Annotated in this window: 108 protein-coding genes and 1 tRNA gene (1 of these 109 running past the window's edge); 57 read left to right on the forward strand and 52 right to left on the reverse strand. The window is 35.7% G+C overall.

Features of this window, described 5'->3' with window-relative positions; genetic code table 11:
* Window positions 1-10: 10 nt before the first annotated feature.
* Genes yajC through ODR02_RS21590 form a run of 3 tightly spaced genes read right to left on the reverse strand, consistent with a single transcriptional unit; the run spans window position 11 to window position 1797 of the window.
* A complete protein-coding gene (yajC, locus tag ODR02_RS21580) occupies window positions 11-373 on the reverse strand; it encodes a preprotein translocase subunit YajC (protein ID WP_309513526.1) in 363 nt (120 codons plus the stop codon).
* A 10-nt stretch (window positions 374-383) separates the two neighbouring features.
* Entirely contained in the window at window positions 384-890 is a 507-nt protein-coding gene (locus tag ODR02_RS21585) for a DUF1573 domain-containing protein (protein WP_209786899.1), read from the reverse strand.
* Window position 891: 1 nt separating this feature from the next.
* A complete protein-coding gene (locus ODR02_RS21590; RefSeq protein ID WP_209786898.1) occupies window positions 892-1797 on the reverse strand; it encodes a transcription antitermination protein NusB in 906 nt (301 codons plus the stop codon).
* Between the two features lie 91 nt (window positions 1798-1888).
* Between ODR02_RS21590 and ODR02_RS21595 the strand changes: the two genes are divergently transcribed.
* Window positions 1889-3550, forward strand: coding sequence for an ABC transporter ATP-binding protein (locus ODR02_RS21595; RefSeq protein WP_209786897.1), 1662 nt, complete (start codon window positions 1889-1891; stop codon window positions 3548-3550).
* Window positions 3551-3649: 99 nt separating this feature from the next.
* Window positions 3650-3985: a DUF3276 family protein gene (locus ODR02_RS21600; protein ID WP_034701927.1), complete on the forward strand. Its 336-nt coding sequence runs from the start codon at window positions 3650-3652 to the stop codon at window positions 3983-3985.
* Window positions 3986-4179: 194 nt separating this feature from the next.
* Here ODR02_RS21600 and ODR02_RS21605 read toward each other — a convergent pair whose 3' ends face one another.
* From ODR02_RS21605 to ODR02_RS21660, 12 genes are all read right to left on the reverse strand, one after another.
* Window positions 4180-6423 carry an FG-GAP repeat domain-containing protein gene (locus ODR02_RS21605; protein WP_309513527.1) on the reverse strand — a complete coding sequence of 748 codons (2244 nt, stop codon included), beginning with the start codon at window positions 6421-6423 and terminating at the stop codon, window positions 4180-4182.
* A gap of 340 nt (window positions 6424-6763) precedes the next feature.
* Window positions 6764-6839, reverse strand: a tRNA-His gene (locus ODR02_RS21610).
* A gap of 35 nt (window positions 6840-6874) precedes the next feature.
* Entirely contained in the window at window positions 6875-7594 is a 720-nt protein-coding gene (gene bshB1 / locus ODR02_RS21615; protein WP_209786895.1) for a bacillithiol biosynthesis deacetylase BshB1, read from the reverse strand.
* 82 nt (window positions 7595-7676) lie between these two features.
* Window positions 7677-9329: a tetratricopeptide repeat protein gene (locus ODR02_RS21620; RefSeq protein WP_309513528.1), complete on the reverse strand. Its 1653-nt coding sequence runs from the start codon at window positions 9327-9329 to the stop codon at window positions 7677-7679.
* 89 nt (window positions 9330-9418) lie between these two features.
* A complete protein-coding gene (locus tag ODR02_RS21625) occupies window positions 9419-10291 on the reverse strand; it encodes a PstS family phosphate ABC transporter substrate-binding protein (RefSeq protein ID WP_309513529.1) in 873 nt (290 codons plus the stop codon).
* Entirely contained in the window at window positions 10281-10478 is a 198-nt protein-coding gene (locus ODR02_RS21630) for a DUF308 domain-containing protein (protein WP_209786892.1), read from the reverse strand. The genes ODR02_RS21625 and ODR02_RS21630 overlap by 11 nt, the downstream gene beginning before the upstream one ends.
* 75 nt (window positions 10479-10553) lie before the next feature.
* On the reverse strand, window positions 10554-11393 hold the full coding sequence (locus ODR02_RS21635) for an energy transducer TonB (RefSeq protein WP_105681685.1): 840 nt from the start codon (window positions 11391-11393) through the stop codon (window positions 10554-10556).
* Between the two features lie 28 nt (window positions 11394-11421).
* Complete coding sequence (locus ODR02_RS21640) at window positions 11422-11988, reverse strand: ExbD/TolR family protein (protein ID WP_209786891.1); 567 nt, start codon at window positions 11986-11988, stop codon at window positions 11422-11424.
* Window positions 11989-12002: 14 nt separating this feature from the next.
* Window positions 12003-12605, reverse strand: a complete 603-nt coding sequence (locus ODR02_RS21645; protein ID WP_209786890.1) for an ExbD/TolR family protein — start codon at window positions 12603-12605, stop codon at window positions 12003-12005.
* A gap of 61 nt (window positions 12606-12666) precedes the next feature.
* On the reverse strand, window positions 12667-13530 hold the full coding sequence (locus ODR02_RS21650) for a MotA/TolQ/ExbB proton channel family protein (RefSeq protein ID WP_209786889.1): 864 nt from the start codon (window positions 13528-13530) through the stop codon (window positions 12667-12669).
* 240 nt (window positions 13531-13770) lie between these two features.
* The gene (gene leuS, locus ODR02_RS21655; RefSeq protein ID WP_309513530.1) at window positions 13771-16584 is read right to left on the reverse strand and encodes a leucine--tRNA ligase; all 2814 of its coding nucleotides are present in this window, start codon (window positions 16582-16584) and stop codon (window positions 13771-13773) included.
* Window positions 16585-16754: 170 nt separating this feature from the next.
* Window positions 16755-17231, reverse strand: a complete 477-nt coding sequence (locus tag ODR02_RS21660; protein WP_209786887.1) for a lipocalin family protein — start codon at window positions 17229-17231, stop codon at window positions 16755-16757.
* Window positions 17232-17376: 145 nt separating this feature from the next.
* On the opposite strand from ODR02_RS21660, the gene ODR02_RS21665 reads away from it, so the two are divergent.
* Genes ODR02_RS21665 through ODR02_RS21675 form a run of 3 tightly spaced genes read left to right on the forward strand, consistent with a single transcriptional unit; the run spans window position 17377 to window position 19815 of the window.
* Entirely contained in the window at window positions 17377-18408 is a 1032-nt protein-coding gene (locus ODR02_RS21665; protein ID WP_309513531.1) for an acyltransferase family protein, read from the forward strand.
* 22 nt (window positions 18409-18430) lie between these two features.
* Entirely contained in the window at window positions 18431-19189 is a 759-nt protein-coding gene (locus ODR02_RS21670; RefSeq protein ID WP_309513532.1) for a glycosyltransferase family 2 protein, read from the forward strand.
* Window positions 19189-19815: a deoxyuridine 5'-triphosphate nucleotidohydrolase gene (locus ODR02_RS21675; RefSeq protein ID WP_105681691.1), complete on the forward strand. Its 627-nt coding sequence runs from the start codon at window positions 19189-19191 to the stop codon at window positions 19813-19815. Before ODR02_RS21670 ends, ODR02_RS21675 begins: the two co-directional genes overlap by 1 nt.
* Here ODR02_RS21675 and ODR02_RS21680 read toward each other — a convergent pair.
* From ODR02_RS21680 to ODR02_RS23615, 6 genes are all read right to left on the reverse strand, one after another.
* The gene (locus tag ODR02_RS21680; protein WP_209786884.1) at window positions 19807-21045 is read right to left on the reverse strand and encodes a 3-deoxy-D-manno-octulosonic acid transferase; all 1239 of its coding nucleotides are present in this window, start codon (window positions 21043-21045) and stop codon (window positions 19807-19809) included. The genes ODR02_RS21675 and ODR02_RS21680 overlap by 9 nt on opposite strands.
* 5 nt (window positions 21046-21050) lie before the next feature.
* Window positions 21051-21395 (reverse strand): cupin domain-containing protein, encoded by a 345-nt coding sequence (locus ODR02_RS21685; RefSeq protein ID WP_209786883.1) that lies wholly within the window; start codon window positions 21393-21395, stop codon window positions 21051-21053.
* Window positions 21392-21859 carry a DUF1648 domain-containing protein gene (locus ODR02_RS21690; protein ID WP_209786882.1) on the reverse strand — a complete coding sequence of 156 codons (468 nt, stop codon included), beginning with the start codon at window positions 21857-21859 and terminating at the stop codon, window positions 21392-21394. The genes ODR02_RS21685 and ODR02_RS21690 overlap by 4 nt, the downstream gene beginning before the upstream one ends.
* A 22-nt stretch (window positions 21860-21881) precedes the next feature.
* On the reverse strand, window positions 21882-22598 hold the full coding sequence (locus tag ODR02_RS21695) for a C40 family peptidase (protein WP_209786881.1): 717 nt from the start codon (window positions 22596-22598) through the stop codon (window positions 21882-21884).
* A gap of 87 nt (window positions 22599-22685) precedes the next feature.
* A complete protein-coding gene (locus tag ODR02_RS21700) occupies window positions 22686-23333 on the reverse strand; it encodes an O-methyltransferase (protein WP_105681695.1) in 648 nt (215 codons plus the stop codon).
* Between the two features lie 128 nt (window positions 23334-23461).
* On the reverse strand, window positions 23462-23617 hold the full coding sequence (locus ODR02_RS23615; RefSeq protein ID WP_408916104.1) for a CCPGW family putative bacteriocin: 156 nt from the start codon (window positions 23615-23617) through the stop codon (window positions 23462-23464).
* 846 nt (window positions 23618-24463) lie between these two features.
* Here ODR02_RS23615 and ODR02_RS21705 point away from each other — a divergent pair.
* Genes ODR02_RS21705 through ODR02_RS21715 form a run of 3 tightly spaced genes read left to right on the forward strand, consistent with a single transcriptional unit; the run spans window position 24464 to window position 26639 of the window.
* Window positions 24464-25057: a hypothetical protein gene (locus ODR02_RS21705; RefSeq protein ID WP_209786879.1), complete on the forward strand. Its 594-nt coding sequence runs from the start codon at window positions 24464-24466 to the stop codon at window positions 25055-25057.
* A 51-nt stretch (window positions 25058-25108) separates the two neighbouring features.
* Entirely contained in the window at window positions 25109-25681 is a 573-nt protein-coding gene (locus tag ODR02_RS21710; RefSeq protein ID WP_309513533.1) for a hypothetical protein, read from the forward strand.
* Window positions 25682-25685: 4 nt separating this feature from the next.
* Window positions 25686-26639, forward strand: coding sequence for an HTTM domain-containing protein (locus ODR02_RS21715; protein WP_309513534.1), 954 nt, complete (start codon window positions 25686-25688; stop codon window positions 26637-26639).
* 52 nt (window positions 26640-26691) lie between these two features.
* On the opposite strand, the gene ODR02_RS21720 is transcribed toward ODR02_RS21715, so the two are convergent.
* Complete coding sequence (locus tag ODR02_RS21720) at window positions 26692-27525, reverse strand: OmpA family protein (RefSeq protein WP_105681698.1); 834 nt, start codon at window positions 27523-27525, stop codon at window positions 26692-26694.
* A gap of 87 nt (window positions 27526-27612) precedes the next feature.
* On the opposite strand from ODR02_RS21720, the gene tilS reads away from it, so the two are divergent.
* From tilS to ODR02_RS21760, 8 genes are all read left to right on the forward strand, one after another.
* The gene (tilS, locus tag ODR02_RS21725) at window positions 27613-28965 is read left to right on the forward strand and encodes a tRNA lysidine(34) synthetase TilS (protein WP_309513535.1); all 1353 of its coding nucleotides are present in this window, start codon (window positions 27613-27615) and stop codon (window positions 28963-28965) included.
* On the forward strand, window positions 28938-29498 hold the full coding sequence (locus tag ODR02_RS21730) for an RNA polymerase sigma factor (protein WP_309513536.1): 561 nt from the start codon (window positions 28938-28940) through the stop codon (window positions 29496-29498). The genes tilS and ODR02_RS21730 overlap by 28 nt, the downstream gene beginning before the upstream one ends.
* Before the next feature lie 79 nt (window positions 29499-29577).
* A complete protein-coding gene (locus ODR02_RS21735; RefSeq protein ID WP_309513537.1) occupies window positions 29578-30537 on the forward strand; it encodes a redoxin domain-containing protein in 960 nt (319 codons plus the stop codon).
* Window positions 30538-30880: 343 nt separating this feature from the next.
* Window positions 30881-32947 carry a protein-disulfide reductase DsbD family protein gene (locus tag ODR02_RS21740; protein ID WP_309513538.1) on the forward strand — a complete coding sequence of 689 codons (2067 nt, stop codon included), beginning with the start codon at window positions 30881-30883 and terminating at the stop codon, window positions 32945-32947.
* Window positions 32948-33083: 136 nt separating this feature from the next.
* Window positions 33084-34619, forward strand: coding sequence for a T9SS type A sorting domain-containing protein (locus tag ODR02_RS21745; RefSeq protein WP_309513539.1), 1536 nt, complete (start codon window positions 33084-33086; stop codon window positions 34617-34619).
* A 190-nt stretch (window positions 34620-34809) separates the two neighbouring features.
* Window positions 34810-35334 carry an ExbD/TolR family protein gene (locus ODR02_RS21750; RefSeq protein WP_209786872.1) on the forward strand — a complete coding sequence of 175 codons (525 nt, stop codon included), beginning with the start codon at window positions 34810-34812 and terminating at the stop codon, window positions 35332-35334.
* A gap of 111 nt (window positions 35335-35445) precedes the next feature.
* Window positions 35446-36228 (forward strand): alpha/beta fold hydrolase, encoded by a 783-nt coding sequence (locus ODR02_RS21755; protein ID WP_209786871.1) that lies wholly within the window; start codon window positions 35446-35448, stop codon window positions 36226-36228.
* Between the two features lie 72 nt (window positions 36229-36300).
* On the forward strand, window positions 36301-37104 hold the full coding sequence (locus ODR02_RS21760) for a patatin-like phospholipase family protein (RefSeq protein ID WP_209786870.1): 804 nt from the start codon (window positions 36301-36303) through the stop codon (window positions 37102-37104).
* A 49-nt stretch (window positions 37105-37153) separates the two neighbouring features.
* Here the strand turns inward: ODR02_RS21760 and ODR02_RS21765 are convergent, their stop codons facing one another.
* Entirely contained in the window at window positions 37154-38158 is a 1005-nt protein-coding gene (locus ODR02_RS21765; protein ID WP_309513540.1) for a DHH family phosphoesterase, read from the reverse strand.
* A 235-nt stretch (window positions 38159-38393) separates the two neighbouring features.
* Between ODR02_RS21765 and rpmH the strand changes: the two genes are divergently transcribed.
* Both rpmH and ODR02_RS21775 read left to right on the forward strand, forming a co-directional pair.
* Window positions 38394-38552: a 50S ribosomal protein L34 gene (gene rpmH / locus ODR02_RS21770; protein WP_040997588.1), complete on the forward strand. Its 159-nt coding sequence runs from the start codon at window positions 38394-38396 to the stop codon at window positions 38550-38552.
* A 152-nt stretch (window positions 38553-38704) separates the two neighbouring features.
* Window positions 38705-39415 carry a cell division ATP-binding protein FtsE gene (locus ODR02_RS21775; RefSeq protein WP_105681706.1) on the forward strand — a complete coding sequence of 237 codons (711 nt, stop codon included), beginning with the start codon at window positions 38705-38707 and terminating at the stop codon, window positions 39413-39415.
* Window positions 39416-39473: 58 nt separating this feature from the next.
* Here the strand turns inward: ODR02_RS21775 and ODR02_RS21780 are convergent, their stop codons facing one another.
* From ODR02_RS21780 to ODR02_RS21790, 3 genes are read right to left on the reverse strand one after another with little or no spacing between them, the layout of a single operon-like run.
* Complete coding sequence (locus ODR02_RS21780; protein ID WP_309513541.1) at window positions 39474-40166, reverse strand: tRNA1(Val) (adenine(37)-N6)-methyltransferase; 693 nt, start codon at window positions 40164-40166, stop codon at window positions 39474-39476.
* On the reverse strand, window positions 40166-41620 hold the full coding sequence (locus tag ODR02_RS21785) for a sensor histidine kinase (RefSeq protein ID WP_209786867.1): 1455 nt from the start codon (window positions 41618-41620) through the stop codon (window positions 40166-40168). Before ODR02_RS21785 ends, ODR02_RS21780 begins: the two co-directional genes overlap by 1 nt.
* A 1-nt stretch (window position 41621) precedes the next feature.
* The gene (locus ODR02_RS21790; protein WP_209786866.1) at window positions 41622-42206 is read right to left on the reverse strand and encodes a riboflavin synthase; all 585 of its coding nucleotides are present in this window, start codon (window positions 42204-42206) and stop codon (window positions 41622-41624) included.
* Between the two features lie 48 nt (window positions 42207-42254).
* Between ODR02_RS21790 and pdxA the strand changes: the two genes are divergently transcribed.
* The 12 genes from pdxA (at window position 42255) to ODR02_RS21850 (ending at window position 53645) form a co-directional block, all read left to right on the forward strand.
* A complete protein-coding gene (pdxA, locus tag ODR02_RS21795) occupies window positions 42255-43346 on the forward strand; it encodes a 4-hydroxythreonine-4-phosphate dehydrogenase PdxA (protein WP_309513542.1) in 1092 nt (363 codons plus the stop codon).
* 84 nt (window positions 43347-43430) lie between these two features.
* Complete coding sequence (locus ODR02_RS21800; RefSeq protein WP_209786864.1) at window positions 43431-43961, forward strand: YceD family protein; 531 nt, start codon at window positions 43431-43433, stop codon at window positions 43959-43961.
* A 67-nt stretch (window positions 43962-44028) separates the two neighbouring features.
* Window positions 44029-44232: a 50S ribosomal protein L32 gene (gene rpmF / locus ODR02_RS21805; protein ID WP_002976251.1), complete on the forward strand. Its 204-nt coding sequence runs from the start codon at window positions 44029-44031 to the stop codon at window positions 44230-44232.
* 127 nt (window positions 44233-44359) lie between these two features.
* On the forward strand, window positions 44360-44845 hold the full coding sequence (accB, locus tag ODR02_RS21810) for an acetyl-CoA carboxylase biotin carboxyl carrier protein (RefSeq protein ID WP_209786863.1): 486 nt from the start codon (window positions 44360-44362) through the stop codon (window positions 44843-44845).
* 94 nt (window positions 44846-44939) lie between these two features.
* Window positions 44940-46295, forward strand: a complete 1356-nt coding sequence (gene accC, locus ODR02_RS21815) for an acetyl-CoA carboxylase biotin carboxylase subunit (protein WP_047385963.1) — start codon at window positions 44940-44942, stop codon at window positions 46293-46295.
* A gap of 326 nt (window positions 46296-46621) precedes the next feature.
* Window positions 46622-47869, forward strand: a complete 1248-nt coding sequence (rocD, locus tag ODR02_RS21820; RefSeq protein WP_209786862.1) for an ornithine--oxo-acid transaminase — start codon at window positions 46622-46624, stop codon at window positions 47867-47869.
* Complete coding sequence (locus tag ODR02_RS21825; RefSeq protein WP_309513543.1) at window positions 47870-48652, forward strand: glycosyltransferase family 2 protein; 783 nt, start codon at window positions 47870-47872, stop codon at window positions 48650-48652. It begins immediately after the preceding gene.
* A gap of 1 nt (window position 48653) precedes the next feature.
* Window positions 48654-49418, forward strand: a complete 765-nt coding sequence (locus ODR02_RS21830; protein ID WP_309513544.1) for a polysaccharide deacetylase family protein — start codon at window positions 48654-48656, stop codon at window positions 49416-49418.
* A 53-nt stretch (window positions 49419-49471) separates the two neighbouring features.
* Complete coding sequence (locus ODR02_RS21835; protein ID WP_105681716.1) at window positions 49472-50218, forward strand: glycosyltransferase family 2 protein; 747 nt, start codon at window positions 49472-49474, stop codon at window positions 50216-50218.
* 4 nt (window positions 50219-50222) lie between these two features.
* Window positions 50223-51209 (forward strand): glycosyltransferase family protein, encoded by a 987-nt coding sequence (locus ODR02_RS21840; protein ID WP_209786859.1) that lies wholly within the window; start codon window positions 50223-50225, stop codon window positions 51207-51209.
* A 3-nt stretch (window positions 51210-51212) separates the two neighbouring features.
* Window positions 51213-52400, forward strand: a complete 1188-nt coding sequence (locus tag ODR02_RS21845; RefSeq protein WP_309513545.1) for a glycosyltransferase — start codon at window positions 51213-51215, stop codon at window positions 52398-52400.
* Between the two features lie 3 nt (window positions 52401-52403).
* Window positions 52404-53645 (forward strand): glycosyltransferase, encoded by a 1242-nt coding sequence (locus tag ODR02_RS21850; RefSeq protein ID WP_209786857.1) that lies wholly within the window; start codon window positions 52404-52406, stop codon window positions 53643-53645.
* A gap of 50 nt (window positions 53646-53695) precedes the next feature.
* Here the strand turns inward: ODR02_RS21850 and ODR02_RS21855 are convergent, their stop codons facing one another.
* The 5 genes from ODR02_RS21855 to ODR02_RS21875 all read right to left on the reverse strand — a co-directional run bounded on the left by ODR02_RS21855 (window position 53696) and on the right by ODR02_RS21875 (window position 59722).
* Window positions 53696-54961 (reverse strand): glycosyltransferase, encoded by a 1266-nt coding sequence (locus tag ODR02_RS21855; RefSeq protein WP_209786856.1) that lies wholly within the window; start codon window positions 54959-54961, stop codon window positions 53696-53698.
* Window positions 54962-54986: 25 nt separating this feature from the next.
* The gene (locus tag ODR02_RS21860) at window positions 54987-55640 is read right to left on the reverse strand and encodes a glycosyltransferase (RefSeq protein ID WP_209786855.1); all 654 of its coding nucleotides are present in this window, start codon (window positions 55638-55640) and stop codon (window positions 54987-54989) included.
* 3 nt (window positions 55641-55643) lie between these two features.
* Window positions 55644-56441 carry a hypothetical protein gene (locus ODR02_RS21865; RefSeq protein ID WP_309513546.1) on the reverse strand — a complete coding sequence of 266 codons (798 nt, stop codon included), beginning with the start codon at window positions 56439-56441 and terminating at the stop codon, window positions 55644-55646.
* A 181-nt stretch (window positions 56442-56622) separates the two neighbouring features.
* Window positions 56623-58011: an MAC/perforin domain-containing protein gene (locus ODR02_RS21870; protein ID WP_309513547.1), complete on the reverse strand. Its 1389-nt coding sequence runs from the start codon at window positions 58009-58011 to the stop codon at window positions 56623-56625.
* A 280-nt stretch (window positions 58012-58291) separates the two neighbouring features.
* Window positions 58292-59722 carry an MAC/perforin domain-containing protein gene (locus tag ODR02_RS21875; protein ID WP_309513548.1) on the reverse strand — a complete coding sequence of 477 codons (1431 nt, stop codon included), beginning with the start codon at window positions 59720-59722 and terminating at the stop codon, window positions 58292-58294.
* Between the two features lie 438 nt (window positions 59723-60160).
* Here ODR02_RS21875 and gltX point away from each other — a divergent pair, with 438 nt between their 5' ends.
* Complete coding sequence (gene gltX, locus ODR02_RS21880) at window positions 60161-61669, forward strand: glutamate--tRNA ligase (protein WP_309513549.1); 1509 nt, start codon at window positions 60161-60163, stop codon at window positions 61667-61669.
* A gap of 49 nt (window positions 61670-61718) precedes the next feature.
* Window positions 61719-62675 (forward strand): acetyl-CoA carboxylase carboxyltransferase subunit alpha, encoded by a 957-nt coding sequence (locus tag ODR02_RS21885; RefSeq protein WP_105681726.1) that lies wholly within the window; start codon window positions 61719-61721, stop codon window positions 62673-62675.
* 61 nt (window positions 62676-62736) lie between these two features.
* On the opposite strand, the gene ODR02_RS21890 is transcribed toward ODR02_RS21885, so the two are convergent.
* Window positions 62737-63510 carry a DUF6759 domain-containing protein gene (locus ODR02_RS21890; RefSeq protein WP_309513550.1) on the reverse strand — a complete coding sequence of 258 codons (774 nt, stop codon included), beginning with the start codon at window positions 63508-63510 and terminating at the stop codon, window positions 62737-62739.
* Window positions 63511-63654: 144 nt separating this feature from the next.
* Between ODR02_RS21890 and tsf the strand changes: the two genes are divergently transcribed.
* The 8 genes from tsf (at window position 63655) to ODR02_RS21930 (ending at window position 75210) form a co-directional block, all read left to right on the forward strand.
* Entirely contained in the window at window positions 63655-64479 is an 825-nt protein-coding gene (tsf, locus tag ODR02_RS21895) for a translation elongation factor Ts (protein ID WP_047385945.1), read from the forward strand.
* 314 nt (window positions 64480-64793) lie between these two features.
* Window positions 64794-67622, forward strand: a complete 2829-nt coding sequence (locus ODR02_RS21900) for a gliding motility-associated C-terminal domain-containing protein (protein WP_309513551.1) — start codon at window positions 64794-64796, stop codon at window positions 67620-67622.
* 222 nt (window positions 67623-67844) lie between these two features.
* Window positions 67845-71243 carry a T9SS type B sorting domain-containing protein gene (locus ODR02_RS21905; RefSeq protein WP_309513552.1) on the forward strand — a complete coding sequence of 1133 codons (3399 nt, stop codon included), beginning with the start codon at window positions 67845-67847 and terminating at the stop codon, window positions 71241-71243.
* Window positions 71244-71433: 190 nt separating this feature from the next.
* Window positions 71434-72228 (forward strand): hypothetical protein, encoded by a 795-nt coding sequence (locus ODR02_RS21910; RefSeq protein ID WP_209786847.1) that lies wholly within the window; start codon window positions 71434-71436, stop codon window positions 72226-72228.
* Between the two features lie 290 nt (window positions 72229-72518).
* Complete coding sequence (locus tag ODR02_RS21915; protein WP_309513553.1) at window positions 72519-73283, forward strand: DUF6759 domain-containing protein; 765 nt, start codon at window positions 72519-72521, stop codon at window positions 73281-73283.
* A 96-nt stretch (window positions 73284-73379) separates the two neighbouring features.
* Window positions 73380-74057 carry a tRNA (guanosine(46)-N7)-methyltransferase TrmB gene (trmB, locus tag ODR02_RS21920; RefSeq protein ID WP_209786845.1) on the forward strand — a complete coding sequence of 226 codons (678 nt, stop codon included), beginning with the start codon at window positions 73380-73382 and terminating at the stop codon, window positions 74055-74057.
* A gap of 17 nt (window positions 74058-74074) precedes the next feature.
* Window positions 74075-74773: a DUF6759 domain-containing protein gene (locus ODR02_RS21925; protein WP_309513554.1), complete on the forward strand. Its 699-nt coding sequence runs from the start codon at window positions 74075-74077 to the stop codon at window positions 74771-74773.
* On the forward strand, window positions 74770-75210 hold the full coding sequence (locus tag ODR02_RS21930) for a DUF6759 domain-containing protein (RefSeq protein WP_209786844.1): 441 nt from the start codon (window positions 74770-74772) through the stop codon (window positions 75208-75210). Before ODR02_RS21925 ends, ODR02_RS21930 begins: the two co-directional genes overlap by 4 nt.
* A 132-nt stretch (window positions 75211-75342) precedes the next feature.
* Here ODR02_RS21930 and rpsB read toward each other — a convergent pair whose 3' ends face one another.
* From rpsB to rplM, 3 genes are all read right to left on the reverse strand, one after another.
* Window positions 75343-76104: a 30S ribosomal protein S2 gene (rpsB, locus tag ODR02_RS21935; RefSeq protein ID WP_062675707.1), complete on the reverse strand. Its 762-nt coding sequence runs from the start codon at window positions 76102-76104 to the stop codon at window positions 75343-75345.
* Between the two features lie 187 nt (window positions 76105-76291).
* Window positions 76292-76678: a 30S ribosomal protein S9 gene (gene rpsI, locus ODR02_RS21940; protein ID WP_002976218.1), complete on the reverse strand. Its 387-nt coding sequence runs from the start codon at window positions 76676-76678 to the stop codon at window positions 76292-76294.
* Window positions 76679-76684: 6 nt separating this feature from the next.
* Window positions 76685-77140: a 50S ribosomal protein L13 gene (rplM, locus tag ODR02_RS21945; RefSeq protein WP_105681733.1), complete on the reverse strand. Its 456-nt coding sequence runs from the start codon at window positions 77138-77140 to the stop codon at window positions 76685-76687.
* A 349-nt stretch (window positions 77141-77489) separates the two neighbouring features.
* On the opposite strand from rplM, the gene ODR02_RS21950 reads away from it, so the two are divergent.
* Window positions 77490-78602, forward strand: coding sequence for a DUF3667 domain-containing protein (locus ODR02_RS21950; protein ID WP_309513555.1), 1113 nt, complete (start codon window positions 77490-77492; stop codon window positions 78600-78602).
* On the opposite strand, the gene ODR02_RS21955 is transcribed toward ODR02_RS21950, so the two are convergent.
* Window positions 78599-78931, reverse strand: a complete 333-nt coding sequence (locus tag ODR02_RS21955) for a hypothetical protein (RefSeq protein WP_209789259.1) — start codon at window positions 78929-78931, stop codon at window positions 78599-78601. The two genes, ODR02_RS21950 and ODR02_RS21955, sit on opposite strands and share 4 nt — an antisense overlap.
* Before the next feature lie 294 nt (window positions 78932-79225).
* Here ODR02_RS21955 and ODR02_RS21960 point away from each other — a divergent pair, with 294 nt between their 5' ends.
* The 4 genes from ODR02_RS21960 (at window position 79226) to ODR02_RS21975 (ending at window position 85342) form a co-directional block, all read left to right on the forward strand.
* Window positions 79226-79624 (forward strand): hypothetical protein, encoded by a 399-nt coding sequence (locus ODR02_RS21960; RefSeq protein WP_209786842.1) that lies wholly within the window; start codon window positions 79226-79228, stop codon window positions 79622-79624.
* Complete coding sequence (locus tag ODR02_RS21965; protein ID WP_209786841.1) at window positions 79621-80868, forward strand: hypothetical protein; 1248 nt, start codon at window positions 79621-79623, stop codon at window positions 80866-80868. Before ODR02_RS21960 ends, ODR02_RS21965 begins: the two co-directional genes overlap by 4 nt.
* 258 nt (window positions 80869-81126) lie before the next feature.
* Entirely contained in the window at window positions 81127-84474 is a 3348-nt protein-coding gene (locus ODR02_RS21970; protein ID WP_105681738.1) for a methylmalonyl-CoA mutase family protein, read from the forward strand.
* A 157-nt stretch (window positions 84475-84631) separates the two neighbouring features.
* Window positions 84632-85342 (forward strand): diphthine--ammonia ligase, encoded by a 711-nt coding sequence (locus ODR02_RS21975; protein WP_209786840.1) that lies wholly within the window; start codon window positions 84632-84634, stop codon window positions 85340-85342.
* 38 nt (window positions 85343-85380) lie between these two features.
* On the opposite strand, the gene ODR02_RS21980 is transcribed toward ODR02_RS21975, so the two are convergent.
* Window positions 85381-86790 (reverse strand): pyridoxal phosphate-dependent decarboxylase family protein, encoded by a 1410-nt coding sequence (locus tag ODR02_RS21980; RefSeq protein WP_309513556.1) that lies wholly within the window; start codon window positions 86788-86790, stop codon window positions 85381-85383.
* 173 nt (window positions 86791-86963) lie between these two features.
* Here ODR02_RS21980 and ODR02_RS21985 point away from each other — a divergent pair, with 173 nt between their 5' ends.
* Window positions 86964-88076 carry a serine hydrolase domain-containing protein gene (locus tag ODR02_RS21985; RefSeq protein ID WP_309513557.1) on the forward strand — a complete coding sequence of 371 codons (1113 nt, stop codon included), beginning with the start codon at window positions 86964-86966 and terminating at the stop codon, window positions 88074-88076.
* Between the two features lie 6 nt (window positions 88077-88082).
* Here the strand turns inward: ODR02_RS21985 and ODR02_RS21990 are convergent, their stop codons facing one another.
* Both ODR02_RS21990 and ODR02_RS21995 read right to left on the reverse strand, forming a co-directional pair.
* Window positions 88083-88802, reverse strand: a complete 720-nt coding sequence (locus ODR02_RS21990; protein WP_309513558.1) for a hypothetical protein — start codon at window positions 88800-88802, stop codon at window positions 88083-88085.
* Complete coding sequence (locus ODR02_RS21995; protein WP_105681743.1) at window positions 88799-89122, reverse strand: PadR family transcriptional regulator; 324 nt, start codon at window positions 89120-89122, stop codon at window positions 88799-88801. The genes ODR02_RS21990 and ODR02_RS21995 overlap by 4 nt, the downstream gene beginning before the upstream one ends.
* Before the next feature lie 82 nt (window positions 89123-89204).
* On the opposite strand from ODR02_RS21995, the gene ODR02_RS22000 reads away from it, so the two are divergent.
* Complete coding sequence (locus ODR02_RS22000; RefSeq protein ID WP_209786835.1) at window positions 89205-89729, forward strand: 2'-5' RNA ligase family protein; 525 nt, start codon at window positions 89205-89207, stop codon at window positions 89727-89729.
* A gap of 34 nt (window positions 89730-89763) precedes the next feature.
* On the opposite strand, the gene ODR02_RS22005 is transcribed toward ODR02_RS22000, so the two are convergent.
* Both ODR02_RS22005 and ODR02_RS22010 read right to left on the reverse strand, forming a co-directional pair.
* The gene (locus tag ODR02_RS22005; RefSeq protein ID WP_309513559.1) at window positions 89764-91122 is read right to left on the reverse strand and encodes a T9SS type A sorting domain-containing protein; all 1359 of its coding nucleotides are present in this window, start codon (window positions 91120-91122) and stop codon (window positions 89764-89766) included.
* Window positions 91123-91124: 2 nt separating this feature from the next.
* Window positions 91125-91610 (reverse strand): hypothetical protein, encoded by a 486-nt coding sequence (locus ODR02_RS22010; RefSeq protein WP_309513560.1) that lies wholly within the window; start codon window positions 91608-91610, stop codon window positions 91125-91127.
* 100 nt (window positions 91611-91710) lie between these two features.
* Between ODR02_RS22010 and ruvC the strand changes: the two genes are divergently transcribed.
* From ruvC to ODR02_RS22035, 5 genes are all read left to right on the forward strand, one after another.
* Complete coding sequence (ruvC, locus tag ODR02_RS22015) at window positions 91711-92265, forward strand: crossover junction endodeoxyribonuclease RuvC (RefSeq protein WP_209786832.1); 555 nt, start codon at window positions 91711-91713, stop codon at window positions 92263-92265.
* Between the two features lie 151 nt (window positions 92266-92416).
* Entirely contained in the window at window positions 92417-93487 is a 1071-nt protein-coding gene (locus ODR02_RS22020) for a DUF4407 domain-containing protein (RefSeq protein ID WP_309513561.1), read from the forward strand.
* 173 nt (window positions 93488-93660) lie between these two features.
* The gene (locus ODR02_RS22025; protein ID WP_209786830.1) at window positions 93661-94254 is read left to right on the forward strand and encodes a phage tail protein; all 594 of its coding nucleotides are present in this window, start codon (window positions 93661-93663) and stop codon (window positions 94252-94254) included.
* Window positions 94255-94259: 5 nt separating this feature from the next.
* The gene (locus ODR02_RS22030; protein WP_209786829.1) at window positions 94260-94952 is read left to right on the forward strand and encodes a T9SS type A sorting domain-containing protein; all 693 of its coding nucleotides are present in this window, start codon (window positions 94260-94262) and stop codon (window positions 94950-94952) included.
* A 99-nt stretch (window positions 94953-95051) separates the two neighbouring features.
* A complete protein-coding gene (locus ODR02_RS22035) occupies window positions 95052-95249 on the forward strand; it encodes a KTSC domain-containing protein (protein ID WP_209786828.1) in 198 nt (65 codons plus the stop codon).
* A 53-nt stretch (window positions 95250-95302) separates the two neighbouring features.
* On the opposite strand, the gene ODR02_RS22040 is transcribed toward ODR02_RS22035, so the two are convergent.
* The 8 genes from ODR02_RS22040 to ODR02_RS22075 all read right to left on the reverse strand — a co-directional run bounded on the left by ODR02_RS22040 (window position 95303) and on the right by ODR02_RS22075 (window position 103952).
* A complete protein-coding gene (locus tag ODR02_RS22040; protein ID WP_209786827.1) occupies window positions 95303-97168 on the reverse strand; it encodes a GEVED domain-containing protein in 1866 nt (621 codons plus the stop codon).
* A gap of 332 nt (window positions 97169-97500) precedes the next feature.
* Window positions 97501-98961 (reverse strand): IMP dehydrogenase, encoded by a 1461-nt coding sequence (gene guaB, locus ODR02_RS22045; protein WP_105681751.1) that lies wholly within the window; start codon window positions 98959-98961, stop codon window positions 97501-97503.
* A 388-nt stretch (window positions 98962-99349) separates the two neighbouring features.
* Window positions 99350-99853 (reverse strand): DUF4252 domain-containing protein, encoded by a 504-nt coding sequence (locus ODR02_RS22050; protein WP_209786825.1) that lies wholly within the window; start codon window positions 99851-99853, stop codon window positions 99350-99352.
* Between the two features lie 12 nt (window positions 99854-99865).
* Complete coding sequence (locus ODR02_RS22055) at window positions 99866-101152, reverse strand: DUF4252 domain-containing protein (protein ID WP_309513562.1); 1287 nt, start codon at window positions 101150-101152, stop codon at window positions 99866-99868.
* Window positions 101153-101168: 16 nt separating this feature from the next.
* A complete protein-coding gene (locus ODR02_RS22060) occupies window positions 101169-101852 on the reverse strand; it encodes a hypothetical protein (protein ID WP_209786824.1) in 684 nt (227 codons plus the stop codon).
* A complete protein-coding gene (locus ODR02_RS22065; RefSeq protein ID WP_309513563.1) occupies window positions 101827-102336 on the reverse strand; it encodes an RNA polymerase sigma factor in 510 nt (169 codons plus the stop codon). The genes ODR02_RS22060 and ODR02_RS22065 overlap by 26 nt, the downstream gene beginning before the upstream one ends.
* A 100-nt stretch (window positions 102337-102436) precedes the next feature.
* Window positions 102437-103597, reverse strand: coding sequence for a GlmU family protein (locus ODR02_RS22070; RefSeq protein WP_209789256.1), 1161 nt, complete (start codon window positions 103595-103597; stop codon window positions 102437-102439).
* Between the two features lie 103 nt (window positions 103598-103700).
* Window positions 103701-103952, reverse strand: coding sequence for a type B 50S ribosomal protein L31 (locus ODR02_RS22075; RefSeq protein ID WP_002976190.1), 252 nt, complete (start codon window positions 103950-103952; stop codon window positions 103701-103703).
* A 184-nt stretch (window positions 103953-104136) separates the two neighbouring features.
* On the opposite strand from ODR02_RS22075, the gene ODR02_RS22080 reads away from it, so the two are divergent.
* The 5 genes from ODR02_RS22080 to ODR02_RS22100 all read left to right on the forward strand — a co-directional run bounded on the left by ODR02_RS22080 (window position 104137) and on the right by ODR02_RS22100 (window position 109319).
* On the forward strand, window positions 104137-105546 hold the full coding sequence (locus tag ODR02_RS22080) for a hypothetical protein (protein ID WP_309513564.1): 1410 nt from the start codon (window positions 104137-104139) through the stop codon (window positions 105544-105546).
* Window positions 105546-105872 carry a nucleotide pyrophosphohydrolase gene (locus ODR02_RS22085; protein WP_034692883.1) on the forward strand — a complete coding sequence of 109 codons (327 nt, stop codon included), beginning with the start codon at window positions 105546-105548 and terminating at the stop codon, window positions 105870-105872. The genes ODR02_RS22080 and ODR02_RS22085 overlap by 1 nt, the downstream gene beginning before the upstream one ends.
* 71 nt (window positions 105873-105943) lie before the next feature.
* Window positions 105944-107167, forward strand: a complete 1224-nt coding sequence (locus ODR02_RS22090; RefSeq protein WP_309513565.1) for a 3-phosphoshikimate 1-carboxyvinyltransferase — start codon at window positions 105944-105946, stop codon at window positions 107165-107167.
* 244 nt (window positions 107168-107411) lie between these two features.
* Window positions 107412-108095 (forward strand): hypothetical protein, encoded by a 684-nt coding sequence (locus ODR02_RS22095; protein ID WP_309513566.1) that lies wholly within the window; start codon window positions 107412-107414, stop codon window positions 108093-108095.
* Window positions 108096-108323: 228 nt separating this feature from the next.
* Window positions 108324-109319 (forward strand): phosphatidylinositol-specific phospholipase C, encoded by a 996-nt coding sequence (locus ODR02_RS22100; RefSeq protein ID WP_309513567.1) that lies wholly within the window; start codon window positions 108324-108326, stop codon window positions 109317-109319.
* Window positions 109320-109539: 220 nt separating this feature from the next.
* Here ODR02_RS22100 and ODR02_RS22105 read toward each other — a convergent pair whose 3' ends face one another.
* From ODR02_RS22105 to ODR02_RS22115, 3 genes are all read right to left on the reverse strand, one after another.
* Entirely contained in the window at window positions 109540-111366 is a 1827-nt protein-coding gene (locus ODR02_RS22105) for an alkaline phosphatase (RefSeq protein WP_309513568.1), read from the reverse strand.
* A 123-nt stretch (window positions 111367-111489) separates the two neighbouring features.
* Window positions 111490-112998, reverse strand: coding sequence for a RagB/SusD family nutrient uptake outer membrane protein (locus ODR02_RS22110; protein WP_309513569.1), 1509 nt, complete (start codon window positions 112996-112998; stop codon window positions 111490-111492).
* Between the two features lie 25 nt (window positions 112999-113023).
* Window positions 113024-115343, reverse strand: the 3' portion of a protein-coding gene (locus ODR02_RS22115; protein WP_309513570.1) for a SusC/RagA family TonB-linked outer membrane protein. It continues 569 nt past the right edge of the window; 2320 of the gene's 2889 nt are visible here — the last part of the coding sequence; the start codon falls outside the window, past its right edge; the stop codon is at window positions 113024-113026.

Raw genomic sequence — 115343 nt, forward strand, 5'->3', positions numbered from 1 at the left:
TCAGACTGAATTATTTTTTTTCTTCAGTTGCTGTTTCTTTTTTGTCTTCTGCCTTCTCAACAGTTTTTGCTTTATCTCCAAAACGAGCTTCTGTCATTTCTCTTGAAACTGCTGCTTTTTCGAATTTCAGTTTTCCGGATAATGTTTCGATAACAAAACCGTCATCCTGAACCTGAGCAATTCTTCCGTGAAGACCTGATGTAAGAACTACTCTTGTTCCTACTTTAAGGTTTTCCTGAAAGTTTTTCTCCTGCTTCTGTTTTCTCATCTGAGGTCTGATCATCAGGAAATAAAATCCTACAAACATCACCCCCATCATGATCAGCATCATTGGTGATGATCCACCTGCTGCCTGTAAAAATAGTGTCAACATATTGTAAATATTATGGTTGAATGTTTGCTGTGAAAGTTAATCTGATTGGAGCTTTTTCTACGTTTGCAAAAACATCTGCATACTTCTGAACGTTTCCGTCAAAGCTTGAAGAATCGAAATGCAAAGTAACTTTTCCTTTTTTACCCGGCATAATCGGTTCTTTTGTAAAGTCTGGCGCTGTACATCCGCATCCTGGCTTCACTTCAGAAATGATCAATGGGTTTTTCCCTGTGTTGGTAATTTCATATACGTGCTCTACTTTATCTCCTTTTTTGATTTTTCCAAAATCGAAGCTGTTTTCAGATAAAGCTACAGAAGTAGATGGTTCATTAGAAACCGGAGCAGCTGCTTCACCCGATACAGGCGCTGCCGCAGAATCAGTGGTTACCGGAGCCGCAACAGCTGCAGAATCAGTAGTTGCAGTTTCAGTGCTTTGAGTTTCTTTGTTTTCCTTTTTACATGAAATTAACCCAAAGCCTATAATAGACAAGGCGATAATTGATAACGTCTTTTTCATTTTATATTCTATTTTGATCTTTACAATATTTATCTAAAATACCATTGATGAAGATATTGGAACGGTCTGTAGCAAATACTTTTGCAATTTCAATATATTCATTAATGATCACTCTTGAAGGGGTAAAAGCAAAGTTATCAAGCTCTGCAATGGCTGTAGACAAAATTACTTTATCCATTAAAGAAACTCTTTCCAGATCCCAGTTTTCCAATCTTTCTTCCAGCTTCTTTTCGTTGTTTTCCCAGTTGTTCAGAGTATCTCTCAACAATTTTGCAGCGAATGTTTTATCTTCTTCATCTTTAATCATTTTGATCAAAGTTCTGCTTTCTTCATCTTCTCTCAGGAAACCGATCGTTTTTTGTACCATGGAGTTGGCAATGTGAATATCATCATACCATGAAAGTTCTTTATCTCCAAGATAATCATGAAAATCTTCATTTTCAGCAATATATCTTAAAAATAATTTTCCGATAAACTTCTGATCTTCTTCAAAAGAGTATCCATCTTCTTTCATGAAATCCTGATAACGCTTTCCAGCAGTAATTCTTTGGAAAGTTTTTACCAATAGATCATCATGCATATCCCATTTCAACTGCTTATGCTGACCTGTAAAAAACAATCTTTCAGGATTTTCTTCCAGTTTAAGCAATACCTGGTTGTTGATGAATTTTTGGTTAGGATTAATGTCAGAATCAGTTTTAAGATATTTGTTCTTCCCAATTTCGATCTGGTGTTCTGCCAATTCTTTAAGAGCCACCAAAAAATTGAGCTGGTAAATGTATAGATAATAGATTTTCTCTATACCAGCAAACATGTTTTTCTCTAAAACATCAAACTTTACAGGATTTTGGTAGTATGAATACACTGTCTGTACTACTTTTTCACGGATTTGTCGTCTTCCTAACATTCAAAGAGCTTTTTTATGGGGGCAAAGATACAAAATTTAAAATTGATGAAATTCGTAGTGTGATGACATTTTTGTAATTTTGTACAACTATATGAAAGCGCTTAAAACCTTAAACCCCTATTTTTGGAAACACAAAATACTGTTGTTTTGGGGAGTACTATTTATTATTGCCAGTAATTTCTTCAATATATATAAAGTACAGTTTGTAGGAAAATCTGTGGATGAGCTTACAAAAAACGGAAACCTTGGCTTTAACAATCAGGTTTTGATCTATGTTGGAATTATTGTAGGCTGTTCACTTCTGACCGGATTCTTCACTTTCATGATGAGGCAGACCATTATTGTAGCTTCCAGAAGAATAGAATACGAGCTTAAAAATAAGATCTACAGACATTATCAGGATTTATCTTTAACGGATTATAAGCAGACCACCATCGGAGATCTGATGAACAGATTGAGTGAAGATGTTGTGGCAGTAAGAATGTACCTTGGTCCCGGAGTGATGTATGTAGCTAATTTGATCGTCCTGGTATTGATTACAGCTATTTACATGGTAAAAACAGATGCTTCTATGACGATGTGGACTTTACTTCCGCTTCCGATTTTATCTTATGCCATTTATAAAGTAAGTTCGATCATTAACAAAAAGTCGAAGATCATGCAGAAAAGCCAGTCTGCGATTTCCACTTTTGTACAGGACAGCTTTTCCGGAATTCGGGTGGTGAAATTTTTCGCGAGAGAAAAATACATTGAGAAAAACTACGGGGTAAAAGTCACAGATTATCAAAATAAAGCATTAGATCTTGCCAAAACAGAAGCGTATTTCTTTACTATTATTCTTTTTGTCATCGGATTATTAAACGTAGCGGTCATCTGGATTGGAGGATCCAAATATATTGCAGGGGAATTGAGTATCGGTAAGATTGCAGATTTCTTTATGTATATCAACACCCTGATTTTCCCTTTCTCTATGGTAGGATGGGTAACTTCCGTCAATCAGAGAGCTGAAGCATCGATGCAGAGGATCAATGAATTTATGGATAAAAAGTCTGAGATTGTTAATACCAATTTTGAAAATTATCCTATCAAAGGAGATATAGAATTCAGAAACGTCTCTTATATATATCCTAATACAGGAATCAAAGCGCTGGATAATTTAAGTTTTACTGTAAAAGCCGGAGAATCATTAGCTATTATGGGTAAAACCGGAAGCGGAAAATCAACGATTGCCTTGCTTTTATGCAGACTGATTGATCCTAGTGAAGGAGAGATCCTGATTGATGGCAAAAATCTGAAAGATCATAATCTGTACAACTACAGAAACTTTATCGGATATATTCCTCAGGAGAGCTATCTATTCTCTGATTCTATCGAAAATAATATTGGTTTTGCGATTGATAATCCTTCTCATGAGAAAGTGGTAGAGTACGCAAATATTGCCGATGTTCACAAAAATATTGTGGAGTTTAAAGATGAATATAAAACACTTGTAGGTGAACGGGGAGTTATGCTTTCCGGGGGACAAAAGCAAAGAATTTGTATCGCAAGAGCCTTAATTAAGGATCCTAATATCATTATTTTTGATGATTCCTTGTCTGCATTAGACACTGAAACGGAGCAGAATATTCTGGAAAATATTGATAAAAAAATCAGTAATGCTACTTCCATAATTATCACACACAGAGAGTCTAGCGCTCAAAAAGCCCATCAAATTATCAACCTTACCGAAATTGCCAATTCTGTAACTGCTTAGCCATTTCGTTCTCAATTGTTAAATAAATCATAAAAAAAATTTTGTGATTAAAAGAATTCTTTTATATTTGTTCTTAACAAGATTAAAAAATATCTAACAATGAGTGAATACAAGGAACGCCATGAAAATGAGATTTTCACGAAGGTGTTAAAAGCAGGGAGAAGAACTTATTTCTTTGATGTGCGCGAGACGAAAGCAGGAGATTATTATCTTACAATCACTGAGAGTAAGAAGAATTTCGGAGAGAATGGGGAAGCTACATTCGAGAAGCATAAAATTTACCTTTACAAGGAAGATTTTAAGAGTTTCCAGGAGATGTTTAATGAGTCCACAGATTTCATCATTAATGAAAAGGGTGAGGATGTAATTTCAGAAAAACATGATAAAGACTTCAAAAGCAAATCATTCACAATTGATTCTGACGACGAAGTTTAAAAAAAGAATATCTAAAAACACAAGCATCTGAAAAAGATGCTTTTTTTATGCGCTGCTATCAGGGAGTCTATCCAGGATTTTATTGTTACAACACATATCATAATAGAGTTTGGCTAAAGCCATTGGTTATTTATATATAAAAAAACGGGCTAAAGCCCGTTTCTATTAATATTATATTTTATCCTCTCATCTCGTTATCTTACAGATATCATTTCTTTTAATTCGTCCTTATCAGATTCTGATTTCAGGAAACTGAATAACTCGGCTGGCAATCCGTCTCTACAAGGATCTGCACTTCTGTTGTTCATGTTATTCACACTGTTTGTAACTTGCGCAGCAGAAAACATAACAATGCCTCCATCTTTTCTGAGAGTAACCAATTCTTCATTCTTAGTACTTGAATCAAAATTTCCGAAACACATTACATTATTTTGGGTTTGCAGAAGCGGAAACTTTTCAGAGGTAACACCTAATAAAGTATTTCCATTCAATTTAAATAATTTATAATCGCCATCAAAGTTTCTGTGAGCAATAATTTCAGCAGCACCATCAGCATCAATGTCTCCAACAGCCAAACCTTTCCAGTCTGAAGCTGAACCCCAGTTTGTAAATTCGGTGATCTCTGTGAGAACACCACTATCATTGACACGGTAAACATGGAGACCATTATGTATTAAATTATTATCGTCAGCATCAACAAGCAGTACGATTTCATCTTTACCATCTTTATCAAGATCACCTGACGCAACTGCTTTGATTTTAGAATTCGCAGGCAGATTAAGTGTATTTAAATACACTGATTGCATATCTGTGCCAACAAATTTATACACCTTGACTTCTTTATTAAAATTTCTTACTGTAATCACATCATCCTTTCCGCCGCTGATAAAGTTTCCGGCTGTAACGCCCACCCATTCTGATTGTGCTCCCCAGCCTGTATACTTTGTATGCTCAACAATATTACCGTTTTCAACTTTTAAAACATATAAACCATTTTTGTCGGCATCTGCATGATCACTTAAAGCTATCATTTCACTTTTATTATCTCCAAAAAAATCACCGGCAGCTAATCCTTTCCAGTTATATGAAGCACCCAATACCTTACTGCTGGTAACTTGTTGAAATGCTCTATCATGGGGCTCCAAAGTCTGCATCAATCCATCAAAATTTCTTAAGACAACGAATTCATCATCGCTGTCTCCATCAAAATTACCGCTGGCAACTCCTCTCCAGTCAGAATCTTCACCATACTCGTGATCTGTATTGACAGGTACAATTAAATTTTCAAAATTTGATAAAAGTGCCCAGGTGATAGACGAATCAAATACAGTTATGTTACTATAATAATTCTTGGCAGCCTGTAAATCAGAAACTATCTGATATAATGTTTTATCATCATATTGAGATAAATACAACCATAAATATGCCGTATAAGTTCCATATCGAGGAGTTAAAGTAGGATCAGAGGTATTAATATTATACTTGATATTCCAATTCTCACCATTATAATTGACCCCATTTTTTATATGTAAAGGAGAGATATAAATATCTTTCGTCAACGTTTTAGTATACGCATTTATATCTGCAGTGGTATAAATAAGGCTTCCATTGATTGAAATACCATACTTATTACATTCATAAGGAAACGCTGCTGTCAAATCAGCGTGGGAAATATCTTCACGTAAGTCATCGTGTTTCCAATAGGTCCAGACATTTGATCCCAAAGTGGAATTAAGTTGGGTATTTGCTTTTATAAAATTAGCGATTTGATTGAGCTGGACAAGATAATCGTTCTCATCCGTTGCCCTGTACATCTGTATCAGCACTCTTCCAACAGAACTTTGCATGTTAAAAGGTAAGATTTCATCTGCATAATTTACTGGTGGATTATCATTCCGTTCTTTATAGTAACCTATACTAGCGCTGGTGCTAGGACCAGGCTCCAAGTACCATTGATCTCCATGATAATCAAGTGTTTCTTTTATTTTTTGTACAAGATCAGCAGCAATTGTCATATAATTTTGACCTGCATAACGACCCGTTGAATTATATACTAAATTTTGAATAGTAGTGTCATTCTTGACTATTGCCGCGAACTTAGCCATAGGATATGTAATATTAGCACTATGTACCAAGTGAGAATAAGGCAAGCCTGAATCCATTGTTGCATTGTAGTGGTTAGTAGACCAGGTAGGTCCTGAATATCCCCGGTAATCATATATCTTACTTAATCCCTGCACCTGATCTCTCAGATCGTCCCTTCTATCAATTGTATTTCCAATACACTTGATCAAAGTATTAGCATATTTTGGATCATGTGTTTTTTCATACATAAGAACCAATGCTTCCATATGAGCAGGAACTCCCCAGGCAAATTCAAGCTGGTCCGAACTTGTAGAATTACCATTCCACTGGTCGAGTCCTCTGGTATCAAACAAGCGTTTATAATAAGATTGAGGATTTGATTGGGAGTATGATAACATGGAGAAGAGCCCAATAGCAATAATAAAGAGTTTTTTCATATTAATAGTTTTGATTTGATATCATTTCAAAGAGAATTTCTTCCCATGATTCTGATTAAACAAATATAAAAGTTTCAATACTAATCTTTAAATTTATTTTAAAGAACTTAATAAGAACCATTTTTGTACACTGGCTTAAGAATTATATACGTATGACGGAGAAAAGATTTTGGAAAGGGGATGAAAAAGAAGTGTCTGTATTTTTTGAAACAGACATAAAATAAAAAAGTACACTTGTAAAAAGTGTACTTTCTTTGGGTGAATGAGGGGTCTCGAACCCCCGACCTTCGGAACCACAATCCGACGCTCTAACCAACTGAGCTACAATCACCGTTTTGTGAGTGCAAATATAGAACATTTTCCTCAACTACCAAACAATTCCATCAAAATTTTTCAAAGAAATTAATTTCTCAGACGTAAAGCCCTCAGCATAAGTAACTCCCGATAATCGGCCTAAATCCTGTGCTCGGTATGTTAAGCTCTCATAAAAGTCTTTTGTGGTAATCGGAGTCTCAGGTTCTTTAGAAGTAGGGTCATAAAACTGAGTTTTGTAGGCCATGCAAGCTTCTAGTTTTGTATTAAGATGTTCTGAAATGTCAATTACAAATTCCGGTTTGATATCTTTCCATTGAATATAGTGAAAAACATGTTTAGGTCTCCATACTTCCTGATTCTCTCCATCCAATACCGTTTCAATTTTTCTCAGTCCGGACAAAAAGCACGCATCCGACACTAATTTCGCTCCTTTTGCATGGTCTGGATGTCTATCATCAATGGCGTTGGCTAACACGATTTCCGGACGGTATTTGCGAATCATTTTTACGATCCTCATTTGGTACTCTTCAGAATTTACCAAGAAACCATCTTTCATTCCCAGATTCTCTCTGGCGGAAAGTCCTAAAATTTTGGCAGCATCAGCGGCTTCTGACTTTCTGGTTTCATCAGTCCCTCTTGTTCCCAGTTCTCCTCTTGTAAGATCTACAACCACACATTTTTTTCCTTCAGAAACCATTTTAGCAATAGTTCCTCCGCATCCCAGCTCTACATCATCAGGATGGGCTCCAAAAGCAAGTATATCAGTTTTCATAGATTCAAAGATAGGATTTAAAATAAAAACTTCCCAAACATTACGAATGGGAAGTTTTAATATCTATAATTTAAAATTTAAATTACTTATTGATTTCTGCATTTAATTTTACAGCATCCTGATAAGTAGGATCTAGCTGTAAAGATTTAGCTACATAATCTTTTGCTTTTGCCGCATCAGAATCTTTACTCATATAAGCTACCGCGAAGTAAGCGTAAGCAAGAGTCTGCTTGTTAGCCTCCTGATCAGCTGGTTTTACTGTACTGATGAATTTTTCATAAGCCAATTTTGCCGCATCATTGTTTCCAGCTTGCTGGTAAGAATACCCCTGGCTGTAATATGCAGGAGCCCAGTCAGGAAGAAGAGCTGACATTTTTTGCCATGTAAGAATTGCTCCGTTCCAGTTTTTAATATCCTGGTAAGCTGTTGCTAATTTAAATAGAGCATCAGAATCCTGGTTGTTTGCCGCTACCTGCTTTTTCAATGCTTCAATTGCAGGGTTAGTAGGTCCTTTATCAACTTCTGATTGAGATACACCACCGCCACCTGCGATGTTAGCTAATTCAAGATCCCATTTCATGGTCTCATCTTTAGCAGCCTTTGCAATAGCAACTTTCTGCTGAGCTTCCGTCATTAAAGCTGTTTTTTTAGCAGCATCCTTTTCATCTTTTGCTAAACCTGCAGCGATAAGTCCTTGTAAACCTTGGTCAGCAGGCTGTACTCTTGTTTTTTCAGCCTGAGAAACGAAAGTATCCATATTCTGCTTGGCATCAGTATAGTTTTTATCTGCATACGCCTGGTAAGCTCTTAATTTGAACTTAATAGGATCATCGATTTTATCAAAGATTTTATCCAAAACCATTTTAGAGTTTGCATAATCTTCATTCGTGAAGTATAACTTAGCAATTTCTAATTGAGTATATGGATCTTCGTCAGCATATTTTGTATAGTTGATAAGATCCTGTGTTGCTTTTGCATTTTGTTGGTATCTGATATCATAACCAGCCAATGCCTTATATGCAGGAGCATAAGTAGCATCTACCCCAATAGCTTTATCAATGTTTTGTTTAGCTTGCTGCCATTGTTGTGCTGCCATCCATAAAGTTGCCATTCTTGTATAAACGGATGCTTTATTTTTAGCACTAGGTAATGCTTTATCATAAGCAGACATAGCCTCTCCCGGCATTCTCTTTAATCTGTAAGCATCTCCTAATGTATAGTAATAGTGTGCAGGAACACCTTTTTTCTGAGCTTTCTCAATCGCTTTAGTCAAAAACTGGATGGCTAGATCTGGTGAACTGTTTTTCTCAAATAAAGTTAAAGCTTCTGCTGCTCTGAACAGAACTTCAGCATCTTTTTCTCTTGAATCAGTAACTACTTTTTGAATTTCAGCAATGGCATTTTTATCTCCTTTACCTAATTTAACAGCAGCTAAACCAATTTTGTTTAGATAGCTTTTATTGTCAGCTGCTAAACCTTTGTTGAAATTTTCAGTTGCTTTAGCATAATCTGGCTCTCCTTGTCTTAAGAAAGTATTTCCTAAATAGAAGTAGTTATCAGCTGTAGGCTCTTTAGCGATCATTTCAGTGAAATTTGTTTTTGCCTGCGCAAATTTATCACTGTCTATACTGTTAATACCATCCTGCAATGTCTGTGCAGAGGCAAAACCGGTAAAAAATACCACGGCTGCTCCAAAAGCAATCTTCTTTACATTCATATTCATTATATCTTTCATTTTATATTTTCTAATAATTGAGTTATATTCTACACAATTTTCAGACCAAATCAATATTTTATTAGGGATAAATTGTGAATTTAATTTTTTTAACGCATTTGTACCTCTCTCTTATATATGTTATAAGGCTGCAGACCTTCTTTCTGTACAATCTTTTGGCCTAAATGGGTACATGAAAACCTTATAAATCCATTAGCAATATTAAAATTGCCTTCGTTAATAAGGAAATAAAGGACTCTTGTAAACGGATATTCCATGGTACGAAGTCCATCGAAATCTGCCGTGTATGATTTTCCTTTCTCAACCACAGGAAGAACTTTCACCATATCTCTCAACCTTTCTGAAGTTTTATCATAAGGACGGCTAAAAGTATTAAGTCCAACAACGCCAATTTTGTTCGGATATTTTCCTAATTCCTCGATAATCTGTTGATTTCCCGGAATAATGGAAAATTTAAGGTCTTTTGGTTGTTTTTTAAGTTTTTCCGCAACAAAATTCAAATTACTTGAATTGGTTCCGTCGAAGATAAATTCTTTTTTATCAGACATCAGCCCACTGTTGATTTCCTCCATAGAAATACTTTCTTTCGGAGAATCTTTAGGAACAACAAATACGACTGCATCTGCAGCAAATTTGGAAGGAAGAAACTTCAAGTCTGTTCTTTCCTCATATGTTTTTATTTCTTCTGGGTTAAGATTTCTGGACATTACCACTGCTTTAGCACTTCCTTTAAGAAGATCAAGAAGTCCTAAATCTTCTTTCTTGGTTACTACTTTGATGTGGGTGTCCGGATAGTTGATCATATAGCCTTCAGCTAATGCCTCTGTAACGCTTTGAAAAGATTCGTCAGTGAAAATTGTAAGATCACCTTTGTGATAGGAAGGAGCGTTTTTCTCCTTTTTGCAGCCTGCAAACATTATGCTCAAAGCAAAAACTACTGCAAGCTTAAAACTATTCTTCATTTCTCGATTTTTTAATTCTTGAGATCGCCCTGTAAATTCTGAAAATACCATAAATAACAAGCACTACTCCCAATGGATAAGCAATAGCAGGTTCTAAATTAGTAAAGAAGAATTTGTAGACAATCACTACAATTCCTAAAACGATATAAAACAATCCCGTAACCAGGGATAACCAATTGAACATCATGTAACAAAAATACCAAAAAAAATAAAAAGAGAAGCATATGCTTCTCTTTTTATTTATATTTTGAATAAATAAGTCTTATTCAAAGTTCATAGTAAATGGTACGCTATAGTAAGATCTAACGCTCTCCCCGTTTCTCTTCGCAGGAGTCCATTTTTTAAGTTTCTTAACTACACGCATAGCTTCACTGTTGAAGTCGCCATTTGGAGATTTCTCTTCAATAGTAACATTTGAAACAGTTCCGTCTTTTTCTACAACGAACTTAAGCTTAGTTTTAAGCGTTCCTTCACCTCCTTCCATTAGAGAAGTATCAAAGTTATCCCCTAAGAATTTTCTTAATGCTCCCATACCTCCAGGATATTCTGCAGACTGGTCAACATCTTTATAGATCTCGTTAGGGTTATTTGCTTTTACCTCTGCTGTACTAGCTTTAGTACCTGTAGATGGTGGTGGTGGTGGTGGCGTATAAGCTGGAGCCTTTACCCCCTCCTGATTGTTCAAACCAGTTGTAGTTTCCAACTGCTTAGAAATTGGTGGTGGTGGAGTTTCAATTTTCGGAGCTTTTACAGGCTCAGGAACTACGTTCTGAATCACCTCGATTTTCTCTTCTTCTTTTGGAGGAGGAGGTGGTGGTGGTTCTTCGTCTTTAGGCTGCTCGATAATTGGTTCTTCTTCGATAATATCTACAAGGTCTGCCTTTACTTCTTGTTTAGGCGGAGCTGTAAGATTTTTAATCGTAAGATAGATGAACGGAGACAAAGCTGCCAAAAGGAATAAAGCTGTTCCGATGATAAAAGACTTTGTTAAAAGTCTCGGATACTGATGTCTAATATCATAGGCACCATATTCCTTGTTTCTATTTTCAAATACGATCTCGTCTAAAGTAAGATTCTGACCGTATACATTTTCATCTGCCATAGATTAGATATACAATTTTATGGTTAAATTACTTTGTAGCAGCTGGTGCAGCAGCACCTCCTACTTTCTTATCATAAATAGCTTTTTCCCAAGGCTTCACATCAGTAACACCGTACTGCTCACTTTTGGTAATTGCCATTTCGTCAAGAATATCAACAAAGTTCTTATATATAGCATCATCAGTTGGCTTAATGATCACGGTAAATTTCGTTTGATCTGCAGCTCTAGATTTTGCCTGCTGAATTACTTTTCTAATTCCTTCTCTATCAAGAGTAGTTTCCATAAGAGTCTGATCATTCAAGGAAGTAGCATCCTGTTGGTGCCAAAAAACTCTGTTATTTTTTCCTAATAAAATAGAAATTGAGTTAGAAAGTTTAATTTCTGTTGGAGGTGGTTTTTGTTTTTCATCTTTCGGTTTAGCCGGAAGACCCAAATCCATCACATTCGGTTTACTGAATGTAGTTGTGAACATAAAGAAGGTAATCAATAGAAAACCCAAGTCCACCATAGGAGTCATATCGACTCTGGTATTTTGCTTCTTGGAGCGAACCTTGCCGCCCTTTCCGCCTTTTTCTTGTACTTGTACTTCTGCCATTTCTAATGATATTATTATGGTTTACCTTCTTGTGATGTAATCAACCAAAATTTAAGAAAATCAATATCTCTTAAACCCTCAAATAGACTTTTAACTTTAGGGTATTGAGTTGTAACGTCACCTTTAATAGCTAACTTGTAGTCAGGGTTAACGCTCAAACTTTCTTTTACCCAATCAATTAATTGTTTATTTGTACTGTCCATAGGAATACCTGATGGACTCTTATAATTTTTCTGCTCATCTGCAGGCATATCCAAGTACCCTTTAAGCTGGTTCATTGGAACTCCAATTGCCTGAACTTTCTGGAAAGCTGCTTTTTGATTGTTGTCAAAAGTAATACCATACTTTTGTCCCATTTTATCCAAAAGAGCAAGTCTTTCTGATGCATTGTCTACTGGCTGGAAATAGAATTTCCCATCCGGAGTAGCGTTGATAGTCATTAAACTAGCATCAGGAAGCAATTTTTCCGAAATTGAAGATGGCGGTTTGATCTGCTCCACGTCAGGTTTTTTAAACTGAGTGGTCAAGATAAAGAACGTAAGAAGTAGGAACGCAACGTCACACATTGCGGTCATGTCCGTTACGACTCCATGTCTTTTAGGTTTGACTCTCGCCATTATTATAAAATATTTTTAATTAAACTTCTTTTAATTGCTAATGCAAATATCCTGCTAATTCTTAGTTGAATTCAGCAAAAGATTGTTGGATACTCATAGAGATCTCGTCGATCTTGTAAGTTAATCCATCAATTTTAGATGTAAAGAAGTTATAAAGGATAATAGCGATTGCTGAAGTACCAATACCTAATGCCGTGTTAATCAAGGCTTCAGAGATACCTGTAGATAGAGCAGCAGCATCTGGAGTACCACCTCCTGAACCTAATGCAAAGAACGCTTTGATCATCCCGATTACAGTACCAAGAAGTGCGATTAGCGTTGCAACAGTACCTAAAGTAGAAAGGATCATCATGTTTTTCTCAAGCATTGGCATCTCAAGAGTAGTAGCTTCTTCGATAGCTTTGTTAAGAGCTACCATTTTCTGCTCTTTATTTAATGTAGTATCGTGAGAAAGTGCTTTGTAAGTAGTAAGACCTTCTTTTACTACGTTACCAACAGAACCTTGTTGTCTGTCACACTCTTCGATAGCTTCGTCAATTTTGTTTTGGTTTAGTAAGCTTCTTACTTGAACAACGAAGTTGTCTAAGTTTCCTTTTCCAGCTGCTTTACCAAGAACGAAATATCTTTCAAAAGAGAAAACGATTACAGTAATCATGAAAGTAATCAAGATTGGTACGATAACCCCTCCTTTGTAGATAATACCTAAGAACGATTCTGGGTGAATGTCTTTTCCTTCAACACTTGAAAAAGCTACAGAACCACTTCCTAGTTTATCTGCATCTTTAAAGTTTCCTGGGCTACCAAGAACGAATAAATAAATACATATTCCTATAGCAAATAGAATAGGAATAATAACAGCTGGATTTAAACCTCCTGCCTTTCTAGCAACTACTTGCTCATCATTTTTTGAAACATTCATTTCCATATTTAACTAAATTATATTGTTTTAAAATTTTACAGGGTGTAAATTAAAGGCAAAATTAATTAAAATGCAAGAGTCTTAATTAAACATTTTGCTTTTTTTTGATAAAGAAAATTTAATACGATTTCGAAATAGTAATTATTTTAAATTATTTTATTTATTTTTTCCAAATTTAACATTTGAATTAAAAAATCAAAAAAATAAGACACCCATTTTTTTTAATTTCCCAATGTTAATTTTTTTTTAAATTACGATATTCACAATACGGTGAGGGACTACAATGATTTTTTTAGGGGTTTTACCCTCCAAAATCTGTTGCATTTTCTCGTTCGAAATCACCAAATCTTCCACTTCCTTAGCAGATAATTGAGCTGAAAGTGAAATTTTGAACTTCATTTTACCATTTACGCTTACCGGATACTCAATTTCGTCTTCAACCAGATAATCTTCATTTAATGCCGGGAATCTTTCAAATTCTATCGATGTATCGTGTCCTAATAAACTCCATAGTTCTTCACAGATGTGAGGAGCATACGGAGAAATGATAACGGCTAGTGGTTCTAAAATATTGCGCTTGTTGCATTTTATTTTCTGAAGCTCGTTCACCGCAATCATAAATGAAGATACAGAGGTATTGAAAGAGAAATTTTCAATATCATATACGACCTTCTTTATTAAGGTATGTAAAACTTTGTATTCTGCTTTTGAAGGTTCTTCGTCTGAAACTTCAAATACTTCGCCGTTGAAATACAGGTTCCAGAATTTTTTAAGGAAACCATACACTCCGCTTAGCCCTTGTGTATTCCAAGGCTTGGATTGCTCCAATGGTCCTAAGAACATTTCATATAATCTTAGCCCATCCGCTCCGTATTCTTCACAGATATCATCAGGATTTACTACGTTATATTTTGACTTGGACATTTTTTCTACTTCACGGTCTGTGATGTATTTTCCATCTTCAAGAATAAATTCTGCATTAGCATAATCCGGTCTCCATGCTTTGAAAGCTTCAGTATCCAATTCGTCTGAGGTACCTTTTAATAAGGATACGTCTACGTGAATCTGCTGAGTCTGGTAATCTTTAGCTAAATTTTTAGATACATATTGATTAGTTCCGTCAATTCTGTATACAAATGCACTCATTCCTAAGATCATCCCCTGGTTGATCAATTTCTGGAATGGCTCATCATGATTGATATATCCTCTGTCTTTTAAGAACATGTTCCAGAAACGGGAATATAACAAATGTCCGGTTGCGTGTTCGCTTCCTCCTATATATAGGTCTACCTGTCCCCAATAATCTGAAAGATTCTTTGCACAGAATTCTCCGTCATTTTGCGGATCCATATATCTCAGGAAATACCATGAGCTTCCTGCCCAACCTGGCATGGTAGATAATTCTAACGGGAAAATTGTTTTATCATCCACCAGTTCTGTAGCAACTACCTTCTGGTTAGCTTCATCCCATGCAAATTCTTTTGCATTTCCTAATGGCGGATCTCCGTCTTCTGTAGGTAAATATTTTTCAACTTCAGGAAGTTCCAATGGTAAAGCAGAAGCCGGCAATGTGTAAGGCATTCCATCCTTATAATATATAGGAACAGGTTCTCCCCAATAACGCTGTCTTGAGAAAATAGCATCACGCTGTCTGTAATTTGTAGTTCCATGACCGATTCCTTTCGTTTCGATCTCTGAAATTATTTTTGACTTTGCCTCATTATAATTCAATCCGTTTAAGAAATCAGAGTTTACACAAACGGAGTCTTTGGAATCAAAAGATTTTTCCTGAACGTCTTCTTCAGTTTCTACAACTTTTTTAATTTCAAGGTTGAATTTCTTTGCAAATCTATGATCACGTTCGTCATGTGCCGGAACTGCCATCACAGCACCTGTTCCATATCCCATCAATACATAGTCTGAAATATAGATCGGCATTTTTTCGTTGCTGAACGGATTGATTGCATAACTTCCTATGAAAGCACCGCTCACGTTTTTCACGTCAGACATTCTGTCTCTCTCTGTTTTTTTGGAAGTTTCTTCAATATAAGTATCTACTTCTACTTTTTGAGCATCCGTAGTAATGGTTTCTACCAAAGGATTTTCCGGAGCCAATACCATGAAAGTAGCTCCAAAGATGGTATCAGGTCTTGTAGTAAACACCTCAACAATTTCGTCATGACCTTCTACCTGAAACTGAACCTGTGCTCCCTGAGATTTTCCAATCCAGTATTCCTGAGAATCTTTCAATGGCTGTGGCCAGTCTAATGTACTTAATCCTTGTAATAATCTTTCAGAGTATGCAGAGATTCTCATGCTCCACTGCATCATTTTCTTTTGGAAAACAGGGAATCCTCCTCTTTCAGATTTACCGTCTTTCACTTCATCATTGGCCAATACTGTTCCTAATGCAGGACACCAGTTTACAGTGGTTTCAGCTCTGTAAGAAAGACGATAGTTTAACAGGATATCTTCTTTATCAAGATCAGAAGCAATTTTCCATTCTTCTGCTGTGAAATTTAATTCATCATTCTGATTAGCATGTAATCCTTCTGTTCCTTTTTCTTCAAAATGCTTAATCAAAGAATCAATAGCTTCTGCCTTGTCTGTATTTTTATTATACCATGAGTGATACAACTGGATAAAAATCCATTGCGTCCATTTATAATAAGAAGCATCTGAAGTTCTTACTTCTCTGCTCCAGTCGAATGAGAAACCGATTTTTCTCAGCTGCTCTTCGTATCTATTGATATTCTGTTCTGTAGTAATAGCCGGATGCTGTCCTGTCTGGATAGCATACTGTTCAGCAGGAAGTCCAAAACTGTCATATCCTACCGGGTGAAGAACATTAAATCCCTGATGTCTTTTATATCTCGCATAGATATCCGAGGCAATATATCCCAGCGGGTGACCTACGTGAAGTCCCGCTCCGGATGGATACGGAAACATATCGAGTACATAAAACTTGGGTTTATCTGTATTATTAGAGGTTTTATAGGTTTGATTTTCCTCCCAGTATTTCTGCCACTTTTTTTCTATCTGCTGATGATCGTAAAACACTTTATATATATGTTATATGTTAGACTGAATTATTTTTCTTTTTAACAAGATTCACAAAATTAATGATTTTAAAGTAAATAGAAATTGAATTTATGATGAATTACCATTTACCCTCAACAAAAAAATCCCATCCTGGGATGAGATCTATTTTTATGTCCTGAAGTATATTATTATTGAGGAACTCTTTTAAATGTATAAGTTCTAGTTTGGAATATAGTAGGATCCTGAGTCTCTTCTCTTACTGCAAGATTGAGCGTATTGGCATCCAAAGTAATAACTTTTGCATTTTGCGGCTCTACTATTCCCTGAATTTTCATCTGAACGTCTTTTCCTTCCTTGTTATAGGTATAATTAAATTTTATATCTGAAAGAATAGCACACTGACCAGGGGTAGCAGTATCTCCCCAGTTTGTTTTCCCACCTTTGGAATCAGGGCTGAACCACCATCTTGTCTGTTTCTGACAGTCAGTATAAGTAATCGTGTTAGAAACCGGGTCTTCACCAACTTCTACAGTGGTAACTACTTCTTTTAACGGTTGCCATGTCCCAACAAGAGGAGCTTCCAGAACAGTATCATTGTTATCGCTACAGCCAGTAGCTGCAACAAACAAAGACAAACCTGCAAATAGTAATGCTAATTTCTTCATAGATCAATTTTTTCAAGCGCTAAAATTATAATTTTTTTGATTTATATTACTATTTTTTATGAAAAATTATTTCATTGACGTTTATTTATATATATTTTAAAACAGCCAGACCTCATTTCCCCTCTATTTAACAAATAATGAATACATGAGCACCATTCATTTTATTAAAAAAGTTATTTTTGCAAGAAAGAAAATACAAATGCAGGATATTACGAAAAACAATTTTGATTTTATACGCGTTCTCCTTGCCTTTATTGTCTTTCTCGGACATCTTGGCACCCTCAGTAATTCTCCTGATCTTAAAATTTTTGAGTACAGCCCTATAGAAATTGCTGTTTTCGGCTTCTTTGCAGTCAGCGGATTTCTAATAGCAAGGAGTTATGAAAGGTCTTCAAGCCTGAAAAGTTATTTAAAAAAGAGAATCAAAAGAATTGTTCCCGCATACTTATTGGTTATTTTTTTATGTGCTATTTTATTAAGTTTGGTAAGTACTTATTCTTTCACTGAATATTTTAGCAATACACAGGTTTACAAATACCTTTTCTGGAATTCATTATTTTTAAATTTCAAAGCACCCTGGCTTCCCGGAGTTTTTGGAAATCAAGCTGTAAATGGCGCTCTTTGGACACTAAAAATAGAAATGTGCTACTATTTCGCTGTCCCTTTGTTGTTTTTACTTTTCGGAAAAAAGAATAAATACAGAAATATAAGTTTGGTTATTTTATACTTTTTGTCCCTTGTTTATTTAAATTATTTTGAGTCATTAAATAAAATTTCACTGGCCAAGCAGCTTCCCGGAACATTATCCTATTTTATCCCAGGAATGCTGATTTACTTTAATTTCGATCAATTTATCAAACATAAAAATCTCATTTTCATCATCGCTCTTGCTACCGTTTGGATTGATTTATACTTAAAAATTCAGCTTTTTTCCCCAATGATGATTGGTGTTATCGTTATGTATATTGCCTATTCATTCAAATTCTTAAATAATTTCGGAAAATATGGTGATTTCACCTATGGAATTTACATTTTCCACTTCCCAATTATCAGAACTTTCCAGACCTTAGGATTGTTTGAGGATTACAATCCGTTTGTAATGGCTCTGGTATGCATGTTGGTAGTTATTGCTGTAGGGGTAAGCTCGTGGCACCTTTATGAAAAAAGATTTTTATAATTTTACAATTCAAAAAGCATAAATGAAAGATCTTGTCTCCATTATCACTCCCTGTTATAATTCTGCAGAATTTATTGAGGAAACCATACAGTCTGTTCTTAACCAAACCTACGAAAACTGGGAATGGCTGATTACTGATGACCTTTCTAAAGATAATACGGTTGAGATCATTAGAAAATATAATGATCCCAGAATAAAACTACAGGTATTGGAGCAAAATGGAGGAGCAGGAAATGCCCGAAATAAAAGTCTTGAAAGAGCTAATGGAAGATATATTGCATTTCTCGACTCCGATGATTTGTGGTATCCCGAATATCTGGAAAGCATGATTACGTTTCTTCAGCAAAACAATGCAGAACTGGCGTATTGTAACTACTCAAGATGTGATGAATATACAATGGAACCGATTTTAAAAGATTTCAAAGCCGATAAAATTGTTACTTTTTCGAATTTACTTAAAACCTGCAGACTGGCACCGGTTTCTACCATTTATGATACCAAAAGAGTCGGAAAATTTTTCTTTCCGGTAAAAAGTAAGCGTGAAGACCATGTCATGTGGCTGAATTTGTTGAAAGTAATTCCTAAAGGCTACCCGGTAAAAAAGACGATGGCCAAATACAGAATGCGTGAAAACAGTGTTTCCAGAAATAAAAAAAACATCATCAAAGATCAATATCTTGTCTATAAAGATTTCATGGGATTCTCAACAGTAAAATCATTGTATTATACGGCTAACTGGGCGTTAAACGGATTCCTGAAATATTCTAAAATTTTCAATTAATGGAATATTCAAAAGAGTTCAAAGCCGCTCTGAGTGCTTTTTCCGGTCCCGAAAAGGACAAACTAATTTTCAGACTCCTGAGAAAGGATAAATTATTATCTAAAAAACTCTACTTCGAACTTATTGATCCGGAAACTACGGATGATAAGAGAAATTCCATGGAAGATCATGTGGAAGAACAGGTTCTTTTAGCATCAAAATATGTGGGAAATGCCAAATATTTTCTGACGATCGTTCGAAAAATAAGTGCTGAAATTACAGAACATGTAAAAATTACTACGGATAAATTCGGGGAAGTCTCTTTGAACCTTCTTCTCATCAATAAGGTATTGGAAAACAACAGTGACCTCAGCAGACAAAGATTCGACAATGTTTACAAGCTTTATATTTATATCATCAATAAAGTATTTAAATCTCTGATTCTGATAAAGAAACTGGATGAAGATTACTGGATGGAAATTGATGAATATCTCCGTGATACTCAGAATAAACTTTTAGAAAATCACTATCTTCAGAAACTTTGTATTAACAATGGTCTTGACTTCAATTGGCTGGAATGCGACAGGATTCCAGATAACATTGATCAGATGATGAAAGACATTAAAAGCCAGGGATTCTTAAGATAAAATTTTCTGAAGAATCATCTTGGTAGAATCAGGTTTCTCATCAACAAATTTTCCGGCATTTTGAGACATTGAGATAAGTTCTTCTCTGTTCTCTTCATTGATAAGAAATAAAACGAATTCTGCAGCTGTATATTCGTCAGGAAAGGCCTTTCCACCATTGGCAGAGATCAGATCATCAGCCTCCGGATTCTTTTTGTAATGATTCCCAAAAATTACAGGAACGTTAAAGGTTGCGGCCTCCAGAATATTATGAAGTCCGGCATCATGAAATCCTCCTCCTACAACCGCTACATCTGCATAAGAGTATAGTTTTGACAATAGACCAATGCTGTCTATAATCATAATCTGAGCATTGAACATTGAAGGTTGGGAGCGTTGTATTTCGCTGTACAGTAAAGCATCCGGAAATATATTTTTCAAATGCTCTACTCTTTTCAGATCGTGAGGTGCTATAATAAGTTTCGCCGTGTTATTTTTCCGGGAAACGACTTCTGCGATTTTCTCTTCTGCCTGCCATGAACTACCAAAAACAACGACTTTACGCTCTCCTTTAAAGTCTGCAATGAAATCTACGTGATTATCTCTTTCGCGAAGCTGTTTCACCCTGTCAAACCTTGTATCTCCCGTTACAGAAGACTTTATCAACCCTACACTTTTCGCCAAAGCCAATGAAAACTGAGTCTGATGAAAAAACCAGTCTACATTTTTCTGAAGCTGTTTTACAAACCATTTCCCATAAGAGGTAAAGAAAGATTGTCGTTCATAAAACAGAGCGGAAATCACATAAACCTTCACTCCTTGATTTTTCAGTTCGGCAAGGAGATTGTACCAATAATCATACTTAACCGTAAAAAATAGTTCAGTATTAAACTGACCTGTAAATTCTCTTACCGTGCTTTTTTTATCGAAAGGTAAATAACAGATAACATCTGCAATATGTTTCTTTTTAACGACATTCTCATATCCTGAGGGTGAAAAGAAAGTCACCAGAACTTTGTGATTGGGGAAATTTTCTTTAAGCTTCTCCAGCACAGGTAATCCCTGTTCATATTCGCCCAGACTTGCAGCATGCATCCAAATCACTTGATCGGTCTTTGAAAATGCAGTTTTCACTTTACTTAAAGATTCTTTCCTTCCTTCAACGCCTTTTTTAGTTTTATCATTAATCAATGCAAAAACCTTCATTCCGAAAGTAAGGAAACTGATAAATATATTGTAGAGAAAAGCCATTTTTATTATTCTTTAATTTCAATTCTGTCATGATCCGTAGGAGGATTGGATATGACTAAAAACTCAATTTCTTCAGTGGATTCATTGGAGATAAAATGTTTTGATCCTGCTTCAATGGATATAGATTCTCCCTGACCAATCAAGAATTTTTCTTCATTAATGTAAAATGCCGCTTCTCCTTTCAGAATATAAAAAAACTGTTCTGCCACTTTATGAAAGTGCAATTTTTCTGAAGTTCCTGCAGGCATCTTCTCCTGCTTTACGGACAAGCTTTGTGTATTTTTAAGGATCCAGCTGTCACATTGGTTTCCCCAGGTGTAATGTTCTGAATTATCTTTAGAATGTATCATTTGAATAGATGGGCGATAAAAAGTAATGCAGGAGTAAATAAAACAACAGATAAAAAGATGGTAGCAAATGTAATTCTGGGCTTAGCTTTTTCATCCACAGCAGATCTGAACATATAGTCCTGAATATTCATAAAAATAACTGCCAGCAGCAAAAAAAGAATTCTCAATCCAATTTTCATAATTAAAAACTGAGCATTCATATTCTGAGCTGTAATTTCTACAGGGAAATTAGTGTCTTCAGGATGTCTTGTGCCATGGGTAAACACAGCATATAATCCTAAAGTCAGTACAGGCATCAGAAACGCATAGATCCGTCCTCCGAATCCATCCGCTTTCCCTTCCATATCAAAATGTACAGGAATTCTCTCCGGCAAAGTATTATAATTTTTCAGGGTAAACCACCACAGAAAAACAACTAATCCAAAATTAAAAATATCAAAAATTGTAAAAAGAATATTTTCCATTTCAGACGAGATTGAATTAGGATTAGATTACACTTTTCAGCACTCTCAGTTTATGAGTATGCTTATTCATTTCTTTATTAAAAATCCCTGTGGAATCCAGCGTATCAATTCTTACTTTCCCGGAAGCATGGATGATCTTTTGATTCTCCAGCATAATTCCTACGTGGATAATTTTTCCTTCTGCATTTTCAAAGAAAGCAAGATCTCCCGGCTGTGTTTCTTCTATGAAAGTAAGCGGTTCTCCCACCTCAGCCTGCTGTGATGCATCTCTCGGTATTTTAATATTATGGATTTTATACACCAGTTGGGTAAATCCGGAGCAGTCTACTGCAAAAAAGCTTTTGCCTCCCCACAGATAAGGTACATTAAGGAATTCTTTCGCCGTCAATGCAATACTTTCACGCACATCATGACTTCTTCTGGAAGCGACCACCGGAAACTCTACTTCTGATCCCATAGAAAGTAAAGTTTTCCCATCGTTCATGAGTACAGAAGAAAAATCTTCGGTAACAACAGTCACTTTTCTATGGGCTAGTTCTTCATCTGTCACTGGTTTCAGCTGTTTGGTATCCATCCATCCTTCATAGCCATCATAATGCATTTTTATTTTGGTCCAGTTTTTATCTACTTCCAAAATATCTGCACTTTCACCAAACAATATTTCCGTAACAATTTCAGCTCTGTCAGAATTTTCTGCACGAACGGGTGCTACTGTAACAATACAAATTCCTTTATTCATTAACTCTCAATTTAAAGATTGAATAATTTAAAGATTAAAAATACCATCTGTACTTTCTTTAAATGTCGTAATCTTTGGATATTTTAATTACTTTCTGCGAAGAAAATTAACTCCATCACGCAAAGGTAAAATAAGATTTTCAAAATCTTCGTCTTTTGCCGCTAAATCATTTAATTCCTGAATAGACTGAGTAGATTTCAGCTTTGGGTTTTCCTCCAAAACTTTCCCATACCATAGCACATTATCAAAAAGGATTACGGTTCCGGATTTTGTATGGGGTTTAATCAGTCTGAAATATTCAGCGTAGTTTTCCTTATCGGCATCTACAAAAATCAGATCAAAAAATTCATCTGTTTCTTTTAAATATTCTTTGGCATCCTGAAGTTTAAAATCAATCTGACCGGCATATTCACTAGACTCGAAATATTTTCTGGGAAGATAGGCCAGGTCTTCGTTAACGTCCAGCGTAGTAATTTTTCCGTCTTTTGCTAATCCTGATGCCAGACATAAGGTAGCATATCCCGTGAATGTTCCTATCTCCAAAATACTTTTCGGCTGCAGCATCTGGGAAATAATAGTCAGTAATCTTCCCTGCTGATACCCGGAAATCATATGAGGCTGTGTCGTTTTCTGATAAGTCTCTCTTCTCAGCTTTTTCAGAATTTCGGATTCTGAAGAAGCGTGTGCTTCCAAATATCTATCCATTTCAGGATTCTTTTCTTCAAAAAAACTCATACCATTTTAATTTAAACAAATTTAAGGATTTTAAAGCTAGTTTTTAAATTCAACAAGAAGATACAAAAAAAGAGAGAAATTAATCCCTCTCTTTTCGTAGCTATATCTAAATTTTATGTAAAAAATCATTATACTGCTATACAATATTGTCTTATACCAGCACAAACCCATCCCGGGCAACACTCTGTTTGTGGGCTGGTACAAAATATCTGTGGATTACATCCTCTAATAGCACCTTGTACATTTTTCATTTCTTCTCTTGAAAGTTTTTTTGAATTTTTCATAATTATTTTGTTTAGTATTAATTCCTACTCTTTAAGATTTTCGGACACCTCTGTTTTTATTTCCTTTTAAAGGGATTTAAATATACACATTCTTTTGTTAACCAACTAATTATACGCTAATAATTGGTTAGAAATTAAAAAAATACATCATACCGGGAAAACCCCATATGAAATACCGGGAAAATACGGATGGTATTTTTGTGGTATCCGTTGTAAGTTTGCAATAAGAATAAGGGGTAAAAACACTAAGAGAAAACAAGATGATTGCAGGAGAGACACAAACTAACCATGAGAATCACAAAAAAGTTGTACTGAAAAGTAGAACTGATTCTTCTGCAGCAAAAACTAAGAAAGAAATATCCACTTCATTTTTGCAACGAATTATTTCGCTCTTGAAAAAAGAAGAATTAATTTGATTAAAAAATAAATCCCGGCCACCTTCGGGATTTATTTTTGCTTTACATCAAGATTGTTTCTTCTTCCATTACACCAATCATTCTGCCCGAGCTCCGGATTAACCTTCTTAATTTCCTTACGGGAGCCTATTTCACTACAGTTTATTCAACAGAACTTTGCTAAGTTCTATCTACACGTCTTTTTCAGAATTTATGTTTTAAGTAACATCACATTGCCTGAAATGCTCATGAATAGACATTATTCCTGAAAAATAATCTTCTTCAGCTTCACTTCAAAAGTCAAAATCCTTATAAAAAACAGGAAAAACACCTGTATATTACTGCTGCTATGCCTCTACCTTTGATATAAGTTTTCCAACCATGAAACATTCAAATAAAGGAGGAACCCGAAAATCCTAAAACAGAGTAGGGATATTTTAAAAACAACCACATGAAAACAAAGACTTTATTTTTAATTGGAGCAATAGTGGGACTTGTTATTATATTTTCCCAGCTAAAACCTCAGGAAATGTCTTTTTACAAAGAGAAAGGCAATTACATTGTAGACAATAATTACATTCTGAAAGATGTCAAAAAAATTTCTGATGAAGACATGAAGAGTTTATTAAGCCTGCAAAAACTTCATCAGAATAGTTTGGGGACTAATTTTATTATCTACAAAATCAACAGACAGTATGTGATCCGTGGATGCTTAATGAAAGCCAATATCGACTGGAAAAAATATGGCGATTTAAGAGCTAAAGTGGAAGGAATTCTGAAAAAATACGGAGCTAAAGAACTGGGAGCAGATTATTATGCTATTCAAAACAATCAGGTTGCTACCAACGCTGCATTATTAAGTCAGAAGGACATTTCATCTTTAAGTAAATTAACGGTAAGAGGTGCCGAAGAATACACCATTTGCCCGCCAACTATGGGAAGAAAGAACCTAACCAATGTAATCATGAAATCTTACAAAGTCAATACAGCTATTGATCCCAGAATCAATGTAAAACTTAATAATGTATTGCTCAATTACAAATAACCTCAAAAGGCTGTTTTTAGCTTAAAGACAGCCTTTTCTAAATCTTTTACCATGAAAAGAAAACTTCAGTTATCCGGAATTTTCATCATTCTGTTGGTGGTCTTTGTTATTGGTCTGAAAGGAACATTTGATGGCTATTACGGTTTTTATTATGAAAACAAAAACTATGAAAAACCGCTGGCTTATAGTATTTCGGAAAACATTGCCCAGTCGAAACCCGTTAATATATTTACTTCTTATACGGGTTTTGATACAGGATATGGTTTCTATGCTCCTAATGTTGCCAGTGATTTTGTAATGAGCTTTGAATTGAAAGATCAGCAGGGAAATATCCTTGAACAAAAAAAACTGCCTTATTTCAAAAACAAAGAAAGCAGAGTAAGATATACCACTGTTTTTAATATGTTTCTTGATAAAATCTCTGACAAAAAAAGCTATGACAGCAAATATTATCAGTATCTGGATATTATTATCAGGCAGATCGCTGCACATGTCATGAAGGAAAATCCGAAAGCAGCAAGCGTCACAACGCGCCTCTATCTGTACGACTACCCTACCATTGCAGATTTCAAACAGGGAAAAACAAATGAAAATCTGATTCTTATTGATGAATTCAAACATTAAAGTGATGAAAAAGCTGAGTGTACTTTATACCAAAATTGAAAACTTCTTTTTCAAACAGGATAATCAAACAGAATTCTTAAGCTTCTTCCGTGTTGCTATAGGAAGTGTTATCCTTTTACAATTTATCGCAGTGATACCGGATTTTGACAAATTATTTTCAAGCAGCAGTATCATTCCACAAGATATTATGAGTGTTTTCACACCTGACTGGCTGATTACTTTCTCAAAAATTGTCACCTTTTTACAGGGCTTCGGTATTGAAGAGAGTACAACAGTTGTGATGACCAAAATATCATTTATTACATTGTGTATCTTAATCATTACCGGGCTTTATTCCAGAGTTTCTGCGCTTCTTTTACTTATACTGCAGATTGCATTACTCAAGGGAAGTTCATTCTTTGCGTACGGTGCAGACTTTTTCACAAGCATGTCTTTATTTTACCTGATTCTTTTTCCTGCTGATCAGCATTTCTCCCTTAGGAATCTTATATTCAGCAGAACAATCGGAGATATCAACATTATGCCGATTAAAAGATTATTTCAGATTCATATTTCTATGGCTTATTTTTTTTCAGGATTGGACAAAGCTTTAGGTTTTAACTGGTGGAATGGAGAATCTATCTGGAAAGCTATTCATCTTCCCTACTCCAACAGGGATCTGAATATTGATTTCAGCTGGCTTACAGAACATTCTTATATTTTAAGCTTCATCGGATGGAGTACGATTATCATTGAAATGTGCTATCCATTTTTCATCTGGTATAAACCAACACAAAAGACATGGCTTTTCCTTACAGTCTCCATGCATATAGGAATTGCACTTGTTCTCAATTTATATTATTTTTCAGCTATTATGATCGTCTGGAATATCACCAATTTTTATTTTGAACAGTATGAAGTCACCTCTTCAAAGAAAAAAATTTCTGTGGAGTATATTCCAAAACAGGTTAACTCATAAAAAAACAAATCCCGAATTGCTTCGGGATTTATTTTGATATATGGTTTAATCATTATTTCTTAGGAGCGATATCCATCAGTTTCATAAACTCATCAAGCTTAGGCATAATGATGATTTCAGTTCTTCTGTTTTCCGATCTTCCTGAAACGCTCATATTAGTAGCTTTCGGATTGTATTCAGAACGTCCTCCAGCTGTGATTCTTGCAGGATCTACTCCAAACTGAGTCTGAAGAACTTTAGCCACAGAAGTACCTCTCAATGCAGAAAGATCCCAGTTGTCTCTTGGAAGATTTGGAGAGTTCAACGGAGCGTTATCGGTGTTACCTTCAATTAACACGGAGTATTTATCGTAATCGTTGATTACTTTTGCTACTTTACCTAACACTTCCTGAGCTGCAGGTAAAATATTGTAGTCTCCTGTTTTGTATAGCATTTTGTCTGAAAGAGAGATCATTACTACTCCTTTCAATACTTTTACCTGTACATCTTCATCCGATACATTATCCAAAGATCTTTTCAGTTTGTTAGACAATGCAAGGTTCAAGCTGTCATTCTTAGCATTGCTTGAGATCAATTGCTTGATATAAGAATTGGAAGCATTGATTTCACCTACCAGTTTATCAATGTTAGCAGAACTTTTTCCTGTATTGGATAAACATGCATCAAGAGATGATTTTAAAGCATCATGCTGGCTTTTCAACAAGTTATTTTCACCTGACAATGCAGAGTTCTGAGATTTCAAATCCTGAATTTCTCTTTGTCTTTCTCCAATATTTTCAATACACTGCTTATAGTTTGTGCTCAAAGCATCATACTGCTTTTTGCTGACACAAGATGTCATCCCCAGCGCCATTGCAGAAACTGCTAAAACTTTTAAAATCTTCATAAATAATCATTTTTAGACTACTCAAAGTTAGGAAAATTCAATTGAATTATATCGGTTATCTTTGCATAAAAGAAATTCTCAACATATATGTTGAAAAAATTAACCTTTATCAACCAATTAAAAAATCTCGTATACGAACCGGAAAACCACACGTTTCTTCTGGCGGTAAGCGGAGGTGCGGACTCTATGGTTTTAGCCTCTTTGTTCAGGGATTTCGGGCAGGAAATTCAGGATTCAAAATTCCGGTTTCAGGTGGCCCATATCAATTATAAACTTCGTGGTCATGATTCAGACCTGGATCAGAAAACAGTGCAGGATTTTTGTGAGAAAAATCATATAAAATTTCATTTGTATGAAGTTTCAGCAAAAGATCAGAAACCGGAAAATTCTATTCAGCTTTGGGCAAGAGAACTACGGTATACCTTTTTTAAAGAAATCCAGAAAAAAGAAAACCTGGAATTTCTTGTTACAGCCCATCACCTCAATGATCAGCTGGAAACTTTCATCATTAATCTTTCCAAAGCCGCAGGAATCAATGGACTAAGCGGAATTCCATCAAATGATAATGCCATACTTCGCCCTCTTTTAGACTTTTCCAAAAAAGAAATTTATCAGTTTGCTGAAGAGAACAGCATCGAATTCCGGGAAGATCTTTCTAACAAAAAAGATGATTATCTGAGAAATAAGATCAGGAATAAGATTGTTCCCATGCTTATGGAAACCAACGAGCACTTTCTGGAAAACTTCAGGAAAAGTTCTTTGTATCTCAATCAGACTAAAGATTTTGTCCATAAACAGATTCAGGAGATAGAAAATCAACTCACGATATTTAACCAAAACTATAAAATCCTATCAAAGGAAAAGCTGGATCAGGAAAGTGATTTCGTAAAATTTGAAATCTTAAAAAAATATGGGTTCAGTCAGGAGGAAGAAATCCCCAAAATTTTTACAGCAGAAAACAACAGTTCTTTCTTTTCAAAAGAATACCAGTTGATTGTCAACCGTGATGAACTTATTTTCATTGATAAAAGTGAAGAACAGGAAACTCCGGAAGAAATAGTACTGATCAAAAATTTTGATTTTTCCAAAAACCAAATCTGCATTGACCTCGTAAATGCTATTGAAAACATTGACAGGATCGGTAAAAGATTTGAATGGGACTTTGATGCTGAAAAACTTCAATTCCCTCTCCTTCTGAGAAAGCAACAGGATGGAGATGAATTTTATCCGGCTGGGTTTTCAGGGAAAAAGAAAGTTTCTAAATTTTTTAGGGACGAAAAATTATCTGCATTAATCAAGGAAAAGATCTGGTTACTCTGTGATTCAGGAAACCATATTTTGGGAGTCATCCCCCTTAGACAGGATCGCAGATATCAGACAGACAGAACTACGCAAAAAAAGATAACTGTAAAGTGGACAGAAAGACAACTAATTCGTTAGCTGTTGATGATTTTAAGAAAGACAGCAATATAGCTTTTGGAATTTTATACCAACAGTATTTCGGTTATACTAAAAATTTTATAATCAAGAATAAAGGTAATTTGGAAGATGCAGAAGATATTTTCCAGGATGCATTACTGATTCTTTACGAAAAACTCAATGCTGATGACTTCAAAGTTCAGACCTGTCTGGGAAATTATATTATCGGAATTGTAAAAAATCTCTGGTTTAAAAAACTAAAAAACAGAAACTTTTATGTAGAATCTCCGGAAAGCTATTTCATAGAACACCAGGAGGAAATCAGTGATGCCATTGAAAATGAAAGGTATTACTGGGAAAAACTGGTTGGTTATATTAAGTCAATCTCTTCCCATTGTCAGAATCTGATTCATGACATTTTTATTGAAAACAAAAGTATCGAAGAAATTCAGGATAAATATCAATATTCCAGCAAGCATAATGCTCAGAATCAAAAGTATAAATGTGTAGAGCAAATTAAAAAGATTAAAAACAAAAGTGTTTTTTTCATCTGAAAATCAAACATTTACATAAAAACTTAGAGTTTGTGGGTGATTTTTTTCTTTTTCAGGGAACATCATAAGAAAAGAATATATGTTCAAAAAAATTGTATTGAGTCTTCTTATAATAGTAGGAATTTCATTGAGAGCACAAAGTGCAGGCATCAATTTTCAAAAAATTGATTTGGAGGCTGCGAAAAAAATCGCAGCAAAAGAAAATAAACTGATCTTCATTGATCTGTTCACCACATGGTGCGGACCTTGTAAGCTCATGGCAAAAAACACCTTTACCGATCCTAGAATTGGAGAGATGTTCAACAAAAATTTTGTTAATATTGCCCTGGATGCAGAAAAAGAAGGAATAAACCTGGCCAAAGAGTTTAAAGTGGTAAATTATCCTTCTTTTTTATTCCTGGATTCAAAAGGAAAACTGGTTCAATATGATTTCGGATATTATAATGCTGAACAGTTTTTAGGAGTGGGAGCTTCAGTGCTGGGGAAAAGGATGTCTCAATCCGGCAAGACTTTAGATCAGGTAAAAGGAAAAATGGTTGGAGATAAAATTGATAATTTCAATGCAAAAGACCATGTGGGAAATACATTTTCTTCATCCAAAGAAAATCAAAAACTGGTGATCGTTTTTATCCGTGGACAATGGTGCCCTTATTGTAACAAATACATTGAAACATTACAAAAGCTGTCTCCTGAACTGAAATCGAAAAATGCAAGACTTGTTATTATCTCTCCTGAAAAACCTGAATTTATAGAAAAGACCATTAACAAAACAAAGACAGACTATACTGTTCTGTATGATGAGGGATATAAAATTGCAGAAGCATTCGATGTTCTTTACACTCCTGACAGTGAAACACTTAACCTCTACAACTCAAAATTAAAGGAGGATTTTGCTGACAGCAGGTCAGATCATTCCGGAAGACTACCTGTTTCGGCAACCTTCATCCTTAATGAAAGTAAAGAAATTACATGGAGGCATTTTGAAACAGACTATAAAAAGAGAGCGTTTGTAGAAGATATTTTAAAGAACCTGAATTGATTTTAACAGAAAGTTTTTGTATTGGCAAAAGATGCTAATCATAATCCTCAATCAACAAAATTGATAAAATTGACAAAATCAATAATCATTTTGAAGGATAAAATAAGTGACACGTCTCTTGCCATCAAGGCGGAAGACAGAATATTTTAGACATCAGGCTTAAAAAAAGAAAGTTTCTAAGTTTTTTAGGGACGAAAAATTATCTATTTTAGCGAGGCAAAAAATCTGGATACTGACTGACAGCAATGATTCTCCATTGGGGATCATCCTTTCAGACAGGATAGAAGATATACAAAGAATGAGAAGACAAAGTGGAGTCTCAAAATTTTTAATGAAAGGAACAATGAAATTTAGAAATTGGTTTTTATTAATTCTACTCTTTTTAGCGACAGGAATTAATGCGCAGATAAAAAATCCCGTAAAGTTTAAATTTACCATCAACGATCTTGGAAACAATCAGTACGAAGCAGTATTGAATGCTACTATGGAAAGCGGATGGCATATTTACTCCAAAGATTTACCGGAAGATACAGGTATTCCTACCGAATATAAAGTTACCGGAAAAAACATTGAGCTGATTGGAAAATTTACCGAGGTCGGGAAAAAACATGAAGAATTTTCTGAAGCGTTTGGAGGAACAATTGTTTTCTACTCCAATTCTGCTGGATTTAAGCAAAAATTTAAATTAAAAGATCCGACAAAACCTGCAGATGTCACTTCTGAGATTACGTATCAGACCTGTGACGACAGAGTTTGTCTGGCTCCCAACACCTTAGAATTCAATCAAAAAGTTACTCCCAAAGGGGCAACAGAAGAGACCGCAACTGAGGAAGCGGTTCCTGCAAAAGATTCTGTAAAAACAGTTGAGACAATAACTGAAAATCCTGCAAAAACAGAAGCTACGATTACAGAAACTTCTAAATTGGATCCTAAACAACTGAAAATTGAAAGTATTGATTTCAAAAAACCATTGACGGATTGTGGTGCAGCTTCTACCAAAGTGGATGAAAACTACTGGACGTATTTATTCCTTGGGTTTATCGGGGGATTAATCGCTTTGCTTACTCCATGCGTTTTCCCAATGATTCCACTGACCGTTTCATTCTTTACCAAAGGAAGCAAAAACAAAGCAAAAGGAAAAAGAGATGCTCTTATTTATGGGTTTTTCATCCTTCTTATTTTCGTTTTACTAAGTATTCCTTTCCACATTATTGATGGGATTGCCGGAAATGTTTTCAACGAGATTTCCACCAGTGTATGGCTGAATATTGCTTTCTTTATCATATTCATCTTCTTTGCCGGAAGTTTCTTCGGATATTATGATATCACACTCCCGAGTTCTATTGCCAACAAATCTTCTAAAGCGGAAGAGGCAGGAGGAATTATCGGTATTTTCTTCATGGCATTAACGCTGGTAATTGTTTCTTTCTCATGTACAGGACCTATTTTAGGAAGTTTACTGGGAAGTGCAGTAACAGGTTCCACAAATGTTCCTATGCTGCTAACCTTTGCATTGGCAGGATTCGGGCTGGCATGGGCAATTATTTTTGGTTTACTGGCTTTATTCCCGCAGGCATTGCAAAGTCTTCCGAAATCAGGAGGATGGATGAATACCGTAAAAGTAGTGTTAGGGTTCGTAGAACTGGCATTAGCATTGAAGTTCTTATCTAAAGCAGATCTTGTTTCTAAAACCTTCTTCTTAAAAAGGGAACTCTTCATTGCAATCTGGATCATTATTGCCTTAGGATTAGCATTATATTTATTAGGATTGATCAGATTCCCACATGATGATAAAAAGCCTAAAATCTCAATCACAAGAAAGGTATTGGGTGTATTGGGAATCGGTTTTGTCATCTACCTGGTACAAGGTTTAATCCCGTCTGATCGTCCGAAGCTTCAGTTATTAAGCGGAATTTTACCTCCTCTGAATGTAAGTTATTTCCATGATGAAAAAGACGGAATTTTAGGAATGCATCCGGAACACGACTTCTTCAAAGCAATAGAACTGGCTAAAAAAGAAGATAAACCGATCTTAATTGACTTCACCGGGTACGGATGTGAAAACTGTAGAAAAATGGAGGAGTTTGTTTGGAGTGAACCAGACATCTTGCCTATCCTACAGAATGACGTAGTGCTGGCTTCTCTTTATGTGGATGACAAGGAAGAGCTTCCTGAAGATCAGAAAACCAAAATTGACCTTGGGGACGGACAGATCAAAAAGGTAAAAACAATTGGGGACAGATGGAGTTTATTCCAACAGGTGAACTTTAACAATAATTCCCAGCCTCACTATGTTTTAATCACTCCTGACGGAAAAGTAATTAATACTCCTGTTTCAGGATATATGCCGAAAGAGGATTTCAAAAAATTCCTGGAATGCGGGGTGAACTTCTATAAAAAGAATAAATAATTTATTCACATATCATTTAAAAAACTCACACTTTACCGTGTGAGTTTTTTATTTTAATGAATTAAATAAACAATAAAACACCAAACGTAGTACAAAATTAATTACATTTGAATAACCATCACTTATTCAAATACATATGAAACATTTAACATCTACTCTTTTATTCTTTACTTTTTCAATAATAACAGCCCAAACTGCTCCTTCTATACAATGGCAGAAAGCATTGGGTGGCAGCCAGAGTGAATCCGCAAATGCTATCCAGCAAACCTCTGACGGAGGATATATTGTTGCAGGAAACTCTATGTCCAATGATGGAGATTTGAGCGGCCACCACGGACAAGGAGATTATTGGATCATAAAACTTGATTCGGCCGGAAATATAGTATGGCAAAAATCTCTCGGGGGAAGTAATCTGGATACTGCACAATCTATCCGACAGACTATAGACGGGGGATATATTGTTGCCGGATCATCCAACTCAAATGATGGAGATATTACCGGGTATCATGGAAACTATGACTTCTGGATTGTAAAAATGGATGCTAATGGAAATATACAATGGCAGAAGTCTTTAGGTGGGAGTAATCTCGATCAGGCTCTGTCTATTCAACAGACCGTTGAAGGCGGATATATTGCTGTCGGCTGGTCAAGCTCTAATGATGGAGATGTGAGTGGAAACCAGGGAGGACAGGATTACTGGGTTGTAAAATTAGACAATAGCGGAAATATAGAATGGCAAAAATCATTAGGGGGAAGCGGCAGCGACCAAGCCTCTTCTGTACAGCAAACGTTTGATGGCGGATATATTATTGCGGGATCTACAACTTCCAATAACGGTCATGTTACCGGAAACAATGGCGGTTACGACTTTTGGGTAGTAAAACTGAACTACGCAGGAAATATGCAGTGGCAAAAAACATTAGGAAATAATAGTAATAATATAGCTTCTTCTGTACAGCAGGCTTTTGATGGCGGATACATTGTTGCGGGAACTTCTTTTAATCCTTTGCATTCTGAAAACGGACTTCCTGATTATTGGGTGGTAAAATTAAATAGTAATGGTATTCCTCAGTGGGATAAATATTTTGGAGGAAGTGCTCATGATAATGGCATAGCAATCCGGCAGACAAGCGAATGGGATTACATTTTTGCGGGCTGGACTGCTTCCAATAACGGACAGGTAACCGGAAATCATGGAAATAATGATTGCTGGATCATAAAAATGGACAGTAACGGAAATCTGAAATGGGAAAAGACTCTGGGAGGGAGTAATTATGAAAACTTAACTGCTGTAGAGCTAACTGATGATAATGGTTATATTATTTCAGGAAGTACAGAATCTATAGACGGAGATGTTACAGGAAATCATGGTTTACTTGATGCCTGGGTAGTTAAGTTAAATCAGGAACAATTAGGAATTTCAGAAAGCCAGAAGACTGCTCAACCTAACCTCTACCCCAATCCGGCAAAAGATTTCTTTTATGCAGATCATCTGCCACAGGAAAGCAGTATTGATATTATCGATATGTTGGGAAGAAAAATATTCTCTCAAAAGTATAATGAGAAAAAAATAAAAATCAATACCAATACATTCTCTGAAGGAATTTACATGGTACAGATAAAAAATAAAAACGGAATCATTCTTTCAAAGAAAATAACAGTAAACAGGTAAGCCGTTTGTCAATATTTCAGCCATTCAAACTCAATATCATAAAAAGAGTAAAAGAAACAGGATTTTTTTTCAAATTCAGCACAAAAACAATCAATAAATTCATGAATCTATTGATTACTTCACAAACAAGGCATGTGTTTTGTAAGAATTATTCAAAAAAAATACCGTTTAACATTTAAAAACATTAATCATGGCAGAAGTAATTGCACAAGAAAAACAAGGCAGCAAACAAAAGAAAAAAATGATCAGAGTAGATATGACTCCTATGGTAGATTTGGGATTCCTGCTCATCACATTCTTTATGTTCACTACCAATTTTACAAAACCCAACGTAATGGATCTGGGATTACCGGCAAAAGATCCTAACCCTCACCCTAAGGATATTCCGGTAATAGGAGATAAAAATCAGATTACCTTTATCCTTGGAAAAGACAACCGTGTATTTTATCATCAAAGCAATGCTAAAGATTTAAATGCAGGAACCCTTAAAGAAACTGATTTCAGTGGAATAAAAATTTCAAAAATCATTGCTGAAGCCTATAAAAATGCTCCGGTTCCCAACAACTTCACTGTTATTGTAAAACCAACAGATGAAGCTAATTATAAGAATTTTGTAGACATGCTGGACAATCTTGCTATTTCCAAAAAGGAACGATATGGCGTAACAGATATCAAGCCTTGGGAAACAAAGATTTACAAGGAATTAACTCAATAAAAGACGAAGAGCATTGTAAAAATGCTCTTTTTTTGACTAAATTTGAAAGGAGAAACAGATCCGCAGCACGCAACCTGCTGTATTATTTTAACCTTCTATAACTTTGGAATTATGCTAAACTTTGAAAGAAAAGGAAACGGAAAAGAAACTTTAGTACTTCTGCACGGATTTATGGAAAACCTGACCATCTGGAGCGATATGGAGTCTCATCTTTCTAAAGATTTTTCACTGCTCAAAATTGACCTTCCCGGCCACGGGCAGTCTGAAATTCAGGCTGAAGTTCACACCATGGAATTGATGGCTGAGGAAGTAAAAAAAGTTTTAGACCATCAGAATTTAGAAAAAGTTCACCTTCTGGGACATTCCATGGGAGGCTATACTTCGCTTGCCTTTGCTGAAAAATATCCCAGTTCTTTAAAAACTTTAACGTTATTTTTCTCTACTTACTTTCCGGATGATGAAGAGAAAAAACAACAGCGTATCAAAAGCTACAGAATTATAAAGGATGCATTTGCCCACTATGCCAGAGCCGGAATTCCCAACTTATTCAATCCGAATGAAAGAGATATCCTGGAAGGGAAAATTGAAACCGCTCTTGAAACCGCACTTTCCACCAACAATATGGGGGCACTTGCCTGTGTAAAAGGTATGGTAGAAAGAACCGACAAAAAACATGTTCTGGAAAATCTGGAAGCAAAAATCTTAGTATTGGCAGGGAAACATGACAATGCTGTAAAAACCGACATGATGATTAAACATCTTCCGGACAGAACCAATATCAAATCTTATATCCTGGACTGCGGACACAACGGGCATTGGGAAAAACCGGGTATCTGTGCTGAAATCATCAATACAGAACTTCTTCATAATCTTCCTAAGAAGCTGGTCTTATAACATTGTTTTCATCATATATTAAAGCCGTGTTTAATAAAAAATCCTGTATATTAGTAGAGGATAATTTTTGTAATGGCTTTATTCTCATTCAAAAAAAAGAAACCACCGGCACCACCGGTTATCGGACTTACACTTTCAGGCGGAGGAATGCGTGGAATTGCCCATATTGCCGTACTGAAAGCGCTGGAAGAATACAACCTGAAGCCGCACATTATCTCCGGAACAAGTGCGGGATCTATCATTGGCGCTTTTTATTCTTTTGGAAAAACACCGGATGAGATGATGGAAATTGTGAGACAAACCTCTTTTTTCTCCAGATCAGCTTTAAAATTATCAAAAAATGGAATTTTCAGTTCTAATTTTATTTTAAAACTTTTCAAAGATTATTTCCCGGAAGACAATTTCAGTATTTTAGAAATCCCTATGTATGTTGCAGCCACAGAGATGACTCATGGTATTGTTGACTTTTTTTCTGAAGGAGAACTTTTCGGTCCCTTGCTGGCTTCTTCCAGTGTTCCTTTCATCCTTCCTCCGGTAAGAATTGGTGAAAAAATTTATGTGGATGGCGGCGTTCTTGACAATCTTCCCATTGAGCCTATTATGGACAAATGCAACTTCCTGATTGCATCCCATGTGAACTCGATCAGCTATGATGAACTCAATAAAATGAGTCTTATGAAAGAATTTGACAGGATTCTCCATTTGGCCATCGCAAAATCCGTGTATTCTAAAGCGAAATACTGCAATATATTTTTAGATCCGCCTAAAATGACGAAGTACAGTCTTTTCAACAAAAGGTATATGGATGAAATGTTTCAGCAGGTCTACGAATATACCTGTCTGGAACTTGAAGAAAAAGGGTTTCGCAAAAGTTAATAAGTTTAAGAAACCGGGAATGGATAAGCTATTTCAGCTTTTCATCCCATTATAACCCTTCCTCTTTTACTTTAGCTTTAAAGTTCACGATAGTTCCGGCTAAAGAATCCAAAGATTTCCCTCCGGCAGCATTGATGTGCCCTCCACCATTAAAATATTTTCTTGAGAATTGGTTCACATCCACATCATCTTTACTTCTGAATGAAATTTTAACAAAATCCTCATACAGATCTTCCATAAAGAATGCAGACATTTTCACTCCGGCAATGCTTAAACCATAATTAACAAATCCTTCCGTATCTCCCTTCTGGAATCCAAATTCTTTAAGCTCGTTTCTTGTAAGGCTTAATACAGCTACTGTTCCCTCATTCACTACCTCAATTCTTCCCAGAACCAAAGCAAGTAAATGCAGTCGGGAAACTGTGTTGGTATCCCAGGTATTAGAGGTGATCATGGCAGGATCTGCACCATGTTCAATAAGATTGGCAATAATTCTGTGCGTGGTAGCACTTGTAGAACGAAAACGGAAACCTCCAGTATCCGTCATAATTCCGGTATAAAGACATTCCGCCATATCCTGATTCACCAGTTTTTCATCATTCATTGCCTCAATGAAATGATAGATCATCTGTGAAGTGGCAGGAATTACCGTATCAGAATAAACGAAATCAAATTTTTCCGGCTGCTGATGGTGGTCAATAAGAATTTTCTTTCCAGGAGCTTTTATCAACCAGTCTCCCAACAATCCGATTCTTGAAGGAGAATTAAAATCCAGGCAGAAAATAACATCTGCTCCTGCAATCATATCAGAAGCCAGTTTTCTTTTGTACTCAGCAATGATAACTTTTTTAGATTCCGGCATCCATTTCAGAAACTTAGGAAAATCATTAGGGACGATAACCTCTGCATGAATTCCTTTGGCTTTCAGATAATGTTTCAATCCCAAGCTTGACCCAATAGCATCTCCATCCGGATTGTAATGGGTAAGGATAACTATTTTGCTCTCCTGGGTAAGTAATGTATTGATATCTAAAAGTTCTGCTGGTGTAAACATCCGGTGTTTATTTTTCGTTAAAATTAAAGTTTTCAAAGATAGAGCTTTTATATAAATCATTTAAATATTATTTTTGTACCGGAAAATGGTTTTTCCATGAGGGTTTGTCAATACCCGACTGAAAAACGCAACATTTAATTTTAAAAAAAGATATATAAAATTTGTAACTTATAAAAATTTATATATCTTTGCAACCTGAAAATTAATAGATTAATTACGATTTAAACATATAGTAATGAGTAAAAGAACATTCCAGCCATCAGAAAGAAAGAAAAGAAACAAACACGGTTTCAGAGAAAGAATGTCTACGCCAAATGGAAGAAGAGTTTTGGCTGCGAGAAGAGCTAAAGGCAGAAAGAGTTTAACTGTAAGTGCATCACGCGCTAAGAGATAATTCTACATTATCATATACAAAACATGCTTGAGAAGTTCCTTTTCAGGCATTTTTTGTTGTTAAAATTTACTAAAATTTAGGCTGTATCAACATCTTTTTCTATTTTTAAAAGTTGAAATATTTTTGTTAGAAATAGTCTTTAAAATTAAATTATGCCACATACAAATATCTCCGGAGAAAACATCATAAGTTTACAAAACGCAAAGATTGCCCAAAAAAACTTCACTGTACTTTCTGATGTAAATCTTAACATTAAAAAAGGTAGATTCTGTTATCTTATTGGAAAAACAGGTTCCGGAAAAAGTTCTCTTCTGAAAACGCTTTACGGACACATTCCATTGGCATCAGGACACGGAGCTGTGGTAGGATTTGACCTGGCAAAACTAAAACCATCTGATATTCCCAACCTTAGAAGAAAGCTAGGAATCGTATTCCAGGATTTCCAGTTACTTTCTGACAGAACAGTTGAAAAGAACCTGAAGTTTGTTCTTGAAGCCACAGGATGGAATGACAAAGTAAAAATAGAAGACCGTATCAATGAGGTTTTAGGAAGCGTGAACATGAAAAGCAAAAAGCACAAAATGCCTCACGAACTTTCCGGAGGAGAGCAACAACGTATTGCCATCGCAAGAGCTCTTCTTAACCACCCTGATCTTATCTTAGCCGATGAGCCTACAGGAAACCTTGACCCTGAAACTTCCAACGAAATTATGACCCTGTTAAAGCAGGTAGCTCTTGAAAATGGCGCTGCAGTGGTAATGGCAACACATGATTATCATATGATTCAAAACTTCCCTGGTGAAGCCATCAGATGTGAAGACGGGAAAGTTTCTGTATTGGATACATCTGAGTTATTTGAATAAGAATAAAAAATAAAGAGTTCAGAAATAACTAACTTCTAAAGTCTAATTTCTAACTTCTTCACTTAAAAACATGAAACTCTTTGGTGAGTTCAAGATATGGGTCCGAGTATTGTCTCGGACTTTTTTCTATAATAAAGTCAGATTCGTCAATGTCTTTTTCTTCTGATGAAAACTCCAGAATCAGCCTTTTTGCTTTTGAATTTTCAATTCCTTTGATATGCACTCTTCGGATCAGAAACAGATTATTTTCTTTCCCAATTGAAACAAAAAGTTCTCCAGCCTCAACAGGAATAATGACAGAAAAAATCCCACCTTTTGATAAAAGCTGAGATGCTTTGGATATCAGCTGCACGAAGTTTAACTCAATCGTCTGACGGGCAATTTTATCTTTTTCAGACCCCGACTCTTCGAAATATGGAGGATTGGAAACAACAAGATCAAACTGATCTTTCGTTTCAAAAGTTTTAAAATCCTGATGTCTGTTTTGCAACCTTGTATGAAAAGGAGAGTTTTCAAAATTAAGTCTGGTAAGCCTTGCTGCATCTTCATTAATATCAAGTCCCAAAAATTCAGCATGAAGATTTCTCTGGGCCAGCATAAGAGAAATTAAGCCTGTACCCGTTCCTACTTCCAAAACACTGGAAGCACTTTCAACACTAGCTAAAGCGCCAAGCAAAACCCCGTCTGTTCCTACACGGAAGACGTCTTTAGACTGCTCAATTTTAAATTGCTTAAAGGTAAAAGGTTTCACTATAAATTGGTAGGCAGTGTAATAATGAAGGTAGATCCCTTTCCTATTTCAGATTTTACAGAGATCTCTCCTTTATAATCTTCAATCATTTTTCTCACCATAGACAACCCCAGCCCCATTCCACTGCTTTTAGAAGTAAAATTCGGTTCAAAGATTCTTTCGTACATATTTTCAGGAATTCCTATTCCGTTATCCTGAACAGAAATAATCACTCGTCTCTGGTGCTGTTCCACATCTACATTAATGATCAGTTTTCTTTCATCACTTTCCGCCTGTTTCGCATTGGTAACAAGGTTGGTTATAATCCTGGAAAGATAAATTCTGTCCATATTGATCATAATATTCGTCTTGTTGGCATGCATGAAAATACTGTCATCATTAAATACACGGAGAATGTCTTCAACTTCAGTATTCAGATTAATAACTTCATTATTTTTTTCAGGAAGTTTCGCAAATTCTGAGAATGCCGAGGCTACAGTAGCAATCAGGTCAATCTGATCTACAATCGTTTTACTCATCTGTTTTACTCTCTCTCTGATATTGGGATCTTCAGGATCAAATTTTCTTTCAAAATTTTGAATGGTCAGCTTCATTGGAGTCAATGGGTTCTTCACCTCATGAGCCACCTGCTTAGCCATCTCTCTCCACGCTTCTTCAGATGCCTTGAACCTAAGTCTTTCTTTCTGGTCCTGAATCTGCAGAATCATTCTGTTATAAGCTCTCGCCAAAGCATTAAGTTCATCATTTTTATAGTACCTGATGGGACGCATTTCATTTTCAAACAATGTAATACGGGTAATCATATCAGAGAATTTCGTAATGGTTTTCGCAAGGCTGTTAGACGTAACCCAACTGATCCATATACTAAAAAGAATAAGGAATATATCGACTAAAAGAATATATTTTACATACTGATGAAGAACTTCAAGATAAGCAGATTCATTGTGGTATAAAGGAATATAAACAATTCCGATAGGTTCAAGTTCATTGTTTTTCAACAAAAGATAAGAAGAAGTAAGCTTAGCATCTTTAGCAGCATCATAATTAATCATATCTACTCTTGCATCAGTAGACAGGATTTTATTGATAATCTCTATAGGAATTGTTTTCTGCTCAACTAAACCTTCATCTTTGTTGGAAAGCAAATAGTGTCCTTTAAGATCATAAATAAAAATATCATGCTGGTTGATATCCGCTATTTCAAAGATTTTATTCCCTAAAACTTCCGGAAGATCTTTTGTTTCTATAAGTGTCTGACTTACCGCATAATCCAGATACCGCATTACCGCATTGGTCTTGTCCTGCATATCGATATTACTCTGCTGCAAAGAATGATTTCTCAGCACAAAGTAAGGAACAAGAGATGTAGCAACGACACTTAAAAAACATACCAGTAAGAAACCGAAGAATACCCGATTCCTTAAGCTATATCCTTTATACTTGTTTATTGACATTCTACTTTTTAATTAACCTAGCAATATACTTACCAATAATATCAAATTCCAGGTTTACTGTATCACCAATTTTCAAATGTTTCATATTCGTAAATTCCCAGGTATAAGGAATAATGGCTACGGAAAACTGATCGTCCTCGCTTTTAGCAACCGTAAGACTGATCCCGTTTACTGTAATTGACCCCTGAGGTACCGTCACAAAACTTCCGTCATTTTCATATTTCATGGTGATAAAATAACTTCCGTCTTTATTTTCAATACTCACCACTTCACCGGTTTTATCAACATGTCCCTGAACAATATGACCATCCAGTCTTCCATCCATCTTCATACAACGCTCAAGATTCACAACTGTTCCTAATTCCCATTTTCCAAGATTGGTCTTTTCCAATGTTTCATTGATCGCTGTAACCACATAATGATGGTCTTTTATCTCCACAACTGTAAGGCAACAGCCGTTGTGTGCAAGGCTCTGATCAATTTTAAGTTCGTTTGTAAAGGGGCATGTCAGGGTGAAATCTATATTGCTTCCTTTTTCTTCAATCTTCTCAATAACACCAACTGCTTCAATAATTCCTGTGAACATATTATTTTTTGCTAAATTTGTAAATTATAATCTTCAAAGATAATCAAAATGAGCCCAAAAAACCATAAAGTACGAGTAGGAATTTCAATCGGTGATTTCAACGGCATCGGTCCGGAGATCATCATGAAGTCTCTGAAAGACAAAACTATTACAGATTTTTTCACTCCTGTAATTTTTGGTTCGGGAAAATTATTCACTTATCAGAAAAATATTTTTAACCTGAATCTTAACTTCAACTATGTTAACGAGGCCTCACAGGCACAGGTAGGAAAACTCAATATGGTTAACCTTACCAAAGAAAACGTGAATGTAGAATTGGGAGTTCCTACTGAAGAATCCACAAAAATGGCGATTGATTCTTTAGAAGCGGCTACTGAAGCTTTGATGAAAGGAGATATTGATGTACTGGTAACCGCTCCTATCAACAAAGATGAGATGGTAAAAATGGGCTTTAAACACGCCGGACACACTGGATATTTTGAAGAGAAATTCAGCAAAAAGGGATTAATGTTCCTTGTCACTGAAGATCTTAAAGTAGCTGTTTCCACCCATCATATTCCTATTGCTCAGGTAGCTGAAAATATTTCCAAGGAAAAAATAAAGAAACAGATCAGGGTATTAAATCAGACTCTTATAGAGGATTTCTGTATTCAAAAGCCTAAAATTGCGGTATTGGGGTTAAATCCTCACGCAGGAGACGGCGGTGTTATCGGAAATGAAGAAATTGAAATTATCAGCCCCACTATTAAAGAACTTTCTGACAACGGAATATTGGCATTCGGACCTTTCCCTGCAGACAGCTTTTTCCAACCGAACAAATACAAAAATTTCGATGCCGTACTCGCAATGTATCATGATCAGGGGCTGGCTCCTTTCAAAACATTAGCGTACGAAGAAGGAGTAAATTATACCGCAGGACTTCCTTTTATCAGAACATCTCCCGATCACGGAGTTGCTTATGATATCGCAGGAAAAAACATCGCTGATGAACAAAGTTTCACAGAAGCGATCTTCACGGCTATCAAAGTTTTCAAAAACAGAAGTGAATACAGAGAACTGATGAGCGACCGCCTGCAGCCTAGAAAAATAACTGTAGACAACGGAATAGACGAAGATCTACCAGAGGAAACTGAAGCATAAATCTTTAAAACAAATTTTAAATTAATTTGTTTCAGATTTTATTTGTTATTATAAAAAAAATGCATATTTTTGCACACTCATTTTATGGACAAGTTAAGAAACTATGACGTAAGCTTTTCCGGACTTAAAAACGGAAGACACGAGTTCAAGTTTGAGATAGATAATACGTTCTTTCAATTATTTGACACTGAGCAGGAATTTACAAATCCTAGAATAGAAGTGAAGGTATCACTTGATAAACACACTACTTTTCTGGAATTTGAGATTAAAATTAATGGATGGGTTGAGTTAGTTTGTGATATCACAAATGAAGATTTCGACTATCCTATTGAAAATGAAATCAAAATTTTGGTGAATTTCGGGGAAGAATATGATGACAGCAATGAAGATGTTATTACTATTCCTACTGCAGAGCATGCTTTCAATGTAGCACATTTGATTTATGAAAATGTAATGCTTTCTATCCCGATGAAAAAGATTTCACCCAATGTAAGTGATGAAGATCTTAAAATTCTTGACCAGTTCAGTCCTAAAGATATTGAGGTAACTGAAGAAGAAGAACATGAAAGTGACCCTAGATGGGATGCTTTAAGAAAATTAAAAGACAATAATTAAATAGAATAATTTAAATATGATGAGATGATGAATCTCATCGCTCATCAATTAAAAAAGTTATTAGAAAATGGCACATCCAAAGAGAAGACAATCGTCCACAAGAAGAGATAAGAGAAGAACTCACTACAAAGCTGTAGTTCCTCAATTAGCTAAAGATGCAACAACAGGAGAGCTTCACCTATACCACAGAGCTCACTGGCATGAAGGAAAACTTTACTACAGAGGTAAAGTAGTATTGGAAAAAGAAGTAGCTGCTACTGAAGAAAACTAAGAGTCGCTTTTCATTGAAAAAGCCTCATTTTAATACAAAAACCGCCCAATTTTGATAAAATTTGGCGGTTTTTTGTTGTTTTTTACGTTTTTTTGGTATCTTTGACCCAAAATCAAATATCAAATTTATGGACATTAAAGACATACAAAATCTTATCAAGTTTGTATCTAAAGCTGAAGTTTCAGAAGTGAAGTACAAGACTAAAGATTTCGAAATCACTATTAAAACTCCATTAGCTGGAAGCGATACTGTTTATGCACAACCTGCAGTATACCACACTGCTCCACAAGCAGTAGCTGCTCCGGCACCTGTTGCAACTCAGGCTGCTGCACCTGCTGCTGAGAAAGCTGAAGCTGCATCTGATGACAGCAAATATGTAACGATCAAGTCTCCAATGATTGGTACTTTCTATAGAAAACCATCTCCTGATAAAGATGTATTTGTAAATGTAGGTGACGATGTTTCTGTTGGTAAAGTAGTTTGTGTTATTGAAGCAATGAAACTATTCAACCAGATTGAATCTGAAATCAGCGGAAAAATTGTTAAAATTTTAGTTGACGATGCTACTCCTGTAGAGTATGACCAACCTTTATTCTTAGTAGATCCATCTTAAGGAATTTTAGATTACAGATTATAAATTTTAGATGAATCTTTTTTCATTTAAAATAATTTAAAATTCAAAATTTATAATTTAAAATTTCGGAGAGATGTTCAAAAAAATATTAATAGCCAATCGTGGCGAAATTGCAATGCGTATTTTACGTACTTGTAAAGAAATGGGGATCAAAACTGTTGCGGTATACTCTACTGCTGATAAAGACAGTCTTCACGTAAGATTTGCTGATGAAGCGGTATGTATTGGCCCTGCAATGAGTAAAGACTCCTATCTTAAAATCCCTAACATTATTGCTGCAGCAGAGATTACCAATGCTGACGCTATTCACCCAGGTTACGGATTCTTATCTGAAAATGCTAACTTCTCAAGAATCTGCCAGAAAAACGGTATCAAATTTATCGGTGCTTCTCCTGAGCAGATTGAAAAAATGGGTGATAAAGCTAATGCTAAAGCAACCATGAAAGCAGCAGGTGTACCATGTGTACCTGGTTCTGACGGATTGATCGAATCTTACGAACATGCTGTAAAAGTAGCGGAAGAAACAGGATATCCGGTAATGATCAAAGCAACTGCCGGTGGTGGTGGAAAAGGGATGAGAGCGGTTTGGAAAGCTGAAGACCTTAAAGACCACTGGGAATCTGCTATTCAGGAAGCTGTAGCTGCCTTTGGAAACGGAGGTATGTATATGGAGAAACTGATTGAAGAGCCTAGACACATTGAAATTCAGGTTGCGGGTGACCAATTCGGTAAAGCTTGCCACCTTTCTGAAAGAGACTGTTCTGTACAGAGAAGAAATCAGAAATTAACTGAAGAAACGCCTTCTCCTTTCATGACAGACGAACTTCGTGAAAAAATGGGTGACGCTGCTGTAAAAGCTGCTGAATTCATTGGATATGAAGGTGTGGGAACTATTGAATTCCTTGTAGACAAGCACAGAAATTTCTATTTCATGGAAATGAATACAAGAATCCAGGTAGAGCACCCTATTACTGAACAGGTAATTGATTATGACCTGATCAGAGAACAAATTCTTCTTGCTGCAGGAACTCCTATTTCAGGAATCAATTATTACCCTAAATTACATTCAATCGAGTGTAGAATCAACGCAGAAGATCCTTATGCAGACTTCAGACCATCTCCAGGAAAAATCACAGGATTAAATATCCCTGGCGGACACGGAATCAGAGTAGACACTCACGTATATTCCGGATACAGTATTCCTTCTAACTACGATTCAATGATTGCTAAGCTTATCACTACGGCTCAGACCCGTGAAGAAGCCATTGCAAAAATGAGACGTGCTCTTGAGGAATTCTATATTGAAGGAGTGAAAACAACCATTCCTTTCCACAGACAACTGATGGATAATGAAGATTATCTTGCAGGAAACTATACTACAAAATTCATGGAGGATTTTGTAATGGACAGAAAATACGATAATCACTAAGATTATTTTAAAATAAAAATGAAACTGCCTCTTTTTGAGGCAGTTTTTGTTTTTAGCTGATCAGTTTAAAATTTTCCGTTAAAAATCTCAGAGAAGCCACTCCTGCATCTATTCCTCTTCATTCATAAAAATTGATACCCATACAGAAAATAAAATTTCATCACGATAAAGATATAATACCTATAACCGTCTGCGAACAGAGAAAATATTTTCCAATACCACATTATTCCGCCCTAAAATCTCCTTCAATTATACCCCAAAACGTCACTAGGCATTTGTTTATGCATATCATTAATATTGCGTAAATTTGTTGAAAACCAAAATATATGTCAACAGCAGAACAAACAAAAAACTCGCAGTATTTTATTGACCTTGAAGACAAACATGGAGCGCATAATTACCACCCACTTCCAGTAGTTCTGGATCGCGGAGAAGGTGTTTTCGTTTGGGATGTGGAAGGTAAAAGGTACTATGATTTTCTTTCAGCATATTCTGCTGTGAACCAAGGACATTCTCACCCTAAGATTGTAGGAGCATTGGTAGAACAGGCACAAAAACTAGCTCTAACTTCAAGAGCATTCTACAACTCTAAATTAGGAGAATATGAACAGAAAATAACAACTCTTTTTGGATTTGATAAGGTTTTACCTATGAACTCCGGAGCTGAAGCAGTAGAAACAGCTGTAAAACTAGCCCGAAAATGGAGTTATGAAGTAAAAGGAATTTCAGAAAATGCAGCGAAAATTATCGTTTGCGAAAACAATTTCCACGGAAGAACAACAACCATTGTTTCTTTCTCTAACGATCCGGATGCCAACCAAAATTATGGCCCTTTTACACCAGGATTTATCAAAATTCCTTACAACGATATTGCAGCACTGGAAGAAGTTCTTAGCAGAGAAGCAGCAAATATTGCAGCATTCCTTGTAGAACCAATTCAAGGGGAAGCCGGAGTATATGTTCCGGATGAAAACTTCCTTAAAAATGCTGCTGAACTATGTAAAAAGTACAACGTTTTATTCATTGCTGATGAAGTTCAGACCGGTATTGCAAGAACAGGAAAGCTTATTGCATGTCATCATGAAGATGTACAACCGGATATTTTAATCTTAGGAAAAGCCCTTTCCGGAGGAATGTATCCTGTATCTGCTGTTTTAGCGAATGACAACATCATGAATGTGATCAAACCTGGACAACACGGTTCTACATTTGGAGGAAACCCAATTGCATGTGCAGTTGCAGTAGCAGCACTAGATGTTGTAGCTGAAGAAAAATTATCTGAAAGAGCTGAAGAATTAGGAAAACTTTTCAGATCTGAAATTGAAAAGCTGATTGAAAAGTCAGACCTTATTACCAAAGTAAGAGGAAAAGGACTTTTAAATGCTATTCTGATCAACGATACTCCCGAAAGTTCTACTGCATGGAATCTTTGCCTGAAATTGAAAGAAAACGGATTGCTGGCAAAACCTACCCACGGTAACATCATCAGACTGGCACCACCATTGGTAATTACTGAAGAGCAGTTACTGGATTGCGTGAAGATTATTGAAAAGACTATTCTTGAGTATAAATAAATGGCTCTCTCCCTTGCAATCATCACTTATAATGAAGAAGAAAATATCGTAAGACTTCTAGATTCATTAATAGATATAGCTGATGAAATTATCATTGTTGATAGCTTTTCAACAGATAGGACAAAAGAAATCTGCACTCAAAAATATCCGCAGGTACAATTCTTTGAGAAAAAATTTAACGGGTATGGTGAACAAAAAAACCATGCCCTTAATTTATGTTCCCATGAATGGGTACTGTTTCTGGATGCTGACGAAGTTCCTGATGAAAATCTGAAAAGATCTATACAGAAGATCGTTTCTTCAGCAAGCACAGAATTCAATGTGTATAAGGCTGCATTCAACAATCATTTAGGGACTCACCTGATCAAACATGGAGGTTGGGGAAATGTATGCCGTGAAAGGCTGTTCAGAAAAGAATATGCAGCATATTCTCATGATAAAGTTCATGAATTTTTGATTACCTATGAAAAAGTAGGGCTTCTCGAAGGAAAACTGAATCATTATACTTACAAAAGCATTCACCATCATGTCTCGAAAATCAATAAATATTCTGATATGATGGCTGAAAAAATGTTTGAAAGAGGAAAAAAAATCAATAGATTTAAAATCATTGTAAGCCCAATGTTTGAATTTATCAAGGTTTTTATTTTCAAACTGGGTTTTCTGGATGGATTTCCAGGGTATTATATTGCTAAAACGATGTCCTATTACACTTTTTTGAAATATATTAAATTGCGTGAAAAAATAAGACTCCAGGAACTTGAAAAAAATACGGTAAAATAGTATGATCCTGTATATTATTCCTGTTTTATTGGCGGTATTTATCGTCGTATATTTCCGTCTCTATCTGTTTGCTTTTCCGCATAACAGACTTGTCATTCTCATGTACCATCAGGTTGAAAAAGAAAGCCAGGAAGATCTTACAGTCAGTGTAAAGAACCTTGAACAGCAGTTTTCCTATCTAAGCCGTAAAAAATATACTCCTCGTTTTTTTTCTGAGCTTACCATTTCATCAAAGAAAAATATTATCATTACTTTTGATGATGGGTACAAAAATAATCTTGAATATCTGCCGTCCTTACTGGAAAAGTATGATCTGAAAGCTACTATTTTTATTCCTACCGGATTTATTGAAAAGGGATATAACAATTATTCTATGATGACCTTTGACGAAATCAGAAGTCTGGATAAAAAATATTTTGAGATTGCCCTTCACAGTCATGCCCATGAAAACTTAAAAAACGTTTCTATTGATTTTATAGAAAAAGATCTAAAAAAAAATATGGAAATCCTCGATGCCCACAACATCCGGTATTCAAAGGTTTTGGCGTATCCTTATGGAAAATATCCACAAAAAAAAGAAGATAAATTAACTTTTTTTTCCATTTTAAAAAAAATAGGAATTGAATTTGCAGTAAGAATTGGAAATAAAGTAAATTATTACCCTACCCAGCGCCCATACGAGCTGTGTAGAATTGATATAAAAGGCAAAGATTCGATTATAAAATTCAAATTAAAACTTATCTTTGGCAGATTAAAACTATTTTAAAAAACAATTATAAGGAAGTATTCACATACTCCTCTATCAAACAAATCGTTGTGATGAATATAAGTGGTTTAATCATAACATATAATGAAGAAAAAAATATACAGGATATCCTTGAGTCTTTTGATTTTTGTGATGAAATAATAGTAGTAGACTCTTTTAGTACGGATAAAACTGTAGAAATTGCGAAGAAATTCTCTAATGTAAAGGTGATTCAAAATAAATTTGAAGACTTTACAAAGCAAAGAAATCTGGCTCTGAAAGCTGCAACAAACGACTGGGTTTTATTTTTAGATGGTGATGAAAGAATTACACCGGCCCTGAAGCAGGAAATTATCGATGAGCTAAATAAACCCGAGCAAAAGGATGCCTATTATTTTTACAGGAAATTCTTTTTTGCCCAGAAACCGATTCATTTTTCAGGAACTCAGTCTGATAAAAATTTCAGACTCTTCAGAAAATCGAAGGCCATCTATATGGCAGGAAAAAAGGTACATGAAACTCTGGAGGTTAATGGAACCATTGGAATTTTAAAAAATAAATTACTCCATTACTCCGTTTCAGATTATGAATCTTACAAAAAGAAAATGATTCATTACGGAGTTTTAAAGGGGAAAGAAATGGCTGCTAAAGGAAAAAAGTACAATGTTTTAGTTCAATATCTTAAAACAGCTTTTAAATTCTTTAAAGCCTATATAATGAGACTTGGTATTTTAGACGGAAAAGAAGGCTATCAGTTATCTTATCTGCAGTCTTTAAGCGTCTACGAAACCTATGAATCATTAAAAAAAGAGCAAAATTAGTTGAATGAAGATTTGTATCATTAGTTATGATTTTTGGGATTATGATAAGTATATTGTTGAAACATTATGCAAACGTGGTATTGACGCTCATCATATAAAGATCAGTACCGTTACTCATTCCAACTTCAATGAAAGAGCTGTAAATGCTTTAAGCAAAACTTTTTTAAACAAGAATCTTAAGACTGAAAAAAGACAGAAATATGTACTGGATTCTCTTGAAAAACTAGGGCATCAGGATCAAATATTAGTGATGAATCCTGATACATTTGATCTTTCTACCCTTAAAAAAATCCGCAAGTATACAGACCGTCTGGTTACCTATCTTTATGATAATCTTGAAAGAGTTCCTGTAGAAGATAAATTGTATCTTTTTGACAAGGTATTTTCCTTTGACTACATTGATGTCAAAAAACACGGATTTGAAAAATTAACGAATTACATTTACCTTCCGCACTGTTCAAAAGAAACTCAAAAGCCTGAAATGGACCTTTTTTATATCACATCTTATGATAACAGAAGGGTTTCACTTATCAAATTACTGGCTAAGAAACTGATTGAGCACGGATTAAAATTCCAGATTATGATCATTGGAAAAAAATCCTGGAAGCATCAGCTGACCAATATTTTCATGACAGTACCTAAGAATCTTTTCCTGATTTTCAGTATTAAAAAGATTCCGCACAATGATCTTCCAAAATATTATAAAAACTCAAAAGTTTTACTGGATCTCATGCGGGAAGGACAATATGGACTCAGCTTCAGAGTTTTTGAAGCCATGTCTCTGGAAAAGAAAATCATTACTGATAATGAAGCCATTAAAACCTATGATTTTTACAATCCCAATAATATTTTGATTTTAAACAAAAATATTAGTAATCTTGACAAATCTTTTTTTGAAAGACCTTACGAAAAAATTCCGGAAGAAATCTACTACAGATACACTTTGGATAGTTGGGTGAATAAAGTTTTTGAACTGGATACTAAAAACTGACAAATGGGAATCTTAAAAAAAATAAAAAAGCACTTCGAAAGAAAAGAAAAACTCAAAAACCTTCAGTCTAAGGATATAGTCAACATCAACCAGTATGACGCTTCCCAAAAAACAATCCTTTTTGCATCCAGAGATTTCCCGGCCCATGATAAAGAATCCGGAGCCAACAGACTGAAAGAACTTATATTTATTTACAAAGAATTAGGATATAACTGCATATTATTTGCGCCCCATATTTTTGAAGATAATTCTTATGTAAAATTTTACCAGCAGCACAATGTTATCGTCTATATAGAAAACAATAAGTATAAGAATATTTATGACTTCCTATCTTCTTTTAAAAAGGTAGATTATGTTTGGTTCAATGGGCCTCTGGCTCTGAATCTTTTTTATAAAAAAATGAAATCCGTTTTACCTTCTGCCAAATTCATTTATGACATGGTGGATATTCATTTTTTAAGGTTTAAAAGAGCGATCGAACTGGAGCCAACCCGTATTTCTTTGAAGAAAAATTACAAACACTTTTTCCGTCTGGAAACTGTTGTTGCCCCAAAGCTGGATTATATTATTGCCATCTCTGACAAGGAAAAAGATATTATGAGCCAGTATGCGGCTAAAAATAAGATCATTACCATATCTAATATTCATTATCCTAAAATTGATATTTCTGAAAGAAAAAATTTCAATGAAAGTAAAGGAATTACCTTTATCGGATCTATCCATGAACCAAATATTGATGCAGTAAAGTTTTTATACGAAAAAATAATGCCCATTGTCTGGAAAACCAATCCTGAGCTGGAAGTAAGCATCATCGGAAATGTTGCAGAAAAGCTGGATCTTAAACTATATCCTAAGTTTAAATTTTTAGGCTTTGTGGAAAGCATTGAGGAGCATTTTATGAATTCGAAAATTATGGTAGCCCCTTTAAGATTTGGGGCTGGTGTTAAAGGAAAAATCGGACAGGCTTTTGAATACTTTTTCCCAGTGGTTACTACAGATATTGGTGCCGAAGGAATGAAACTTACCGATAAAAAAAATGTTCTCATTGCCAACGATGAAAATAGTTTTGCAGAAGCAATTATTCAGCTGAATAATAATGAAGAGCTTTGGAATATTTTAAGTAAAAATTCCGTAGACAGTCTGAGAGCATTTTCACCCGAAGAAGTAAAAGAAAAACTTAAAACATTATAAAACATGTCATTAAGCGTAAACTATCACGGTTTTTTTGATGGAAATTTTGGCATTGCAGAGGCCACAAGGCTTAATGCTGCTGCCATGGAAAATGCAGGGATTAAAGTAAACCGCATCAGCTATTCAAGTGATACTCTTGAAAAATCTAAAAGCGACACCCCATCAGATGCCTTAATTAATATTTTTCACATTAACAGTAATGTGACTCACGAGTTTTTTTCAAAAAATCAGGATATCAATCTTGCAGGTCATTACAACATTGTGTATTGGGCCTGGGAATTTCCCGAAGTTTCGGATAAAACGGTTGAGTTTCTGAATATTTTTGACGAGTTATGGGTTCCTAGTGATTTTTGTGTCAATATTTTCACAAAATATACGGGAATTCCTGTGATGAGATTTTCTCATCCTATTCAAAAGCTGGCTCCTTCTGATGAATTTAATTTTGAAGAATATAATATTAAGCCTGGCTCAAAGGTATATATTACTATTTTTGATTCCTTAAGTACAACGATCAGAAAAAACCCTGAAGCGACTATTGAAGCGTTTATTAATGTCTTTAAAGATGATCCTGAAAGTGTTTTAATTGTCAAGACCCATAATCTCGAGAGAAGTAAGGATGCACAAAAAGTAGTGGAAAAATATGCAGGCATTTCGAATATTATCATTATTAATGAACATTTCTCGAAAGAAAAGCTGCATTCCCTTATTCAGAAATCTGATGTTCTGATCTCGCTGCATGGCTCCGAAGGATTCGGACTGACAATGGCTGAAGCAATGTCTTACGGGAAAATTGTTGTAGGAACAGGATACTCCGGAAATCTGGATTTTATGAATGTGAACAACAGCTTCCTTGTTCAGTATAGTTTTATTAAAACTTCCAATACAAAAGGATTAATTGCTGAAGGGCTCACTTTGGCAAAACCTGATTTGCAGGATGCCACCCAAAAGCTTTTGTATATAAAGAATAATTTCGGGTCTTTACACGCTGTTAAAGAAAGTGCAGAGGCTCAGATCAGAGATCATTTTTCTCTTGAATCTATAGGAAATCTGCTTCAAATACGACTGTCTTTTATCGACCAGATGGATAAAAAAGAAAGCAGCACAGAAAATAGTGCAGGAAATGTATTCTATCTTGCTGAAATAGACCGATTGAGTGGCAGAGTGAATTACCTGGAAAAAACACTCTACAATAAAATCAGGAAAAAAGTAAATATCTTTTTAAAGAAAGTAAAAGGTAAAAAATAAAAAGAGCGATGGATTTATCTGAATCCATCGCTCTTTCATTTTATCGTAAATTATTTCTTTTGTTTTCTATTTCTGAAATACATTTTCACTCCATATATCCACTGAATGGGTTTGCTTTTTTTATAAATTCTAAGGTCTTTTCTCAGAAATAAACTATCGGCATATAATTTTATTAATGCTGATCTGCTTTGCTGAATTTTACCTCCAGAAATAAGCTCTTCAGATCTTTCTCTGATCAATTTTCCTACTCCTTCGAGAGAGAAATCATGAGTAATTGTTTTGCGTGCATTCTCAGATTTCACTTTGACATCTTCCCCGCCCTGATATATTTTTTTCAGATATTCAGAAGCTTTTTCCAGTGAAGGTTCAGACCAGATGGTATTAGAATCATAATTAAGGTCGTCTGAACCGTAAGAAACTTTTTCTGCACTTACGAGAAAACTGTTTTCAGAATTCATAAACTCCAGATTTCCGGAATACGCGGTAGCAATAACAGGTTTCCCAAAATACATGGCCTCTGCCATAGTAAGCCCAAAACCTTCAGATCTGTGAAGAGAAATATAGCTGTCACAGTTACTGATCACATAGTTCAGTGCATTTTTATCAAAAATCTTTTCTACTACTTTAATCTTCGCCGAGTCACCGATGGCCTCGTTTATCTGTTGTTTTTCTAAAGAAAACTTATCTGATTTAGAGGTTTTAATGGTTAAAAAAGCATTATTGTCTTTTCCGTCAAATGTTTCTCTGAAAACCTTAATCAGGTTGAGAACATTCTTCCGCTGTATGGAACTGTTATAATCAAAGATGAATAAAAAATTAAAGTAATCTTCGTTATAAAAATTCAAAGCATCAGGATCTTGGGTCTCTTTCAGATGAATATCAATCGGGTGTGGAATTACTTTTACAGGAGATGCTATGTATTTTTCAATACATTTTTTACAATATTCTGAAGGCGTCCAGACCTCATCGAAAAGATTAATATTCAGAAGGTAATCCTCAGGAATAGTCTCTGATTCCCAGGCCATATAAAGAATATTATATTTTCTTTCAAAAAAAGAATAGTCAAAATATTCAAAGAAATTTGAAATTTCCGAAACAGATGGTGAAACCTGAATTAAATTAATAGGATATTCTGCTTTATGGGAAAACTGAGTAAACGTCTGGTCATTATTGTTATGATTGGTTCTCACATCATAGTTGATCAGGCTGATAGGCATGCCTGCACTCTGTATGGCTTTACAATTGAGCCTTGTGGCTTCCGCAATACCAAATTCACCATTAATAAATCCAAAAACGTTAATTCCTAAATCTGCCATTTTTATTTTCTAATAATTCAAATAATTAATCTTCCAATGTTTCATAAAAACTATTCTGTTTTTTTTGCTTCTCGAAATTCTTTTTATGAATCAATGACAGTTCATATTTTGCAGGAATTTCCGTAAAGTTTTTATTTCCAAATAAAACTTCATGCACTTTATTTTTCCAGAAGATCTTTTTATTATTCTTTACAATTCTCGCCTGATAATCAGGGAAATTGATATAGCCTTCTTTATTCATATTCCAGCCCATTTGCTGTACATATTCTTCTGTAATTCCCTCTACAGTATTGATTCGGGGAACGTAGAATACCTCAACACTTCTTTCCTTTTTAAGATAGGGTTTCAATGTTTTGATAAAATGCTCCGTAGGATATTCATCTGCATCAATCTGGAAGAGATACTGGCCGTTTGCCTTTTCAATTAATCTGTTTTTGAAGGTTGCAAAATCTCCATCCAGTCTTGCCTCAAGTTTTACAATATTATTATAATGAGCAAGCAGCTCCGTCACTTCTTTATTCTTATTGGTAATATCCTGGAGAACAATGATCTCATCATTCTGACCGATCAAAGGAATAAGAATATCTAATAATTTTTTAAGTTCCTGAGCTTCATCATTGACGGTGATTCCGTAAGAAACAGATATAAATTTACTGGAAAAGCGTGAAAGTAAGCTCATAATTTAATTGTAGATTATAGGATAGTTGCCGGAAAAATGGGTAAAGTAATTTTCGGCAATGATTTGTTTTACGTAATTTTTATACTTCCTTGTAGGATAAAAACAGCTTCCTGTTTTTTTATAATAATATTTCCTGAAAAATTCCGGAAGTTTTTTTTCATCAGATTCTACTTCCTTCCCTTTCTCTGTTCCCTTTATTTTATATAAAACCTGAACATTGAATGCAGGTGGTAGAGCTTCAAACCAATTATTAATCTGTGAAAAATAAGCAAATGGTGTTTCTTCAAAGCTGTTCAGCTCCCCCTGGTTATGGTCTGAAAAATAGTATTCTTTAAAGATATCTGCTACTTTCTTCGGTCTGAAAATAAATACTCCTCCATTGATACTTCCCTGCAATAAGGGATTGGGTTCAAAATGTCGGTCAGTAAAATACATTTCACTGGTCTCTTCCAGTATTCTTGGAATATGTCCCCAGGTTTTGTTGAATTCTTCAGTTCCTCTCGGATCCAGAATTGCCCCGAAATATTTGTCTTCCGGAAGATAATCAAAAACAGAGGGTGCACTATCTGAAATAATAATATCAAGGTCCATAAAAAGAACCATATCATAATCTCTTGTTTCTGCAGGAATCAGCAGTTTTTGAGCCAGAAGAGGACGATGAAACTGATCATCCATAGGTTTATCAATAATCTTTAAATCTGCCCCACATTTTTTAGCATAGTTTTCAAACCTTGCTCTATTTTTATTGTACATTTTCCAGTACTTATCTCCTACAATAAAAAGACATATTGCTTTTCTCATTGATCAACTCAATTTATAATCTACAAAAATACATTTTTAATAATAAGCCTGCCCGAAATATTCTTTCAGTGTTCCTCCTATCAACGGAAATATTTCCCGGATCCTCATTTTTGCTCCTGGGTATATAAAAAACCGCCTCATATCTGAGACGGCTTTGCTGTAAAAATATCAATATCTTTAATTAGTATGCGTAGAATTCAATTCCTTCTGCAACATAACCAGATGGCCTTACACTTGATCTTGAGTAATAATGATCTTTACCATTCCAGTATCTGTAAATAGGAACTGTATTAGGCTGTTGAGTAGCAAATGCATTGAACTCAATTCCTTCGTCTACATATCCCTGATAATATCCCGGAGTTTTTGTATAATAGTGATCTTTACCATTCCAGTATCTGTAGATTGGAACTGTGTTTGGAGCTTTATATAAGAATGCATTAAACTCTGTTCCTTCATAAGAATATCCGCTGTAGCTACCTGGAGTTTTAGTATAGTAATGATCTACTCCGTTATAATATCTGTAAATAGGAATTGTTTTAAATTCAAGATACACTTTATTATCAATCAGATATTGGTCTACATAGGCTTTAAGCTGAGCTTTTTTAACAGGGTCTTTAACAAAGTCATAAATAATAATCAACCCATTGCTTCCAAAGTCTACCAAAACGGAATTGCTTGCATTTGAACTGGTCTGCCAATTGGAAATATTAACTTTAGTATTGGTCTGATCCAGGTTCAGATCTCCTACTAAACCTTTTGATGGATCTCCACCTCTGGTCTTGTAAGTCAGTTTTTTAGAAAAATTCATGTGGTATTCAGAAGTATTCACATCATTATCCACATTCACATTAAAAATATTTAACATACCTGCCTTTATTCCGATTCTGGCTGCCTTATCACGAGTCTGACTCGTTGTTTCAGACTGGAATAAAATATCAAGCTTTGCTCCTGTATAAATATCAGTCATTACGTGAGTTCCATAATCCTGAACAATCTGCTGGGGAGTTTTTGTTTGTAAGTCCTGAGCAAATTCGGGAGTGATATAATCACCCAACATATCTGTAGTAGCATTGAATCTTAATCTTTTCTGCTTGATGGTAAGGTTATAACTTCCGTAGATATATTTTGCATCAAACTTATTGTTGGTTGTTACCGCTGAACCAAAACCTACAGAGAGTATTTTTTTAAACAGTGGAAAATTAACTGTTGCGTCCACTTTGGTTGAAACCATTTTAGAATAAGCCTCAGCATTTTCTCCATAATCTTCAGCGTACTCCTGAGAGTTTGTGTTTTCGCTGATTAGTCTGTTGGTCTGCTCTAATTTAAAGCGATCAATATCAACCACCTTAAAACCGGCAGCTGTGGCATTGGCATATTCGCCGGCTACATTATAACCATGCCCTAAGACATCATAAATACCATCACCAGCAAATTTGGCTGCAGATAAACGATTATTAGCCTTTACCGACGGGCTATCAGGTGTTACCTCATTGTTCAGATCTTCTGTTGAACATGAACTCATAAAAAGCATCAGTAAGCTACTGAAGCAAAATAAAATTTGTTTTTTCATAGGTTATGTAAAAGTTTTTGCAAAGATAATATTCAACAGTGAGTGAAAAAATAGTTTTACAATGACATATATCATTATAAAGTGAATTTAATAAACATTTAAAAGTCCATTAATAAACAACCAAATCATCACAGATAAGAGAATTAAATATTCATAAACAAATATCCATACCAACTTTTCAACATTTACATCTACTGTATTTAATTTCAAATAAAAAGCGAAGCCAGAATATCTGACTTCACTTCAATGTATAACCAAATTGATTTATATAAATCCAAAATTAATTAGCTGGAATATAGAAAGCGATACCTTCTCTGGTATTCCAATAGCTCACAGGCCCTAAATTAGGAGATACTGAAAGATAATGATCTGATCCGTTTTTAGCTTTATAGCTGTATACAGGAATTCTTCCGGCTCCAGGATCTTTATAAGCATAGAATGCTACCCCCATATAAATATTCCAATAAGAAGATGGTTGTAATGTGCTTGCCTGCGTAAAGTAATGATCTGCTCCTGAAGTACTTTTATAGCAGTAAATAGGAACTGTGTTTGGTGCTTTATACTGAAACACTTTAAATGTAGGTCCTTCATTTGTCCAGTAAGAAGATGGCTGAAGGTTTGTATTAAAGGTAAAGTAGTGATTACTGTCTGGTTGGTTTTGGTAACCATATAATATTGTTGTATTATACTCCAGTGAAATCTGGTTATCAATTAAATACTGATCTACGTAGGCCTTAAGCTGTGCTTTTTTTGCAGCATCTTTTACAAGGTTGTAGATAAGAACAAGGCCATTGTTTCCAAATTCTACCAACACTGAATTGTTAGGGGTAGAACTATTTTGCCAGTTTGCAATATTAACTTTTGAAGTAGTCTGATCAAGATTCACTTCTCCTACCAAACCTTTTGAAGGATCTCCTCCCCTTGTTCTGTAGGATAACTTTCTAGAATAATTCATTGATGATTCTGATGTATTGACATCATTCTGTACATCAACATCAAAAATTTTAAGCATTCCGATTTTTACCCCAATTCTTGCAGCACGGTCACGGCTTTCGTTAGTGGTTTCAGACTGGAACATAATATCCATTTTAGCTCCTGTATAAATATCAACCATTACGTGAGTTCCGTAGTCCTGTACAATCTGCTGTGGAGTTTTTGTCTGCAAGTCCTGTGCAAATTCCGGAGTTACATAATCTGCCAGCATATCTGTTGTAGCATTGAATCTTAATCTTTTCTGCTTGATTAAAAGGTTGTAGCTACCATAAATATATTTTGCATCAAATTTATGATTGGTCGTAACTGCTGAATTAAAACCTACTGATAATGTTTTTTTGAATAAAGGAATTCCTGCAGTAGCATCTACTTTGGTAGAAACCATTTTAGAATATGTTTCCGCATTCTCTCCATATTCTTCAATATACTGTTGGGTATTGGCATTTTCAGAGACCAACCTTGCTTCCTGCTCAGTCTTGAAACGATCGATATCAATCACTTTAAATCCTGCAGAATTAGCATTGGCATATTCCCCTGCTGCATCAAACCCATGCCCTAAGACATCGTAGATGCCATCTCCTGCAAATTTTGCTGCTGACAAACGGCCAGCCTTTGCCTGACCATCAGGACTCACTTCATTATTCAGGTCTTCCGAAGAGCATGACCCCATGAAAAGCATCAGCGCTGTACTGAAGCAAAATACAATTTGTTTTTTCATAGTATTGTTTTAAAATTCTCAACAAATATAAACTTCAATACTATGTGAAATATAAAACAACAACTGACATATATCATTTATTAGTGAAATTAACAGTCAATTAAAACGCTTTTAACAAAAGTCTAAATGATCACTAATTAGTGATTTAATAAAGAAAATAAATTACACGAACAAACTTAGCCAGACCACAAACAGAATACTGAAATCAATTTAATAATTCCCCTTTATGAACCCAATTCCCACAACAAGAATATTCACAGATTATAATTCTCTGATTAAAAATATTATTTGAAAATATAATACGAGGGAGTTGAAAGCGGTATTTGAAGAATATTTAAAGAAATAAATAAAAAAGTTAGACTCAAAAAACCAATACCAGGTCATAAATCATCTCTTAAACGCATAATTTTAAGTAAATTTGCAAAAATTAAAATTGAAATGGAGAAAGTAAGAGTACGTTTTGCTCCAAGTCCTACAGGACCATTACATTTGGGAGGCGTAAGAACCGCATTATATGATTATCTTTTTGCTAAAAATCAAGGTGGAGAATTTGTATTAAGAATTGAAGATACAGATACTGCCAGATATGTAGAGGGTGCTGAAGAATATATTGAGGAAGCATTGGAATGGTGCGGAATTATCCCTGATGAGAGTCCTAAAAAAGGAGGAAAATTTGCTCCTTACAGACAGTCTGAAAGAAGAGATATCTACGACCGATATACTGAACAGATTCTAAAGACCGATTATGCTTATATCGCTTTTGATACGGCGGAAGAACTGGATGTAATTCGTGCAGAGTACGAAGCAAAAGGTGATGTTTTTTCATATGACAATAAAACCAGAAACCGTTTAAAAAACAGTCTTGCCCTTTCTGAAGAGGAAGTTCAAAAATTATTAGATGAAAAGACTCCTTATGTGGTAAGATTTAAAATGCCTGTTGACAGAGTCTTGAATCTTGAAGACATCATCCGTGGAAAGTTTTCAGTTAACACCAATACTTTAGATGATAAAGTACTGGTAAAGAATGACGGAATGCCAACCTATCATTTTGCCAATATTATTGATGATCATGAAATGGAAATCTCTCACGTAATTCGCGGAGAAGAATGGCTGCCTTCCCTAGGACTTCACACATTACTGTATGAAGCAATGCAATGGGAAGCACCACAGTTTGCCCACCTTTCTTTAATCTTAAAACCTGAAGGAAAAGGAAAACTGAGCAAAAGAGACGGAGATAAATTCGGTTTCCCGGTATTCCCGCTTGACTTCAAGGATCCAGCTACAGGAGTAGTTTCCAAAGGATATAGAGAAAACGGCTATCTTCCTGATGCCTTTATCAATATGGTTGCATTATTAGGATGGTCTCCTGCTGATGATAAAGAAATTCTTCCATTGGAAGAGATGATTAAAGAATTTGATCTTCATAAAGTACATAAGGCAGGCGCAAGATTCAGTAAAGAGAAGTCTGAGTGGTTCAACCATCAGTATATCCAGATGAAGTCTGACCAGGAGCTACTTCATATCCTTAAAAACACAGATCTTGATCTTTCAGGTGCTTCTGATGAAAAACTTTTAAAGGTAATTCACCTTATGAAAGAAAGAGCAACTTTTCCGAAAGACATCTATGAAAACGGAAAATTTTTCTTCGAAGCTCCGGTTTCCTATGACGAAAAAGCTTCAAAAAAAGCCTGGAATGAAGAAACATCTGCAATTTTAGCAGAACTGGCAGCTGCATTTGAATCTACAGACTTTGTTGCTGAAACATTGAAACAAACAATGCATGATTTCGCTGAAAGCAAAGGATTAGGTATGGGTAAGGTGATGATGCCGTTACGATTATCTTTAGTAGGAGAATTGAAAGGTCCGGATGTACCAGACATTCTGGAAACCCTTGGCAAAGAGGAAAGTACCTCCAGAATAAACAATGCTATAAATAATTTTAAATAGAATAACCATAATTTTTCATACATTTGAAAGATTTAATTTACTTCAAGAAATGGAATATTTAAGTTTCGAACTTCCTATCAAAGAATTGATGGACCAATACCAGACGTGTTCTTTAGTAGGAGAAGAAAGTGGTGTTGATGTAAAATTAGCATGCAGCCAGATTGAGGATAAGATTTTAGAAAAGAAAAAAGAAATCTATGGAAATCTTACACCTTGGCAAAGAGTACAACTGTCCCGTCACCCAGATCGTCCGTATACATTGGACTACATCAATGGAATGGCAGACAAAGGTAGTTTCTTAGAACTTCATGGAGACAGAAATTTCGCTGATGATCCGGCAATGATTGGAGGATTGATTACCCTTGATGGTCAAAAAGTAATGATCATTGGTACTCAAAAAGGAAGAACGACAAAAGAAAGACAGCATAGAAGATTTGGAATGCCAAATCCGGAAGGATACAGAAAAGCTTTAAGACTAATGAAGCTTGCTGAAAAATTCAATATCCCTGTGGTAACTTTAGTAGATACACCGGGAGCTTATCCGGGACTGGAAGCTGAAGAAAGAGGGCAAGGAGAGGCAATTGCAAGAAATATTTTTGAAATGGTTCAGCTGAAAACCCCAATCTTCACTTACATTATCGGAGAAGGTGCCAGTGGTGGAGCCTTAGGAATAGGTGTTGGAAATAAAGTATATATGCTGGAAAACACTTGGTATACAGTAATTGCACCTGAAAGTTGCTCATCTATCTTATGGAGAAACTGGGATCATAAAGAAGATGCAGCCAATGCATTAAATCTTACTCCGGCAGATGCCTTAAGAGAAAAGTTCATCGACGGAATCATTGAGGAACCCCTTGGTGGAGCTCAATATGATCAGGAAACCACCTATTTGAATTTGAAAAATTCAATTTTACAAAATATCAAAGCTTTCTCCAAATTTACAGGACAGGAGCTTGAAACCCAGAGACAGGATAAATTCATTGCGATGGGTCAGTTTAAAGGATAAAAAATAAAAAGGTTAAGAATTTCTTCTTAACCTTTTTTCTTTAGTTTTCTTCTATTTCATTCTATTCTGCAACATTCAGTGCAATTTCAATATCCTGGGTAATCTTTTTCAAAGAAGAATATTTTGCATCACACACGGATGTTGTCATTACATACTCCCCTTTATCAACCAGAATAAAGTTCTCCCCTTTTGCCGGAACCGTCAAATTATAATATTTTTTGCCACTTATTTTTACGATAAGATTACATGCTGACCTGTTTTTAATATTAACATATGCTTCACTCTTATTAACATCATTATTAAACAGATGGGTAAGCATAGCAGCTCTTCTTTTACCTTCCTCACTTGGTTCAGATTTAGACGCTGTGGATGTACCTGCACTTTTTGCCGCAGAACCTACCGAGGCAAAGGTGGTTCTTCTTTCTTCTTTTAACGCTTCAATAGCAGCCGCTGTATTATTAGAAACAGGCTTACCATTAGCAGTATAAGCTTTATTTGTGGCAACCGTTTTACCACTGTTCAGTTCATTATTTTTTACAATATTTTCAATTTTTTCTTTACTGATAGGTTTAATGGTAGGTTTTGCTTCTGGTGAATTATCTGCCATAATAATATCAATAAGTTTTCTTTTGAAATAGTCCGTTTTAGCATGTCCAGGATTCTGTTTCAAAAATCCGGCAATCACTCTGGCTTCTTTTGAAATCTCAGCTTCCTGTTCTGTATAGATAATTACGGTTTCTTTTTCAACAACAGCTTTAGATTTTGTTTTTTTCTTTTTTTGGGAAAAACCAAGTGAGAAAATGCATATAAATAGGAGAAAGAAGATTTTTTTCATTAATCAAATCTTTAAAATAGTATTAAATATATTAATAACGTGAAAAGTCATTTTTTAGTTTATCATTAAAATCATTATCTTTGCACTGCTCTAAATTTAAGCTAAAAATTAATACTAATCTTAAATAAAAAAATAATAGATATTATGTCTTATACACCAGCTGCTGCAGACGTAGCAAAATTGAGAAACCAAACAGGTGCAGGTATGATGGACTGCAAAAAAGCTTTAGTTGAAGCTGAAGGAGACTTCGAAAAAGCGGTAGATATCCTTAGAAAAAAAGGACAAAAAGTTGCTGCTAACAGAGCTGACAGAGAATCTGCTGAAGGTGCAGTAATCGCAAGAGTAAATGAAGACAACACTTTAGGTGTAGTAATCTCTCTAAACTGCGAAACTGACTTCGTTGCTAAAAATGAAGCTTTCATCGAGCTAGCTTACGAATTAGCTGAGATGGCAATCTTCGCTGCTACTAAAGAGGAGCTTTTAGCTACTGACTTCCACGGAATGACTGTTGCTGAGAAATTAGTAGAGCAAACAGGAGTTATCGGTGAGAAAATCGAAATCGGATCTTTCGAAAGAATCCAGGGAGATTTCTTAGGAGCTTACATCCACGCTGGAAACAAAATCGCTGCAATCTCTTCTCTTTCTGCTAAAGTAGATGGAGCTGATGAAGCTGCTAAAGCTGTTTCTATGCAGGTTGCTGCTATGAACCCAATCGCTTTGGACGAAACAAGAGTTTCTCAGGAGACTATTGATAAAGAATTAGAGATCGAAAGACACAAACTTACTGAAGAAGGTAAGCCTGCAAACATTATCGATAATATCCTTAAAGGTAAAATGCAGAGATTCTACAAAGACAACACTTTGGTACACCAGGACTTCATTAAAGACGGAAGTATCTCAGTTGCTGATTACGTAAAATCTGTAAATGCAGACCTAAAAGTAACAGGATTTGTAAGAGTAAGCCTATAAGCTAACTTTTTCAAAAAATATAGAATCCCGGTGAATTTCACCGGGATTTTTTATTAAGATAAACCCGTAACCATCAACACTATTCACCAATAAGAGATAAAATAAGTGAAAACATTAACAATTCAAGCGGGCAAAATTTTCATGGCAAATATTGGCAAATAACTATACTGGCCGAGCTCAACATTAATTACCAGTTTCATACCCAGAATCACTTTTAATTAAAAATTGAAAACACTTTTTTAACATTTATTTAAATTTTATTAAAAGTATTTCATTTTTTATTTTATTTTTGTAGAAATCCTAATTCCATACACATGAAAAGATTTCTACTCAGTCTGGTATTAATTTTTTTGACAATTAATACACTCTTTGCACAAAGGGATACAGAGCATTGGATTGCTCCTTACTATGATAGTTATGGCGGTAACAGTTATACCAACATGATCTATCTGTCTACTGATTCAGACACCCCATTTGATGTAACCATTTACAATAACAATGCTGTAATAACTACGGTTACCATTAGTAAAGGTAATCCGCAAACCTATAAGGTTACCAATAGCCTTATTAGTGGAACGACCACTACAGAAGCATTCACTGTTGGTAATAAAGGACTGTATTTAAAAGCAGTAAAACCTTTTTACTGTAGTTTAAGACTTGCCCAAAGTGTTCACGGGGAAGTAATTACCAGTAAAGGAAAAGCTGGAATCGGAAAAACATTCTTCGTAGCAACTGCTCCCAATACCAATACCACCAGTATTCAGAACTTTACCGCAGGTATTATGGCAACTGAGGACAATACTACTGTAACAGCATCATGGAACCCTACTTCCGGAGTTGTTTTCATTAATGGTACTCCTACAGGTAATTCCCAGACCTTTACATTACAAAAAGGACAATCTGTAATTCTTGCCGGAGCAGGCACAGAATCTGCAAATAAAACAGGATTTATCGGTGCAAAAATAGTTTCTGATAAACCCGTAACCCTTACCAACGGAAGCTGTAATGGCAACTTCTCTACTTCTCCATCAGGAAGTGACCCGGTTCTGGATCAATCAGTACCGGTTGAAAGACTTGGAAATACATTTGCTATCGTTAAAACAAGATCTACAATTCCTAGCCAGAACATGGAAGGAGGTCTTATTATTGCTACAGAAGATAATACTGATGTTTATCTAAATGGTGTCGGAACTTCTGTTGCAACACTTGCTGCCGGAGAATGGTATAGAATTAATGAAACCAGTTATGTAGCACAAGGTACTAACGGGCATTCTAACATGTTTATTTCAACAACTAAAAACGTATACCTTTATCAGTTTGTAGGGGTAGGGAATAGTGAGGCAACTAATGGATTCAACTATATACCGCCATTGAACTGTTTCCTTCCAAGAAAGATTGATGAAATCGGAAAGATTAATGAAATGCCAATCGGTTCAGGTGGAGCCAGTGCAGTTCAGGATATCATCGTAAAATTAAATATCTTAACAGAGACCGGGGCTACTGTAATGGTAAATGATAACCCTGTAGCACCTACAGACGGTCCCTATCCATTGGCAGGAAATGCTAACTGGGTAACCTATGGAATCACCGGAGTTGTTGGAAACATTAAAATAACCTCTACAAAAGCTGTAACAGCTGGTATCAACGGAGGATTTAGTTCTGCCGGATATGGTGGTTACTTTGCCGGATTCTCATCAATTCCGGTAATTGCAAAAAAAACAGGTGAGTGTGTTCCGGGAATTATTCTTGAAGTAGATGACGGATATGAAACATACCAATGGTACCGTGACGGAGTTGCCATTCCAGGTGCTACAAGTTATACTTACACTCCTACACAATCAGGAAATTATACGGTAAGAGTAACCATGGGAACATGTCCTCCAGTGACTACTCCAATCTATAAAGTACAAAACTGTTTAAAAGAAACGACTCAAGCTCTTAATGCTTGTTCTACTAAAATAATTACACCTACGTTTACTTCTTCCACTCAAACAGTGGTTCCAAGTACAGTAGTAATTTTAACCCCTCCTACAAAAGGAACTGCTGTAGTGAATCCAAACGGAACAATCACTTATACACCAAATCCTGGATATTTAGGACCAGACAAAATCGTTTATAAATTCTGTGGAAATTCAGTTGAATTTACAGATTGTGAGCAGGTGACCTTAAACCTTACTGTAGTACCATTCATCGTAACGGATGCTTCTATTAAGGCTTGTTGGTATGATGTGGATCCTTACGCTTACTTTGACCTTACAAAAGCTAAGGTAACAGACTATAATGCTGTTACAAAAAAATACTACCGTACGCTGAATGATCTTACCGCAGGAATCAATGAAATCACACAACCAGAAAACTTCCCTTCCACCGGAGGATTTGTATATGTGAAAGTAACGACTGCTGAAGGATGTACAGCAAATGCTAAAATTGAATTAATTGTACTTCCAATCAAAAAGTCACCAATCCTTGTAGATCAGTACATCTGTATGGATGCAAAAACTAACCTGGACGCTGGCCCTGGATATGATTCCTACCTATGGAGCACAGGAGCTACTACTTCAGGTATCAGAGATGTAGGTGTTGGAGAATATACAGTAGTTCTTGGTAAGAATGGATGTTTCCTTACACAGACTGTTAAAGTTAAAAAAGTTGAAGATCCGGTAATCCAAACCATTGAAATCAACAACAATACAGCAACAGTAATTGTAAGCGGTGGTAAAGCACCTTATAAATATGCTGTAGACGGAACTGCAAACTGGCAGGATTCAAGTACTTTTACAGGTTTAACAAGAGGGCAACACACTTTCTACGTAAAAGATGCCTATAACTGTACTCCTATTGCAGTAGAAGTTACTATTCCTAATCTATTAAATGCCATCACCCCTAATGGAGATAATGTAAATGATTATATCGATTACAGTGAACTGGCATATAAAGAAAACCTAAGCTTTGTAGTGTATGACAGATATGGAAATATGGTATTCACCGGAAACAGATTCAACAGCTACAGATGGGACGGAAAACACTTTGATAAAAAACTTGGAACAGGAACATACTGGTATCATATCAGCTGGAATGAGTCCAACAAAGAAAAGACTCCAATAAAATATACAGGTTGGATTCTTGTTAAAAACAGAGAGTAATAATTAGTTTAAAACTATATTTAATAAGCCACGATCAAATGATCGTGGCTTATTTTTTTAAGCTCTCTGATTAAATTTATTCATTAGATTATGTTAAATACAGAAAAAAATAATACAAACTTAATTTTTTTTTAACCATGATTTTGAAATCACAATTTTTTATTATGTTTTCAACCATACAATACTTTTTATCACTAAATTTGTGATAAAGACCACCGCTGAATGAAAAAAAATTTATGTTTTTTGTTTATGTTTTGTATTTTCACCTTTGCTTTTGCCCAGTTGGATCGAGAGCATTGGTTTGCTCCAATGATAGATAGAACAGGCGCTCCCAATCCTTATCAGAAACTTTATTTATCTACTAACAGAACAACTCCTTTTCCTGTAAGCATTTACAATAATAATGTTCTGATTGGAACAGTAAATATCAGTAAAAATAACCCTCAGAAATTTGATGTCTTAAGGACTTATATTATTACCAAACTGCAGGCGGATTTATTTACCCCTACAACAAAAGGATTATACCTTAAGGCTGAATTCCCTTTTTACGCCAATTTAAGATTCTCAGTGTTCAACCATGGAGAAATTATTACTTCCAAAGGAATTTCTTCCACAGGACTGAAGTTTTACGCAGCTGTCACTCCTATTACAGTGAGCAATTCTATTCTGAATTTCATGACCAGTGTACTGGCAACTGAAGATAATACCAGTGTTACTATTTCCGGATACAGTCCTAACGTTCAGTTTTCAAATGGAACCACTGGGGCAACCAATCCTACAATGACTTTCACTTTAAATAAAGGGCAATCCTACATTATTGATGGAATTGGAAACATAACAGCAAACTTTGATGGTTTTATTGGGGCTAAAATTACTTCAACCAAACCCATCAATATCACCAATGGAAATTTTAATGGTCAATATGCAGGAAATCATCCAGCTGGTTCAGATATTTTAATGGATCAGGCAGTACCTGTCAACAGGCTTGGAAATGAATTTGCCCTTGTAAAAGGTAACGGTTCTATTGGCTCCCATATGGAAGGGGCTATTGTAATTGCTACTGAAGATAATACTCAAATTTTTGTAAACGATGAAATTCCACCTATTGCAACCCTTAATGCAGGAAAATATTTTGTCATTCCTGACTCAAAATATATCCTTCAAGGCAACGGACATTATAACTTATATCTCAAAACATCAAAAAATGCTTATGTCTACCAAACTTTAGCAGGAGTTTCAAATCCAGGAAATGAAACGGCCACCGGTGGATTTAATTATATTCCTGCTTTGAACTGTTACCTGCCAAAGCAAATTAATGAACTTGGACTTATTGATGAAAATTTTGTTCATTCCATTGGTAATCCCGGAGGAGTACTGAATATACCTACAAAACTTAACATCATTACAGAACGTGGCGCTATTATTACAGTAAATGGAGCTAATCCTCCTGCAATAACCGGCCCTTACAATATGACAGGTACAACGAATTGGGTTACCTATGGTATTCCCAATGTAACAGGTACGATTACTATAGCTTCAAATAGAGCCATTATGGCTGGTATCACTGCCGGCAGTGATGCTGTAGGATATGGGGGCTTTTTTGCAGGCTTTCCTACACAACCTGTTATTTTACAATCCGGAGGCGGCTGTATTCCAGGAATGAGTCTTACTGTAGATCCTTTTATTTATGATACCTATCAATGGTATAGAAACGGGGTTATTGTTCCGGGAGCCACCACTTCATCAATCACCCCTACATTATCAGGATATTACACATGCTCTGTAACAATGGGAAGCTGTGCACCTTTGGTTACTGAACAATTTAAAGTTCTGAACTGTACAAAACTTACCAATACATCATATAACGTATGTAATGTTAAAACCATAATTCCTGCATTCAGCAGTTCATCACAAACTCCTAGCCCAAGTACTGTAGCTGTTACCACAGCACCTTCATTGGGTACAGCTGTTGTAAACCCTGCAACCGGTATTATTACTTATACTGTAAATACTCTGGGTACAACGGGAACAGATACATTCACTTATACATTCTGCGGAGACGATCCTGACTTCCCGGATTGTGAAACAGTCACTGTTACCCTGAATATTCAGGCTCTAACGGTAATGAATGCAACATTATCTGCGTGTGATATCAATGGACAGGGAACCTTCAACCTGACGACAGCAAATGTTACCAGCAACTCTCCTGTTACCATTACTTATTATCCTACCCTATTGGATGCTCAGAATGAAAATGCAGCAGCATTGATTACTAACCCAACTGCCTATACTGCAACTAACGGAACAATCATATATGCGGTTGTTAATGACCATATTGGCTGTAAAAATATTGCACAAATAACGTTATCACTTTTTAACAAAGCTATTGTACTGGACAACTACAATGGTGTTTTCTGTGATGATAATCTGGATGGAACGGTTACCGTCCTACTCTCCAATATCACCCCTATTGTACTTAATAATCCAAATTATTTTACGAGTGTAAGATATTACGCAAACCTAGACGATGCTAACGCCGGAAATAACAATAATCTCCCTAACAACTGGAGCTATACAGGAACCACAACAATTTACATCAGAGTAGATTCTCCGGATGGCTGCCCTTCTGTAATCAAACCTTTACAATTCAGTATCGGAGCCAAAATAACATTAATTACAAAAACAGTTACAGAAACTACTTGTGACGATGACCTGGATGGAATAAAAAGTGTCAACTTGGCCCAGTTTATTCCTCAGTTTACATTAGATCCAAATGTTACTTTTACTTTTCATGCAACTTTAGCAGATGCTCAGAACAATGTAAATATCGTTGCCTCACCTGTTAACATTACAGGTTCACAGACTTATTATATCCGTTTTGAAAAAAATGGAGTTTGTCCGGAAGTAGGTACTCTTAAAATCAATATTAAAGTTCCTAAAAAATCGGACCTATTAAAAGATAAAACTATCTGTCCGAAAACCACTACCACACTGAATGCAGGACCCGGTTTTGAAAAATACTTGTGGAGTACAGGAGCTACAACACCTTCCATCACAAATATTGGCCCAGGAAGCTATTGGGTGGAACTAACCTTCAATGGTTGTGTTTACAAACAATATGTAAACGTAACAGAATTGCCTCTTCCTATCATTACGTCTATTGAAATTGATGGAACAACAGTAAAAATTGGGGCAAGCGGCGGTACACCTCCTTATGAATATTCTTTGGATGGTGTGGTATGGCAGAATTCCAATATTTTCTACAATGTACCTAGAGGTGCACACAATATATTTGTAAGAGACTCTAAAATGTGTGAAGATGTTAAAAAGCCATTTGCTATTATTAATCTGATCAACACCATTACTCCAAATGGAGACGGTCATAATGAAGTGATAGATTATTCTGCTTTAATGAAAAATGAGAATCTTATATTCAGGATCTTTGACAGATATGGTGCAGAAGTCTTCAGAGGTACTCCTGAAAACAGATACACCTGGGATGGAAGAGTCGGTGGAAGATATGTTCCTACAGCTAATTATTGGTACTTCATCACGTGGACCGAATATGGTTCCAGCCTCGTGGTAAAATATACAAGCTGGTTGCTGGTAAAACATAGATAACAACAGAAAACCGGAAGAAAGAACCCCACTCTTTCTTCCGGTTTTTTATTTAAATTTTCGATTTTTTAAATGAATGGCAAGTTTCTAACACTCCTTAACAATTAAATCCCAAAGTTTAATATAACTTTAACCACTATTCTTCATCTAATTACACAGAATTGCTTTATTTCTATGTAATTTTGCGCATTATATGAAGAAACTGTTTACTCTGCTGCTATTGGTTTTTCTGGCAAAAATTAATGCACAAATATATTCCGGAGAGGTATTTCTGAGAGACAACTCAATTTTATATCTCAATCAGGTTTATGTCACTAACCTGAATACACAGAAAACCGTTCTTACGGACTACAATGGTAATTTTAATATTCCTGCCAATGTCGGGGATGTGATCCGTTTTACCTCTATCGTTACAGAAAGAAAAGATATTAAGCTGACTCCTCAATCCATGGAACAAAAAAATCTGGTTGAGCTGAAAATAGCATATTACGAAATCCAGGAAATTGTTCTTAGCAGATTCAAGCCTACCGGAAATCTTCGGTATGACGTGAACTCGTTAAGAAAGGAAGATAAAGCACATGCTCTTAAAAAAGTAATTGGTCTTCCTGAGCCAAAAGGTGACGGAACACCTCCGGAGCTTCCTGTTGCCGGACTGCGGGATGGAGGACTTACCTTTAGCCTTGAAAGTATCTATGATATTCTCTCCGGAGAACGAAAGAAAAAACAACGTTATCAGGCCTATGAAAGGATGAACAGTTCTGTAGCTCAGATTAAAAATTATCTGGGTAAAGATTATTTTACAAAATTTAAGATCCCTGAAAATTTAATTGATAACTTCCTTCAGTTTGTTTATACTTCAGAAAATATCCAGGCTTATGTATTGGCGGGCAACTTTGAAGCGGTAAAAATTCCTATTGAAAAATATCTTCCTATTTATCAGAAAAGACTTAGAAGCTCGCATCTTCAGGAAGTTGTAAGCAGTAATTAAAAATTTTCGAAAAGAAATAACTTAAAATATTGAATAACTCGTGTACTTTACACGGGTTATTTTTTTGCTAAATGACCGAAAAATACCTGCTATAGTTTACCACAACATCTGCAATACGAATTATTCAACTTTTACAACATATTCTTCTTCAATATTCAAAAATATGTTTAATTTTATCTCACAAACAAGTGTTTAAAATAAAAACACGAGATATTCGTTATCAAATAAAAACTAAGCAACCTGAACGCAAATTAAGAGTGAAACACCAATTTCTAACTTAATATGAATTAATGAAAAAAGTACTTTTACTTCTTGGATGTATGTTATCTTTTACGATCTCTGCCCAAAAACAAGGTAAAGACTACAGTAATATTCTGAAAAGTAAGAATATCTACGAGATCAATGCCTTTTTGCGAGATGCCCATCCTGATGACCCCCGAAGATCCGTTCTGAAACCAAGGGTAATGGAAATGATGAAAGAATACATCAAAAATGCACACCCTGCCGATCAGAAGGTAAAAGATATGCAGGAAATGCTTGCCATGCTGAGAAGAAGACCTTCTACCAAGATTACTTTTGATGAAATGAATGCTATCATCAAACAAAAACAGATTGCAAAATATAAGGCTGAACTTGCTGCCAAACAATCTACCACAGTATATACCCCAAGTACTGCCCAAAATACATATGTTGTAAACGCCGCTGCTAATACCGCAGTTCCCAACACTGAAGCAGAAGAATTCAACATGCTGATGGCAGTTTCTCCTGTAGAACATAAAAACAGGACCGTAAAAATCTTAAATTCTCTATTTGATAATGATCCTAATGCTAAAGAATGCATTGTCATGATTCAAAATAAATCAGACTGTAATATCATTGTCAGAATGGAAGGGGTGGGAATCACCAAATACAGACTCGCAGTTCCGGCGCAGGGAGAAGGTTCTATTGTGGTGGAAAAAGGTCAGTATCTTTTCTCGAGTTTAGTTTGCGGAGCACAGTATGCATCACAAAAAACAATAGAAAGACCCATTATGGTGGCCTTAGGAAGTCACTAAGCTCAATCAGAAACGAATTATCACTCTGTCTTTTACCTCCAAAAGACAGAGATTCTCCATAAATTTTTAGTATTTTTGCACTCATTTTATAATTCAATGGGCAAGAATAAATTAGCAAGATTTGCAGAAAACAAAATATTACCAAATGTAATCCAACCTACAAGAGAAGACGCTTTAAAAGGCTTTGAACTTAAAGGAAAATGGAGAGATAATTTCTTTAAAAATGACAATCCGGTTGTATTGGAATTAGGGTGTGGAAAGGGAGAATATTCTGTAGGACTCGCAAAAACATTTCCTGAAAAAAACTTTATCGGAGTAGATATTAAAGGGGCAAGATTCTGGTTTGGAGCGAAAGAAGCCGTAGAAAACAACATGAATAATGTAGCTTTTTTAAGAACTCAGATCGAACTTGTTGATTATTTCTTTGCTGAAAATGAAGTAGACGAAATATGGATTACATTCCCGGATCCCCAAATAAAATATAAAAGAACAAAACACAGATTAACACATCCGGACTTTTTAGACCGTTATAAAAAATTCCTGAAGCCAGGAGGCATCATTCACCTGAAAACAGATTCAGAGTTCCTACATGGGTATACACTTGGATATTTACAGGGTGCAGGGTATGAAATCATTTCTGCTCACCATGATATTTATGGGGCACCAGAATACGATCCTAATACGGAACATTTGAGAGATATCAAAACGTATTATGAAGAGCTATTCTCAGCGAAAGGAAAAACTATTACTTACATCAAATTCCGGATAAGCTGATGAATTAAACAAACTTGATGAAAAAAAAATTTTTAACGATTTTATTCTTCACATTTCTTATCCCCAGCTTTACACAAGCTCAAAAAAGCAGTAAAGACATCTTAAAAAGCACAAACATCAAAGAAATTGAAGAATACCTGAAGAACGCACACCCTGACGATCCTAAAAAGAGCGTGCTGAAACCTAAGCTCATTGCTTTAAAAAACTCCGAATGGACAAAAGGAGCCCGTACTGCCAAACCTATGGAAACCAGACCTGTCATTACAGATATTCCTAAAGGGGCTATGAGAAATCCCTATTCGGATGATGCTGAAGAATTTAGGAGACTTATCACTGAAACAGCTGCTGAACATAAACAAAAAACAGTGAATGTACTGAATGCAATGTTTAATGAGGATATCAGCCGCAAGGAAGCAATTCTCTTGTTCAAAAATAATTCTGACTGTAATATTGTATTACGGATTGAAGGAAGAGAATTTTACAACCTTGCTGTTCCTGCTCATGCAGAAAATTTCATTGTTCTCAATAAGGATTCTTATACGCTTAACAGCAATATCTGTGATGTGAAATATTCGTCTCGGAAAGACATTAAAAAAAGTATATTTGTAACGATAGACAATCCAAAACCGGACGGCGCTGAGCTGAAATCAGCCCAAAAGGAACCGATAAAGGAAAAGTCGCTGAAAAAACAAAAGTCAAAAAATAAAATAGGATGAAAAAACTATTCGTTTTTATCGGAACTTCTTTGATTATTGCCAGCTGTAATGTAAACTACGGAGGCTATCCGGGAAGAACCTCCTACCCTTATCCTGCTAACAATACAGGGAACAGAGCGAATACAGAAAGAGAATACAATGAGCTTATAAAGACCTATAAGCCTGAAACAGCTGATGTACTTAATGATCTTCTAAACAGTGATGATCCTAAAAATCCCAAAACCTCTGTTTCCGTAGAAAACAAATCTCCATGCAATATGGTGCTTACAGTGAGCGGGAATAATTTTTTCAAGAAAATTCCCATTGGTGCCGGAAAAATAGGGTATACAATGGTACCGAAAAATCAAAATTACAGATTATCGGGTATGCTTTGTAATTCTACTTATCAGTCTACAAAGTTTGTCACAACTTCTTATTCTATAAAGCTTTCAAACTAAAATATAACCCGCAGATTTCTGTGGGTTTTTATTTTTAATAAACTACCCAATGACTTGCAGGCAACTGTATAAACAATAAAAAAACGCTGGATCGAAATCCAGCGTTTTTCCTATATTAAAGAAAATCTTTAATTATTCTGCATCGAAATCAGCATCTGTATCAGCAGATACTTTTTCTCCTTCTTCTTTAGATTTTTCTTTATCAGCTTTTCTTTGAGACTGACCTTCTTTGATAGATTCAGAAACTACGCTAAGGATCATATCAATAGACTTAGAAGCATCATCGTTTCCTGGGATAACGAAATCAACTTTTCTAGGGTCAGAGTTTGTATCAACGATACCGAAAACTGGAATACCTAGTTTCTTAGCTTCAGTTACCGCGATGTGTTCTCTTAATATATCAACTACAAATACAGCAGATGGAAGTCTCACCATGTCAGCGATAGAACCTAAGTTCTTCTCTAGGTTAGCTCTTTGTCTGTCAACTTGTAATCTTTCTTTTTTAGATAAAGTTTCGAATGTACCGTCTTTTTTCATTTTATCGATAGCATTCATCTTCTTTACAGCCTTTCTGATTGTAACGAAGTTCGTTAACATACCTCCTGGCCATCTTTCTGTAATATAAGGCATATTAAGTTCAGAAGCGTGTTTTGCAACTACTTCTTTCGCTTGCTTCTTAGTAGCTACGAAAAGAACTTTTTTACCTGCAGAAGTTAATTTCTCTAAAGCGCTGCAAGCTTCATCTAATTTAACTGCTGTTTTATGTAAGTCTACAATGTGAATACCGTTCTTCTCCATAAAAATGTATGGAGCCATATTTGGATTCCACTTTCTAGTCATGTGACCGAAGTGTACGCCAGCCTCTAAAAGGTCTTTTACATTTGCTTTTGCCATGTTTTCTGTTTTTGTTAGTTTACTTTCCGTCTTTTAAACAATCAACAACTTCTTTAGATGGGAGAAGCGTTTGGATGCTAAACGTAACGGGCAATTTTTTTGTTTAGATAAAATAGAACCAAGAACCAGGAGCCAAGATCTGAGAGCAAAGTCTTGCATCTTGTGTCTGATATCTTGAATCTTGATATTAACGTTTTGAGAATTGGAATCTCTTTCTTGCTTTTTTCTGACCTGGCTTCTTTCTTTCCACCATTCTTGCGTCTCTTGTAAGTAAACCAGCTGGCTTCAATGCTAACCTGAACTCAGCGTTGATTTCGCATAAAGCTCTTGAAATACCTAATCTGATAGCTTCTGCCTGACCTGTATTACCACCACCGAATACGTTCACGGTAACGTCATACTGACCAACAGTCTCAGAAAGGATAAACGGTTGGTTTAATTTGTAAACCATCACGTCTGTAGAGAAATATTCTTTAGCATCTTTACCGTTTACTGTAATAACACCAGAACCTGGTTTTACATAAACTCTCGCTACAGAAGTCTTTCTTCTTCCGATTTTGTGAACTATAGACATAATTAATTATTTAAATTCGTTAACATTAATTGTTTTTGGCTGTTGAGCTTCATGTTTGTGCTCAGTTCCTTCATATAAATAAAGGTTCTTAAGGATAGCAGATCCTAATCTGTTTTTAGGCAACATACCTTTTACAGATTTCTCTAATACCTTTAAAGAATCTTTCTTTTGAAGTTCAGCCGCAGTCATAGACTTCTGTCCACCAGGATATCCTGTATGCCAGATATAAGTCTTATCAGCCCACTTGTTTCCGGAAAGTGTAATTTTCCCAGCATTCAAAACGATTACGTTATCACCACAATCTACGTGAGGTGTGTAGTTCGTTTTGTGCTTACCTCTCAAAATCTTCGCAACCGTAGAAGCTAATCTACCTAACGGCTGTCCTTCAGCGTCTACCACAACCCATTCTTTATTAGCAGTAGCTTTGTTCGCTGAAACAGTTTTGTAACTTAATGTATTCACACGTTTTAGTTAAAGATTAAACATAATTTACCCCTAAAAGGGTGTGCAAAGGTACAAATTATTTTCGTAACCCAAAAACATATTTTATTTAATCTATATAATCTGGGTTGTACGGCCCTGTATCAATAGATTTTAACACTAATTACAATTTTGGCATAAATCTTGCGAACTCATGAGCCGATGAAAAAAACACTTCGAAGATTCTAAAAACACCAATGAAACAGCAAAGAGTTTATTCCCTCGACTCTTTCTTTTATTAAATTTACTTTAAAGATTTCCGTAAAAAACGTTAATATAATTATAATTTCATTGAAATAATTATATTTGCGTTAATCATATTCCATAATCCATGAGCCACGGAAAACTAAGAGAAGATAAGACCTGCCTGAACTGCGGGCATCAGGTTGAAGAAAGGTTCTGCCCACACTGTGGACAGGAAAATATTGAAAGCCGACAACCTTTTCATTTTCTCTTCACTCATTTCATTGAGGATTTCACCCATTATGACGGACAGTTCTGGAGAACTATACAGTATTTATTTACCCGCCCCGGATTACTTACCAAAGAATATCTGGCTGGTAAAAGACAATTGTATGTGACTCCTGTAAAACTGTATATATTTATAAGTTTCCTTACATTTTTCCTTCCCAATATTTTGCCTCACGCCAAAGAAGAAGCCGAAAGGCCCAGCCACATTAAAAAGGAAACAAAAGCAAAAAATCCGAAAGAAATTTCAAAAGATATTGTAAAAGATTTACAAAAAGAAGGTGTTCTGTCGCACGAAGCGGCAACAACCACCCAAAAAGCATTGGATACTTTAAAAGCGTTGGATACGACAAAAATTAAAGCCACTCAAGAAAAGACTGAAATTTTTGACAATACATTCGATGCTAAAGATGCATCCATTATGAATGCGAATACCATAAAACAGTATGATTCTATACTCGCAAAGGATAAAACAGGGATCTATTCATTAATGAGACCTCTGGCAAAAAAAGCGTTTTCATTAAAGGAAGAAGGATATAGCAAGCATCAGATCTGGGAAAAATATAAAGAGAACTTCATTCATACCATTCCCAAAGCACTCTTCGTTTATCTGCCCATATTCGCATTCTTTTTATGGCTGTTCCATAACAAGAAGAAATGGTGGTACTTTGACCATGGAATTTTTACCCTTCACTACTTTTCATTCCTTTTATTAGCAATACTTGTATTTATAGTAGGTGAAAGGATTACAAGCTTTCTGCCGGGCAACAATTTACTTACCTTATTATATGTTCTAGCCTGTATGGGACTGGGCCTCTACATGACAATCTATTTTTTTGTCGCCCATCACAGGGTGTATGAAACAAAAAAAAGAATAAGTATTCTGAAAGGCTCTTTATTATTTATTATAAATTATATCGGATTGATTCTGATGTTTATGATACTGATGTATCTCAGTTTTATTATGCTTCACTAATTTCTCAGGGATTTATTTCCTCTGAAGCTTGCAAATAAGTAATAGGCAACAAAAACTGTTGAAAATTTTAAGATAGATGGAATTGCCAGTTCAAGGTTAAAAATCAAAGCCCCAATAAGAACCAGAATGGCCATGGCTACAAATGAAAGACCCATTTTTTTAGGCAGTGTAAAATTGGGAGTATCCAGATAATAAGCAATTCCCCAGGCAGAACCAAAGGCAAAGGCATAGTAAATATCCAGTCCGATATTTTGTGAACTTAAAAAGAAATAATTAATCAGGAAGCTTACTACAGTTCCTAAAGCGAAATACATCAGAGCTTTTTGCATGTCTGTAAAAATATTCTGCAAAAATAGAGAATTTAATTGGGTGCAGAATCCTTACAAAGATTTAATTATTGAATTAAAGGCTGCTTTTCATGAGTGGATAAAGATTGGTTTCGGAAAAATCCACACAGCACCACTGAAACAATATCACCTAAAAAGGTAATTGACAACAAACATTGCAAATGATAAATTTGAAATAAAATCAAAAGCTGGAATTCCCTCATATCGTTTTACAGACATCCAATATGAGAGACCTGATTTTGAAGAAAAAAAATACACAAACCAAAATTAATAGACATGAAAAAGATTTCCCAAAAAACAGTAAAGCTTACTGACCTTCAAGAAAGTACTATTGAAGTAAATGTCATAATCAGTGCCAATACACAATTTGGAGACCCTCATTTTATCATCAATGGAATGAGAATCGATGACAACAATTTAAGTGACGGTAAATTTTCGTTTACCATTCCAAAAGCAGCTTTAATCTCTGATAATTTACTTTTCGCGACCTCTTTTAATATCAATATGCAGGAGAATCATCTGCAGATTTTAATCAATACCTGCAGAATAAAATTTGAATTTCCTCAAATTCCCGGCAAGAACTTTCATTTTAATCCTTTCGAAGGTAAAACGACTGAAGATTTAGCTGACAGATTTATCTATGGGGTTTATAAATACATAAAAATTGAGCTATGAAAAAGATATTATTAGCAGCTCTGACCGCTGGATCTACCCTACTATTTTCTCAAAACAAAGAAATTAGTGCAGAGTTAAACAAACTGGAGCTTTCCAATGCACCCAGTGTGATGCTTCTTGGTTTAGCAAGTTCTGATTTGGAAACTCCAAAATCAAAAAAGGCTTTCATGACCAGTATTGTCAATTCATTCAGTGAAAATGAAGGTCTTCCCAATGCCTATGCAGTAGAACTTACTCCTACTCATTTATTTCCTCTGACGGAGATGGATGCATTGAAGTATGCCGGCATTAAAAGCATTAAAAAATCAGATAATACCTATGAGTATAAGAATAACATTTTCAGTGAAGCAAAAAACGTTTCTGTCTCATTTGCCTTTCTGAGAAATTATAAAATTGAAGACCTCGATACGGAAAATCCTTCGGTATCTTTTTCTTTACGAACCACCGTATTTAAAGTAAGAAATAAAAAAAATATAGAGGCTATCACAACCTCAAACACGAATATCTCAAAGGAATTAACCGATATCCAAAGGGAATTTGAAAAGTCAGAAAAATACAACAGCATCATTGCATCCAATGCCAAACCAGATGAAATACAAGAAAAACTTGCAAAAGCATTAGAGGAGTTTGCCACGGATTATTACAAAACCGAAACTGAAAAATATAAAAAATACCTTGACGAAAAACCTGCTTTTCAATTAGATGTGGCATCAGCCTACAGTACTTTCTTTTTAGATAACCAGTTCAAAAATAATCAATTTGGGAAATTGGGATTCTGGATGACCATGAGTTCCGGAATCAACCTTGAAAGAACAAGAGATCCTAAGAAAGGTGAAGGTCAAAATAATGATCAATCAAAAGTAACCATTAAAGAAACCTCCGCCACAGACGCTTCAAAAATTGAAAAAAGATTGAATTTCTATGCTGTTGCCAGATATATGCAGGATAAAACAGTTTATGATGTTGCCAACGGATTCAGCCAAACCAACAATTATGATTTTGGTGGAAAAATAGAACTCGTTTACAATAAATTCTCTATTGGCTATGAATTCATTTACAGAAGCAGTGATCTGGACAACACCTACCGTTCCAATGGAATCATCAACTATAAAGTGTCTGACAGTGTTTACATCAATGCTGCATTTGGAAAAAATTACGGGGATAAGAACAACCTCATTTCATTTCTAGGATTAAACTGGGGACTGGACAGCAAGAGAAAGACACTTTTTTCAGAAAAAAAATAAAACAGAACGCTTTATTGAAATAAAAACCAAACTTCAGTGTAAAACAATAAAAAAATGTCAGCAGATTTTGATCTGCTGACATTTACATTTTTACAGAATAGTGTAATAATCTGTAAAATACAGACCTGACCTCCAACAAAGTCTATCAGTCCAAAAAAATAATTATTATAAAACACTGTAAATCAAAACACTAATACACCATTCAGGGTTTTCATTTTATTACTATATTTGAGAACTTAGAAACTTTCTAGAATTTTTATGGAAACCCAAAAATATACTCCAACCAACAAGGTAAGAATCGTAACTGCTGCCTCATTATTTGATGGGCATGATGCTGCGATCAATATTATGCGTCGTGTTATTCAGGGAACAGGATGCGAAGTGATCCATTTAGGACACGATAAATCGGCAGAGGAAGTTGTAAATACAGCGATCCAGGAAGATGCAAATGCTATTGCATTAACTTCATATCAGGGAGGTCACAACGAATATTTCAAATATATCTATGACCTTTTGAGAGAAAAAAACTCACCGCAGATCAAAATTTTTGGTGGCGGTGGCGGGGTAATCCTTCCGGAAGAAATCAAAGACCTTATGTCTTACGGAATCGATAGAATTTATTCTCCGGATGACGGCCGTGAACTGGGGCTTCAGGGAATGATTGACGATTTGGTACACAGATCGGATTTTGCAACAGGAAAAGATGTTACCGCTAAAGATCTTGACGATATCAGTTTTGAAAACCCGTCAAGCATTGCACAAATCATCTCAGCCGTTGAAAACTTTTCAGAAGAAAAACCTGAGCTTGTAAAAGCTATTGACGAAAAATCTAAAGATTTAACAATTCCAATCATTGGTATTACAGGTACGGGAGGAGCTGGTAAATCTTCGTTAACAGACGAATTGGTAAGACGTTTCTTACGTTCAAATACGGATAAAAAAATCGCCATTATTTCCATTGACCCTTCGAAAAAGAAAACCGGAGGTGCTTTATTGGGAGACAGAATCCGTATGAACGCGATTAATGATCCTAGAGTTTATATGCGTTCTATGGCAACCAGAGAAAACAACGTTTCTGTTTCGCCATTTATTCATTCTGCATTGAATGTACTGAAACTGGCTCATCCGGACGTAATTATCCTTGAAACTTCAGGAATTGGACAGTCTGGTTCAGAAGTTTCAGATTTTGCAGACGTTTCTATGTACGTGATGACTCCTGAATATGGAGCTTCTACCCAGTTGGAAAAAATTGACATGCTAGATTATGCAGATCTTGTGGCATTAAATAAATCTGACAAACGTGGTGCATTAGATGCTCTTCAGGCGGTAAGAAAACAGTTCCAGAGAAACCATTTATTATGGGAAAGCCCATTAGATGATATGCCTGTGTATGCAACGAAAGCATCTCAGTTTAATGATCATGGAACCACTGAATTATACAACAGACTCGTTTCAAAAGTAAATGATAAATTCTCTGAACTGAATCTAAAGACTTTTGTAGAACAGGAAATTACAGAAGAAGTAACCATTATCCCTCCGAAAAGAGTTCGTTACCTTTCTGAAATTGTTGAAAATAACAAGCAATACGATATCAATATTGAAAAGCAGGCTGAACTGGCCAGAAAAATGTATCATATTGAAGGCGTAAAAAATATCATTTCCAATGAAGTTTTAGAAGCTGAGTATCAAAAGGCTGAAAAAGAACTTCAACAAGATAATATTGATTTCCTGAAAACATGGGATGACACGAAAAAAGCTTTCCATGCAGAGTTTTATTCTTATTATGTAAGAGGAAAAGAAATTAAAGTTGAAACTTCCACAGAATCTTTATCTCACTTAAGAATTCCAAAAATCGCATTACCAAAGTACAATGACTGGGGAGATCTGATCCAATGGAAAGGACAGGAAAATCTTCCTGGAAGTTTCCCTTATACAGCGGGTATTTATCCGTTTAAAAGAACCGGTGAAGATCCTACAAGGATGTTTGCAGGAGAAGGAGGCCCTGAAAGAACCAACAGAAGATTTCACTATGTTTCTGCAGAAATGCCTGCAAAACGTTTATCTACAGCATTTGACTCTGTAACATTATATGGTCAGGATCCTGCTTTACCACCAGATATTTATGGTAAAATTGGAAATGCAGGAGTTTCTATCGCTACACTGGATGATGCTAAAAAGCTATATTCAGGATTTGATCTTGTGAATGCTTTAACTTCAGTTTCAATGACTATCAACGGCCCTGCGCCGATGCTGCTGGCTTTCTTTATGAATGCAGCCATCGACCAGAATGTTGAAAAATATATCAAAGAAAATGGTTTAGAGGCTAAAGTAGAAGCTAAACTGAAGGAGAAATTTGACAACAAAGGTTTAGAAAGACCAAAATATAATGGTGAACTTCCTCCATCCAACAACGGTTTAGGGCTACAGCTTTTAGGATTAACAGGTGATGAAGTAATTCCGGCAGAGGTATATGCGGAAATCAAAGCTAAAACGATTGCTACTGTTCGTGGTACTGTTCAGGCTGATATCTTAAAAGAAGACCAGGCTCAGAATACATGTATTTTCTCTACAGAATTTGCATTGAGACTGATGGGTGATGTTCAGGAATATTTCATCAGAGAAAAAGTAAGAAACTTCTACTCTGTTTCCATTTCAGGATATCATATTGCTGAAGCAGGGGCTAATCCGGTTTCCCAATTGGCATTCACACTGGCAAATGGTTTCACTTATGTGGAATATTACTTAAGCCGTGGAATGGATATCAATGACTTTGCACCGAACTTATCTTTCTTCTTCTCCAATGGTATCGACCCTGAATATTCAGTAATCGGACGTGTGGCAAGAAGAATCTGGGCAAAAGCCATGAAATTAAAATACGGAGCAGACGAAAGAAGCCAGATGCTGAAATACCACATTCAGACTTCAGGACGTTCTCTCCACGCTCAGGAAATTGATTTCAATGATATCAGAACAACTCTTCAGGCGCTTTACGCAATCTATGACAACTGTAATTCACTTCACACCAATGCGTATGACGAAGCAATTACAACGCCTACTGAGCAATCTGTAAGAAGAGCAATGGCTATCCAGCTGATCATCAATAAAGAATTAGGTTTGGCTAAAAACGAGAATCCGCTTCAGGGATCATTCATCATTGAAGAATTAACGGATCTTGTAGAAGAAGCTGTTTATACAGAATTCGACAGAATCACGGAAAGAGGCGGTGTTCTTGGAGCGATGGAAACCATGTACCAGCGTTCAAAAATCCAGGAAGAGTCTATGCATTACGAATGGCTGAAACATACAGGTGAATATCCGATCATTGGAGTGAATACTTTCTTAGGAAAAGATGGTTCACCAACCGTTTTACCAGGAGAAGTTATCCGTTCTACAGAAGAGGAAAAACAGGCACAGATTGAATCTCTTCATAACTTCCAGCAGGCCAATGAAAATAAGTCTGAAGAAGCTTTAAGAGAACTTCAGCATGCAGCGATTAACCAGCAAAACTTATTTGAAGTAATGATGGATGCCGTAAAATACTGTTCTCTGGGACAGATCACCAATGCTTTATTTGAAGTGGGTGGTAAATACAGAAGAAATATGTAATCCTTAATTGGACCTACATTTTTTATAAATTAAACCTCAAAGAATTTCTTTGAGGTTTTTATTTTAATTGTCAATAAAACATGAAATACTATTTTCATCCTTCAATTTAATTTTTAACCTTCCTTAAATTCTTATTTTTGATGGATTTATTTTTACAATGAAACCAAAAGCTTTATTCAACTGGAGCAGCGGAAAAGATTCTGCCCTCGCTCTTTATAAAATATTACAGGAAGATCAATATGAGGTCACCACTCTGCTTACCAGTATCAATCAGGAGTTTCAGAGGATTTCCATGCATGGAGTTCACGTTTCTCTTTTAGAAAAGCAGGCAGAAAGTCTGGGAATCCCATTACTCACAATGGAACTTCCCAAAGAGCCATCCATGGAAGAATACCAGCAAATTATGAGTAAAACAATGGCTGAAATTAAAGCTCAGGGAATCACTCATTCGATTTTTGGTGATATCTTCCTGGAAGATCTGCGAAAATACAGAGAAGAACAATTAAACGCTATTGGTATGAAAGCCGTATTTCCCCTATGGGAACAAAATACGTCCAACCTCATCCATGAATTTTTAGAGCTTAGCTTTAAAACTATTGTTACCTGCGTTAACGGGTCTTACCTCGACAAAAGTTTCGCAGGACGAATTATTGATCAGAAATTCATTGATGATCTTCCTGAAAATGTAGATCCATGCGGAGAAAACGGAGAGTTTCATACTTTTACTTTTGATGGCCCGATTTTCAAAAATCCGGTTCATTTTGAAATCGGGGAAACAGTCAAAAAAACTTACCCTAAACCTAAAACAACTCCTGAAGAAGAAGATGGGGAATATATTTTCTGGTTCAGTGATCTGGTAGTAAAATAAGCTTGTGAATATTCTTTCACAGGCTCATTTTCAATCTATTATTTTATTTCAGCAATGACTTCATTCATGAGATCAAATACCTGTCTTATATCTTTTTCAATGGTCATCCAGTTTACAAAAGCAGCTCTTATTCCTTTATGCTGATTATAAAAAGTAGGTGTCATAAAAACTTTTCCTGTGTCATTAAGTTTTTCAAGAAATTGTTCTACCTCATTCTGTCTTGTATCATCTTTTAATGTAAAACAGACCGTATTCAATCTTACCGGAGCCAGCAGTTTAAAATCATGACTGTTCTCAATCATCTGGCCAAACTGTTGTGCCCATGTTATATTATTATCTACAATCTCCTGGTAACCTTTCTTCCCATAAGCCATGAGAGAGAACCATGCCGGAAGAGCCTTTAATCTCCTTGAGTTTTCAGGAAGGAAATTTAAATAGCTGAAATTCTCCAACGGATCGCCCAGATAAGGAGCATTGGAGTTTTGAAAAGTTTCTACCTGTAAAATTTTATATTGCTCTTTAATCAGAAATATTGCACTTTCATAAGGGACATTCAACCATTTGTGGCAATCTACTGTAATACTGTCGGCATATTCCCAGCCTTCCACAAGATGTTGATGCGTTTCCGAACAAGCTGCAAAACCACCGAAAGCAGCATCAATGTGCCACCAGAAATTGTATTTTTCTTTTAACCTGCTGATCGCTTTAAAATCATCAAAATCTACCGTATTTACTGTTCCTCCACTTGAAATTAATATAAATGGCTCACCATTAAGCTTCAGAATATTTTCTTCCAGATCTTTGATACGGATTGCTTCACGGTTTCCTTCTTCCGTTTTGATCTTAATGATATTACCGCTGCCAAGTCCCAATAGTGACAATGATTTTATTGAAGATGAGTGAGGTGTAGCCGTAAGTACCTTTACTGTTCCGGAAATGCCTTCTTTGGCAATATCTCTTCCCTGCTCTTTTCCCAGCCATTGACGACCAACAGCCAAACAGGTAAAATTAGACATTGTAGCTCCCGATACAAAACCTCCCAGAAAGCTTTCCGGAAGCTGAAGAAGTTTCAGTAAAAGCTGTATGGTTTCCATCTCTATTTTTGCGGAAGCATCTCCCTGCTCTGTTACTGACTGGGGATTCTGATCATAAACCGTCGTCAGCCAGTCACCTGCTATCGATGCCGGTGTAGCTCCTCCTGTTACAAATCCCCAATATCTCGGCCCTCCCGATCCAACCATGATCGGTTCAAATTTTTCATTAAAAATCCTTAAAGCTTCTTCTGTCCCGAATCCTGATTCCGGAAGATCCTGCCTCTCCGATATAGTATTATTGATTACTGATGTTAATCTTTCTTCAATAGAATTCAGGTAATCTGTTCCCTGTTCTTTGATGATATTCAGCAGATTACCGATGTTTACTGAATCGTTTTTCAAGTGTTCATTCATATTTTGTGATATATTTTCTCTATCAAATGTATTAAAATACCCGGTAAAGAATCATTAAATTCAATATTAAATTGATCCCAAGCCTGTCCTAGCACGTAATTTGCATCCCTTAATGCTCTTGGATATTTTAGTATCTTTAAGAATATCAATCATCATAAAAAAATACAACACCTGTGATCAAAAATTTAGTATTCCTAACCCTATTCTGCTTTTTATTTTCCTGTACAACAACTGAAGTTCCAAAAGCTGCTCCTGTTGATAAAAAAGCAATTGTTGATTCTACCATTGCTGCATTTCAGAAGACCCTTTTAGAGCAACAGATTGATTCCGCTTTCAAGAAGTATCATTTCAATGGAAGTATTGCCGTTTTTAAAGATTCCCTTCCTCTTTACAGAAGAGAAAACGGATATTCAGATTTTAAAAGAAAAACTAAGATTGACAGCAATACCATTTTTGCGATAGGATCTGTAAGCAAGCAGTTCACCGCTGTTTTAGTCTTACTCCAGATGGAACAGGGAAAGCTTAATGTAACGGATAAAGCATCAAAATACCTGAAGGAATTTCAGATCAGAGAATATGAAAATATTACAATTCACCAGTTGTTAAATCATACTTCAGGACTGAATCTAATGGGTGGGAAGCTTATGTTTAAAAGTGGTTCAGATTTTTTCTACTCTAATGACGGATTCAATACCCTTGGAAAGATTGTAGAAAAAGTTTCCGGAAAATCATATCATGAAAATGTTCAGGAACTCTTTAAAAAAGCGGGAATGAGACATTCTTCTACAGGAGACACTTTTAAAGGAACTCATTTTGCCAGCGCTTATCTGGGTACACCTGCTAAATTTCAAGAAGTTCCCAATATGCCGAAAAGATTAGGCGGACAAGAAATCGGAACACCTGCCGGTGGAATATTATCTACCATTCAGGATCTTCATTTGTGGAACAATGCATTGTACGGTGGAAAAATTTTAAAACCGGAAACCCTGAAACTCTTTATGGCAAAAAGTGCAGAAAGACGTCATGCTATCTTTGGAAAAATGGGTTACGCATACGGAATTATGCTTAATATCGGCCAGCCTAATTCTTATTTCCACAGTGGTTACGTAAAAGGTTCCCCTTCATTAAATATCTATTATCCGGACACCAAAACGTCTGTGATTATTCTGTCTAATATTGCAGACGAAGAAAGAGGAAAAGGAGTGATCTTCAGGCCTCATATTGAAGTAAAAAAGATCACAGATCACCTTGAAAACACGCTTACACAGCTTAGATTAAAACATTAGTTTTCACTATGCCGGCTTCAGAAATTCCTGCATTTTTATTAAATTCTTTCTATGCTCAAGAAAATTGAAGATGGCAAAAGAAAGAGCTACCTGTAATACAAAAGGAAGAATTAGAGTCATCAGAACCCCAACAATATCCGTATAGTTTTGTTGTCTGAAAAACTGATAGGCATAATCCCCGCTTTTCAATGCCACTTGCGTCATGGAACTGGCCCCAATAACCATTAATCCCAGATTCTGCTGATACATGGTGTAAAGGCATTTCCCTCTGTATTTAAAATCAGCCTTTATATATTTCCAGATTTTATAATTAAAAATCCATATCAATAGTGTTGTCAATACAAATGATCCATTAAGAAATCTGAAAAATATTTTATATACCTCTTGATTTCCTGCCATAAAAATCAGCAATAGATTAACAGCAAAAACCAGAACCCCTACCATCAAAGATTTTTTGAAAAGGCCACTATATTTCTCCTGGATAATTCTTTTAGCAATGAAAGGAATTTTAGTAGGGTAAAACAGCAGGTAATTAACCATTTTAAATTCTCCGTTCCAGGATGCTTTCACTTTTAGAAAGGCTTCTTCAAAACTGATATTTTCATTGAACTGAATATCTGAAATCTGACTCATCATATGATCTCTGATCTCTACTAAAATATCTAAGGAAAGCTCCTGAGCTACCAGATAATCTGTAATTTTATTTCCCTGTGCTTCGGTGATCATACATTGAATATTGTCTGTAGGTTGAGTAAATAGCTTTTCATCTCAGTTTCCTGTTCTGTCTGTTGTTTTGTTCCTTTTTCAGTCAGCAGGTAATATTTCCTATCTCTTCCATTAATCTTCTGAATTTCGGAAGTGATCATTCCATCATTTTCTAATTTGTGCAGCAATGGATAAAGTGCGCCTTCCGTCATTTCAAGTTCACCCTGAGTAAGTTCTTTCGCTCTTTGGGTGATTTGATACCCATACATTTTAACTTCCTTTGAAAGAAGCTTCAAAATAATATTCTGCAGGGTACCTTTATAAAGACTATTCTTTTTCATAGTAGGGCTTATATACATTGCAAACTTATGCATAATTTTCTTATGTATAAAAATTTAATATAAAAACTTTTTAAATTGCTATATGAAAAAAATGTACTTCATCGCTGTTTATCCTCCTCAGGAGATTATTGAAGAAATAAAAATCTTTAAAAATGATATGGCAACGAATTATGCCAATTCCAAGGCTTTGAAAAATGAAGCCCACATTACCCTATTTCCTCCCTTTTCAAGAGAAATTGAAATGGAGGAAGATATTCATATTGCTTTTCAGAAGATTAATACAGAAATAGCCCCTTTTGAAGTAGAACTGGATGGCTTTGGAAGTTTTCCTAATCCTAAAAATCCTGTACTCTATATTCAGCCGAAAGAAAATATTCATTTAACCAAGCTTTATCATAGGGTAAAAGAATATTTTAATTTTGCCCCGTATTCTTTTAATCCTCACTTGACTGTAGGATTCAGAGATCTGACCTGGGAAAATTATCTTAAAGCCTGGGAAAAGTATGAAACAAAGGAATACAAAACTAGATTCTTAGTTGACAAAATACTGCTTCTTCGCCATGATGGACAATGGGTACCTATAGCAGAGAAAAAACTGGAAAAATAGAAAACCCGGCTGCTGGAGCCGGGTTTTGTTCAATTTATTCTTTTATGATCTTCTGAGAAATAATCAGGTTTTTATTTTCTTTTACATTCAACAGGTAAGTACCTGCCGGATAGTTTTTAATATCAACCTTTATCGCAGAATCATTCAGTTCAAATCTGGATGGAATAAGTTTTCCGGAAGCATCATACACTTCCACATTTATATTCTTTGAAAACTCCTGTTTCCCTTTAATGAAAAATTCTCCATTTGTCGGATTAGGATAAATACTGAAACGACGCTCTTCAGCTTTTACTTCTGAAAGTTTAAGCGTGGATTTACTCAGAGTCCAGGAAACATTGGTAACATGAAGCGTACTGTGATTATCCACTTTTAAGAGTGGATTATTATCTACTACTGAAAATGTCAACGTATTATTTCCATTATTGAGTTGTGCCGGAGTAATCGTAACACTGTTTCCTGTTTCCCCCAAAGCGGTTCCATTCAGACTCCAGGAATTAACCAGTGTATTGGGAATAGGAAGAATTTCATTGACTGTGAAAGTAACATTTGATGTAGCATCCACTGAAGTATTATTGGCAGGAGTATACGAATCTACAGGAGAAACTAAACTATGAATTCTCTCAATAATTGCCTCCTTACATACAGAACAGAATTGTTGGTTAAGATATCTCATCTCACAACTCTGGTGTGGACGAAACCAGGTTGGGCTTTCAGCATGGGCATATACCCCTACTCCATTCAATCCTACCCAGTTTTTCCATTTGATTGTTGCAGGATTGGAATTTTGGGTTTTATTTGCGGATTCCAATGTACCTGAGAACCAGTATTCATCGGCTAATTTTCCAAAGGAATGGCCTAACTCATGTACTACGATTTCATTGGAAGAACCATTTAATGAAGCAAAGGCATAGGTTCCACCGCAGCCTCCATATTCTGTAGAATTACCCAGTACATAGGTGATATCATAATCAGGAATATTCGCTGCCAGCACCTGTCCTACTTTATTGGTTGTATTACTGTATATACATCTGTGAACTCCCACATCGAAAGTAGAGCCAAGATAATTATCAGGATTGGTTACAGGGATTACAGGCTCAGCAACATCCGTTGCAGTTCCGGGATGCTTTACTCCCGATTCTGTTGAAATTACTTTTACAGCATAAGCATTAAAGTAATTCTTATATTCTGTATAAGGACTTTTTGTGAAAAGATAATTGATTGTATTCTGGGCTGATGTCGTAAAAGCAGTTTGCTGTGCAGAGGTAAATCCGTCTCCTAAAACGGCTATCACAACTCTTTTACTGTTGTCTCCGTTCTGTAAAAGAGGAACGGTCTCGAATGTCTGTGCAAAACAACTGCTTCCTATTAAAAGGGATAATAAAGTTTTTTTCATAATTATAGTTTTTGTGTTAATAATACTTGCACACCATCATCTGTTGCTTTTTCTATTTTTACTGACTGTACATTTTCAGAATAAGAAAAACGGGTACTGAACTCTGTATTTTGAAGGGCAGCCTGATGTCTGGAAATTCCTTCTTTTTCATACACTTCCAGTTCAGGATTAAAAGGATCTTTCACAAGTTGTTTTCCCACTTCTTTCCCACCAGATCCAGTCAGTGTGATAATAAGATCTCCCTTACGAATATCATCTCTTTCAAAAGAAGGCATATGTTTCAATCTGCCGTCTGCAATTTTAGTACTCTGGAGCGTGATTTTTGCATTTCCTGCCTGATCTTTATCTGCCTTGAAAAACAAATAAATAATCCGGTCACTCTTTTTTGTGACAATCTCCGAATGCTTACTTTCAATTAAATTACTTTCCTTTTGGAAGCTGCATAACAGAAAAGCAGGAACAATAAGTACATTAAATAAATTTTTCATAATCATTTTTGCTTAAAGGTACTAAACTTTTAAATAAAAATAAAAATCATTGCCAATACTTTTTTATACTTAAAACTTAGAAAGTCCTATCTTTGGAGCAATGACTTCAGAGAAAATAATTTTAGGAATTGACCCGGGAACAGCGATAATGGGATTTGGTATCATCTCCGTAAAGAAAGGAAAAATGGAGATGGTTTCTATTCATGAACTGATCTTAAAAAAATATCCCAATCACGAAACTAAGCTTAAATATATTTTTGAAAGAACCCTTTCTCTTATCGACGAATTTCATCCTGATGAGGTGGCTCTTGAGGCTCCTTTCTATGGAAAAAATGTGCAAAGTATGCTGAAGCTTGGACGAGCTCAGGGAGTTGCAATGGCTGCCAGTCTTTACAGAAACATTCCTATTACTGAATATTCTCCGAAAAAAATTAAGATGGCCATCACCGGAAACGGAAATGCCAGCAAGGAACAGGTAGCAGGTATGCTTCAAAACCTTCTTAAATTAAAAGAATTCCCTACAAAATATTTAGATGCTTCTGATGGTCTTGCCGTTGCAGTATGCCATCATTTTAATTCCGGAACCATCACGGATACCAAATCGTATTCCGGCTGGGAGAGTTTTCTGAAGCAGAATCCGGATAGATTGAAGTAATTTCGATCTTTTCTTTGAAAATTTTCAAAAGAAATTTTAACCTTCTTAAAAACAGCATTTTATACAAATGCACACAGTTACTTGGTAAAACATAATACTATCTTTTACATTGGTATGATTTTTAGTACTACCTTTGTATAAATTTTCAGTTATGAAAACAAACCAACAAACTATAAATCAAGGGACTCATAAAATAAACTGGTTCCAAAAATTTCTGATGGTATGTTCAGGCGGGAACATCCATATTTTAAGAAAGACTCCGAGTGAATGGAATAAATTTTCCGGGATTGGAGGGATTGTACTTTTCACTGCAGTGTTCGCCACTTTGTCTGCAGGCTATGCCATGTATACGGTATTCGACAACATTTGGGCATCAGTAGGATTTGGAATTCTGTGGGGATTGATGATTTTCAATCTTGACCGCTATATTGTTTCTTCCATCAAAAAAACGGGAACATGGTGGAATCAGATTCTGATGGCTATTCCTCGTCTTATCCTTGCTACCTTTCTAGGAATTATTATTTCTAAGCCTTTAGAACTTAAAATTTTTGAAAAGGAAGTCAACAAACAGCTGAATACCATTATCCAAAGGAACAAAAAACAGCTCCAGGGAGAAATGAACGGAAGGATTCTTCAGCAGAGCGGACCTTTTGAGACAGAAAAGCAACAGATCTCAGGAAAAATAGCTCAATATCAGAAAGCATATGACTCTGCTTCTGTAGAACTTGAAAAAGAAATTCTGGGAAAACAATCTGGCCTCACCAGTGGAAAAGAGGGTTACGGACCGAATGCGAAACGTAAACAGGAACTGAAAGAGCAGCGTAAACAGGATCTTGAAAACTTCCAAAAACAGGCTTCTCCAAGACTGGAATATTTAGATAAAGAAATATCCAAGGTATATACCAACCTGGAAACTGAAAGAAAATCTACAGAAACTTTTGAAGATAAGTTCAATGGCTTTGCAGCAAGACTTCAGGCATTGGATGAACTGGGTAAGAATTCTGCAATCATTGGCCTCGCAGCAGCTTTTATCATGGGATTGTTTATCTGTCTTGAGATTTCTCCGGTTCTGGTAAAATTAATCTCTCATATAGGACCCTATGACTATCTTTTAGAAAAAACAGAAAATGATTTCAGATTGTATTCTAAAGAAAAAATTGAAAAAGGAAATGCTCTGACTGATTTCAGGATCGATGATTTTAAAGATAATTTGAGAAAATAAAATGATAGCTCAATATTCTAACCGATCTTAAATATTAGAGAAAAAATCTATAATAATATATTTTTCAATAAATAAAATCTAACCTTTTACATAATTGTGAAAGGTTTTTCTTTTAATAAAGAATTTTATGCGAAATATTTTCTAATTTTATATTACATAAAATCCTTATTATCATGAAAAACTTACTTTTTGCATGTATGCTGCTGATATGCAGTGTATCTGCTCCTGCTCTAAAAGCTCAGGCATCAGAACCATTTTTAGGGCAAATAGCCTTTGTACCGTATAATTTTGCTCCAAAATATTGGGCAGAATGTAATGGGCAGCTCCTGCCTATCGCTCAAAACCAAGCACTTTTTTCATTGCTAGGAACCACTTATGGAGGGAATGGAACCACTACATTTGCCTTACCTGATATGAGAGGAAGAGTACTCGTTCATAACGGACAAGCTCCTGGAGGGGCAACGAACTATACTATGGGAGAAACCGGCGGAGCTGAAAGTGTAACATTACTGATAACACAAATGCCAGCCCATAATCACACAATAAATGCAGTAACAGCGGAAGGGAATCAAAACTCACCTACCAACAGCCTTCCGGCGGACACCAAAGTTCTTGACAAAGAATATTCCGATGCAGCGGCTAATACTACGATGAAAAACACAATGGTAGGAAACACCGGAGGAAATCAGCCTCATGAAAACAGACCTCCTTTTATTACCCTGAAATGCATCATTGCCTTAGCAGGAGTCTTTCCATCACAAAACTAATCGTTATGAAAATTCTTTACTTAGTATGTCTTGCTATGGGAAGCTCAGCTTTTACGCAGACAATAACTTTCAGTGGATGTCCAAATCTGTTTGACAGCCCGCCTAATACTTACGTCTTTAACAAAACCGGAGTAGATGCCTTTAGCAAGAACATTTATATGACTACTCCTATTGATGGCGGGCAGGATTGTAGTGGATTAGGCACCTGTGAATTTAAAATTCAATGGAACAACACTCTTACAAGATGGGAATTTCTTGGTGATGAAGGAAACGGAACTTTTACGACTCCCTATCTGATTTATTACAACTCCACAGGTAATAATTCCTTACCGATTCCTCCTGGTAATAGTGTTGGAACCTGGGTTGAAAATACCACAATGACTAACGGCCAATGTGGAGGAAGCCTTACTGCGGTAAATTCTACCATGACGGGTGATGTACAGAACACAACACTAGGAACTTCGGATCTTTCGAAAAATAAAATTCAGATCTTTCCTAATCCGGTGGCTGATTTCATAAGAATTTCCGGCATTGATGACGGGTTGTCCATCCAAATTTATAATATTGACGGGCGTCTTGTAAAATCAGAAATGTTTGATTCAAAGATTGATGTATCACAGCTTGTTTCTGGAGGATATATATTAAAAATAACTACCAGAAATTTTCAGACCCATCAATTTAAATTCGTGAAAAAATAGAACAGTATTTTATTTTAAGAAATTAATTACTAAAGCTTTCGGAATTTCCGGAAGCTTTACTTTTTCATGGCAAGGAACATTTTTTGTATCCATTAGAATATGCCATCAAGTGTTGTAAATCATTTCATCTATTTTCCGGATACTGAAATATTGAGAATTATATATCAGTCGGGAGCGGTTTATGATTATTTTAAAGTACCTCCTGTTATTATTGAAAAGTTTGGAAAGGCAAAATCCAAGGGGCAATTTCTTAACAAAGTGATTAAGCCCAGATTTAAATACAAAAGGATTGAATAAAAAAATGTCCCCATTGAAATGGAGACATTTGATTTATTTAAATGATGATCTGTTTATTTAATGATCAGTTTAGAAGACTTAGTGTCTTTTCCATTAGAAACCTGAATCATATAAACTCCTTTTTCCAATTGCTGGTCTACTTTGAAAACACCACTTCCTTCTTCAGTTACAGATGGGCTTGATACCAATCTTCCGGACATATCAGAAATAGATACTTTTAGGTTTTTACCATTTTTAGCTTTAATGAAGATTTTATCTCCGGTAGCTACCGGGTTAGGATAAATAGTTAAATCGCCACTATCAGCTTTCACTTCACTTGTTGCTAAATTGGTAACAAATTTTACCGTATAATCTTCAACCTGTCCGTACTTTAATTGTCCACAAGGAGTCATGTTAGAATTCTCATCATCTACAAGGACTCTCATTCTTAGAGGAGTATTCAATACTACTGAAGCCGGTGCTGTAATGGTAGTACTGTAAGTACCTACTAAAGTAACAGGATCTGCAATAATATTATCAGCCGAACCTACAAGTTCAGAAGCTTCAAACGTTCCGTTATTATTATAATCAATCCATATTCTTATATCATTATTTGAATCTGATACATTCACTTGAAGATTATGAGTTCCCGTTGCAGAAAGCTCAGTTGATGTTGCTCTTAGGCAGCTTGCTCCTGTATAATCTTCATAGAAATTAGCAGCACTCTGCCAATATCCTGTTGATGCATTATTGATATTTCCCAGTTTCACTAAAGTAGGTCCTACGAAATAATTACTTGGCGTAGTAATACCTGTTGGATTACATGCAGCTGCAATAGGAGTTCCAATAGCTGCTCCTACAGAAGGTGCTGTTGCTCCTAATGAAGTACTTAACCCTCCTTTCATCAAGAAGAAATAAAGAGCTGCTCTATCATGTTGCCCATTAGTAAATTTAAATGCAATTGGATTGGTATAGTTCATCATGTTATACTGTACTCCCTGATAGTTCACCCCTGAACAATAATTCATATCGTTATTGGTAGGTGCCGGATCGTTCAGCAAGCTTCTTGATCTTTCGGTATCACAAACCTGATCATCATCATTCTCACAGTTACCAGTAGTGGGTGGACAGAAAGTCGTAGTTGTATCTCCTTGTGGTGCATCCGGGTTTACATTTCCAAAAGTATGAAGTAATCCCATACTATGTCCAAATTCGTGTGCCAGAGTAATATCATCCGGTAGTGTAACTACAAAAGATTTCATAAAGGATTCATAAGAAGAATCAGGATTTTGAGGTAATCCTGCCCATCCCATGATACCATAAGTACCACCGCCATCTACTTTATTCATAATATAAATATTGAAGTAAGATGCTTCCGGCCAGTGAGGAGCAATTGTTTTTACCTGTGCTGTTGTAACTCCATTAGCTCCGTTACGCTTTACTCCATAAGTATCGTATCCTGCAAGAGTTCCCCCATTATATCTAACAATACCTGTAGTAGCATTACAACTTGGGTCTCTTTTAGCTAATACCAATTTAATCGGCATTGTAGCCGCATTACCAAAATCTGCAGGAATTCCCTGAGCCCACTGATAAGTCCCCGCATACATTTGATTACAATGATCCAACCACGCCTGAATTTGTGCATCACTTTTATTGTAAGCTGTACCAATAGCAGCTCCTGTAGGCGCTATTACGTGCACTACTACAGGAATCTCGTAAACTCCATTTACAATTTTGTATGCACTTCCATTTTTAGCAGCCGCATTTTGATTACTGCTAATAATTTTGTTACGGATATTACGAACCATTTCATCAATTTCCGCATTCTGCTTTTGGTGTACTCTCTGTTCATTATCAAAGTCACACCAATCTTTTTTTTGCTGTGCTGATACTGAAAGGGATAGTAGCAATGTCCCACAAAGGATAGTTTTCTTCATTTCAATAATTTAAATAGGTTGTAAATTTTTCAATCTTATGTTTCAATCAGCTAAAACTATAACTGAAAACCCTCACAAAATTTAAAATTTTATTACAGTTAGTAGAAAAAAAACCATTATTGTTACATTTTAAACGAAAATAAAATTAACATCATTATAAATAGAACCTATTTTATTTATATTATCACAAATAAATAACCATAAAAACAAACAATACAACAAAACAAAAACACAATATTATCACTCTATCAATCAAAACATTAAAGCAATATCATAGAATAAAAAAAACCGCACGAATTGTACGGTTTTTCTATTTTTAATTCCATATCATTCTATAAAGAATAATTTGGAGCTTCTTGTGTGATAATTACATCATGCGGGTGAGATTCCTTCAATCCGCTTCCTGTAATCATTACCAGTTTGGAATCTTTTTGAAGTGTTTCAATATCTTTTGCCCCACAATATCCCATACCAGCTCTCAAACCTCCTGTCAACTGGAAAATAACGTCTTCCAGTTTTCCTTTGTGTGGAACTCTTCCTTCAATTCCTTCCGGAACGAATTTTTTAGCTTCACTTTGGAAATATCTCTCTTTACCCCCTCTCTTCATTGCGGAAAGGCTTCCCATTCCCTGGTAAGATTTGAATTTTCTTCCCTGGAAGATAATTTCCTCTCCCGGAGCTTCATCTGTACCGGCTAAAAGAGAACCTAACATTACGGCTCCTGCTCCACTAGCGATTGCTTTAACGATATCTCCGGAAAGTTTAATTCCTCCGTCACCAATTACGGTTACATTTTGAGATTTTGCATATTCGTACACGTTATAGATAGCAGATAGCTGAGGAACTCCTACTCCGGCAACTACTCTGGTTGTACAGATAGATCCAGGTCCTACACCTACTTTTAATACGTTTGCTCCTGCTGCAATAAGATCTTTAGCAGCATCTGCAGTTACGATATTTCCTCCTACAATATCAAGGTCCGGATATGCTTTTCTGATTTCTGAAATTTTATCTAAAACTCCTTTAGAATGACCGTGTGCAGAATCGATGGCTACGATATCAACTCCTGCCTGTACCAAAGCCTCAATTCTTGTCAATGTATCTTCTCCTACTCCTACTCCTGCTCCAACGATAAGACGGCCATTTTCATCTTTATTAGCATTAGGATACTCTAACTGATTGTCGATATCCTTAATAGTAATTAAGCCTACAAGTTTATTATCTTTATCTACGATAGGAAGTTTTTCAACTCTGTTCTTAAGAAGGATTTCTTTTGCCTTTTCAAGGTTGGTATCTTTGTCTGAAGTGATAAGATTATCTTTGGTCATAATCTCCTCTACTTTCATACCAAGATTTTCCTGATATTTTACATCTCTGTTGGTAATAATTCCAATTAGAACATTATTATCATCTACTACCGGAAGACCTGAAATCTTATATCTTGACATAAGATCTTTGGCTTCTCCTAAAGTATGATCTTTAGATAAGGTAACCGGATCAGAGATCATTCCGTTTTCTGAACGTTTTACACGGTTTACCTGAGCAGCCTGCTCAGCAATCGTCATGTTTTTGTGAATAAAGCCCAACCCTCCAACTCTTGCCAAAGCAATTGCCAGATCAGCTTCAGTAACAGTGTCCATCGCAGCGGAAACTATCGGAACATTCAGCGTGATTTTGTCGGTAAGTCTTGATTTTAATGAAACCTGGTTAGGTAAAACTTCTGAATAAGAAGGGACTAGAAGAACGTCATCGAAAGTGATGGCTGTCTCTACAATTTTGTTATGAATAGACATCTTTACTTTCTTTGCAAAATTAGGTTATTTTAGTGAGATATGAAAATCCTTTTTAATAGTTTAAATAAAAATTAATAATCAATAACTTAAATCGAAAAAACCGTTCTTTATCAGAACGGTTACTGTACAAAATAATTGAATAAGTATGAAACTACTTTGGTTATATGTTAAATAGTGAACACAAAGGTCTATTTTAAAGGGTTTCCATTTTCGTCCAGATTCTCAATATGAGTCTGATTATTTTTATATACGTATAATTTGGAAGACTGGTTTTTAAAGGCATGAAAAAAAAAAGCCACACAGTATGGTAAATACAACGGCATAGATTTTAAGGATATGGACTTCTCTTATTAATTTTTCCATGCTTTGAATGTTTGAGATAGTATGATTATTTATCAGAAACAGAATTAATCATTTTTGAAATATCATTCGCGGTAAAATTTCCTTTCACATCTACAAAGACCATTTCATTCTTACCCGAACCTACCGTGATCAGCATATTTTTGATAGCATCCCCATCTTGTTTTACCCTTATGTTAATATGCTCTCCATCATGTTTTATGGTGGCCCATTCTTCGTAATGATTATCATTCAAAAACTGGGCATAATCGTTTAGCATTTCATTACTTCCGTTAGTTACGGTAAGTACTTTTATTTTAGAAGCCTTCTTTACCAGATCAATGGTCTCTTCACTTTCTCCATCTTCTCTCAAGGCCTTCTTAATATAAGATTTAGCCAGAACCATGGGTACATTAATACTTGCAAACTGAGCTCCCTTGAAATCATATTTTGAATTCTGGAAAAAATCTATATTTGGTTTTTCTGAAACAATGCATGACTGAAGCCATCCTATTGTCAAAACAATGAGAAAAATGGGTTTAAGAGCCTTCATAGTTTAGTTTTTTTATTTGATTTGTCTGAAGCTTCCTCCCGAGATTTTATCTACTTTAGCGTCCACTTCGGGATTTCCTTTTAGTTTTACAGAGGCTCCTGACGAAACACTTACTTTCAGTTTATCAGTAACCAGCAAAGAAAGGCTTGCTCCTGAAGTAGATTCTGCCACCGCAGTTGCAATTTTAAGATCATCAGCCTTACAAGACGCTCCACTGCTTATATCAATTACTGCGGAAACAGCTTCTCCTGATAAGCTCACGCTTGCTCCGCTTGAAGTATCCAATGCTAGTTTTTCTGTGTTAAGTTCAGCATTCAAAACAGCACCAGAGCTCACTGTAACAGCGGCAGCTTGTTTTATATTGAAAGCACCTTTAATAATAGAACCAGATTCCGCATCGATCTCCATACTATTCTCATTAACAGGATTCACAGCTGTGAAGACACTTCCTGATGAAGTTTTTATGCTATGAAGATTAGGAGCAGAGACATTGACATTCAGATTTTTAAATCTCAGGTTTCTTACCCCTTTATTGTCAACATATATTTTCAGCACCCCGCCTTCCACTTTCGTGATCACGTATTGAAGTTTATCTGCATCAGCAATTACTTTTACGCTTCTTGTATTTTCCTGTTTGAAGGTAACGTTTACGCCTACACTGGCATCAATTTTTGAGAATTCTCCTACATTTCTGTTGTCCCCATTCAGATAAGAAGATGTATTGTCTGAAGTAAGGCTGTTTCTTACAGAAGTTGTAACGGAAGAAGTTGTTGTTTCACCGGAATTAATGATCTTATTAACATCTGATAGTTTCATTTTTCCGTTAAGAATAAAAATGATATTTTCTTCTTTGGAATCAACATTGAAAACCAGATTTTCCAAATAATTATCTTTTTCTTCTTCAGCAAGGAATTTCATGGAAGTGCCATCACTGCTCATTGACATCAGCTCATTAAAGTTTAAAGATTTCAATGCATTGTTTACTCTTGCCGTTTTATCTTCGTTCATTTTTATATTGGCAAGATTCTCATCTTTTAAACGATCCGGAAAGGTAATTTTAGGGATTATCAAAATTTTAAGCCCATCTACTTCATTCAATATAGGTTTTATTTTTCCTATATAGGCATCATCAACATCAATGGTATTCAATAGTTTGAACATTGGCTTCTTAATGTTGATTGATGTTACTCTTCCATTTTTTTCAAAATCCTGAAAAAGCTTGTCCAATTTCTCAGTCTGTGCAGAATAGTTTGCAAAACTGGTTAGCATAATGGCTATTATAAAAAATATTTTTTTCATGGGATTGATCTGATTTTTAATATTCGCTGTCAAGATTTTCATTTTTTTGAGAAGACGCTACTGTTTTTTTAAACTCACTTCCTAATTTCATAAAGGAGTATTTGGCAACATCAATCGCTTCTTTTTCACTGGTGATTCTTTTTCCGTTCACAATGACATAGGAGTCATTATAGGTTGCAGCAGAATCATTTATATTTCTGTTGTTCTGGTAGGAAGAGTTGTCTACATATTTAGGTCTTCTTTCTTTTTTAAGTCGTCCTCTTTTTGGCAGAATCTCATCCAGTACATCTTTTTCTGCTACCTGATTATCCTGAAAAACAGAATCTTTTTTCACACCGGAAATAGAGTCGGTATGATTAACGGCTACCTGTTCCTGATGATCACTGTTTTCTTCAATAAACCCGGACTTTTGCTTTAAGATTTCATCTTTTACCAGTTTTTCTCTGTCCTGAACATCGGTATTATACCGATTCAGGAAAAATCCAGCCCCGAAAATCAGCATTACACTGGCGGCCATCCAGAACCATTTAGGAAAGGAGGGCTTTTTCTTTTCTTCCAACGGAATAACAGGCGCAGTATTCTGTTCAGGTTCCGCACCTTCTGCAGTCTGAAGAAAGTCTTCAAAACTCCAGTCCATTTTTTCTTCCTTAATATCCCGGAAGACTTCGTTGTATTTATCTTGTAATTGATCTTTGTTCATAGCTCATCAGTTGTGAGATTTGTTCTTTTACTTTTTGTCTCGCACGCATCAGGTTTACCCTTACTGCATTTTCCTCCATTTCCAGCATTTCAGAAATTTCGGAAACATCATATTCTTCTACATCTTTCAAGTGGATGACCAACTTTTGTTTTTCGGGGAGCTGATTGATAAATCCTACAATATGTTCCTTAAGGTTATCAACTTCCATACTGTAAAGCTCCGATCGATGAAGCTGCATATCCGCAAAACCGATCTTTACATCATGATGCTTCAGGCGGTTCAGGCATTCATTCCGGACAGATTTCAGCGCATAGGATTTAAAATTCCCGAATTGCCCAAGCTCATCCCTCTTCTGCCAAAACTTCATCATGAGATCCTGTACTACATCTTCTGCTTCATCACTGCTCATGACAAACCGCTTCGCAAAACGATACATCTCGTCTTTGAGAATAAACACCGTATTCTTGAAAGTTTCTTGGGTCATGAGTTTTGTTTCTTATAGGTAAGACAATTGCCGTTACAGATCTATTACATCAAAAATAAAAAAACTTCAAAAAAGATTGAAGTTTTTTATTATTATCGAATTAATACGTATCAAAAATATGTTTCAGAATTGCTTTATCCTCCTCTGTTAAAGGAACTTTTCTCCTTGCCATGGCTCTCTCTGCCACTTCATATACTTTATCCAGCCTGAATCTTTCATCATCTTTCAATCCGCCCCATGAAAAATTTTCCACAAGGTTGGGCGGAAAACCAGGTTTGAATATATTGGAAGCTACCCCAATCACTGTTCCTGTATTTAATTGGGTATTGATAGCTGTTTTGGAATGATCTCCCATAATCAGCCCTGCAAACTGCAAACCTGTATCTTCAAATGCTTTTGTTCGGTAATTCCATAGCTTTACGTGGCTGTAGTTATTTTTAAGATTGGAAGAATTGGTATCAGCACCAAAATTACACCACTCTCCTATGACGGAATTTCCGATGAAACCTTCATGTCCTTTACTCGTATATCCAAAGATGATGATGTTGTTCACTTCTCCTCCTACTTTACAGTGAGGACCAATAGTGGTAGCACCATAAATTTTAGCACCCAGATTGAACTTAGAATCTTCTCCAAGCGTGATAGGCCCGCGCAGGTGGCAACCTTCCATTACTTCTGCATTTTTCCCGATATAAATTTTTCCGGTTTTTGTATTCAGGGTTGAGAATTCTATTTCCGCACCTTCTTCAATAAACAGGTCTTTTTTATCACCCAGGAAACCATTGGTTGAAGACAATTCCTGTGAAGTTCTTCCTTTAGTAAGCAAATCAAAATCGAAATCAATCGCGTGATGATTATAGGTAAATAAATCTTTTGGTCTTTTAAAGAAAATAAGATCTTCCTTAATATCCGTCATTTTTTCAATCTGATTCAGGGAAAAGCCTTTCATATTGATTTTTGCAGCGATTAATTCGTCCTCATACACTAAAGCTTCCCCTAGCTTAAGATCCTTTATCTGTTGAATTACAGTTTCTGTTGGAAGGAAATTCGGAACCAAAAAGAGACTTTCTTTTTCCTCAGGACTTTTAAATTTATCCTGAAGATACATTTCTGTGAAGTAGCTTACTTCAGTATTTTCGAGGATTTTCTGCCATCTTTCAGAAAATGTAAGGATTCCGCATCGCATTGTCGCAACCGGACGTGTAAAAGTAAGCGGAAGAAAGTCTTCCCAATATTGTGCGTCTGAAAATACTAATTGCATCATTCAGTTTTAAGTTTAAGGTTTAAAATTCAAGGTTAACAAATTTACAATAAAAAAAGTCTCCCAAAAATTGGAAGACTTTAATATTTTAATTGTACAAAAATTACTTAGCGAATTTTTTGTATTTGTTCATGAACTTATCAACTCTACCTGCAGTGTCAACTAGTTTTACTTTACCAGTGTAGAAAGGGTGAGAAGTTGAAGAGATTTCCATTTTGATTAATGGGTATTCTTGTCCTTCGTACTCGATAGTGTCTTTTGTTTCTGCAGTAGACTTGCAAAGAAACACCTCGTCGTTACTCATATCTTTGAAAACAACAAGTCTATAATTTTCTGGGTGGATTCCGTTTTTCATAATACTATTTTTAAAAAAATTAAGTTTGCTTTCGAAATAGTAATGGATATTTCTCTGCTAAATTTTAGGTTGCAAAAATACAACATTTTTTCTAAATTCCAAATACTGAATTCAATATTTTTTTATTGATAAGAAATTCAAAGTATTTTCGTTAAATTTGGAACTTACTTAAACTTTAATTTCAATGAAATTCAAATTATTACTGGCTTTTTCCTTCTGGATGTTACTTGTAGCTGTATCATGTAATAAGGATGACATTACGTTTGACAGCCCAACACAGGAACTTCGTTTTTCAAGAGACACGGTATTCTGTGACACAGTATATCATCAGGTACGTTCAGAAACCTATGTTGTAAAAGTATATAATAATGAAGATAAAGATATCCTGATCCCAAGAGTAAATCTTGAAAAAGGAGCTGCATCATTATATAGAATCAATGTGGATGGAAAACCGGGATATGATTTTAAAAATGTGCCTTTGAGAAAAAAGGACAGTCTCTACATTTTTGTTGAAATTGCCCCTGAAGCTACCGGACCTGAAGCTATTGCAGAAGACAAAGTTCTTTTCACAAGTCCTGGCGGGCAGCAGCACGTAACATTATTCTCTGTAGTTCAGGATGCTGAATTTTTTATCCAGACACCCGGCAATCCTAATGTGATTACCAATTCTACCACGTGGAATAATAATAAAGCAAAGATCATCTACGGAAATCTTACGGTTAATCCTAATATAACTCTTGATATAAATGCCGGAACTAAAGTATATTTCCATAAAAACAGCGGAATGAAAATTTCTTCCGGAGCGGTTTTAAATATCAACGGAACTCAGACCGATCAGGTTATTCTTCGTGGTGACAGAAACGATCCTTATTATGATACGATTCCTAAAAACTGGAATTCTATTAAAATGGAAGCCAATTCTATCCTTAAGATGAACCATGCCAGGCTTTTCGGAGGTACAAGAGGACTTGATATGAAGCAAACCAATGCTACAATTACCAATTCATTTATTCATACTTTCTTTGAATATGGAATTTATGCAGTGGGTTCTACCGTGAATGCCAACAATCTGGTGATGAACAATTGTGGTTTATCCTGTATAGGAATCTTCCTTGGAGGAAAGCATAGCTATACCCATGCTACGATTGCCAATTATTCTAAAACGATGAGTTCTTTTGACAGAGCGGGAATTTTTGCTGCCAATGAATGGAAAAATGATGCCGGACAGACCCAACAGGGAGCTTTGCAGCTGCTTGATATAAAAAACAGTATTGTATATTCTGACAGGGATGATGCTGTACATTTTGAACAAACTCCCGGACAGCAATTTGAATTCTTACTTCAGAATTCATTAATCAAATATACCAGTGCCACCGGAGCCGGTTTCACGTTTGATAACAATCCCAATGTAATTCAAACGGTAAAGAATGCTGAGCCTCAGTTTGTCAATTATTTTATGGCTAAAATGAATCTAAGAGTAAAAACCGGTTCTCCAGCTATTGGAAAAGGAAATACAGCTGTAGCTGCAACCGTACCTACTGATATTGTAGGTGTATCCAGAACCACTAATCCCACTTTAGGAGCTTATCAATAATGGAAATTACGCAGTTGCAACAGCAGGTAGATGAATGGATCAAAACCATTGGGGTAAGATATTTTAATGAGCTGACCAATATGGCGATGCTGACAGAAGAGGTAGGTGAAGTAGCCCGAATTATTGCCAGAAGATATGGTGAACAAAGCGAAAAGGAAAGCGATAAAAATAAAGATCTCGGTGAAGAACTGGCAGATGTACTTTTTGTAACGCTGTGTCTGGCCAATCAAACCGGAGTTAATCTGCAGGATGCTTTCGACAGAAAAATGAAAATCAAAACTGACCGGGATAAAGACCGGCATCAGAATAACGAAAAATTGAAATAATTATCAATGATGAGTTATGAATTACCCATGGATTTGTAACTCATCATTTTTTAAATATCATGTAGATCATAATGAAGAAGCTAGAAAAATCAAAATTATTGGAAAATAAAACGGTACAGATCAGCGGTTCGAAAAGTATTTCGAATCGTTTATTGATTCTGGAAAGCCTGTTTAGCAATATAAAAATTGGAAATCTATCCAATTCTCAGGATACGCAATTGTTGAAAAAAGCATTATCTGAGGATACGGAAGTGGTAGACATCCATCATGCGGGAACGGCAATGCGTTTCCTCACTTCTTATTATTCTATTCAGGAAGGTAAAACAACAATACTTACCGGCTCAGGCAGAATGAAAGAAAGACCCATCAAGAATCTTGTAAGTGCTTTGAGGGATCTTGGAGTAGAAATTGAATACATGGAGAATGAAGGATTTCCGCCTTTAAAAATTAAAGGAAGAAAGATTACCCAGACTTCAGTAAATGTTCCTGCCAATATTTCAAGCCAGTTTATCACCTCCCTGCTTCTTGTTGCCGGAAAACTGGAAAACGGACTGATGATTAATCTCGTAGGAGATGTTACTTCAAGGTCTTATATTGAAATGACTCTTGACATTCTTACAAAATTTGGTATCCAAAGCAGTTTTGAAGGGAACACAATTAAAGTAGAGCCTTTCACTCCTAATGATTCTGCTGCAGTGCATTATGAAGTGGAAAGTGACTGGAGCTCGGCTTCTTATTTCTATTCGATCTGTGCACTGGGAAGAAAAACGATTCACCTGAAAAGTTTTTACAAGGCGTCAACACAGGGAGATTCAGCCATTGCCAATATCTATGAAAAGTTCTTCGGAATCAAAACTACATTCTCTGAAGATCAACATCAACTCACGCTGGAACCTCAGCCTGATTTTGCTTTCCCGGAAAAAATTATCCTGGATATGAATAACTGTCCGGATATTGCACAAACTCTTTGTGTAACAGCAGCAGCTTTAAAAATTCCTTTTGACATTTCCGGATTGGGAACATTAAGAGTAAAGGAAACAGACAGACTTCTTGCTTTATATAATGAGCTTAAAAAACTGGGTACTGAAACAGAAATTACAGATTTAACGATTAAATCAATCAGTTTCGGAGAGCCACAAGACAATATTTCCATTAAGACTTATCAGGATCACAGAATGGCAATGAGTTTTGCGCCGTTCTGCCTGATTAAAGAACTCAATATAGAGGATGAAGATGTTGTAGAAAAATCTTATCCGGTGTTTTGGGAAGACCTTGAAAGTATCCTGACTCATTAATTTAATACTGTAAAGTGTGGTAATTTGAAAATTATTTTAATTTCGGGTTACCACATTTTCACAATGAAGTTGTTTAGACAAATGAAAAAAAATTCACTTTATATTAAAACCATTAAGAAGGATTTAAGAAATAAAGTATAGTTAAGATGAATCATTCTGATTTTAAGCTTATCTTAATACTCTTAACGCCTTACTACAATCTTAATGTTTCAAAAACAAAAGTTTAAACAGATTAAATATAATAATGATGAAACATTTCTTTTCCTTTTTGGTTGTTTTATCTGCGACAAGCTTATATGCTCAGAATCTGAAAGATTTTTTAGTTCCGAAAGGATATACAAAGATTACTGAAACCAAAGGTGATCTTGACAAAGATGGAAAAGAGGAAACAGTCCTGATATTTAATACAAATATAAAAGCATCAGACACGCAAAACGCGGAAGGTACAAATGACTATAGAAGGGTTTTCTATATTCTGAAAAAGGGAAACAACGGGCTAAAGGTATGGAAAGAAAATTCTGTCATCCTTTTTTCAAGCGGATTTGGATTTTATCCTTCTGACAATACTCTTACAATCAATATAAAAAATAACTGTCTTATTATTGAACAGCTGTTTTTTACCAATTCAAGGCATACCCAGAAATACAAACATACTTTCCGGTTTCAAAACGGAGATTTTTATCTGATAGGATCTCATGATCATTTTGAAGACACCTGTGATTTCAGTTTTACGAATGAAATCAATTTTTCTACAGGCCAAGTGATTGTTGACAGAGAATATTCATCCTGTGATGACGATACCAAAGTACCTGAAAATTCACACAAAGAGTTTTCTCATAAATTCCCGACTCTTATTAAAATGAATGATTTCTTTATCGGAGACCACAAATTCAAAATTCCCGGGTCAAAGGAGGATTTTGTATTTTAGGATGGAAGCATGAAGCTGGGTGCTGGAGGTTACTGCTGGACGGTTGATCTATCATAGCCGCTTTATTGTAAATCCATTACTATTTAACTATTAACGATTTCTCTTCTTCCATCATCCATCCCCGAGCTTCCAAACTTTAAATCAACTTAATCATCTCTTAAAGTTAAATTAACTCCTCATGTTTTGATATATTCTTATTTTTAAGCTACCTTAAAAAATAAAAAAACTATGTTCAAACAAAACATGAAGCGCTTCACAGCCATTACGCTTGGGCTTGTTACTGCATCCATCTTTTTTTCCTGTTCAAATGACAGTATGCTGGAAAGAGACTCTAATGAAAACAATTTAGCTTCTTTCTCAAAAGCGGGCAGGACTTCTTTAGCTCCTATCGAAATGAATAGCTGGATGTCTGGTCTTCAGGACAATATTTCAATTTCAAAAATCTCCATTCCCGGAACTCATGATTCCGGAGCACGTGTAGATGCTCCTGTTGTATCAGGTACGGCTAAAACCCAAGACCTCAGCATTGCAGAACAACTTAATGCAGGAGTCCGTTTTCTGGATATCCGTTGCAGACATATTGACAATTCTTTCGCCATTCATCACGGAGCAATTTACCAAAACCTGAATTTTGATGATGTATTGAATGCGTGTTATGCCTTCCTTAACAGCCATCCATCTGAAACAATCATTATGTCTGTAAAAGAAGAATATGATGCTTCCAATACCACCAGAAGTTTTGAACAGACTTTTGATGCTTATGTACAGAAAAATCCTTCTAAATGGGATCTTGGAGCAAACATTCCTACACTAGGTTCTGTAAGAGGAAAGATCAAATTATTAAGAAGATTCTCTGCGGGAACAACTAAAGGGATTAATGCTTCTCCATGGGCAGACAATACCACTTTTGACATCAACAATTCCGGAGTGCAGCTAAAAGTTCAGGATTATTATAAAGTAACCAACAATGATGATAAGTGGAATGGAATTTCAAGTCTTCTTAATGAAGCAAAAAATGATACGAATGGTAAACTTTTCGTGAATTTCACCAGCGGTTATAAACCAGGAATCTTCGGAATCCCTAGTATTCCTACAGTATCCAACAATATCAATCCAAGGCTTAAAACATTCTTTCAAACGAACACTAAGGGATCATTTGGGGTAATGCCAATTGATTTTGTGAATGCTGAATTGTCTGAATTGATTGTTAAGACCAATTTCTAATTTATTATTTGTTAGATATATTCATAGGCTGTCTCTCTTTTTGGGGCAGCCTTTTTGAATTTTTCTCTGCTTCTATTTCCCTCAGATAACACAGATTATCCACAAACATCTGCTTAATCTGTGAAATCTGTGGGATTTCTAAATTAAACACGCAAAAAAAAGACTGCTTCGAAAACGAAACAGTCTCTCTTTGTAAAAGTAAAAGTATTAAAATCAAAAGTTATTTCTGTATTCCGTAGGCTGCCATGATTTTATTGAAAATCTCAGTATTTTCAAACAACCCTGTGAATTCTTTGGAATTGGGTCCGTAAGCAAAAACACTTGACGGAATAGAGGTATGGTCATTCGTACTGAAGTTTCCAAATACCCAGCCTTCTTTCAGACTACCGTCCAAAAGCGTCAATCCTCCTGTTTCATGATCTCCCACTACAATTACTAAGGTTTCCTTATTTTCATCGGCAAATTTCATGGCCTTACCAACCACATGATCAAAATCCAGTAATTCTGTAACCAGCTGTTCTATATTGTTGCTATGACCACCTCCGTCAGTCTGTGAAGCTTCCACCATCATAAAGAATCCGTTTTTATTATTCTTTAAATCATTTAAAGTAAGATCAAAAGCATCGGCAAGCCAGTTTCCTCTTCCGTTGGTTATTCTTTGTGAAGCCAAAGGATCAATAATAAGGGTACGATTATTAATTTTAGTTACAGATTTCAGATCCTGATACAAATCGATTTTTGCTTCTTTGAATTTCTGCAGATTTTCCTGAGACAATCCGCTTGTAGGACCACCGATCAGGATTTTTGTTTTTGAAGTCGCAAAATCTTTCAAAATAGGTTCTGAACTGTTTCTGTTATCCGAGTGAGCATAAAAATCTGCAGGAGTAGCATCTGTAACATCTCCTGTAGAAATTAATCCGGAAACCATTCCTTTCTCAGCAATAATATCAGGGATTTGTGCAAGTGCTTTTCCCATATTATCAACTCCTACAAATGTATTTTTGGTTTTTACTCCTGTTGCAAATGCCGTAGATCCCGGCGCCGAATCCGTAATATAAGCGTTGGATGAATTGGTTTTGGACAGCCCTGTGGATTTCATGTTGAAAACATTCAGTTTCCCTTTGTTGGCCGTAAAGGCAGCGTAATATTGTGGCAAAGAAGTTCCGTCCGGAATAAGAAGGATCACATTCTTTACTTTTTGCTCAACACCGTCTGATTGATAAGTCGGAGTATAAGTAGTGTATTCCTTTGTATTCTTATAAAAGTTCTTTGGAATAGTATTCATGAATTTTTTAAGATCCGGAATATGATCGGTATTGATATAATCCACCCCTAAATCCATAAGGTTTACCCATGAATTAGGAAAATCCGGAGCACCGTAAAAACGCATTGGCTTTTGCTGGGAATGTGCTTTTTCAACAGCAGTTTTAATCTTTGCCGTTTCCTCATCTCTAGGAATTCCTTTTCCATTCCATTTTACCAATCCCGGAAGATCTGCACTGAACATTCCGATTCTTTTCAGTTGATCTGAAGAATAGCTTTTATCAAGATCTCCATCGAAGTAAAGATAATTGGGATAGTTGTTAAAATCTGCCGGTTGAGGTCTTCCTCCGGTAATTACAATTTTAATTCCCGGATTTCCTGTAATCTCAGGATATTTATTTAATGTAGTAATCAAAGCAGCCAATGATGTTTTATAATCCTGCTTAATATCAATCAGCAACTGAAGCTTTTTATTGGCATCAGGATAAATATTCCCTTTGTTCAGTTTAATCTGTTTTGAAATAGGATCGAGATAAAGATTTTCCAGCGTTCGGTCTGCAGAAAGTTCTTTTTCAGTATGGGCTACCCAAAGTTTGCCATTTACCAGAAAAACATCAGCTTCGATAGATCCAAATTGAGCATAGTAAGCCTGCCAAAAAGGGATTTCCTGCATATAGTCATTATGTGAATGCGCATTTCCTACATTGTAATGTAAATAATTCTGTGCCTGATTTTCAGAAAAAACAGCCAGGGCTAATACAGCCCATATTTTTGATAGTTTCATCGTATATCCTTATTATTTTTTATAGACCATGGAGCGATCTACCTCTGTACCTGTGAAAAAAAACTATATCATCACAGAAGCATCTGCAATGATATAGTGGCTTATATATAAAAGATTAAAATTTTACCAGCCTTCATTTTGTTTAATGATTCCATGACTGTTTACGATTTCAGCCTGCGGAACTGCCCAAACATTATGTACAGCTGGATTAAAGTTTCTTGCTGCCCAGACTACCTGTCCATTGATCCCGTGCAGAGGTTTAGCATACGCCGCCTGCGCATCTCCCCAACGTACAAGGTCTCTGTGTCTGTCTGCCCATTCACCTGCCAGTTCACAACGTCTTTCATGTTTCAGATCAGCAATGGTACATCCGTTTTTCGGAGTTAAGCCTGCACGTACTCTGATCATATTGATTTCCTGATCCGCAGATTTCCCCTGCATCAGCATTGCTTCCGCTTTGATAAGGATTACCTCAGCATAACGCATGATCGGAACGGCAAGGTCTGTACATGGATAATCTCCGTTGGCACTTACATGGCCACTGTTTAACTGATATTTGAAGGCATCCATATATTTATTAAACTGATATCCGGTAAGGGAATTAGAAGAAGCATATGTTCTTTCTTTTCCGTTGAAGGTAAACTTGTCGCCTATTTTCAAGATGGTAGCACTTCTTCTAAGATCTCCGGTTTCATATTCATCAAAAAGTTCCTTAGTCGGTTGGAAATATCCCCATCCGTTATATTCTCCCCAACCTTTGTTTTCAAGCATTACCCCCGGAAGGATACTTCCCCAGGAAGTAAACTTAGGAGTTCCCGGAATAGACCAGATGTATTCTGAACTGTAGTTATTTTCTGCTTTGAAAACATCAGCGAAATTACCCAATAAGGCTCTGTTTCCTTTCGTCATTACTTCATTAGCCCAGAATTCTGCATTCTTCCAGTCTTTCATAAAAAGATATACTTTTGCCAAAAGCGCCCATGCAGCTGCTTTATGAGGTCTTCCGTAGTCTTTTGCTGGAAGTTCAGCCTGAGTAGGTAATAATTCTGCTGCTCTTTTCAGGTCATTCACAATGTAGGTGTAATTTTCCATCACGTTTGCCGCTCTTGGAATTGGGTTGGGGTCCGGATCTTTTGAGCGGTCAATAATAGGAATTCCCGCTTTTTCATTTCCGTAAGAATAGGCCAGTTCAAAATACATTCTGCTGCTCATGAACAAAGCCTCTCCAAGATATTTATTTTTGGTAGCTTGTGAAGTTTGAATATTATCAACGTTACGGATCACACGATTAGCCACTCCGATTACATTAAATCTTTTGTTCCATTGGGTTTCAAGGTCACCTGCTGCGATATAATTGCTGCTGAAGTTCTTCGCATTATCCGCCTCACTTTTCGCTCTCCCGGTTACCATATCATCGCTGGCATTGATAAACCAGAAAAGACCTCTTCCATAAAATTCACCGTCAAATAATGGTTTATACATCGCATTTGCTCCGGTAATAAGGTCATTTTCCGTTTTCCAGAAACTGGCTTCCGTAGGAGTTCCTTCAGGCTGAACATCCAGCTCTCCTGTACACGATAAAAGCATTACGGATATTCCTGAGATTAAAAATATTTTATTGAAAAATTTCATTTCTTTACTTTTTGTTGGTTAAAAATTATAATCCGATCTCCACTCCAAAGATGAATGAACGTGCCTGAGGATATCTTCCGGTATCTACACCATAAGAATTCATTCCTACTTCAGGATCAAACCCTGTATATTTCGTTATTGTAAACAGGTTATTGGAAGTCACATAAACTCTTACTTTGTTTACATCCAGCCTGCTGTACAATTCTTTTGGTAATGAATAACCGATGGTAAGGTTCTTCAATCTTAAGTAAGATCCGTCTTCCACATAGAAATCTGATACTTTGGAATAATTACCACTCGGGTCTCCGTGTACCAGTCTTGGAATATCAGTATTGGTATTCTGAGGAGTCCATGCATTCAGAATATCTCTGTCCATATTATAGTTCTGCCCTGTTCCACCCGGATTCAAGGAAATGAACTTCATTCCATTGAATATTTTATTTCCGTATACTCCCTGGAAGAATAAGTTAAGATCAAAATTTTTCCACGTCATGTTATAAGAGAAACCATAAGAAAACTTAGGATATGGACTTCCCAGATTGACAAAATCATTATTATTAAGCACTCCTGTGTTACCTTCTTTCTTCAGGAATTTAATATCTCCAGGTTTTGCATTGGGCTGAATAAGATTACCGTTGGCATCTTTATAATTATTGATTTCTTCCTGGGTCTGGAAAATTCCTCCCGTCTTGTAACCATAGAAAGAATAGAGAGGATCACCTACTTTCACACGGGTTGGTTTCAAAACGCCTCTTACTCCATTATCATTGATAAAGATCTCATCTACATTAGCTAATTGCTTCACCGTATTTTTTAGTTGACTCACAGTAGCTCCCACTGAGAAAGTAAAATCACCAGAAACTACCTTGTTATAATTAATCCCCAGTTCATACCCTTTATCCTGGAATAATCCTGCATTTACATACTGATTATTATAAGTTGCCGTACTTGGTAAGCTTACATTGAAGATCTGATCTTTAGAATTCTTTACGAAGTAATCGAACTGTAAGGAGAGGCTGTTATGAAGGAATGAAGCATCTACTCCGAAGTTGGTCTGCTCAGATTTTCCCCACTTAAGATCCGGATTGGGACGCGTGGTAGCATAATAAGCAATATTCTGAGAAGGATCCTGTCCGAAAATAACATTATTATCTCTGGTCATTAATGGATTTACCGCCTGAGGAGAAATCCCTCCAAGGTTACCCAGAATACCATAACTTCCTCTCAATTTCAGACTTGAAAGCCAAGAAATATCCTGCATGAAATTTTCTTTCGAAACTACCCAAGCACCGGAAACCGCATAGTAATTAGCAAATCTGTTTTGCTTCGCTACGAGTGAAGAACCATCACGTCTTCCCAATACACTTACGATATACTTTCCTGCATAATCATAGTTTACTCTCGCCAGATAAGAAACCAAAGATTGCTTGAATCTGTAACTCGAAACATCTTTATTGGTATCTGCAGCATTCTGTAGATGCTGGAAAACCTCAGCTTCACTTCGGAAGTCATAAGATTTTGCCACAAAACCATCATCAATTGTTTTCTGAAACGTAAAACCTCCAAGGAAATCAAAATTGTGCTGTCCTGCAGTGATTTTGTAAGTCAGCAACTGTTCTGCAAGTGCTGTGGATGAATTATTAGACTGATATTCCAGATTGTTGGTATCAAAAATTTTCCCAACCTCCAGTACCCTGTAGGTAAAGTTTTTTACAGTACCCAATTTAAAAGTCTGTGAAAAATTGGAACGGAATTTTAAATTTTTTGCTAAAGTAATCTCTGCATAAGGATTAATTAAAATCTCATGGGTAGGATTCCTGATACTGATTCTTTGAAGATAAGCAACCGGGTTGATCATATCTCCATATCCTCCTGCCACATCAATGGGTAATCCGGAAAAAGCACCGCTTGGAGTATATACCGGAACATTCGGTGGATAATACATGGCAGCCACTAAAGCACCTGTATACCCACTTTTGGTATCGGCTGTATTTCCGTCTGAGTAATTATAATACATATTTTCTCCGATGGTCAGCCAGTCTTTTACTTTATGTTCAGAATTTACTCTGAAGTTGTATCGTTTTGCCTGCGTATTCAATAAAATTCCTTCCAGGCTTCTGTGGTTCATTCCCACAAAATATCTGGATTTTTCACTTCCACCACTCAGATTAACGTTATATTCCTGAATCGTTCCTGTTCTGAAAATTTCTTTCATCCAGTCTGTTCTCGTTATTCTTCCGTCCGGATATTGATTAGGGTTAAAAGCTATCGGTAAGCTTCCCAGTTTCCCTGCATTTTCATAGGCTTTGTACATTACATCCTGGAATTCAGCTGCATTCAAAGAT

This window comes from Chryseobacterium sp. CFS2 (assembly GCF_036543225.1).
Classification (GTDB): domain Bacteria; phylum Bacteroidota; class Bacteroidia; order Flavobacteriales; family Weeksellaceae; genus Chryseobacterium; species Chryseobacterium culicis_A.

What these genes read in the sequence shown, in the direction of transcription:
- ODR02_RS21715 (WP_309513534.1), top strand. Translation starts at nt 25,686, where the DNA reads ATGAAAAAGCTGAGTGTACTTTATACCAAAATTGAAAACTTCTTTTTC.
- ODR02_RS22090 (WP_309513565.1), top strand. Translation starts at nt 105,944, where the DNA reads ATGAAGAAGCTAGAAAAATCAAAATTATTGGAAAATAAAACGGTACAG.
- trmB (WP_209786845.1), top strand. Translation starts at nt 73,380, where the DNA reads ATGGGCAAGAATAAATTAGCAAGATTTGCAGAAAACAAAATATTACCA.
- ODR02_RS21595 (WP_209786897.1), top strand. Translation starts at nt 1,889, where the DNA reads ATGAAAGCGCTTAAAACCTTAAACCCCTATTTTTGGAAACACAAAATA.
- ODR02_RS21635 (WP_105681685.1), bottom strand. Translation starts at nt 11,393, where the DNA reads ATGGCAGATGAAAATGTATACGGTCAGAATCTTACTTTAGACGAGATC.
- ODR02_RS21830 (WP_309513544.1), top strand. Translation starts at nt 48,654, where the DNA reads ATGATCCTGTATATTATTCCTGTTTTATTGGCGGTATTTATCGTCGTA.
- accC (WP_047385963.1), top strand. Translation starts at nt 44,940, where the DNA reads ATGTTCAAAAAAATATTAATAGCCAATCGTGGCGAAATTGCAATGCGT.
- ODR02_RS22100 (WP_309513567.1), top strand. Translation starts at nt 108,324, where the DNA reads ATGTTCAAACAAAACATGAAGCGCTTCACAGCCATTACGCTTGGGCTT.
- ODR02_RS21680 (WP_209786884.1), bottom strand. Translation starts at nt 21,045, where the DNA reads ATGGCTTTTCTCTACAATATATTTATCAGTTTCCTTACTTTCGGAATG.
- ODR02_RS21885 (WP_105681726.1), top strand. Translation starts at nt 61,719, where the DNA reads ATGGAATATTTAAGTTTCGAACTTCCTATCAAAGAATTGATGGACCAA.
- ODR02_RS21775 (WP_105681706.1), top strand. Translation starts at nt 38,705, where the DNA reads ATGCCACATACAAATATCTCCGGAGAAAACATCATAAGTTTACAAAAC.
- ODR02_RS21890 (WP_309513550.1), bottom strand. Translation starts at nt 63,510, where the DNA reads ATGAAAAAAATCTTCTTTCTCCTATTTATATGCATTTTCTCACTTGGT.
- ODR02_RS21925 (WP_309513554.1), top strand. Translation starts at nt 74,075, where the DNA reads ATGAAAAAAAAATTTTTAACGATTTTATTCTTCACATTTCTTATCCCC.
- ODR02_RS22060 (WP_209786824.1), bottom strand. Translation starts at nt 101,852, where the DNA reads ATGAACAAAGATCAATTACAAGATAAATACAACGAAGTCTTCCGGGAT.
- ODR02_RS21975 (WP_209786840.1), top strand. Translation starts at nt 84,632, where the DNA reads ATGAAACCAAAAGCTTTATTCAACTGGAGCAGCGGAAAAGATTCTGCC.
- ODR02_RS21840 (WP_209786859.1), top strand. Translation starts at nt 50,223, where the DNA reads ATGAAGATTTGTATCATTAGTTATGATTTTTGGGATTATGATAAGTAT.
- ODR02_RS22070 (WP_209789256.1), bottom strand. Translation starts at nt 103,597, where the DNA reads ATGCAATTAGTATTTTCAGACGCACAATATTGGGAAGACTTTCTTCCG.
- ODR02_RS21640 (WP_209786891.1), bottom strand. Translation starts at nt 11,988, where the DNA reads ATGGCAGAAGTACAAGTACAAGAAAAAGGCGGAAAGGGCGGCAAGGTT.
- ODR02_RS21620 (WP_309513528.1), bottom strand. Translation starts at nt 9,329, where the DNA reads ATGAAAGATATAATGAATATGAATGTAAAGAAGATTGCTTTTGGAGCA.
- ODR02_RS21950 (WP_309513555.1), top strand. Translation starts at nt 77,490, where the DNA reads ATGAGCCACGGAAAACTAAGAGAAGATAAGACCTGCCTGAACTGCGGG.
- ODR02_RS21860 (WP_209786855.1), bottom strand. Translation starts at nt 55,640, where the DNA reads ATGAGCTTACTTTCACGCTTTTCCAGTAAATTTATATCTGTTTCTTAC.
- rocD (WP_209786862.1), top strand. Translation starts at nt 46,622, where the DNA reads ATGTCAACAGCAGAACAAACAAAAAACTCGCAGTATTTTATTGACCTT.
- tilS (WP_309513535.1), top strand. Translation starts at nt 27,613, where the DNA reads ATGTTGAAAAAATTAACCTTTATCAACCAATTAAAAAATCTCGTATAC.
- ODR02_RS21800 (WP_209786864.1), top strand. Translation starts at nt 43,431, where the DNA reads ATGGACAAGTTAAGAAACTATGACGTAAGCTTTTCCGGACTTAAAAAC.
- ODR02_RS22065 (WP_309513563.1), bottom strand. Translation starts at nt 102,336, where the DNA reads ATGACCCAAGAAACTTTCAAGAATACGGTGTTTATTCTCAAAGACGAG.
- ODR02_RS21900 (WP_309513551.1), top strand. Translation starts at nt 64,794, where the DNA reads ATGAAAAGATTTCTACTCAGTCTGGTATTAATTTTTTTGACAATTAAT.
- ODR02_RS21765 (WP_309513540.1), bottom strand. Translation starts at nt 38,158, where the DNA reads ATGTTTACACCAGCAGAACTTTTAGATATCAATACATTACTTACCCAG.
- ODR02_RS21910 (WP_209786847.1), top strand. Translation starts at nt 71,434, where the DNA reads ATGAAGAAACTGTTTACTCTGCTGCTATTGGTTTTTCTGGCAAAAATT.
- ODR02_RS21645 (WP_209786890.1), bottom strand. Translation starts at nt 12,605, where the DNA reads ATGGCGAGAGTCAAACCTAAAAGACATGGAGTCGTAACGGACATGACC.
- rpsB (WP_062675707.1), bottom strand. Translation starts at nt 76,104, where the DNA reads ATGGCAAAAGCAAATGTAAAAGACCTTTTAGAGGCTGGCGTACACTTC.
- ODR02_RS21960 (WP_209786842.1), top strand. Translation starts at nt 79,226, where the DNA reads ATGAAAAAGATTTCCCAAAAAACAGTAAAGCTTACTGACCTTCAAGAA.
- ODR02_RS21670 (WP_309513532.1), top strand. Translation starts at nt 18,431, where the DNA reads ATGAAAGATCTTGTCTCCATTATCACTCCCTGTTATAATTCTGCAGAA.
- ODR02_RS21685 (WP_209786883.1), bottom strand. Translation starts at nt 21,395, where the DNA reads ATGATACATTCTAAAGATAATTCAGAACATTACACCTGGGGAAACCAA.
- ODR02_RS21705 (WP_209786879.1), top strand. Translation starts at nt 24,464, where the DNA reads ATGAAAACAAAGACTTTATTTTTAATTGGAGCAATAGTGGGACTTGTT.
- ODR02_RS22050 (WP_209786825.1), bottom strand. Translation starts at nt 99,853, where the DNA reads ATGAAGGCTCTTAAACCCATTTTTCTCATTGTTTTGACAATAGGATGG.
- ODR02_RS21790 (WP_209786866.1), bottom strand. Translation starts at nt 42,206, where the DNA reads ATGTTCACAGGAATTATTGAAGCAGTTGGTGTTATTGAGAAGATTGAA.
- ODR02_RS21710 (WP_309513533.1), top strand. Translation starts at nt 25,109, where the DNA reads ATGAAAAGAAAACTTCAGTTATCCGGAATTTTCATCATTCTGTTGGTG.
- ODR02_RS21650 (WP_209786889.1), bottom strand. Translation starts at nt 13,530, where the DNA reads ATGGAAATGAATGTTTCAAAAAATGATGAGCAAGTAGTTGCTAGAAAG.
- ODR02_RS22025 (WP_209786830.1), top strand. Translation starts at nt 93,661, where the DNA reads ATGAAAAACTTACTTTTTGCATGTATGCTGCTGATATGCAGTGTATCT.
- ODR02_RS21695 (WP_209786881.1), bottom strand. Translation starts at nt 22,598, where the DNA reads ATGAATAAAGGAATTTGTATTGTTACAGTAGCACCCGTTCGTGCAGAA.
- ODR02_RS21850 (WP_209786857.1), top strand. Translation starts at nt 52,404, where the DNA reads ATGTCATTAAGCGTAAACTATCACGGTTTTTTTGATGGAAATTTTGGC.
- ODR02_RS21760 (WP_209786870.1), top strand. Translation starts at nt 36,301, where the DNA reads ATGGCTTTATTCTCATTCAAAAAAAAGAAACCACCGGCACCACCGGTT.
- ODR02_RS21755 (WP_209786871.1), top strand. Translation starts at nt 35,446, where the DNA reads ATGCTAAACTTTGAAAGAAAAGGAAACGGAAAAGAAACTTTAGTACTT.
- ODR02_RS23615 (WP_408916104.1), bottom strand. Translation starts at nt 23,617, where the DNA reads ATGAAAAATTCAAAAAAACTTTCAAGAGAAGAAATGAAAAATGTACAA.
- ODR02_RS21745 (WP_309513539.1), top strand. Translation starts at nt 33,084, where the DNA reads ATGAAACATTTAACATCTACTCTTTTATTCTTTACTTTTTCAATAATA.
- rpsI (WP_002976218.1), bottom strand. Translation starts at nt 76,678, where the DNA reads ATGTCTATAGTTCACAAAATCGGAAGAAGAAAGACTTCTGTAGCGAGA.
- ODR02_RS22030 (WP_209786829.1), top strand. Translation starts at nt 94,260, where the DNA reads ATGAAAATTCTTTACTTAGTATGTCTTGCTATGGGAAGCTCAGCTTTT.
- ODR02_RS22040 (WP_209786827.1), bottom strand. Translation starts at nt 97,168, where the DNA reads ATGAAGAAAACTATCCTTTGTGGGACATTGCTACTATCCCTTTCAGTA.
- ruvC (WP_209786832.1), top strand. Translation starts at nt 91,711, where the DNA reads ATGACTTCAGAGAAAATAATTTTAGGAATTGACCCGGGAACAGCGATA.
- rpmF (WP_002976251.1), top strand. Translation starts at nt 44,029, where the DNA reads ATGGCACATCCAAAGAGAAGACAATCGTCCACAAGAAGAGATAAGAGA.
- yajC (WP_309513526.1), bottom strand. Translation starts at nt 373, where the DNA reads ATGTTGACACTATTTTTACAGGCAGCAGGTGGATCATCACCAATGATG.
- ODR02_RS21625 (WP_309513529.1), bottom strand. Translation starts at nt 10,291, where the DNA reads ATGAAGAATAGTTTTAAGCTTGCAGTAGTTTTTGCTTTGAGCATAATG.
- ODR02_RS21630 (WP_209786892.1), bottom strand. Translation starts at nt 10,478, where the DNA reads ATGATGTTCAATTGGTTATCCCTGGTTACGGGATTGTTTTATATCGTT.
- ODR02_RS22075 (WP_002976190.1), bottom strand. Translation starts at nt 103,952, where the DNA reads ATGAAAAACGGAATCCACCCAGAAAATTATAGACTTGTTGTTTTCAAA.
- rpmH (WP_040997588.1), top strand. Translation starts at nt 38,394, where the DNA reads ATGAGTAAAAGAACATTCCAGCCATCAGAAAGAAAGAAAAGAAACAAA.
- ODR02_RS22035 (WP_209786828.1), top strand. Translation starts at nt 95,052, where the DNA reads ATGCCATCAAGTGTTGTAAATCATTTCATCTATTTTCCGGATACTGAA.
- ODR02_RS21825 (WP_309513543.1), top strand. Translation starts at nt 47,870, where the DNA reads ATGGCTCTCTCCCTTGCAATCATCACTTATAATGAAGAAGAAAATATC.
- ODR02_RS21915 (WP_309513553.1), top strand. Translation starts at nt 72,519, where the DNA reads ATGAAAAAAGTACTTTTACTTCTTGGATGTATGTTATCTTTTACGATC.
- ODR02_RS21590 (WP_209786898.1), bottom strand. Translation starts at nt 1,797, where the DNA reads ATGTTAGGAAGACGACAAATCCGTGAAAAAGTAGTACAGACAGTGTAT.
- bshB1 (WP_209786895.1), bottom strand. Translation starts at nt 7,594, where the DNA reads ATGAAAACTGATATACTTGCTTTTGGAGCCCATCCTGATGATGTAGAG.
- ODR02_RS22055 (WP_309513562.1), bottom strand. Translation starts at nt 101,152, where the DNA reads ATGAAAAAAATATTTTTTATAATAGCCATTATGCTAACCAGTTTTGCA.
- pdxA (WP_309513542.1), top strand. Translation starts at nt 42,255, where the DNA reads ATGAGCCCAAAAAACCATAAAGTACGAGTAGGAATTTCAATCGGTGAT.
- ODR02_RS22005 (WP_309513559.1), bottom strand. Translation starts at nt 91,122, where the DNA reads ATGAAAAAAACTTTATTATCCCTTTTAATAGGAAGCAGTTGTTTTGCA.
- ODR02_RS22020 (WP_309513561.1), top strand. Translation starts at nt 92,417, where the DNA reads ATGAAAACAAACCAACAAACTATAAATCAAGGGACTCATAAAATAAAC.
- ODR02_RS21870 (WP_309513547.1), bottom strand. Translation starts at nt 58,011, where the DNA reads ATGAAAAAACAAATTTTATTTTGCTTCAGTAGCTTACTGATGCTTTTT.
- ODR02_RS22010 (WP_309513560.1), bottom strand. Translation starts at nt 91,610, where the DNA reads ATGAAAAATTTATTTAATGTACTTATTGTTCCTGCTTTTCTGTTATGC.
- ODR02_RS22080 (WP_309513564.1), top strand. Translation starts at nt 104,137, where the DNA reads ATGAAATTCAAATTATTACTGGCTTTTTCCTTCTGGATGTTACTTGTA.
- ODR02_RS21965 (WP_209786841.1), top strand. Translation starts at nt 79,621, where the DNA reads ATGAAAAAGATATTATTAGCAGCTCTGACCGCTGGATCTACCCTACTA.
- ODR02_RS21740 (WP_309513538.1), top strand. Translation starts at nt 30,881, where the DNA reads ATGAAATTTAGAAATTGGTTTTTATTAATTCTACTCTTTTTAGCGACA.
- ODR02_RS21970 (WP_105681738.1), top strand. Translation starts at nt 81,127, where the DNA reads ATGGAAACCCAAAAATATACTCCAACCAACAAGGTAAGAATCGTAACT.
- accB (WP_209786863.1), top strand. Translation starts at nt 44,360, where the DNA reads ATGGACATTAAAGACATACAAAATCTTATCAAGTTTGTATCTAAAGCT.
- ODR02_RS21955 (WP_209789259.1), bottom strand. Translation starts at nt 78,931, where the DNA reads ATGCAAAAAGCTCTGATGTATTTCGCTTTAGGAACTGTAGTAAGCTTC.
- ODR02_RS21990 (WP_309513558.1), bottom strand. Translation starts at nt 88,802, where the DNA reads ATGATCACCGAAGCACAGGGAAATAAAATTACAGATTATCTGGTAGCT.
- ODR02_RS21750 (WP_209786872.1), top strand. Translation starts at nt 34,810, where the DNA reads ATGGCAGAAGTAATTGCACAAGAAAAACAAGGCAGCAAACAAAAGAAA.
- guaB (WP_105681751.1), bottom strand. Translation starts at nt 98,961, where the DNA reads ATGTCTATTCATAACAAAATTGTAGAGACAGCCATCACTTTCGATGAC.
- tsf (WP_047385945.1), top strand. Translation starts at nt 63,655, where the DNA reads ATGTCTTATACACCAGCTGCTGCAGACGTAGCAAAATTGAGAAACCAA.
- ODR02_RS21980 (WP_309513556.1), bottom strand. Translation starts at nt 86,790, where the DNA reads ATGAATGAACACTTGAAAAACGATTCAGTAAACATCGGTAATCTGCTG.
- ODR02_RS21665 (WP_309513531.1), top strand. Translation starts at nt 17,377, where the DNA reads ATGAGCACCATTCATTTTATTAAAAAAGTTATTTTTGCAAGAAAGAAA.
- ODR02_RS21855 (WP_209786856.1), bottom strand. Translation starts at nt 54,961, where the DNA reads ATGGCAGATTTAGGAATTAACGTTTTTGGATTTATTAATGGTGAATTT.
- ODR02_RS21660 (WP_209786887.1), bottom strand. Translation starts at nt 17,231, where the DNA reads ATGAAGAAATTAGCATTACTATTTGCAGGTTTGTCTTTGTTTGTTGCA.
- ODR02_RS21845 (WP_309513545.1), top strand. Translation starts at nt 51,213, where the DNA reads ATGGGAATCTTAAAAAAAATAAAAAAGCACTTCGAAAGAAAAGAAAAA.
- ODR02_RS22110 (WP_309513569.1), bottom strand. Translation starts at nt 112,998, where the DNA reads ATGAAATTTTTCAATAAAATATTTTTAATCTCAGGAATATCCGTAATG.
- ODR02_RS22095 (WP_309513566.1), top strand. Translation starts at nt 107,412, where the DNA reads ATGATGAAACATTTCTTTTCCTTTTTGGTTGTTTTATCTGCGACAAGC.
- ODR02_RS21735 (WP_309513537.1), top strand. Translation starts at nt 29,578, where the DNA reads ATGTTCAAAAAAATTGTATTGAGTCTTCTTATAATAGTAGGAATTTCA.
- ODR02_RS21720 (WP_105681698.1), bottom strand. Translation starts at nt 27,525, where the DNA reads ATGAAGATTTTAAAAGTTTTAGCAGTTTCTGCAATGGCGCTGGGGATG.
- ODR02_RS21585 (WP_209786899.1), bottom strand. Translation starts at nt 890, where the DNA reads ATGAAAAAGACGTTATCAATTATCGCCTTGTCTATTATAGGCTTTGGG.
- gltX (WP_309513549.1), top strand. Translation starts at nt 60,161, where the DNA reads ATGGAGAAAGTAAGAGTACGTTTTGCTCCAAGTCCTACAGGACCATTA.
- ODR02_RS21930 (WP_209786844.1), top strand. Translation starts at nt 74,770, where the DNA reads ATGAAAAAACTATTCGTTTTTATCGGAACTTCTTTGATTATTGCCAGC.
- ODR02_RS21600 (WP_034701927.1), top strand. Translation starts at nt 3,650, where the DNA reads ATGAGTGAATACAAGGAACGCCATGAAAATGAGATTTTCACGAAGGTG.
- ODR02_RS21905 (WP_309513552.1), top strand. Translation starts at nt 67,845, where the DNA reads ATGAAAAAAAATTTATGTTTTTTGTTTATGTTTTGTATTTTCACCTTT.
- ODR02_RS22105 (WP_309513568.1), bottom strand. Translation starts at nt 111,366, where the DNA reads ATGAAACTATCAAAAATATGGGCTGTATTAGCCCTGGCTGTTTTTTCT.
- ODR02_RS21875 (WP_309513548.1), bottom strand. Translation starts at nt 59,722, where the DNA reads ATGAAAAAACAAATTGTATTTTGCTTCAGTACAGCGCTGATGCTTTTC.
- ODR02_RS21865 (WP_309513546.1), bottom strand. Translation starts at nt 56,441, where the DNA reads ATGAGAAAAGCAATATGTCTTTTTATTGTAGGAGATAAGTACTGGAAA.
- ODR02_RS21835 (WP_105681716.1), top strand. Translation starts at nt 49,472, where the DNA reads ATGAATATAAGTGGTTTAATCATAACATATAATGAAGAAAAAAATATA.
- ODR02_RS22085 (WP_034692883.1), top strand. Translation starts at nt 105,546, where the DNA reads ATGGAAATTACGCAGTTGCAACAGCAGGTAGATGAATGGATCAAAACC.
- ODR02_RS21700 (WP_105681695.1), bottom strand. Translation starts at nt 23,333, where the DNA reads ATGAGTTTTTTTGAAGAAAAGAATCCTGAAATGGATAGATATTTGGAA.
- ODR02_RS22000 (WP_209786835.1), top strand. Translation starts at nt 89,205, where the DNA reads ATGAAAAAAATGTACTTCATCGCTGTTTATCCTCCTCAGGAGATTATT.
- ODR02_RS21690 (WP_209786882.1), bottom strand. Translation starts at nt 21,859, where the DNA reads ATGGAAAATATTCTTTTTACAATTTTTGATATTTTTAATTTTGGATTA.
- ODR02_RS21675 (WP_105681691.1), top strand. Translation starts at nt 19,189, where the DNA reads ATGGAATATTCAAAAGAGTTCAAAGCCGCTCTGAGTGCTTTTTCCGGT.
- ODR02_RS21785 (WP_209786867.1), bottom strand. Translation starts at nt 41,620, where the DNA reads ATGTCAATAAACAAGTATAAAGGATATAGCTTAAGGAATCGGGTATTC.
- ODR02_RS21995 (WP_105681743.1), bottom strand. Translation starts at nt 89,122, where the DNA reads ATGAAAAAGAATAGTCTTTATAAAGGTACCCTGCAGAATATTATTTTG.